General features: G+C 41.2%; 108 protein-coding genes (1 of these 108 running past the window's edge). 77 read left to right on the plus strand and 31 right to left on the minus strand.

Annotated elements, in window-relative coordinates; all coding sequences use genetic code 11:
* From ACT3ID_RS10160 to ACT3ID_RS10220, 13 genes are all read left to right on the plus strand, one after another.
* Positions 1 to 225 (plus strand): hypothetical protein (locus tag ACT3ID_RS10160; protein ID WP_491541916.1); only part of this gene is annotated, 225 nt, incomplete at its 5' end.
* 190 nt (positions 226 to 415) lie between these two features.
* Complete coding sequence (locus ACT3ID_RS10165; RefSeq protein WP_491541917.1) at positions 416 to 1,084, plus strand: hypothetical protein; 669 nt, start codon at positions 416 to 418, stop codon at positions 1,082 to 1,084.
* Positions 1,085 to 1,218: 134 nt separating this feature from the next.
* Positions 1,219 to 2,103, plus strand: coding sequence for an ATP-grasp fold amidoligase family protein (locus ACT3ID_RS10170; protein ID WP_491541918.1), 885 nt, complete (start codon positions 1,219 to 1,221; stop codon positions 2,101 to 2,103).
* A 61-nt stretch (positions 2,104 to 2,164) separates the two neighbouring features.
* A complete protein-coding gene (locus ACT3ID_RS10175) occupies positions 2,165 to 3,202 on the plus strand; it encodes a glycosyltransferase (protein WP_491541919.1) in 1,038 nt (345 codons plus the stop codon).
* Positions 3,199 to 4,356 (plus strand): glycosyltransferase family 4 protein, encoded by a 1,158-nt coding sequence (locus tag ACT3ID_RS10180; RefSeq protein ID WP_491541920.1) that lies wholly within the window; start codon positions 3,199 to 3,201, stop codon positions 4,354 to 4,356. Before ACT3ID_RS10175 ends, ACT3ID_RS10180 begins: the two co-directional genes overlap by 4 nt.
* A 236-nt stretch (positions 4,357 to 4,592) precedes the next feature.
* The gene (locus ACT3ID_RS10185) at positions 4,593 to 5,780 is read left to right on the plus strand and encodes a glycosyltransferase family 4 protein (protein WP_491541921.1); all 1,188 of its coding nucleotides are present in this window, start codon (positions 4,593 to 4,595) and stop codon (positions 5,778 to 5,780) included.
* Positions 5,781 to 5,782: 2 nt separating this feature from the next.
* Positions 5,783 to 6,661 (plus strand): hypothetical protein, encoded by an 879-nt coding sequence (locus ACT3ID_RS10190; RefSeq protein ID WP_491541922.1) that lies wholly within the window; start codon positions 5,783 to 5,785, stop codon positions 6,659 to 6,661.
* Positions 6,662 to 6,692: 31 nt separating this feature from the next.
* Positions 6,693 to 7,844: a hypothetical protein gene (locus ACT3ID_RS10195; protein ID WP_491541923.1), complete on the plus strand. Its 1,152-nt coding sequence runs from the start codon at positions 6,693 to 6,695 to the stop codon at positions 7,842 to 7,844.
* A gap of 209 nt (positions 7,845 to 8,053) precedes the next feature.
* Positions 8,054 to 9,097: a sugar-transfer associated ATP-grasp domain-containing protein gene (locus ACT3ID_RS10200; protein WP_491541924.1), complete on the plus strand. Its 1,044-nt coding sequence runs from the start codon at positions 8,054 to 8,056 to the stop codon at positions 9,095 to 9,097.
* Positions 9,098 to 9,113: 16 nt separating this feature from the next.
* On the plus strand, positions 9,114 to 9,719 hold the full coding sequence (locus ACT3ID_RS10205; RefSeq protein WP_491541925.1) for a sugar transferase: 606 nt from the start codon (positions 9,114 to 9,116) through the stop codon (positions 9,717 to 9,719).
* Positions 9,720 to 9,724: 5 nt separating this feature from the next.
* Complete coding sequence (locus tag ACT3ID_RS10210) at positions 9,725 to 10,822, plus strand: ATP-grasp domain-containing protein (protein ID WP_491541926.1); 1,098 nt, start codon at positions 9,725 to 9,727, stop codon at positions 10,820 to 10,822.
* 29 nt (positions 10,823 to 10,851) lie between these two features.
* The gene (locus ACT3ID_RS10215) at positions 10,852 to 11,682 is read left to right on the plus strand and encodes a hypothetical protein (RefSeq protein ID WP_491541927.1); all 831 of its coding nucleotides are present in this window, start codon (positions 10,852 to 10,854) and stop codon (positions 11,680 to 11,682) included.
* A 36-nt stretch (positions 11,683 to 11,718) separates the two neighbouring features.
* Positions 11,719 to 12,504 (plus strand): YdcF family protein, encoded by a 786-nt coding sequence (locus ACT3ID_RS10220; protein ID WP_491541928.1) that lies wholly within the window; start codon positions 11,719 to 11,721, stop codon positions 12,502 to 12,504.
* Positions 12,505 to 13,181: 677 nt separating this feature from the next.
* On the opposite strand, the gene ACT3ID_RS10225 is transcribed toward ACT3ID_RS10220, so the two are convergent.
* Positions 13,182 to 14,720, minus strand: a complete 1,539-nt coding sequence (locus tag ACT3ID_RS10225; RefSeq protein ID WP_491541929.1) for a hypothetical protein — start codon at positions 14,718 to 14,720, stop codon at positions 13,182 to 13,184.
* Between the two features lie 56 nt (positions 14,721 to 14,776).
* Positions 14,777 to 15,502, minus strand: a complete 726-nt coding sequence (locus tag ACT3ID_RS10230) for a porin family protein (RefSeq protein WP_491541930.1) — start codon at positions 15,500 to 15,502, stop codon at positions 14,777 to 14,779.
* 213 nt (positions 15,503 to 15,715) lie between these two features.
* Between ACT3ID_RS10230 and ACT3ID_RS10235 the strand changes: the two genes are divergently transcribed.
* The 20 genes from ACT3ID_RS10235 to ACT3ID_RS10330 all read left to right on the plus strand — a co-directional run bounded on the left by ACT3ID_RS10235 (position 15,716) and on the right by ACT3ID_RS10330 (position 42,027).
* Complete coding sequence (locus ACT3ID_RS10235) at positions 15,716 to 16,921, plus strand: DegT/DnrJ/EryC1/StrS family aminotransferase (RefSeq protein ID WP_491541931.1); 1,206 nt, start codon at positions 15,716 to 15,718, stop codon at positions 16,919 to 16,921.
* A gap of 293 nt (positions 16,922 to 17,214) precedes the next feature.
* Positions 17,215 to 19,122, plus strand: coding sequence for a polysaccharide biosynthesis protein (locus tag ACT3ID_RS10240; RefSeq protein ID WP_491541932.1), 1,908 nt, complete (start codon positions 17,215 to 17,217; stop codon positions 19,120 to 19,122).
* Between the two features lie 115 nt (positions 19,123 to 19,237).
* Positions 19,238 to 21,610, plus strand: coding sequence for a GumC family protein (locus ACT3ID_RS10245; RefSeq protein ID WP_491541933.1), 2,373 nt, complete (start codon positions 19,238 to 19,240; stop codon positions 21,608 to 21,610).
* A gap of 90 nt (positions 21,611 to 21,700) precedes the next feature.
* Positions 21,701 to 22,216: a hypothetical protein gene (locus ACT3ID_RS10250; protein WP_491541934.1), complete on the plus strand. Its 516-nt coding sequence runs from the start codon at positions 21,701 to 21,703 to the stop codon at positions 22,214 to 22,216.
* 41 nt (positions 22,217 to 22,257) lie between these two features.
* On the plus strand, positions 22,258 to 24,054 hold the full coding sequence (locus ACT3ID_RS10255; RefSeq protein WP_491541935.1) for an ABC transporter ATP-binding protein: 1,797 nt from the start codon (positions 22,258 to 22,260) through the stop codon (positions 24,052 to 24,054).
* Positions 24,055 to 24,137: 83 nt separating this feature from the next.
* Positions 24,138 to 25,025, plus strand: a complete 888-nt coding sequence (locus ACT3ID_RS10260; protein ID WP_491541936.1) for a glycosyltransferase — start codon at positions 24,138 to 24,140, stop codon at positions 25,023 to 25,025.
* A gap of 390 nt (positions 25,026 to 25,415) precedes the next feature.
* Positions 25,416 to 26,231 carry a glucose-1-phosphate cytidylyltransferase gene (rfbF, locus tag ACT3ID_RS10265; RefSeq protein WP_491541937.1) on the plus strand — a complete coding sequence of 272 codons (816 nt, stop codon included), beginning with the start codon at positions 25,416 to 25,418 and terminating at the stop codon, positions 26,229 to 26,231.
* A gap of 12 nt (positions 26,232 to 26,243) precedes the next feature.
* Positions 26,244 to 27,455, plus strand: a complete 1,212-nt coding sequence (gene lhgO / locus ACT3ID_RS10270) for an L-2-hydroxyglutarate oxidase (RefSeq protein ID WP_491541938.1) — start codon at positions 26,244 to 26,246, stop codon at positions 27,453 to 27,455.
* A 47-nt stretch (positions 27,456 to 27,502) separates the two neighbouring features.
* Positions 27,503 to 28,045: a dTDP-4-dehydrorhamnose 3,5-epimerase gene (gene rfbC, locus ACT3ID_RS10275; RefSeq protein WP_491541939.1), complete on the plus strand. Its 543-nt coding sequence runs from the start codon at positions 27,503 to 27,505 to the stop codon at positions 28,043 to 28,045.
* 35 nt (positions 28,046 to 28,080) lie between these two features.
* Positions 28,081 to 29,388, plus strand: coding sequence for an NAD(P)H-dependent oxidoreductase (locus ACT3ID_RS10280; RefSeq protein WP_491541940.1), 1,308 nt, complete (start codon positions 28,081 to 28,083; stop codon positions 29,386 to 29,388).
* 224 nt (positions 29,389 to 29,612) lie between these two features.
* Positions 29,613 to 31,271 carry a PQQ-dependent sugar dehydrogenase gene (locus tag ACT3ID_RS10285; protein WP_491541941.1) on the plus strand — a complete coding sequence of 553 codons (1,659 nt, stop codon included), beginning with the start codon at positions 29,613 to 29,615 and terminating at the stop codon, positions 31,269 to 31,271.
* Positions 31,272 to 31,337: 66 nt separating this feature from the next.
* Entirely contained in the window at positions 31,338 to 34,133 is a 2,796-nt protein-coding gene (locus tag ACT3ID_RS10290; RefSeq protein ID WP_491541942.1) for an amino acid adenylation domain-containing protein, read from the plus strand.
* Entirely contained in the window at positions 34,126 to 34,893 is a 768-nt protein-coding gene (locus ACT3ID_RS10295) for a nucleotidyltransferase family protein (RefSeq protein ID WP_491541943.1), read from the plus strand. The genes ACT3ID_RS10290 and ACT3ID_RS10295 overlap by 8 nt, the downstream gene beginning before the upstream one ends.
* A 401-nt stretch (positions 34,894 to 35,294) precedes the next feature.
* Positions 35,295 to 35,969 carry a NeuD/PglB/VioB family sugar acetyltransferase gene (locus tag ACT3ID_RS10300; protein WP_491541944.1) on the plus strand — a complete coding sequence of 225 codons (675 nt, stop codon included), beginning with the start codon at positions 35,295 to 35,297 and terminating at the stop codon, positions 35,967 to 35,969.
* Between the two features lie 32 nt (positions 35,970 to 36,001).
* Positions 36,002 to 36,703, plus strand: coding sequence for a WbqC family protein (locus ACT3ID_RS10305; protein WP_491541945.1), 702 nt, complete (start codon positions 36,002 to 36,004; stop codon positions 36,701 to 36,703).
* A complete protein-coding gene (locus ACT3ID_RS10310) occupies positions 36,700 to 37,887 on the plus strand; it encodes a TDP-N-acetylfucosamine:lipid II N-acetylfucosaminyltransferase family protein (RefSeq protein ID WP_491541946.1) in 1,188 nt (395 codons plus the stop codon). Before ACT3ID_RS10305 ends, ACT3ID_RS10310 begins: the two co-directional genes overlap by 4 nt.
* A 33-nt stretch (positions 37,888 to 37,920) precedes the next feature.
* Positions 37,921 to 38,814 (plus strand): glucose-1-phosphate thymidylyltransferase RfbA, encoded by an 894-nt coding sequence (rfbA, locus tag ACT3ID_RS10315; RefSeq protein WP_491541947.1) that lies wholly within the window; start codon positions 37,921 to 37,923, stop codon positions 38,812 to 38,814.
* 25 nt (positions 38,815 to 38,839) lie between these two features.
* The gene (gene rffA / locus ACT3ID_RS10320; protein WP_491541948.1) at positions 38,840 to 40,009 is read left to right on the plus strand and encodes a dTDP-4-amino-4,6-dideoxygalactose transaminase; all 1,170 of its coding nucleotides are present in this window, start codon (positions 38,840 to 38,842) and stop codon (positions 40,007 to 40,009) included.
* Positions 40,010 to 40,212: 203 nt separating this feature from the next.
* Positions 40,213 to 41,295 (plus strand): NAD-dependent epimerase, encoded by a 1,083-nt coding sequence (locus ACT3ID_RS10325; RefSeq protein ID WP_491541949.1) that lies wholly within the window; start codon positions 40,213 to 40,215, stop codon positions 41,293 to 41,295.
* 309 nt (positions 41,296 to 41,604) lie between these two features.
* On the plus strand, positions 41,605 to 42,027 hold the full coding sequence (locus tag ACT3ID_RS10330; protein WP_491541950.1) for a hypothetical protein: 423 nt from the start codon (positions 41,605 to 41,607) through the stop codon (positions 42,025 to 42,027).
* A 106-nt stretch (positions 42,028 to 42,133) separates the two neighbouring features.
* On the opposite strand, the gene nuoH is transcribed toward ACT3ID_RS10330, so the two are convergent.
* The 9 genes from nuoH to ACT3ID_RS10375 all read right to left on the minus strand — a co-directional run bounded on the left by nuoH (position 42,134) and on the right by ACT3ID_RS10375 (position 50,124).
* Positions 42,134 to 43,144, minus strand: a complete 1,011-nt coding sequence (gene nuoH / locus ACT3ID_RS10335; protein WP_491541951.1) for an NADH-quinone oxidoreductase subunit NuoH — start codon at positions 43,142 to 43,144, stop codon at positions 42,134 to 42,136.
* A 13-nt stretch (positions 43,145 to 43,157) separates the two neighbouring features.
* Positions 43,158 to 44,891: an NADH-quinone oxidoreductase subunit G gene (locus ACT3ID_RS10340; protein WP_491541952.1), complete on the minus strand. Its 1,734-nt coding sequence runs from the start codon at positions 44,889 to 44,891 to the stop codon at positions 43,158 to 43,160.
* 66 nt (positions 44,892 to 44,957) lie between these two features.
* A complete protein-coding gene (nuoF, locus tag ACT3ID_RS10345) occupies positions 44,958 to 46,247 on the minus strand; it encodes an NADH-quinone oxidoreductase subunit NuoF (RefSeq protein ID WP_491541953.1) in 1,290 nt (429 codons plus the stop codon).
* Complete coding sequence (locus ACT3ID_RS10350; protein WP_491541954.1) at positions 46,247 to 46,798, minus strand: NADH-quinone oxidoreductase subunit NuoE family protein; 552 nt, start codon at positions 46,796 to 46,798, stop codon at positions 46,247 to 46,249. Before ACT3ID_RS10350 ends, nuoF begins: the two co-directional genes overlap by 1 nt.
* A 74-nt stretch (positions 46,799 to 46,872) precedes the next feature.
* On the minus strand, positions 46,873 to 48,165 hold the full coding sequence (gene nuoD, locus ACT3ID_RS10355; protein ID WP_491541955.1) for an NADH dehydrogenase (quinone) subunit D: 1,293 nt from the start codon (positions 48,163 to 48,165) through the stop codon (positions 46,873 to 46,875).
* A gap of 9 nt (positions 48,166 to 48,174) precedes the next feature.
* Positions 48,175 to 48,687 (minus strand): NADH-quinone oxidoreductase subunit C, encoded by a 513-nt coding sequence (locus ACT3ID_RS10360; protein WP_491541956.1) that lies wholly within the window; start codon positions 48,685 to 48,687, stop codon positions 48,175 to 48,177.
* A gap of 2 nt (positions 48,688 to 48,689) precedes the next feature.
* On the minus strand, positions 48,690 to 49,172 hold the full coding sequence (locus ACT3ID_RS10365; protein WP_491541957.1) for an NADH-quinone oxidoreductase subunit B: 483 nt from the start codon (positions 49,170 to 49,172) through the stop codon (positions 48,690 to 48,692).
* Between the two features lie 13 nt (positions 49,173 to 49,185).
* Positions 49,186 to 49,566, minus strand: coding sequence for an NADH-quinone oxidoreductase subunit A (locus ACT3ID_RS10370; protein WP_491541958.1), 381 nt, complete (start codon positions 49,564 to 49,566; stop codon positions 49,186 to 49,188).
* Positions 49,567 to 49,749: 183 nt separating this feature from the next.
* On the minus strand, positions 49,750 to 50,124 hold the full coding sequence (locus ACT3ID_RS10375) for an Mth938-like domain-containing protein (RefSeq protein WP_491541959.1): 375 nt from the start codon (positions 50,122 to 50,124) through the stop codon (positions 49,750 to 49,752).
* Positions 50,125 to 50,277: 153 nt separating this feature from the next.
* Between ACT3ID_RS10375 and ACT3ID_RS10380 the strand changes: the two genes are divergently transcribed.
* The 13 genes from ACT3ID_RS10380 to pssA all read left to right on the plus strand — a co-directional run bounded on the left by ACT3ID_RS10380 (position 50,278) and on the right by pssA (position 62,057).
* Positions 50,278 to 50,850, plus strand: coding sequence for a bifunctional nuclease family protein (locus tag ACT3ID_RS10380; protein ID WP_491541960.1), 573 nt, complete (start codon positions 50,278 to 50,280; stop codon positions 50,848 to 50,850).
* 4 nt (positions 50,851 to 50,854) lie between these two features.
* Entirely contained in the window at positions 50,855 to 52,471 is a 1,617-nt protein-coding gene (gene bshC, locus ACT3ID_RS10385; protein WP_491541961.1) for a bacillithiol biosynthesis cysteine-adding enzyme BshC, read from the plus strand.
* Between the two features lie 2 nt (positions 52,472 to 52,473).
* A complete protein-coding gene (locus ACT3ID_RS10390) occupies positions 52,474 to 53,049 on the plus strand; it encodes a 5-formyltetrahydrofolate cyclo-ligase (protein WP_491541962.1) in 576 nt (191 codons plus the stop codon).
* 82 nt (positions 53,050 to 53,131) lie between these two features.
* Positions 53,132 to 53,860 carry a PspC domain-containing protein gene (locus tag ACT3ID_RS10395; protein WP_491541963.1) on the plus strand — a complete coding sequence of 243 codons (729 nt, stop codon included), beginning with the start codon at positions 53,132 to 53,134 and terminating at the stop codon, positions 53,858 to 53,860.
* Between the two features lie 151 nt (positions 53,861 to 54,011).
* Entirely contained in the window at positions 54,012 to 54,614 is a 603-nt protein-coding gene (gene tmk, locus ACT3ID_RS10400) for a dTMP kinase (RefSeq protein WP_491541964.1), read from the plus strand.
* Positions 54,615 to 54,855: 241 nt separating this feature from the next.
* Positions 54,856 to 55,353, plus strand: coding sequence for an SRPBCC family protein (locus ACT3ID_RS10405; RefSeq protein WP_491541965.1), 498 nt, complete (start codon positions 54,856 to 54,858; stop codon positions 55,351 to 55,353).
* Between the two features lie 72 nt (positions 55,354 to 55,425).
* Complete coding sequence (gene aroE / locus ACT3ID_RS10410; protein WP_491541966.1) at positions 55,426 to 56,286, plus strand: shikimate dehydrogenase; 861 nt, start codon at positions 55,426 to 55,428, stop codon at positions 56,284 to 56,286.
* Positions 56,267 to 57,031 carry a peptidoglycan editing factor PgeF gene (pgeF, locus tag ACT3ID_RS10415; protein WP_491541967.1) on the plus strand — a complete coding sequence of 255 codons (765 nt, stop codon included), beginning with the start codon at positions 56,267 to 56,269 and terminating at the stop codon, positions 57,029 to 57,031. The genes aroE and pgeF overlap by 20 nt, the downstream gene beginning before the upstream one ends.
* 25 nt (positions 57,032 to 57,056) lie before the next feature.
* Positions 57,057 to 57,956: a histone deacetylase family protein gene (locus ACT3ID_RS10420; RefSeq protein ID WP_491541968.1), complete on the plus strand. Its 900-nt coding sequence runs from the start codon at positions 57,057 to 57,059 to the stop codon at positions 57,954 to 57,956.
* A 94-nt stretch (positions 57,957 to 58,050) separates the two neighbouring features.
* Entirely contained in the window at positions 58,051 to 59,199 is a 1,149-nt protein-coding gene (locus tag ACT3ID_RS10425) for a 1-deoxy-D-xylulose-5-phosphate reductoisomerase (RefSeq protein WP_491541969.1), read from the plus strand.
* 15 nt (positions 59,200 to 59,214) lie between these two features.
* Complete coding sequence (gene rseP, locus ACT3ID_RS10430; RefSeq protein WP_491541970.1) at positions 59,215 to 60,558, plus strand: RIP metalloprotease RseP; 1,344 nt, start codon at positions 59,215 to 59,217, stop codon at positions 60,556 to 60,558.
* 10 nt (positions 60,559 to 60,568) lie between these two features.
* Positions 60,569 to 61,225 (plus strand): phosphatidylserine decarboxylase family protein, encoded by a 657-nt coding sequence (locus ACT3ID_RS10435; RefSeq protein ID WP_491541971.1) that lies wholly within the window; start codon positions 60,569 to 60,571, stop codon positions 61,223 to 61,225.
* Position 61,226: 1 nt separating this feature from the next.
* A complete protein-coding gene (gene pssA, locus ACT3ID_RS10440) occupies positions 61,227 to 62,057 on the plus strand; it encodes a CDP-diacylglycerol--serine O-phosphatidyltransferase (RefSeq protein WP_491541972.1) in 831 nt (276 codons plus the stop codon).
* A 322-nt stretch (positions 62,058 to 62,379) separates the two neighbouring features.
* Here the strand turns inward: pssA and ACT3ID_RS10445 are convergent, their stop codons facing one another.
* A complete protein-coding gene (locus ACT3ID_RS10445) occupies positions 62,380 to 63,603 on the minus strand; it encodes an FtsX-like permease family protein (RefSeq protein WP_491541973.1) in 1,224 nt (407 codons plus the stop codon).
* Positions 63,604 to 63,701: 98 nt separating this feature from the next.
* On the minus strand, positions 63,702 to 65,237 hold the full coding sequence (lysS, locus tag ACT3ID_RS10450; protein ID WP_491541974.1) for a lysine--tRNA ligase: 1,536 nt from the start codon (positions 65,235 to 65,237) through the stop codon (positions 63,702 to 63,704).
* Positions 65,238 to 65,431: 194 nt separating this feature from the next.
* Between lysS and ACT3ID_RS10455 the strand changes: the two genes are divergently transcribed.
* The 8 genes from ACT3ID_RS10455 (at position 65,432) to ACT3ID_RS10490 (ending at position 70,394) form a co-directional block, all read left to right on the plus strand.
* Positions 65,432 to 66,061: a 4'-phosphopantetheinyl transferase family protein gene (locus ACT3ID_RS10455; protein WP_491541975.1), complete on the plus strand. Its 630-nt coding sequence runs from the start codon at positions 65,432 to 65,434 to the stop codon at positions 66,059 to 66,061.
* A gap of 18 nt (positions 66,062 to 66,079) precedes the next feature.
* A complete protein-coding gene (gene amrB / locus ACT3ID_RS10460; protein WP_491541976.1) occupies positions 66,080 to 66,841 on the plus strand; it encodes an AmmeMemoRadiSam system protein B in 762 nt (253 codons plus the stop codon).
* A 6-nt stretch (positions 66,842 to 66,847) separates the two neighbouring features.
* Positions 66,848 to 67,729 (plus strand): Rossmann-like and DUF2520 domain-containing protein, encoded by an 882-nt coding sequence (locus tag ACT3ID_RS10465; protein ID WP_491541977.1) that lies wholly within the window; start codon positions 66,848 to 66,850, stop codon positions 67,727 to 67,729.
* A 37-nt stretch (positions 67,730 to 67,766) separates the two neighbouring features.
* Positions 67,767 to 68,084 carry an MGMT family protein gene (locus tag ACT3ID_RS10470; RefSeq protein WP_491541978.1) on the plus strand — a complete coding sequence of 106 codons (318 nt, stop codon included), beginning with the start codon at positions 67,767 to 67,769 and terminating at the stop codon, positions 68,082 to 68,084.
* 2 nt (positions 68,085 to 68,086) lie between these two features.
* Positions 68,087 to 68,623 (plus strand): TlpA family protein disulfide reductase, encoded by a 537-nt coding sequence (locus tag ACT3ID_RS10475; protein ID WP_491541979.1) that lies wholly within the window; start codon positions 68,087 to 68,089, stop codon positions 68,621 to 68,623.
* 8 nt (positions 68,624 to 68,631) lie between these two features.
* Positions 68,632 to 69,258 carry a redoxin domain-containing protein gene (locus tag ACT3ID_RS10480; protein ID WP_491541980.1) on the plus strand — a complete coding sequence of 209 codons (627 nt, stop codon included), beginning with the start codon at positions 68,632 to 68,634 and terminating at the stop codon, positions 69,256 to 69,258.
* 97 nt (positions 69,259 to 69,355) lie between these two features.
* The gene (locus ACT3ID_RS10485; RefSeq protein ID WP_491541981.1) at positions 69,356 to 69,745 is read left to right on the plus strand and encodes a 6-pyruvoyl trahydropterin synthase family protein; all 390 of its coding nucleotides are present in this window, start codon (positions 69,356 to 69,358) and stop codon (positions 69,743 to 69,745) included.
* Complete coding sequence (locus tag ACT3ID_RS10490; RefSeq protein ID WP_491541982.1) at positions 69,738 to 70,394, plus strand: 7-carboxy-7-deazaguanine synthase QueE; 657 nt, start codon at positions 69,738 to 69,740, stop codon at positions 70,392 to 70,394. Before ACT3ID_RS10485 ends, ACT3ID_RS10490 begins: the two co-directional genes overlap by 8 nt.
* 987 nt (positions 70,395 to 71,381) lie before the next feature.
* Here the strand turns inward: ACT3ID_RS10490 and ACT3ID_RS10495 are convergent.
* Complete coding sequence (locus tag ACT3ID_RS10495; RefSeq protein ID WP_491541983.1) at positions 71,382 to 72,335, minus strand: PorV/PorQ family protein; 954 nt, start codon at positions 72,333 to 72,335, stop codon at positions 71,382 to 71,384.
* A 926-nt stretch (positions 72,336 to 73,261) separates the two neighbouring features.
* Here ACT3ID_RS10495 and trpE point away from each other — a divergent pair.
* The 14 genes from trpE to bioA all read left to right on the plus strand — a co-directional run bounded on the left by trpE (position 73,262) and on the right by bioA (position 88,071).
* Positions 73,262 to 74,725 (plus strand): anthranilate synthase component I, encoded by a 1,464-nt coding sequence (trpE, locus tag ACT3ID_RS10500; RefSeq protein ID WP_491541984.1) that lies wholly within the window; start codon positions 73,262 to 73,264, stop codon positions 74,723 to 74,725.
* A gap of 105 nt (positions 74,726 to 74,830) precedes the next feature.
* Positions 74,831 to 75,820 (plus strand): tryptophan--tRNA ligase, encoded by a 990-nt coding sequence (gene trpS, locus ACT3ID_RS10505; RefSeq protein WP_491541985.1) that lies wholly within the window; start codon positions 74,831 to 74,833, stop codon positions 75,818 to 75,820.
* Between the two features lie 105 nt (positions 75,821 to 75,925).
* Positions 75,926 to 76,516, plus strand: a complete 591-nt coding sequence (locus tag ACT3ID_RS10510) for an anthranilate synthase component II (RefSeq protein WP_491541986.1) — start codon at positions 75,926 to 75,928, stop codon at positions 76,514 to 76,516.
* Positions 76,517 to 76,637: 121 nt separating this feature from the next.
* Positions 76,638 to 77,678, plus strand: a complete 1,041-nt coding sequence (trpD, locus tag ACT3ID_RS10515) for an anthranilate phosphoribosyltransferase (RefSeq protein ID WP_491541987.1) — start codon at positions 76,638 to 76,640, stop codon at positions 77,676 to 77,678.
* A gap of 9 nt (positions 77,679 to 77,687) precedes the next feature.
* A complete protein-coding gene (gene trpC, locus ACT3ID_RS10520; protein WP_491541988.1) occupies positions 77,688 to 78,491 on the plus strand; it encodes an indole-3-glycerol phosphate synthase TrpC in 804 nt (267 codons plus the stop codon).
* A 246-nt stretch (positions 78,492 to 78,737) separates the two neighbouring features.
* Entirely contained in the window at positions 78,738 to 79,409 is a 672-nt protein-coding gene (locus ACT3ID_RS10525) for a phosphoribosylanthranilate isomerase (protein ID WP_491541989.1), read from the plus strand.
* 119 nt (positions 79,410 to 79,528) lie between these two features.
* Entirely contained in the window at positions 79,529 to 80,716 is a 1,188-nt protein-coding gene (gene trpB / locus ACT3ID_RS10530) for a tryptophan synthase subunit beta (protein ID WP_491541990.1), read from the plus strand.
* A 209-nt stretch (positions 80,717 to 80,925) separates the two neighbouring features.
* A complete protein-coding gene (gene trpA, locus ACT3ID_RS10535) occupies positions 80,926 to 81,738 on the plus strand; it encodes a tryptophan synthase subunit alpha (RefSeq protein WP_491541991.1) in 813 nt (270 codons plus the stop codon).
* Positions 81,739 to 81,761: 23 nt separating this feature from the next.
* The gene (locus ACT3ID_RS10540) at positions 81,762 to 82,877 is read left to right on the plus strand and encodes a DUF4837 family protein (RefSeq protein WP_491541992.1); all 1,116 of its coding nucleotides are present in this window, start codon (positions 81,762 to 81,764) and stop codon (positions 82,875 to 82,877) included.
* 11 nt (positions 82,878 to 82,888) lie between these two features.
* Positions 82,889 to 84,049 (plus strand): aminotransferase class I/II-fold pyridoxal phosphate-dependent enzyme, encoded by a 1,161-nt coding sequence (locus ACT3ID_RS10545; protein ID WP_491541993.1) that lies wholly within the window; start codon positions 82,889 to 82,891, stop codon positions 84,047 to 84,049.
* Complete coding sequence (locus ACT3ID_RS10550) at positions 84,039 to 84,716, plus strand: alpha/beta fold hydrolase (protein ID WP_491541994.1); 678 nt, start codon at positions 84,039 to 84,041, stop codon at positions 84,714 to 84,716. Before ACT3ID_RS10545 ends, ACT3ID_RS10550 begins: the two co-directional genes overlap by 11 nt.
* A gap of 194 nt (positions 84,717 to 84,910) precedes the next feature.
* Positions 84,911 to 85,720, plus strand: a complete 810-nt coding sequence (locus ACT3ID_RS10555; RefSeq protein WP_491541995.1) for a methyltransferase domain-containing protein — start codon at positions 84,911 to 84,913, stop codon at positions 85,718 to 85,720.
* 203 nt (positions 85,721 to 85,923) lie between these two features.
* Positions 85,924 to 86,568, plus strand: coding sequence for a dethiobiotin synthase (bioD, locus tag ACT3ID_RS10560; RefSeq protein ID WP_491541996.1), 645 nt, complete (start codon positions 85,924 to 85,926; stop codon positions 86,566 to 86,568).
* Between the two features lie 171 nt (positions 86,569 to 86,739).
* On the plus strand, positions 86,740 to 88,071 hold the full coding sequence (gene bioA, locus ACT3ID_RS10565; protein WP_491541997.1) for an adenosylmethionine--8-amino-7-oxononanoate transaminase: 1,332 nt from the start codon (positions 86,740 to 86,742) through the stop codon (positions 88,069 to 88,071).
* 406 nt (positions 88,072 to 88,477) lie between these two features.
* Here bioA and ACT3ID_RS10570 read toward each other — a convergent pair whose 3' ends face one another.
* Positions 88,478 to 88,837 (minus strand): hypothetical protein, encoded by a 360-nt coding sequence (locus tag ACT3ID_RS10570; protein ID WP_491541998.1) that lies wholly within the window; start codon positions 88,835 to 88,837, stop codon positions 88,478 to 88,480.
* A 177-nt stretch (positions 88,838 to 89,014) separates the two neighbouring features.
* On the opposite strand from ACT3ID_RS10570, the gene ACT3ID_RS10575 reads away from it, so the two are divergent.
* A complete protein-coding gene (locus ACT3ID_RS10575) occupies positions 89,015 to 89,473 on the plus strand; it encodes a hypothetical protein (RefSeq protein ID WP_491541999.1) in 459 nt (152 codons plus the stop codon).
* 15 nt (positions 89,474 to 89,488) lie between these two features.
* Positions 89,489 to 90,544: a hypothetical protein gene (locus ACT3ID_RS10580; protein ID WP_491542000.1), complete on the plus strand. Its 1,056-nt coding sequence runs from the start codon at positions 89,489 to 89,491 to the stop codon at positions 90,542 to 90,544.
* Between the two features lie 7 nt (positions 90,545 to 90,551).
* Here ACT3ID_RS10580 and ACT3ID_RS10585 read toward each other — a convergent pair whose 3' ends face one another.
* The 5 genes from ACT3ID_RS10585 to purE all read right to left on the minus strand — a co-directional run bounded on the left by ACT3ID_RS10585 (position 90,552) and on the right by purE (position 93,797).
* Positions 90,552 to 90,968: a PH domain-containing protein gene (locus ACT3ID_RS10585; RefSeq protein WP_491542001.1), complete on the minus strand. Its 417-nt coding sequence runs from the start codon at positions 90,966 to 90,968 to the stop codon at positions 90,552 to 90,554.
* A gap of 3 nt (positions 90,969 to 90,971) precedes the next feature.
* Positions 90,972 to 91,394: a hypothetical protein gene (locus tag ACT3ID_RS10590; protein WP_491542002.1), complete on the minus strand. Its 423-nt coding sequence runs from the start codon at positions 91,392 to 91,394 to the stop codon at positions 90,972 to 90,974.
* A 32-nt stretch (positions 91,395 to 91,426) separates the two neighbouring features.
* On the minus strand, positions 91,427 to 92,479 hold the full coding sequence (locus ACT3ID_RS10595; protein ID WP_491542003.1) for an endonuclease/exonuclease/phosphatase family protein: 1,053 nt from the start codon (positions 92,477 to 92,479) through the stop codon (positions 91,427 to 91,429).
* Between the two features lie 133 nt (positions 92,480 to 92,612).
* Entirely contained in the window at positions 92,613 to 93,047 is a 435-nt protein-coding gene (locus ACT3ID_RS10600; RefSeq protein WP_491542004.1) for a nuclear transport factor 2 family protein, read from the minus strand.
* Positions 93,048 to 93,302: 255 nt separating this feature from the next.
* The gene (gene purE / locus ACT3ID_RS10605; protein WP_491542005.1) at positions 93,303 to 93,797 is read right to left on the minus strand and encodes a 5-(carboxyamino)imidazole ribonucleotide mutase; all 495 of its coding nucleotides are present in this window, start codon (positions 93,795 to 93,797) and stop codon (positions 93,303 to 93,305) included.
* Positions 93,798 to 94,266: 469 nt separating this feature from the next.
* On the opposite strand from purE, the gene ACT3ID_RS10610 reads away from it, so the two are divergent.
* Positions 94,267 to 94,878 carry a LytR/AlgR family response regulator transcription factor gene (locus ACT3ID_RS10610; RefSeq protein WP_491542006.1) on the plus strand — a complete coding sequence of 204 codons (612 nt, stop codon included), beginning with the start codon at positions 94,267 to 94,269 and terminating at the stop codon, positions 94,876 to 94,878.
* A 308-nt stretch (positions 94,879 to 95,186) separates the two neighbouring features.
* On the opposite strand, the gene ACT3ID_RS10615 is transcribed toward ACT3ID_RS10610, so the two are convergent.
* The 3 genes from ACT3ID_RS10615 to ACT3ID_RS10625 all read right to left on the minus strand — a co-directional run bounded on the left by ACT3ID_RS10615 (position 95,187) and on the right by ACT3ID_RS10625 (position 96,725).
* Positions 95,187 to 95,765 (minus strand): DUF4256 domain-containing protein, encoded by a 579-nt coding sequence (locus ACT3ID_RS10615; protein ID WP_491542007.1) that lies wholly within the window; start codon positions 95,763 to 95,765, stop codon positions 95,187 to 95,189.
* 169 nt (positions 95,766 to 95,934) lie between these two features.
* A complete protein-coding gene (locus tag ACT3ID_RS10620) occupies positions 95,935 to 96,336 on the minus strand; it encodes a DoxX family protein (RefSeq protein WP_491542008.1) in 402 nt (133 codons plus the stop codon).
* Between the two features lie 23 nt (positions 96,337 to 96,359).
* A complete protein-coding gene (locus ACT3ID_RS10625) occupies positions 96,360 to 96,725 on the minus strand; it encodes a hypothetical protein (RefSeq protein ID WP_491542009.1) in 366 nt (121 codons plus the stop codon).
* A gap of 434 nt (positions 96,726 to 97,159) precedes the next feature.
* Between ACT3ID_RS10625 and ACT3ID_RS10630 the strand changes: the two genes are divergently transcribed.
* The gene (locus tag ACT3ID_RS10630) at positions 97,160 to 97,669 is read left to right on the plus strand and encodes a hypothetical protein (protein WP_491542010.1); all 510 of its coding nucleotides are present in this window, start codon (positions 97,160 to 97,162) and stop codon (positions 97,667 to 97,669) included.
* 27 nt (positions 97,670 to 97,696) lie between these two features.
* Here ACT3ID_RS10630 and ACT3ID_RS10635 read toward each other — a convergent pair whose 3' ends face one another.
* The 5 genes from ACT3ID_RS10635 to ACT3ID_RS10655 form a co-directional block, all read right to left on the minus strand.
* On the minus strand, positions 97,697 to 97,876 hold the full coding sequence (locus tag ACT3ID_RS10635) for a hypothetical protein (RefSeq protein ID WP_491542011.1): 180 nt from the start codon (positions 97,874 to 97,876) through the stop codon (positions 97,697 to 97,699).
* A 6-nt stretch (positions 97,877 to 97,882) separates the two neighbouring features.
* The gene (locus ACT3ID_RS10640) at positions 97,883 to 98,287 is read right to left on the minus strand and encodes a thiol-disulfide oxidoreductase DCC family protein (RefSeq protein ID WP_491542012.1); all 405 of its coding nucleotides are present in this window, start codon (positions 98,285 to 98,287) and stop codon (positions 97,883 to 97,885) included.
* A gap of 3 nt (positions 98,288 to 98,290) precedes the next feature.
* On the minus strand, positions 98,291 to 98,638 hold the full coding sequence (locus tag ACT3ID_RS10645) for an alcohol dehydrogenase catalytic domain-containing protein (protein WP_491542013.1): 348 nt from the start codon (positions 98,636 to 98,638) through the stop codon (positions 98,291 to 98,293).
* 605 nt (positions 98,639 to 99,243) lie between these two features.
* Positions 99,244 to 99,594, minus strand: coding sequence for an antibiotic biosynthesis monooxygenase family protein (locus ACT3ID_RS10650; protein WP_491542014.1), 351 nt, complete (start codon positions 99,592 to 99,594; stop codon positions 99,244 to 99,246).
* A gap of 148 nt (positions 99,595 to 99,742) precedes the next feature.
* On the minus strand, positions 99,743 to 100,006 hold the full coding sequence (locus ACT3ID_RS10655; protein ID WP_491542015.1) for a hypothetical protein: 264 nt from the start codon (positions 100,004 to 100,006) through the stop codon (positions 99,743 to 99,745).
* A gap of 488 nt (positions 100,007 to 100,494) precedes the next feature.
* Here ACT3ID_RS10655 and ACT3ID_RS10660 point away from each other — a divergent pair, with 488 nt between their 5' ends.
* Positions 100,495 to 102,690, plus strand: coding sequence for a hypothetical protein (locus ACT3ID_RS10660; protein WP_491542016.1), 2,196 nt, complete (start codon positions 100,495 to 100,497; stop codon positions 102,688 to 102,690).
* Between the two features lie 11 nt (positions 102,691 to 102,701).
* Positions 102,702 to 104,192 (plus strand): DUF5723 family protein, encoded by a 1,491-nt coding sequence (locus tag ACT3ID_RS10665; protein ID WP_491542017.1) that lies wholly within the window; start codon positions 102,702 to 102,704, stop codon positions 104,190 to 104,192.
* An 858-nt stretch (positions 104,193 to 105,050) separates the two neighbouring features.
* On the opposite strand, the gene ACT3ID_RS10670 is transcribed toward ACT3ID_RS10665, so the two are convergent.
* The 3 genes from ACT3ID_RS10670 to ACT3ID_RS10680 all read right to left on the minus strand — a co-directional run bounded on the left by ACT3ID_RS10670 (position 105,051) and on the right by ACT3ID_RS10680 (position 108,441).
* A complete protein-coding gene (locus ACT3ID_RS10670; protein WP_491542018.1) occupies positions 105,051 to 106,136 on the minus strand; it encodes an NAD(P)/FAD-dependent oxidoreductase in 1,086 nt (361 codons plus the stop codon).
* 234 nt (positions 106,137 to 106,370) lie between these two features.
* Positions 106,371 to 106,991: a bifunctional nicotinamidase/pyrazinamidase gene (gene pncA, locus ACT3ID_RS10675; protein WP_491542019.1), complete on the minus strand. Its 621-nt coding sequence runs from the start codon at positions 106,989 to 106,991 to the stop codon at positions 106,371 to 106,373.
* A 10-nt stretch (positions 106,992 to 107,001) separates the two neighbouring features.
* Entirely contained in the window at positions 107,002 to 108,441 is a 1,440-nt protein-coding gene (locus ACT3ID_RS10680) for a nicotinate phosphoribosyltransferase (protein WP_491542020.1), read from the minus strand.
* A 980-nt stretch (positions 108,442 to 109,421) separates the two neighbouring features.
* Here ACT3ID_RS10680 and ACT3ID_RS10685 point away from each other — a divergent pair.
* The 3 genes from ACT3ID_RS10685 to ACT3ID_RS10695 form a co-directional block, all read left to right on the plus strand.
* Positions 109,422 to 111,038 carry an Ig-like domain-containing domain gene (locus tag ACT3ID_RS10685; protein WP_491542021.1) on the plus strand — a complete coding sequence of 539 codons (1,617 nt, stop codon included), beginning with the start codon at positions 109,422 to 109,424 and terminating at the stop codon, positions 111,036 to 111,038.
* Between the two features lie 25 nt (positions 111,039 to 111,063).
* Positions 111,064 to 113,616, plus strand: a complete 2,553-nt coding sequence (gene mprF / locus ACT3ID_RS10690; protein ID WP_491542022.1) for a bifunctional lysylphosphatidylglycerol flippase/synthetase MprF — start codon at positions 111,064 to 111,066, stop codon at positions 113,614 to 113,616.
* 388 nt (positions 113,617 to 114,004) lie between these two features.
* Positions 114,005 to 115,343: the 5' end (the start) of a methylmalonyl-CoA mutase family protein gene (locus ACT3ID_RS10695; protein WP_491542023.1), read on the plus strand. 2,156 nt of this gene lie beyond the right edge of the window; only the first 1,339 of its 3,495 coding nucleotides appear in the window; the start codon lies at positions 114,005 to 114,007; its stop codon lies off the right edge, out of view.

Genomic DNA, 115,343 nt, shown 5'->3' on the forward strand with positions numbered 1-115,343 from the left:
TATCAATTGAGAAGTATCCGGTTAAACAATAATGGTTTGACAGGGAGTATCCCATGTGATTTTTGGGAGAAAATAGAAAATCCTGATTTACAACGTGCTGCGCTTGACAATAATAATTTTAATTCTAACTGTAGTAGCTCGATGAATAATGTTACAGGAAATGGTAGTCCTAAGATACTAGTGGGTGGAAATGATTTCCTAAATTTATTTCCGACTAACAATTGAGTCAGGCATTTCCAATTTCAAATAGAGTAATTTTTACTCGATAAATATTGTAATAATAACTCATCTGTTGGTGAACCTTCCCATAAAACTGTCATTTATTGATTAGATGCTGCCCTACTATAATTGGCATAGCTTTTGTAATAAATAAAGCAGAGTTAGAAGTCGTTTTAATCTTTAAGAGAGAGAAAAGATGGAAAAAGCAACAAATCACTTTATTTATTTATTATCTTTAATTTTGTTAGTCAGTAGCAGTATTTCCTGTAAAAATAATACTAGCAGTACCGATGAAGATCTTGGAGAAACATTAGAACCTATTGAGGAGGTGGAACTGATTTCAGGGGGTGAAAATGCAACAATAAAAGTTAACCAAAGTGATAATGCATATTTTAAGATTGATTATAGTAATATTGAATCTAATGATATAGTCGAAAATGGTAATTATGAAGGATGGTGTATTGATATTAATAAACCCATTGATAGCAATGGTGGTATTTATAGTAATATCAAACTTTATTCTTCTTATCGGGTAGAAAGCTGGAAGCCAATTAATTACCTCTTCAATATTAAGAAAGATTTGGAGAAGGAAGATCCGGAATTATCCTGGCGTGAATTTCAGCTGGTAATCTGGCAACTCAGAGCTAATCCGGAGTTTAATTTAGATAATACTGATATTGAAGACCTACCGAGTCAAATGCACGATGACGGGGAGCCAAAATTTGATCCTCAAAAAGTGAGAGAGCTTCAGAATGTGGTCGATGAAGGCTATAAAGATTTTAATTATAAAGATGCAGCTAGATTTGCAGTAATAGCTGAGACTCCCCCCGATTCTCAAACAGTCATAACATTTGTGGAGAAATAAAACATGGGCTTCTTCAATCTTAATTGTACTTATAATAGGGTAAACCTAACTAACTTTGTTGTAGACAGAATAGCTGTCTAAAACAGACTGTTAAGCCCTTTTTCATTTTATTAAATGTGTTGACTGATTAATATATGGATAATTACATCAAACAGTTTCTTTATAAAACTATTTTATACCCGATACCTAATAGCATTAGATGTGTAGTATCGCATTACAGAAAACATAGTCGGTTTGGCGATCATCGATACCTACTGAATCTGAAAAGTCCAAAAACCTTTAACGAAAAGATTAGTTGGTTGAATTTAAACCATAGATTTAGAGATGGACGAATTATTGCCAATAAGTATTTGGTAAGAGATTACGTAAAAAAAAGAATTGGTGATCAGTATTTGATCCCTCTAATTGATGTTTTTGATGATACTGATGAAATTGACTATTCAAAGCTTCCAAACCAATTTGTACTTAAACCGAATCATGGTTCAGGCTGGGTGATTATTTGTACGGATAAAAGTAATGCAGAAACAGATGTATATAATAGGAAACTGGATAGATGGTTAGGAATGGATTTTTATTACTTATCTGGGGAATGGCACTACAAAGATTTAGAAAAAAAAATAGTTTGCGAAGAGCTGATCCAGGAATTACACAATATAGTTGATTACAAGTTTTACTGTTTCAATGGAAAACCGAGGATTGTACAGGTTGATTTTGACAGGCACACCAATCATACCCGTTCTTTTTATGATCTAAATTGGGATAAAATGGACCTTTCCCTGCTTTATCCAGCTAGTGAGAAGGATATGCCAAGGCCAAAGGGATTAGATGAGATGATTGAAGTTGCTAAAACATTGAGCAGCGAGTTCACCTTTTGCAGAGTAGATTTGTATGACGTAGACGGCAAGGTCTATTTTGGTGAAATTACTCTTCACCCGGAAGCGGGTACTGCTCCCTTTGGAAGTTATGAACAGGATCTGAAACTGGGTCAAATGCTAAATCTTAACCATTTACAAAATTAAATACGGTAGTTCTAACTTGAGAAAGCTTTGTTGTTTAATACCATCACTAGGACCGGGAGGGATGGAAAAGGTAATGAGTAAACTTGTTACCTATTTCAATGGAAAGCCGGAAGTTGAAGTACACCTAATTCTTTATGGAAGAAAACGGGAAATTTTTTTTCCTATACCAGAACAAATACACATACATAAGCCTGAGTTTGAGTTTAATAATAAGTACAGGCTACTCTTTACTGTCTGGACACTATTTTTCCTTCGACATAAAATTAAATCGTTAAAACCTGACACCTTATTGAGTTTTGGGGAAGAATGGAATAATATGGTTCTGTTAGCTACACTTGGTCTTAAGTATCCAGTGTATGTTTCAGACAGGGCAGAGCCTGGGAAAAAAAGACGTCTATTTCAGGAGTTTTTAAGGAATAAGTTATACCCTTTTGCTGATGGTATAATTGTACAAACAGATAAAGCCAAAAAATTATATCATAAGAAATTTCCGAATAATAAAACTAGAGCGATTTCCAATCCATTCGGAGATGTAAAAACTGGACAAACAGATGGGAGGGAAAATATTATTCTATCGGTTGGTCGTCTGATAGAAACAAAACATTATGATTTGCTGATAAATATGTTTTCAAAAGTTGACAACCGAAACTGGAGGCTGGTCATAGTTGGAGGTAATGCCGTTAAACAGAACGGTTTGAGTAGATTACAGAGAATAATAGATAAAAAAAATCTAAATGATAAAGTGACACTTACCGGTACGGTATCAGATGTGAACAGCTGGTATAGGAAGAGTAAGATTTTTGCATTTACCTCCAGTTCAGAAGGGTTTCCCAATGTTATAGGAGAAGCTATGCAAAATGGCTTGCCTGTTATTGCTTTTGATTGTGTTGCTGGTCCTTCTGAATTGATAGATAACGGTGATAATGGATATTTGATCCCAATGTTTGATACGGACGAGTATATTGATAGACTTAAGAAATTGATGAGAGATGATCATCTTAGAAGAAGGATGGGAGAACATTCTCTAAAAAAAATACAGGATTTCTCTATCAATAAAATTGGTGAAAAATATTATAAATTTATTACTGAGAAATTATGAAAATCATAATTAATGCCAGTTCAATACATAAGGGAGGGGCGGAACAGGTAGTTCATTCTTTTATCAATGAATGTATAAATTATCCACAACATAGTTTCCATATCTTAATAAGAGAAAATATAAGGAGCCAGCTACAGACAGATCTGTTTCCCCAAAACTTTTATTTTTATGATGTGCAAGAGAGACCCGGAAAAAGTTTCTATCAAATATATAACGCAATAAAAGAGTTTGATGATTTGGCTGAAGAGATAAATCCTGATGCTGTAATTTCTACAGGGGGGCATGGATTTTGGAAACCTGACATTCCGGTTGTCGGGGGATTTAATATTCCTCATTATGTATATCCTGAATCGCCTTACTTTGAAAAAATTTCTCTAAAAAGAAAGCTCTATTGGAAACTAAAAAAAGTGTTTGATCTGTTTTTTTACCGACGGTTGGATGCTATTGTCGTTCAAACTGATGATGTTAAAGATCGATTGCAAAAATTGATACCAAATAAACCTATTTATTCAGTATCTAATACTGTAAATGCTACGTTCATGCGAGATAATTATGGAAGTAGTACATTAGAAAAAAAAGAAGAGGGGGAATTTAGATTTTTAACTTTAAGTGCAGATTATCCTCACAAAAATATCGAAATAATAAAGGATGTTGTAGAGGAATTACATAATAGGAAATTATATAATGTGAAATTTGTATTAACCCTTCCTGAAGAAGCATTCGAGAAATTTGAGGAACCGGACATCAAAGACCAGTTAATTAATGTCAAACCTGTATCTATAGAGAAATGTCCTGCTTTATATCGCGATTGTGATGCTATGTTTTTACCAACGCTTTTGGAATGTTTTTCAGCCTCTTACGCTGAAGCAATGAAGATGAGAAAACCTATTTTGACCTCCGATTTGGGATTTGCACACACAATATGTAAACAGGCGGCCCTTTATTTTGATCCTTTAGATCCGGTAAATATAGCTAACAAGATTGAGCAGTTAATTAATGACGCAGAATTATATGAAGAGTTAGTTGCTGAGGGGATTAGGGAGTTCCAAAAATTAAAGACACCTGCTGAACGTGCTGAAAGTTTTATTAATATAGCAGAGTCATTGGTTTCAAATGGAGAGTATAAAAAACAAACAAGTGAGCTTGTAAATTAACAATTCACAATAATAGCTAGTTATCCACACTATGAATATTGATAATGAAAACGCATCTTAAATATCCAATTATATCAGATTCTGACAAGGGTATATAAAATGCGATTAATAAAGGGCTCAAATCAGCTACAGGTGATGTTTGTGGATTGGTTCATGCAGGATTATTCGATGCTCAAGTGACATCGTGATGTATGCGAGCTGAAGCACATTAAATATTTGTAAGGACTTATATAAAAATGCAAGAAACAATTAAGGACAGGAAAATTGTAGTCGTCAATCAAGCAGTAAATTATCTTACTGTTGGGCTATGCAATGCTTTTGCGGAAAAGTTCGAAGTAGTATGTTTAGTTACCGGAAGTATACACATCCAGGGAGAGGAGCTAAATTCCAAGATAGGTATCACCAAAATTAATAAATGGATAGAGCGTCCTGCCTATAAAAAACTGCTCTCTTACCTGTGGGCATGTGTTCAAATTTATTTTTTGTTACTAACCAAGTACCGAAATTATGAAGTTTTTTTTGTATCGCTCCCCCCAATGGCATATCTGATGTCAATATTTCTGCCTAATCGATGTAGCATGCTAATATGGGATGTGTATCCCGATGTGTTTAAAATAACCGGAATGAGTGAAAATCATCCTGTTTACAGGACATGGGCAAAATTAAATCGAATTGCTTTCAGGAAAGCTTATAAGATTTTTACCATTGGCAATAAGATGGCGGAACTTTTAGCAAAGTATATAGATCACGAAAAGATACAAGTGACGCCATTGTGGTCAATTTTTCAATCTAACGGCAGTGTTGATAAAGAAGATAATCCTTTTGTTGAGCAACATAATTTGCATGACAAATTTGTAGTGCAATATTCAGGGAATATTGGTCTCACTCATAATGTGGAGGTTATGGTAGAGTTGGCGGAACAGATGAAAAAGTACAAAGATATTCTTTTTCAGATCATTGGTCGCGGTCCCCGCAAACCACATTTAAAAGCATTAGTGGAGGAGAAAAATCTGCCTAATTGTGAATTTCTTCCTTTCCAGTCTGACGAGATGTTTCCATATTCACTTTCAGCAGCGGATCTAGGAGTTGTAATTCTGGACGAGTCGACATCCAAAGGGAGTGTGCCCAGCAAATCCTATAACCTGATGAGTTATGGAATACCGACATTATATATTGCATCAGAAGATTCTGAACTCCATCATTATGCAGAAAAGTATGGCCATGCCAAATGCTATAATCACGATAAGTTGGAGAAGGCCGCTGATTTTATTTTAAAGTTGAGAGGAGATCAGAATCTGCAGGAAAGGTTTGGACGGAATGCTGTTGAAGCATCAAGAGATTTTCGTAGATCTAATGCAGATAAAATTGTAGACCGTTACCTAAAAAAATCCACAGAAAAAGTACAATTTAATACTGTGAACTAAATATGAATAAGAAAACCATTGTTTATATATCGGGGGAAGGTCGTTCTGGATCTACTTTGCTTGATATAATATTAGGAAACCAGAAAAATGCTTTTAGCTCCGGTGAACTCATTTATTTTGCTGAAAAAGGGATTAATAATGGAGAATATTGTGCTTGTGGAAATCCTGTACCTGATTGTGAAATCTGGTCTAAAATTATTGCGAAATGGAATAAGGAACGAATTTTGGATTTAGATGAATACGTACAAATACAAAAAAGGCTGACGAGCAAAAAAAATATTCTGTCATCATGTTTCTCCTTACGAAATCCGTCAGGAGAAATAGCTCAATTTTTAGAAGATACTAAGAAGTTATATAGCGCAATTTTTAAGATAACTCAATCAGAAATTATTATTGATTCATCCAAAGCACCTCTGAGATTATTAATCTTGAAAAAATTGGGATATGATGTAAAGGTTATCCACTTGATAAGGAGGTTTGGTGATGTATTAAACTCATATAAGAAAAAAGCAGAAAAAGATCTAAAAGCCGGTGTCGAACATGATATAACTCCGCTGAATACATTCTATGTGTTTTCAAGTTGGTCACAAAAAAACCTGTTCACCTATCTTTTTACCCGAGACATTTCATATCAAAAGATTAAATATGATCAATTAGTTTTAAACCCGTTAAAAGAACTATCTTCTGTAATAAATGAGAATTCCACTTATACTGATCAATTACGAAATAGAGGTCCTTTTTATCCTGAACATTTGGTTGCCGGAAATAGTATACGCATGAAGAATCATATACATATTACTGAGAAACCAATGAATACTTCTTATCACCGGTTAAATAAACGAGACAAAATGTTCGCTAAGTTTGTAGATTATTTTTATTAATAAGTTTGAATAATAGAGGGAGTACAATTTGATGATTAATACTGATTGGAAAAGAAAGTTAAAATTAAACGCAAAAAATCTGATAGGGTGGCGATCCGATCGGAGAATTATTGTACTCTCTGTTGATGATTACGGTAATGTAAGGATCGACTCAAAAGAAGCCAGGGATAATCTGAATGATAACAACATTATGGTACAGAGTCCATTTGCCGGTTTCGATCTGTATGATTCCTTGGAAACAAAAGAAGACCTGGAACAACTGTTTGAGGTGCTCACTTCTGTAAAGGATATCAATGGTAGGAATGCTGTCTTTAGTCCGTTTGCTGTTCCCTGTAATCCGGACTTTGAAAAAATGGAGGAGACAGGTTTCCGGGATTATACCTATGAGCTGTTGCCGCAGACCTACGAAAAACTTTCTGCTTATCAACCAGATGCTTATGAAGGTACATGGAAATTATGGAAAGAAGGTATAGATAAGAAGTTACTTGTGCCTCACTTTCATGGGAGGGAACATTTTAATCTGGGGGTTTTTAAGCAGAAATTATTAGAAAGCGGTGATGAACTAAAAACAATTCTCAAGAATAGGTCTCTGGCCAGAGTGCCTTCCGAAAATGGTAATTCGATATCTATTTCATCTGCTTTTGATTTTTGGGATTTCGAAGAAAATACCCACCTGAAAGAGGTGATTGAAGATGGATTAAATGCCTTTGAAAAGGTGTTTAGATTCAGAGCTGACCATTTTAATGCACCGGGTGGATGGGAGCATTCCATTCTCCATAAAACGCTTAAGGAGAATGGCATAAAGTATATTGATACCCCAATTGTTAAACGAGAACACCAAGGAAAAGGAAAATACAAAAGAACATTTAACTATACCGGTAAACAAAACGAATTAGGGCAAACTTTTATCGTTCGAAATGTTGTCTTTGAGCCAACTCAAGAACGAGATGTTGATTGGGTTTCGTTTGCTATGAAACAGATTGAAGCGGCTTTCCGATGGAATCGTCCTGCAATTATCAGCTCACATCGCGTAAATTTTTGCGGGCATATAGATGAGAAAAATCGAGAGAAAGGGTTAAATGCGCTACAGGAATTGCTTACGAAAATCACGGAACGTTGGCCGGATGTGGAATTTATGGCCGCTAATGAATTGGGAGCATTAATCGAATCAGAAAAAAACTGAAACTTTACGAGTAATTTTTACTCGGTCATAAAGATTTGACTCGTTTACTAAATTCCATTACTCATTTAGTAAACGGCTCTTCTTATTTCCCAAGTAGCCTTCACGCGGTTTAAACTCCCTTTTATTGAATGTTGAAAGCCACTTAATGGCATTGGCATAACTGTTGTATTGTAATAAACGGGGTTATCTGTAATAAGTTTTTTATATATATGAAAATAAAGAGAGCGTTATATCTGGGATATTATTTAAAAGAACTCGACGGGGAGAAGTTTGTTCGTTTTCTGAACTATGTAAGTGAACAGACGGAGAAGTCAAGAAATGAGATCATATCGGATATTCTAAAATCAGTTTTTGTCCATAATATCTCTGTGTTGGAGTATTTCCAATTTGGGTTTTATAAGCTGGATAAAACAGAAAGAGAGCAGTGGGCCGGTACAGGGTTCATGTATGAATATCAGCTGAAGATGAATCCACCCGAAAAACGGCATATCCTGGATGACAAAAGACTTTTTTATAAAAATTACAGTAAGCATATGATCCATGATGTAGCCGATGTTATAGATCTAAAGATGAATTCCTCTTTGGCTGATTCCATGCTTTCTAATCCCTCTGGTAAACTGGTGTTTAAACCAGCCGATGGCAAATGTGGCGACCAGGTAGAAATCAGAAATTGTGAGGAGTTCAATTCAACTGGCCTCATTACCTTTATGGAAGCCAATAAATATGGAATTGTTGAAGAGTTTATTGAACAGCACCCTCATCTGAACAGGCTTTCACCTTCTGCAGTGAATACTGTTAGAATTATTACACAGCTAAATGATAATAATGAAGTGGATGTACTGGGTTGCCGGTTGCGGATATCTGTCGACTCACCGGTAGATAACATGGCTGCCGGAAATTTGGCTGCTCCTGTTGATAAAATGACAGGCATAGTGAAAGGGGCAGGGGTTTATAGTGACATTACAAAACCTGATCAGCATTACCATCCGGTAACAAGTATTGAGATACCGGGTTTTCAAGTTCCATTTTGGTCCGAAGCACTTGAGTTAGCCAAAAAAGCCGCCTTGTTATATCCACAAAACAGGTCAATTGGCTGGGATATAGTTATCACAGAAAAAGGTCCGGGTCTTATCGAAGGTAATCACGATTGGTGTAAGTTACTTTGGCAATTACCTGTTAAGAAAGGATTAAAAGCAGTGTTACTGGGGTACCTCAAAGAAGGCTCAGAGGAAAATGTTCCCGCTTACGTTTAAGATAATCATAGCATAGATGCTAAAACGATTTCTCGATATTTTCATTTCGGTTATTACTTTGATGCTGTTATCGCCGGTATTGATTGTGATAAGCTTATTGATAGCTTATAAACTGGGGCGTCCAATTTTCTTCAAACAGGTGCGACCGGGCTTATACAGAAAGCCATTTTATCTGATTAAGTTCAGAACGATGACCAACGAAAGAGACAGCAATGGGAGATTGCTCCCCAACGAACAGCGAATGACTTCTTTTGGGCGCTTTCTACGGTCATCCAGCCTGGATGAATTACCGGAACTCTTAAATGTTTTAAAGGGAGAGATGAGTATAGTCGGTCCCCGTCCTTTGCTAATGGATTACCTGCCATATTTCACCGAAGAACAGGATAAGCGTCATAATGTAAAACCAGGGATTACAGGATGGTCACAAGTGAATGGGCGGAATTCTATAAACTGGGATAAAAAATTGGAACTGGATGTATGGTATGTAGAAAATCAATCGATTTGGCTGGATTTGAAAATTTTGTGGATGACACTTTTCAAGGTGATCAAAAGAGAAGGAATTACATATGAAAATCATGTTGCTATGCCTCGATTTGACGAATATGTAGAAAACCAAAAATAAAGACTATGAATTTACTAATAACCGGCGTGGGAGGCCCAACGCCACGATCATTTGTCAGAGCGGTAAAACTGGCGGATAATAATTTTTCGAGGTCTGTTAAATTTGTTGGAGTGGATTGCGATCCGCTTGCTTATGGATTATATGACCGTTCACTTTTTGATAAAAGTTATGTTGTTCCTAGAGCAGATGAGCAGGAATACTGGCCAACAATAAACGATATTGCAGAAAAAGAAGATATTGATGCTACAGTTATTTTACCTGAAGTAGAAGTTTTGGAATGGTCTAAAAACCGTCATAAACTTGATAGATCAGTTAAAGTTCATCTTCCTGATTTTGAGTTAGCTTCAACACTTGTTAATAAGCACCGGTTGCACAAATATCTGGAGGGTTCTCAACTGATACCAAAGTTCAAAAAAGTCGTCCCATCCAATTATAACTATCAGGCATTAACTAAAGAGATAGGAGATATTTTTTGGATTCGTGGCACAGAAGGTTCCAGTGGACTGGGATCGCTGAAGATAGAATCCGAATCTGCATTGGCACAGTGGATTTCAATTAATAACGGAGTGAGTGAATTTATTGCTACAGAATATCTGCCGGGTAGAAATATGGCTTGCAAAATGCTCTATTTTGACGGCGAGCTGAAGCGTACAGCTTGTGCCGAGCGCATAAACTATATAATGGCTAAAGTGGCACCATCCGGTGTTACAGGCAATACTTCTTTCGGTCGCCTTATCAACGAACCAAAGCTGGTTGATCTTTCAGAACAAGCGTTGGAGTCTATCTCTTCTGATTTGGGAACCGAACTCAACGGCATTTTTACAGTTGATTATAAAGAAGATGCTGGGGGATATCCGAAGATTACGGAGATTAATATCCGCCATGTTGCATTTACATCATCCATTGCTGCCGGAGGGGCAAATATACCAATGGATACCTTAAAAGCTATGATCTCATCAAATCCTACAGCAATAAAACGAAAAGATTATACATATGATGAGCCCTTAGTTTTTCTCCGGGATGTAGATTCTGAACCCATTGTTATGAAAGAAGCTGACTTGTTGGAAAAGAAAAAAAAGGATGTGCAGGTCAAATTTAGCTAAAGAGTGTTATATCGGAGTGACTGTTTTGTATGAAAGAAGAAATCCTGTTTATAACGCATAAGAAAAGTGAGGAGATCCAGAAATTAATTCGTTCTATTCGCGATCAGATGGGGGATCGCTCACTTACGATAATCTCTCAATCTGTCCCCTTTAATATTGAAGGTACCAACGTTTTTCAGTTTAAAGAATCTATTGTCAGCGAGATGAATTTCCCTGCGGTGAGTGATTCCCTGGTGCCCGGAAATGTCTATTTCCCGATCTTTAAGTATATAGCCCAACAGGAATCTCCGGCAGATTATTACTGGATTATAGAATATGATGTGCGTTTTACTGGTCGCTGGTCTGACTTGTTTGATCACTATATGCAGTATGATGCGGATCTGGTTACATCACACATTTGCAGTTACGATAAAGAGCCTGATTGGTACTGGTGGCAGATCGATCATCCGCAAGAATATATACCAAAGGAAAAAAGGTTGCGATCGTTTAGTCCTATCTATCGGATCTCACATAGAGCCTATCAATTTTTGCGAAAGAAAATACAAAATGGATGGAGAGGCCATTATGAAGTGACATTTCCTACTCTGCTCTATCACAACGACTTTAAACTGTTGGATCTTAGTGCGAATAATAAATTTTCCGGTACTGAAAAAAACTTTAGTCTGACTCGCAGCGATTCCGAAGGGGCACTATTGACGGGAACAATGAAATATCGACCAGCAATGAAAAAGCCAGGATTTAGAAAAAATAAGCTGTACCACCCCGTAAAAAAAGAGGGTGGATTAGGATTTTTTCGCTTGTACGTTGGGAATGTTTATCGATATGCAAAGTGGTTGCTTGGCATATCCAAGCGCGCGTAAAAAACAGTAACCGACCAGGGGATAAACCGAAATAACATGTTTTTTTCTCTTATCAGATTCTTAATCGATCCATTTAATATTTTTTGGGTCTTGTTGGGCTTTACAGCCATATTCTGGTTTAGAAACAGGGTAAAACCCTTCAAGGTATTAGCAACTACTACATTTCTCTGGTTCATATTGATTTCAACCCCATTACTGCCGAATACCATTATTAATTCGCTGGAAAATCAATATGAACCTGTTGATGTCGAGCAGCTTAATCCTGATGATGAATATCATATCATAGTTTTAGGTGGCGGACACGGTTTTGACGATCGTCTGCCTGCGAATTCGCTGCTTTCGGATATTGCACTGGGTAGATTGAGTGAGGGATTGCGACTCCATCAACAGTTACCCAATAGCAAATTGGTTTTTTCGGGATATTCATCCAGTGGTGGCACAACACAAGCCGAGATGCTTCAGCAAACGGCAATATTGCTAGGCGTGGAAAAAGAGGCAACAATCCTGCAAAAAGAGCCTTCCAACACCTATGAAGAAGCAGAAACTTATACTCATAACTTTGACTATAATAGTAACTCTAAGCTTATAGTGGTGACAAGTGCGGCTCATATGCCTCGTGCTGTTATGGTGTTCAGACAATTCGGTGCAGAGCCGATCCCTTCTCCGACTAACTACCGCTTAAAAGGTAGTCGGAAAAATAGATGGATTGGTTGGCCCTCGATCAGTAATATCGAAAAAATGGAGGTGGCAATGAGTGAATATGCGGCTATACTATGGTATTCTTTCTCTGACGGATCTCTCGGATTTCTCATCAATAAATAAGGACGTGATCATTAACGCAATGCACAGTCTAACTTCAAACCAACAAGCTTTTCTGATTATATTTTTTCTGATCCTTTGAATGACATCAACCATATTTGAAGGAAGAGGTTCTCTTATTCTTTTCTTAACCAGCCCCATTCTTTTGGTTCGGGATTAATGGGTACCGATAAAAATTCAGGCCAGAGATTTTCAATCATTGCTTGAAATAAATGTAATCCGGAGCCTTGTTGATCAAGGGGTACTTCGAAACACACTTACATCTGCAGTTAAAAGGGCTGACTATTTCGGCTGCAATATCCATTCAGCAGGGTAAAGAACTCCTCAGTGAGCCATTCGCTGCTCCCAATAAAAAAGATTGTATATTGAATCCTTTCCAATTTTATCTGATTTACTCATAAACAATTTGATAATTTCCTCGTAGACATAGGAGTTATCATATCCATAATAGTTTAACAACATGTCCAGATTGCCAGAATATACGTACTCTAAATTCTGTTCATGATTCTTACGATTTCAACAACATTGCCATTGCAGATGTTTGTTGGTTTTGTTCACTGAAGAACTACAGGTTATCAAAATATTTTCAGTTAGTAGTTCATAATACAGAGCAGAAGGTTTCTGATTATCTTCAGGAGGAGAGTTTGTTAGATAACTCTTCTCTATCTAAAAGAGAGTGATTAGTTTCTGACTTTTTGAAGTGAGTTTACGACTCCCGATGGTAATATATATCGTAAATTTTTCTTGACTAATCCCCAACCTTTTGGTCCTGGATTAATAGGTACATTTAAAAGTTCAGGCCAAAGGATTTTAATCATCTCTTTAAAAAATGAAAAGCCAGGTGCCTTTCGTTGCTCACTAGGTACTTTTAAGCAAACTTCCAGTAATGACCTGCAGTTAAAAGGACTTATTGTTTCGGTTGCAATATCCAACTCGGCAGGAAATAGAGCACCCCAGTTACCCATCCGCTGTTCCCAATAAAATAAATCGAGGATTGTCGCTTCACTGATTACTGATTCATCAATGTTGTTTATCCATTTCTCAATTTCATTACTGACATAACTGTTATTATAACCAGCATAATCTAATAATACGTTTGAATTTATATAATCATCATCAGATGGCACATATTTTAGTTTTTGCTCACTTATCCTCACAATTTCGGTAGCATTCCCATTTATCAGGATATGATCAGATTTTCGGTTAACTAGTTCACTGTACATAGATCTTGCCTTTCCCAAAGAGGGATAAGTTCGGGCCTTAGATACATTCTTGGATAGGATGTTAATAAACCAGTCCGGGGGTTCTTGATTTGAATTAATTACCTCATGATTTAAATTAAATTGTTGCTTAAGCTTTTTAGGGATATAAATATCGGCGTGATATGATTTCCATTTCCCCAGTTTATCTGTACTGTAATTAACTTTATCTGAAATATTTTTTGAAGCAGCAAGTATTAATCTGCTGTCGAAACCAGCGGTAAGGCTGATATTTATTTTAAATTTATGCTTTAAACCTTCTACAATGTTTCTTAAAAGAAGAGCAGCTTTCGGCACAAGTCTATCAACATCATTGGATGCCGGCAACGATGTTTTAGGGAAGAAGCGTATTTGATCAGAGTTATTAAGATCCAAATAATGATTCGGCATTAGCTTGAAACAGCCTTCGTAAAGTGTTTTGTTTCCAATCCATGCGGATTCTTTTTTAAGAAAACGAGTGCTATTTTTAAATTTCAATATTGATTCATTTTCCGTTTTGGACAGCGGTTTAACCTGGTTAATAACCGTAGGATTGGATGTACACCAACTTTTTCCTTTTTCAAAATAATAGAATACCTGTCGCAAACTGCAGGGATCATTAAAAATAAATGTGGTTTGTTTGTTTTGAGCAATCAGAATCCACCTGCCTGCAAGTGGTTTAGAAGCTTCAATTAATGACTGAATGCCATCAAAGCTATCCAGAAGATCATCGGCGATTTTTGAGATTCTTTTGAACGGCTTTTTACAATCAATAAAAATGCCGATGAGGGTTATCTTAAATCCATCCTTTTCTTCAGAAAAGAACCTTAAATCCCTGTGAATGGATAAGAAAAGATCGTGTTTCAACTTATGGCTATTCCAATAACGGTTGGGTAAATATTTTTTTGGACCGATAAGAAATTGCCGTCTAAATTTTAGTCTCTGACGAAGTTTAACTTCTTGATCATAGCCCGTACTCATAGCATTAAATGATTTATTGAACAGTTATCCCAAAAAGCCTTCAAAAAAATACTTACTTATATCAGCAAATAAACCGAAAAGGTTCCCCCCACATTTTTCGGTTCAAAAGATAATTCTGGTGCGTCGCCTGTATCAATAACAGATAATATTCCTCGTATTTCGAATCCTAATTTGTTATGAAGACCATGCTCGAAACCGACGCCAATAATTACTCCACCATCGAAATCGGAATATTGGTCTGAGACATCGTTTGAAAATTCGCCCTCAAATTCTACACCTATAGGAGCCCCTCTGTTTGTACCCGAAAATTCTGAATTTAACAGGTATCCCCCGTAAAATCCGCCGGTAAGGTGATAGGTAGTACTTGCTTTCTGACGACCGTAAACCGGGCGACTGTTCGGCTGTGTTGTGAATTGTAACAAAAGTGGCAGTTGAATATATGTTAGTTCAGTTTTGCTATCAGTTTCCAGTTCAAAACCTCGCAGCATAAACGACTCTTCATATCGTGCGCCCAGCCACGTAAGAGATGGTTCCGTCTGGAAACGTAATGATGGCGAAATACTTCTTCTGAATACCAATCCACCTTGATAACCCAAAGATAACTTAGGATCAAAGTCGAGATCTATATCTCCGCTTACAAAGCGAAAACTATTTAGGTGTGTACTGGCATTAACACCTCCGAAAACACCAAAGCCAGTGGACTGACCATTCGTATTGATTGGCACAAACAGACTTAATAATAAAACAGCAAATGCAATGGGTAATGCCTGAAAATTATTCAACGTACTCTCCCCTCATATTTTTTACCGTTTGAAGATTCATCATCAAATTAACCAAACGAAAACTTTTTAGCGTTATATTTTTCATGTTATTAAAAAGATATAATCCGAGCCGCGAATTTTATCGATTCGCTTGTAAAACAATTAAATAATTTAAGAGAGAGTTTTGGCACAGGATTTGATTAACTAATAACGAGAGTTAACAAAAAATCATATATGGACTATTCAGCTTCGCGTATCTATCTGTCTTCGCCACACATGAGTGGAAATGAGCTCGACTACATTCACGATGCTTTTGATAAAAACTGGATTGCTCCACTCGGAGAGAATGTCGATGGCTTTGAAGAAGATCTGCAGAATTACACCGGAAGTAAACATGCGGCAGTTATTACATCAGGGACGGCGGCTATTCACCTTGGTTTAATACTGTGTGGTGTAAAACAGGGTGATGAGGTTATATGTCAGTCATTCACTTTTGCAGCATCAGCGAATCCGATTCGTTATCAACAGGCTACTCCAGTGTTTGTGGACTCGGAGGCAGAAACCTGGAATATGGATCCTGAACTGCTGGAGCAAGCAATTATTGACAGGATTGAAGAAGTTGGCAGAAAGCCCAAAGCAATAATTATTGTTCACCTATATGGCATGCCCGCAAAAATGGATCAGATTCTGAATATTGCCGAAAAGTATGATATTCCAGTTATAGAAGATGCTGCCGAAGCGCTGGGTTCCTCAATCAATGGTAAAAAATGCGGCACATTCGGAGAATTAGGCGTTTTGTCCTTTAATGGTAATAAGATTATAACTACTTCGGGCGGTGGGGCTTTACTGAGTGATGATGAGGGGATGATTAACAGGGCCCGGTTTTTGGCGACTCAGGCAAGAGATGATGCTCCACATTATCAGCACTCGGAGATTGGCTATAACTATCGGATGAGCAATATAGTAGCAGGAATAGGTCGTGGGCAAATGCGGGTACTGGTTGATCGCGTTGCTGCGCGAAGGGAAAACTTCAATTTTTATTTCAATCAATTGAATGGATCCTGGCTTAATCCCAACATACAGCACCCCGAGCTGCAGGTTAATAACGGTTCGCAGTCGGGCATCTACTTTTTGAAGGAGCCAGATAATTTTTATAGCAATCGCTGGCTAACAACGATTCTGGTTAATCCCGAAGAAACAGGGGGGGTAACAAGAGAAGATATTCGCTTAGCCTTAGAAGAGAAAAATATTGAGTGTCGTCCGTTTTGGAAGCCGATGCACCTGCAACCCCTGTACAGCGACTATCCTTATTATGGTCGTAATATTTCGGATATGTTATTCAAATATGGACTTTGTTTGCCTTCAGGCAGTAATCTTACTGAAGATGATCAGATGCGGGTAACGTCAGCAATCAAGAATGTTTCCAAAACCATGGTATAACTCTGATTTTACCTAATTATAGTGTTAATGCTGAACCAAATATTGCTTTGCAACAGCGGATAATTACCGAGTAAATTTTACTCGTTATATGAATAAAAATAACACTATCTGTTTTGAAAAATTTTTTAACGTCTAATAAGAATACTAAAAGAACAAAGAATTTTGAAGGATGGAAAAGGCTTTTAAAAGAGGAAGAATACTATATTGGAAAGTACTTTTATAGATACAATTGAGTTGGCATAACTCTTGTATTAGGATAAGTGGTTCATAGACAAGAAAAAGAGAGAGTTCAAATGGAAAAAGAACATAGTTACATAAATAAATATACGAGAGTACTGTTTTTTTTAATCGGAGATACTATTTCACTATTCCTCTCCGCTGTTATTGCATATATCATTCTTGCCCCCTTTACACCTACTGAAAGATTATTTCCTACAGAGCACATTCTGATTATTGTTGGATCAGTATTAGTTGGCTTAGTTGTGTTTCGGATGTATCTGACAACCTGGAGATATACGAGCCTCAGAGATATGGTGAGAATAATCATGGGTGTTACCGTAGGCGGGGTACTATCTTTAGTAGTTTCGCAGTTTTTTATGCAATTGGGAGATTATGAATATGCATATACCGCCTTCATGATGATCAATGGTGTATTAATGATTGGCGGCTTCAGGATTAGTAAAAGGATTTATTTCGAGCTTAGAAATTCGCCCAAAAAAAATAAAAAACACACCATTATATTTGGTGGAAAAAATGAAGGAGAGCAGATCCTGCGAGATATATTGACCAACGAGCACTGGAATTTATCGGTGTATGGTATTTTTGACGATCGTGTAATGCCTGGCTTGCTTATGCATGGTATTCGGGTTTTGGGTGGAAAGAAAGAGATGATGAACTATATAAGAACCCATCCCGTGGATCAGCTTATTGTTGCCTTTCCTGAATTTCCCAAAAGCGAATTAAAGCAGATGATTGAAAAATGTAAGGAGATACGTCCGGATATGGATATAAAGATCTTGCCGACATTTCATTCTCTGACTGATAATCCGGTGGGTGTCGAACATATCCGTGATGTTAGCATAGAAGATATTTTGGGTAGAAAGCCGGTTAAAATAGATATGAATTCGATAAAAGCCAGTATTGCCGACAAAACAGTAATGATTACAGGGGCCGGAGGGTCAATCGGAAGTGAACTGGTACGGCAATGTGTGAATTTAAATCCTGCTGCAATAATTGCTCTTGATATTGATGAAACCGAGCTATACTACATTGAAAACGAGTGTAAGAATGTGGATACGGAATGTATCCCCGTCCTGGCAAGTGTTACGGACGAGCAAAAAATGGATCACATCCTCGAACATTTTAAACCTGATGTGATTTTTCATGCCGCAGCCTATAAGCACGTACCGATGATGGAAAGTTTTCCTGGAGAGGCTATAAAAGTGAACGTAGGAGGCACGCAAACAGTCGCATCATTGGCTTGTAAGCACCAGGTAGAAAAATTCATAATGGTATCTACAGATAAGGCTGTGAATCCCACAAATGTAATGGGCGCAACCAAACGCGTGGCCGAAGAGATTTGTATGGCCTACAACAAAATGGGGACTACAAAATTTATTTCGGTGCGTTTTGGCAACGTCTTGGGATCAAGAGGGTCGGTTGTACCTCTTTTTATCGAGCAGATAAAAAATGGCGGACCGGTGACGATAACCGATCCCAAAATGGAGCGTTACTTCATGACGATTCCTGAGGCCGTGCTGTTGGTTATGCAAGCCGGATCTATGGGTACGGGAGGAGAAGTATTCGTCCTGAATATGGGTGAACCCATTAAAATTCTTGAGATGGCAAAAGATTTAATTCAGCTACATGGCCTTGAGCCTGGCAAAGATATCCCTATTGAGTTTACCGGGCGGCGTCCTGGAGAAAAGTTATATGAAGAACTTTTGAATGCAGAAGAAGGTGTACATGAAACGGATCATGAAGAAATTTTTAAAGCCATCTGTAGCAGAAGGCTAGACACTGATGAACTGGAATCTAAAGTGGAGCAACTGCTTGAAATGCTTCAAAATGGTAATATTGAAAACGGATCTCTCAGAGAGCTGCTTAAAGCAATTGTGCCAACGTATACTTTCAAAGAAAGAGGAGAAGAAGAGCATCAGAAGTTCAGAGGTAGTAAAGATAAATCATTAGTTATTGGTTGATTTAAACATTTTCGCACGGTTCTATATCCAGAATCTACTGTAAACAGATTCTAAACGAAGCATTGAAAAACAATATCGTGCTAACTATCAAAATACAAGTGTATAGGTTAGGAGTATGGCTGATTCATTAGAAAGAGGAAATAACAGAGATAACAATATTCAAAAGTGGCAGGACCGGTCGCAATTCAACTCTGGTCATTCTTACAATTCAGATGACGCTGATACTGACGCGCTGGACCCTAAAAGAATTATAAATCTTATCTATCGATATAAATGGCTCATACTTTTTTTCCTGGTTGTAGGTACTGCGGGAGCTTGGTTTTATGCTGAAACTGCAACTCCGATTTATGAAAGCAGGGGAAGTTTGATGATCAGTTCTGGCGATTCGTCGCCTAAAGATGAGCTCTCCAAAATAATGTCTCAGACAACAGGCCGTGGCACCAGCTCAACATTTGAAAACGAGCTTCAGATACTTACTTCAAGAGAATTTTCGCGGCAGATTGCCCGCAATCTGATTAGTGAGGATCCGGGAGGTATTAATGAATTTCCCGTTCTATGGGCCAAAGAGGAAGGTGGGGAAGTTTATCGATACGGCGAAGAGGTTGTAGCCTCACGAATAAGAAGTAATCTGAGTTTTAAAGAACCTGATGAGGATGCGGATGTTATCGAGGTCACTTATCGGAGTTCATCTCCACAGGAAGCTGCAAAAATTGTTAATGAGGTGATGGAGCAGTATGTCGAAAATTCTACCCAGGAAAACCGCAGGGCGGCAGCATCAACAGCAGAGTTTTTGGAAAAGGAGAAACAGGAAATTAAGCAGAAATTAGATTCGGCCGAGCAAGAACTGCAGCAGTTTATGGACAGAACCGGCATCGTGCAAGTAGATGAACAAGCATCAAGTATGGTTAACCGCCGAACTGAGGTTGAATCGGAGTTGCAGCGGGTAAGATTGGATCTGGAGACGGTACGGCAGACGATATCAAATTATGAACAACAGCTTGAACGAATAAAACCGGGACTTTCGGATCAATTTTCAGAGGCTGTCGGCCCCAGAATTCGAAATGCCCAGGAAGAACTGGCAAAATTTGAAAATGAACGTACAATGATAATTGCCAAAAATCCGGATGTGCAAAAAAGGGAGAATCCGCCTGCCCGACTGCAATTTGTTAATGAGCAGATCGATCGGCTGAAAGAAGAGATTAAAAATCTATCGGGTAAGCTTTTCACTGAAAGTGATGAATTTGTAGGGATGGACGGCGAAAACCGAGCTCAGATGATCTCTGAAATTCAGAGTCGCCTGGTCGAGCTTCGTATAGAAGAAAATCAGTATCAATCGCGCCTCGAGGCACTGCAGCAGCATAAAGAAGAATTGGATTCTGATTTTAATTCACTGCCCGAAGGCATGATTGATCTTGCAAAATTAAAGCGGGATGTGCGAATAAATGAAGAGCTTTATTTAAACATTTCGCGTCAACATGCGGACATGTCGGTAATGAAGCAGTCACAGTTTGGCTTTGGACGAATTATTGATTCCGGAGATGTACCGAATTCACCGGTGTATCCCAATAAGAAAATACTACTGCTGTTAGGATTTATGCTGGGCGGCTTTTTATCGGCGGTATTTATTGTCATTAGAGAGTTTATGGATGATAGTGTGAAAAATGTAGGTCAACTTAAAATGATTTATCCGTCCAACCTAACTCTTTCGGTGATCCCCTCTATTGAAATGAATTCATCAAATGGCAGAGGTACATTTGAAGTGGGAGAGGGAACAGTACCTGATGAGATGATTATGTTGCGCGATCCGTCTAGTATGACATCGGAAGCATTTCGCCGGCTTAAAAACAAGATTATTTATCAAAATGGAGATATTCCCCCAAAGTCAATTGCGGTGACCAGCCCCGAAAAAGGCGATGGCAAATCCACAATAATATCTAATTTGGGCATTGCTTTTGCCGAAGAAGGATACAAGACGCTGATTATAGATGCAGATTTCCGCCGCCCCAAAATTCAAAAATATTTTGGGTTGACAGGTAAGGCTGGATTATCAGATTTCCTAAATAGTGATATGCCTTTCCAGCAGTTGTTAATGCTTATTCAGAATACGGAGTTGCGCAAACTAAAAGTATTGACAGCTGGTAAAAAAACAGAGGGACGAGAGATTGTTGGCAGTAATAAGGTATTTAAAAAGTTCTTAGACCAGATGGAAGAAGTTTTCGATGTTATTCTTATGGATACACCGCCATTTGGCATAATAAGTGATTCGGCATCGCTATTAAAGAAAGCAGAGGTCTCCCTTGTCGTAGCAAGACATAAAAAGACGAATAAAGAAATGCTGCTCAGAACCATCGAAGAGCTTGAGCAAATTGGTGCCAATGTATCTGAAATTGTACTAAATGATTTTGACTATCGAGAAGAGACTGGCTACAGTTACGGCTCGGGATATTATCAGGCTATGTACAGTAACTACGAAGCTTATATACAATAATTAAGATTTCAGGAGAAGGTTAAACAACCATTAATTAAATAACATGAGGTATTCTGTAAGTGATTACAGGTACTTCTAAAATCAATATCTATGGACAACTATTTAAAATATATCATTCTACTTGCTGCAATTATTTTGTTGCCAACCGTATTACAGGCCCAAATACAAGAACGAGGTGACAGGTTTATTCGTGTCGCTGAAGTGGGGGAAATAGCTGATTCAGTGAATGTTTGGGGTGATGTGGGGAGCGCCGGACGATATATCATTCCAGAGGAAACCACTTTGCCCGAATTGATTTCATACAGTTTCGGTTTTTCGCAGCTTCGCGGACGGGAATCTAACATTGATTGGGCAAAAACTCAGATTGAGGTTAAAGTATCCCGCTACAATGAAAATAAGAAACTTGTTGATGTGGCTTTATTCAGGTATCGTTTTCAAGATCCTGAACCAGTGGAGATGTTCGAGTTCGATCTGCAGAACAATGACATTATCACTCTGCAGGTTCGGAGAAAACCGGCTTTTGGAGATTACATAGATGTGATTGCCCCGGTAATTAGTGTTTTGGCTACTTCTATATTACTCATTGATAATCTGCGCGGTAACTAATTCACTGACTTGGTTAACTTTTATTTTGTATGGATAACATTGTGCCAAAGACCCTAAAAAAGATATTCTACATTTTACCCAAAGGCGATTCTATAAAGCTGGTAATTCTTTTATTGTTGATGCTTGTAGCTGCCGGATTGGAAGTAGCTGGAATCGGTATGATCCCGGCATTTGTTGCTATTGTCGCTGATCCTGAACGGGTTTTGGAAGTCGAGTGGTTAGAGCCTACTCTTATGATGTTAGAAATATCGACCTCCCGAGACCTACTTATCTGGGGATCTTCAGCTCTTGTTGGCATTTTCATCATAAAAAGCTTGTATATCATTGCGTTTAATTATTATGAAGCTCGTTTTATCTATCACCGCCGATACACCATCAGCCATCGTATGATGCGGGCATATATGCATGCGCCGTATATATTCCATCTGCAGAGGAATACAGCTGAGCTGTTAAGGAATATAGCACAGGAAGTAAATGTTTTTATCTCTACTGTAGTTACCAATCTCTTAAAAATGATAAGGGAGGCAGTGATGGCACTGGCAATCTTGGCGTTCTTGTTTGTAATGGAGCCATTAATAACGCTGCTTGTGATTTCTTTATCCGGATTGGGAGCTGGTACATTTATTTTGATGAATAAGAAGAAGATGAAAGAATATGGGCAAGAAGAACAAGAACGTAGATCGGAGATGATTAAAGCTCTTAACCAGGGACTTGGCGGCATCAAAGATGCCCGTGTATTGAACAGGGAAGAAGAATTTATTGAAAAATTTCGTGTTCACGCTCTTAAAAGTACCCGGCTGTTGGCTTATATTAGGTTTATTCAGCAAGTACCCCGCCCTGTAATCGAGACTACTGCAGTAATTGGCATGCTAATGGTTTCAGTTTTATTACTGTGGCAGGACAGACCTATGAGTGCCATTATACCAACGCTCACCTTGTTTGCTATGGCTACTGTTCGGCTGATGCCGTCAGTGCAGCAAATTGTATCTATGTATACAAACGTGCGGTATAACATAGTAACAATCAATCCTATTTATGATGATCTCAAGGAGCTCGAAGAATATAATGCTCGATTTCTCAAAGACCGGAAGAGTAACAACCAGATAACTCTTAATAAATATATTGAATTAAAAAATGTGAGTTACAGTTATCCGGAAAGTGAAGAACAGGCATTGAATAACGTTTCTATCTCAATTCCAAAGGGAAAGGCCGTAGCATTTGTTGGTGCTTCCGGGGCCGGTAAAACGACGATGGTAGATCTCATTCTGGGATTACTTGAGCCGGATGAAGGAGAAGTTTCGGTAGATGGAATTGATATACATAAAAGACTTTCTGCATGGCAGCAAAATATTGGGTATATCCCACAGATGATATATCTTGCTGATGAAACGCTGCGTTCGAATATCGCCTTTGGCTTGGCAGAAGAAGAAATAGATGATGATAAGGTAATGAAGGCTATAAAATTGGCCCAGCTGGAATCATTACTTAAGCAACTTCCCAAAGGTCTGGATACCATTGTTGGTGAACATGGAACTCGTTTATCAGGAGGACAACGACAAAGAATCGGAATTGCCCGCGCGCTTTATCACGAGCCAAAAGTATTGGTTATGGATGAGGCCACATCTTCATTGGACAATATTACCGAAAAGCAGATAACGTCTGCTATAGAATCATTGAAAGGTGAGCGCACCTTAATCATAATTGCCCATCGACTTACCACTGTAAAGAACTGTGATACGCTCTATTTTATGGAGGAAGGTGAAATCACACAAGAGGGAACATATCGCGATTTAGTCGATTCAAATATTAGATTTCGAGAAATGGCACTGGAAAACTAATTGTTAATAAATATAGTTTTCCACCTGCTGGTAGTATTGACCCTTGTATTACGCTTTACCCCATAAACTGAGAGGTATTTTACATGATAAGTATCTTGATATCTACCATTGATGAGCGGATAAATCAAGTAAAAGACGTCCTTTTAGAACCCCGTGAAGATGTTGAATATATTATATCTCATCAATACACAAGTGAGGAGTTTAAAGAGATACCTGAAGAACTTTTAAGAAAAGATGTGACTATTTCGCAGTTGAAAGGTCAAGGAGTCACCAGATCCAGAAATAATGCATTAACTCTGGCCAAAGGAAATATAGGGCTTTTTGCTGATGATGACGTGACATACCGCAATCACTATATTGATAAGGTCAAAAGAAAATTTCAGGATAATCCAGCCCTGGATATCGGTCTTTTTAAAATAAAAACCCAACCAGGAGAGCGAGAGTATAAGCGTTATCCAAATCATCAACAGAAGATAACAGGGAATGTATTTTCAGTTAGCAGTGTCGAAATAGCGTTTCGAATTAGCAGAGTTAAAACGGCAGGATTGACTTTTGATGAGCGTTTCGGGGCAGGGCATGACCTTTTGATTGGTTCTGAAGAAACAATATTTATAGAAGACTGTTTGGATAAAGGATTAAATGTTGTGTTTTTCCCTGAATATGTCGTTGAGCATCCTTATGACAGTACTATAAAATCAGTCCCAAAATTCGATAAAAGAAAAAATTGGATGACAGGCGCTTATGACTGCCGAAAAAATGGGAGTTTGGCCTTGCCCAAAGCTTTTCTGGGTACGCTGAAAATACTGCCTGAACTAATACAACATAAGGTAAATCCATTTACTTATTTTTATCACCGTATATCAGCTGTGATCTATATCTTATCGACAAGTAAAAAAAGTGATATTCCAGCCGAATTGGTTTTCGACCCATCTACTGATCGGAATCCAGATTCTAAAATTTCTGTATGGTAGCGGGTTCGATCTGCCTTTGCCGACTATTCCAACCGTTTGTTATCTCATCCCCAAGCTCCTGCGTGGGGATGTATTTATCTGTTTGGAAGAAAGTTTCTTCAGAAACGTTCCGAAGTTGGAGCTTCGGAACGAGGGGCAGCTAAGAGTTAAAGCCTGATTTAAAAAAAATACGATTAAAACGCTGTGTAACCTTTCTAGGAAGGGGAGTAAAATTTACCCACTGCAAATCTCTTCTATAGATTTAGAGCAGCATAAATAGTACTTATTATCTATCAGATAACCATTCTAAATTCTTATTGAGGATCTGGCACATTATTTGAAGTATAAAAAACTCCATTGATATAGTTGGTGGAACAAATAAAAAAGGCTACAAATTTAAAGGGAGAGTTTATGAAAGTTGTAATTCTTGCAGGAGGATATGGCACAAGGTTAAGTGAAGAGACTAGTGTTCGGCCTAAACCTATGGTTGAAATAGGTGAAAAGCCGATCCTGTGGCATATCATGAAAATCTATTCTCATTACGACATCAATGAGTTTATTATATGCTGCGGCTATAAGGGATACATGATCAAGGAGTATTTTTCAAATTATTTTCTTCATCGTTCCGATGTAACATTTGATCTGAAAAGTAATGAGATGCATACTCATCAAAATGATGTAGAGCCGTGGAAGGTTTCATTAATTGACACGGGAGACGGGACGATGACCGGGGGACGCCTAAAGCGCGTAAAAGATTATATAGGAGATGAAACCTTCTGTCTGACCTATGGGGATGGAGTTAGTAATATCAATATATCTCGCTTAATAGATTTCCACCGGGCGCAAAATACACTTGCTACTCTTACGGCGGTTCAGCCAGAAGGGCGTTTCGGTACATTTAAGTTGGGTTACGATGAACACACAATCAGTTCCTTCAAAGAGAAACCTAAGGAAGATAATGCCTGGATTAACGGAGGGTTTTTTGTGCTTGAACCTGAGATATTCAATTATATCGAAGGGGACGATACCGTATGGGAGCGGGAGCCTATGGAGCAATTGGCTAATAAGGGAGAACTAGCGGCCTATCGGCATCACGAATTCTGGCATCCCATGGATACCCTTCGTGATAAAAATCATCTGGAAGAAATTTGGAAATCAGAGGATTGTCCATGGCATGTCTGGGAAGACAAATCAGCGCATGACAAGGCAATTCACGTAGAATATTAATCGGTATAAGCAATGAGTAACTATATAATCATAGGTGGGGGGATTGTCGGACTTGCAACAGCTTACGCTATAAAAAAAGCAAGTCCGGAGTCGACTATTCAAATACTGGAAAAAGAGAACCAGGCAGCGCTACATCAAACGGGGCGTAACAGCGGGGTTATTCATTCAGGTATTTATTATAAACCCGGAAGTAAAAAAGCTTCGCTGACAACCCGTGGAAGAAATCGGATGATGGAGTTTTGCCATCAGAATGGTATTGAGTATGAACAGTGTGGCAAAGTGATTGTAGCCACTGACAAAGCCGAACTATCTTATCTGGACACATTGGCTGTACGGGGGCAAAAGAACGGGCTAAATGTTCGAAAAATATCGAAGGAAGAGCTAAAAGAGCGTGAGCCTTATGTAGATGCCATCGCTGCCCTTTATGTACCGGAATCGGGCATTGTGAGCTACGAAAAAGTGGCGAAAGTACTTGTTGAAAAGTTGAAGTACCTGGGAGTTGAAATCTTTTTTAATCAACATGTTACCGGCATTCATGAGGAGCAGGAGCGCTGCTATGTTGAAACAAAAAATTCTCAATTTGAGAGTGATTATGTAATAAACTGTGCAGGACTATACAGCGATATTCTGGCAGAAAATGCTGGTGTTGAGCTACAACATCGCATTGTGCCGTTCAGGGGCGAATATTATGAACTCAAAGAGGACCGACGCCACTTGGTGAAAAATTTGATCTATCCGGTGCCCAATCCCTCATTTCCTTTTCTGGGTGTACATTTTACCCGGATGATAGATGGCAGTATTCATGCCGGACCAAATGCAGTGCTGAGTCTTAAGCGAGAGGGGTATTCAAAATTTTCTTTTGATGTTTCTGAAGCGTGGGACTCTTTGAGTTATTCAGGCTTTTGGAATCTTGCTGCTCAACACTGGAAAGAAGGTTTCCGGGAACTTTACCGGTCATTCTCAAAGGCGGAATTTGTCAGAAGTTTGCAAAAAATCATCCCGGATGTAAAACCGCAAGATTTGGTACCATCCTCGTGTGGTGTACGAGCCCAGGCATTGAATCCGGATGGCAGCCTCGTGGATGATTTTCTTATCGAATATCACGGACGAAGTATCCATGTTTGCAATGCACCGTCTCCAGCGGCTACCGCCTCGCTCGAAATTGGGGATAAGATAGCTGAATATGTGATAGATCATAAATCTAACAAGGTATTGAGCGCATAAAAAGTACGTAACGAGAAAATAGCTAATACTATAACAGGAGAAATACTATGAAATTTAAGGAGACAAAACTGAATGATGCCTTTATCCTTGAACTGGAAAAACATGAAGATGAGCGCGGTTTTTTTGCCCGGGCTTATTGCGTGAATGAGTTCCGCGAAAAAGGAATCGAATTTCCGGTTGTTCAGGCAAATGTTTCATACAATCGATATAAACACACACTGCGGGGCATGCACTATCAGCAGCAGCCTCATGGAGAGGCAAAGCTGGTTCGCTGTACCCGTGGTGCTATTTTCGATGTTATCATAGATGTACGTCCCGACTCTTCAACTTATATGGAGTGGTTAGGGGTAGAGCTTACCGAGCAGAATTATCGTATGCTGTTTGTACCCGAAGGTTTTGCGCACGGTTTTATTACACTTGAGGATAAAACACAAGTAACCTATCAGGTTTCAGAGTTTTACACACCGGGTGCGGAAAGAGGTATTCGCTGGAATGATGAGGCTTTTAATATCAACTGGCCCGCAGAACCTGAAATTATCTCTGAAAAGGATAGCGCGTGGCCAGATTACAAGAAAGCTGTAAATGTCTGAGGATTTTAATTTCATAAAAAAGAGAGAGCAATTTCATGATTATAATAGATAAAGAACTGGAAAAATTAGAGAGAGCAAATAAACCAATAAAAGTTGGAATGGTGGGGGCCGGCTTTATGGGAAAAGGGATCGCTCTGCAGATTCAGACCGCCGCAAAAGGAATGGAGCTGGTTGCCATTTCCAACAGAACGGTTGAAAAAGCAACAAAAGCGTATAAAGAAGCTGGCGGTGAAAACATAGCAGAAGTGGGATCCCAAAACGAGCTTGATGAATCTATCAGACAGGGTACGCACTGTGTAACGGGCGATCCGTTTTTGTTATGCAATTCCGAAGAAATTGATGTCATCATAGAAGTTACCGGTGCGGTTCAGTTTAGTGCGGAGGTAGTGCTTACTGCAATCCGCAATAAAAAGCATGTGGTACTGATGAATGCGGAGCTTGACGGTACGGTTGGTCCAATTTTAAAGGTGTATGCCAACCAAAATGATGTGGTTATCACGAATGCTGATGGAGATCAGCCGGGCGTAATCATGAATCTGTATCGCTTTGTTAAAGGAATCGGAGTTAATCCGGTCTTATGTGGAAATATCAAGGGGTTGCATGATCCGTATCGAAATCCCACTACACAAGAAGACTTTGCGAAAAAATGGGGTCAAAAACCATCAATGGTTACCTCGTTTGCTGATGGCAGCAAAATATCATTTGAGCAGGCCATTGTGGCAAATGCAACAGGGATGAAAGTGGGCAAGAGAGGAATGTACGGTCCAACAGTAGAATCGGGCACACCGATCGAAGAAGCGATAAAGGAATATCCCGATGAGCTGCTGAATACGAAAACTGGTGTTGTTGATTACGTTGTGGGAGCCGTGCCGGGTCCGGGCGTGTTTGTCATTGGCACTCATGATCATCCGGAACAACAACACTACCTGCATTTATACAAGCTTGGTGAAGGTCCGTATTACTGTTTCTATACCCCGTATCACCTGTGCCACTTTGAAGTACCAAATACAGTGGCTCGTGCTGTATTATTCGGGGATGCTACGATTGCACCCGCAGGCCCGTTGCAGGTTGAGGTTGTGACAATCGCCAAAAAGGATTTGAAAAAGGGAGAGAAAATCGACGGAATTGGTCACTACATGACGTATGGCGTGTGTGAAAATGCTGAAGTAGCTCATTCCGAAAACCTACTGCCACTGGGTGTCGCCGAGGGATGTACCTTGAAACGTGATATCTCCAAGGATGAGGCGATATCATATGACGATGTAGAGGTACCTGAAGGACGATTAATTGATCAGCTGCGAAAAGAGCAGATGCAGCATTTTAGCGTGACTCAGGTTGTTTAGCCGGTGAGATACAGATAGATACCCAACTATTTTAAGAGAAGAGCGAAGAAGATCAATTATAAAATTTAGGTACTTGTCCGAAGGCTTAGATCACATATACCAAATAAATACAATTAATATATGGAGTAATATAAACAATGGTTCTAATAACACCCTGCTAAGAGATTGAGATCATATAACTTATGTATTCTAGAAATAATTTTATCTATATAATTTTACTTTCTTTGATATTTGTATATGGAATAGCGGTAGGTCGTTACCAAATATTTCCCTACCAACAGCTTCAATATGTCGAGGGTTGGATCACGGGTGATGACATGGGTCCGGAAAACGTTGACATTATAGAAACATCTTTGCATCGAATTCTTATCAATGAGTTCCCAGTAGAGGAAGATTATTCTCCTGAAGTACATAACAAGGGAGGGGCTCTCACCTCGATAGACAGTTTGATATACGTCTCCAGTAACAGGAATGATCGAAAAAAAGATGAACTGGTACTTATAAACACGAAAACTTATCAGCGTATTGACGTTGACGGGCTTTCTGTGCCTATGAATTATCATGAGCTTTTAGACTCATCAATAATGGATATAGAGGTTTTCGATCTCTTCAAATTTCGCGTAAATGGCCTCTATATTGAAAAGAAAGACCATGACGAGCATTCACTATTTGTTACTCATCATGAGTATCATCCAGACAGGCGATGTATCACATTTAGCTTAAGTCGAGTGGGGCTTACCTTTGGTAAATCAGTAGCTAAAGTTTCCCGGGATTGGGAAACCATTTTCAGGGCTTCTCCATGTATATATCCTGAAGAAGATAAGCACGGTAATGATGGCGAAATGGCCGGTGGCCCAATGATCAATTATGATGAAGATCGTCTGCTGGTTTCGGTAGGTAATTTTCACAGGGATGGAGTGAACCATGAGTCATTGCCAATGGATACATCAAGCACCTTTGGTAAGCTCATACTGCTGGACAAAAAAAGCGGAGAGCATTCCATTTTCGCAAAAGGGTTACGAAATACCCAGGGAGTATTTAAGGACGCTGACAACAACATCTGGGCAACGGATCACGGTCCCCAGGGAGGAGATGAGCTAAATCTGATTAGGAAAGATCGGAATTATGGATGGCCTCAAGTAACTTATGGGATACACTACGGTAACAGGGAATGGCCGTTAAATGAAGAACAGGGTAGACATAATGATTATGTGAAACCGGTAGTTGCCTGGGTACCGTCGATTGCTACGTCCGATCTGATACGGTTGGATCAAACAACCAAATTTCCTCTCTGGAAGAAGGATTTAATTGTAGGATCATTGGGAGACAAAAGTTTGCACCGGGTAAGGTTGAATGAGGAGAACCACGCGGCTTATATAGAAAGAATAGAGATCGGATATCGAATCAGAGCCCTCACTTTACTTGAGGATCAAACGCCGGTGCTTCTTACAGACACTGGACTGCTTTTAATTCTTGATGACGGTGGACCGGTCTATGAAGAGATGGGACCTGTGGTTGAAACCCGAATCAAGGCTCTGGAAAGCTATGACCAGTTGTGGCAAAACTCTCAGAGTGATGACTTTAGCAGGAATAAATATTTGACAGCAGAGACTATATTTATTCAGAAATGTTCAAGTTGTCATAATATGAACAAAGTTCATGGGGTGGGACCGCACCTGGAGAACATTTTTGATCGGGAAGTAGGCAGTAATGAGGATTTCAACTACTCTACGGCCCTTGCCTCGGCGGATACAGTATGGAGCCCAGAGCTGTTTAAAGATTTTTTACTGCAGAGGTCGTCAATTGCTTCCAATACTTCGATGCCAGATATAGATTTATCTGAATCTGAAGTAGACAGTATCATTCATTACATACAAAAATGAAATCAAGTCATTGACAGATATCCTCCAAAGAGAGATGATAAATAATTATAAAAAAATGCTAGCTAAATGAATAAGAACAATCTGGAGAGAGCTGCTACATATGAAAATGGAAAGCCTGATTCCCCGCTTGTATATGGTAAAGTAACAAATTGGTTATATGAGGGCTTCGAAAGGTACCGAGCCGAAACCGTATTACGTTTTGGGGATAAAAAGCTAAGCTATGATCAGTTGGATAAACGAACGAATAAAGTGGCCAATTACTTAAAGAGCCAGGGTGTGGAACGTGGCGATCGCGTGGGCCTGTGTCTTGACCGATCCATAGAAATGATTATCTGTTTAATCGGGATATTAAAAGCAGGAGCCGCCTACGTTCCGCTCGATCCAAACTATCCCAGGGAGAGACTTGAGATAATGAGAGAAGATGCCCAGCTAAGTTTATTGCTGGCGCACCGCACCTTTTCTGAACTCTTTGAGGAAAATAGGGCACAAGTCAAATATTGGGAAGATGTAACCAATGAAATAGAACAGTGTTCTAACATAAATCCGGATGTGAAAATTGCCCCGGAAGATGTTGCTTATGTAATTTTTACTTCGGGATCAACCGGCCGGCCCAAAGGTATTGCGATGCCGCATAGGGCATTGGCAAATCTGATCGAATGGCAGCTGGAGCGTCCATATTTTAACAAAGAGGCTCGGGTTATTCAATACTCCAGTATTAGCTTCGACGTATCGTTTCAGGAAATTGCTACCACTATTGCATCAGGAGGGACACTCTTTTTAATTGATGATGAAGAGCGGCGCGACCCCAGAATTTTGCTTGAATTTCTAAATGAGAATGAGATAGAGCGGCTTTTTATACCATTTGTAGCTCTGCGAAGCCTGGTTGAGGTAGCAAATACGCAAAACCGGTTACCGACAACACTCAAAGAAGTCATAACGGCCGGTGAGCAGCTTCGTGTTGATGATGGTTTACGATCATTCTTTTCTGAATTGCCCGAAGCAATTCTGGAAAATCAATATGGACCGTCAGAGACACATGTAATTTCTGCTTATCTCTTGGTTGAAAATCCTGAAGAGTGGGCCGATCTGCCTCCTATAGGCAAGGCTATCAAAAATAACAGCATCTATATTATGGATAAGGATAGGAATATTGTCCCGGATGGAGAACGGGGTGAATTATATCTGTCTGGCATAAATGTGGCGCATGGTTATTTGGGGAGAGAAAATTTGACTAAAGAGTCATTTATTAACAGATACGATTCGTTGGGCAATCGGCAAATTCTGTATAAAACGGGTGATCTGGGTTTTTATAATGAAGAAGGCGATGTTGAGTTTTTAGGTCGGGCCGACCATCAGATAAAAATACGCGGCTATCGTATTGAGCCTGGAGAAATTAACAGTGTCGGTGCTGAATATCCTGGCATAGCTCAGTGTTTAACGCATACTGTTGACGGTGAAGGGAAGAGTACAAAGCTGGTAACCTATTATCTTACGCAGGATGGTGCCGACGTAAAAGAAGTGGAATTTAAAACATATCTGAAAGAAACCTTGCCGGAATATATGGTGCCGGCTTATATCGTGAAGTTGAAGGAGATCCCGTATACTCCAAGTGGGAAAGTAGATTTAAAATCACTGCCAGAACCTGATAAACAGATAGCAGTTGATCGGGAAAAAAGAGACGTAACATATCGGACAAAAACAGAAATAGAGCTGGCTGAAATTTGGTGTAATCTACTGGATTTGGAGGCCGCTCCACGTAAGATCAGTTTCTTTGATTTGGGGGGTGATTCCCTAAATGCCGTTACTTTATTTATGAAGATAGAGGAGCAGTTCGACAAATATTTACCACTATCAACAATAACACAAGCTCCCACACTTAAGGAACTTGCTAAAGTTATCGACGGCAGTAACAAAGATCTCGATCTCAGCAGATTTCGATCGCTGCAATTAATTCAACAGGGAAGTCTAGACAAGGCCCCACTCTTTTTGGTGCATGGCGGAGCCGGCAATGTTTTAATGTTCAAAGATTTGGCGAAAGGGTTACCCGATGACCAACCTGTCTATGCATTTCAGTGGCCTGGTTGGGATGGCTATAAAGGGCAAGATGATATCATGGAAATGGCAAAATTCTATAAGAACGAACTTCGTGAGGCTTGGCCAACGGGGCCGTATCGACTGGGTGGGCACTGCATAGGTGGAATTATTGCTATTGAATTAGCCAAGCTGCTTAGAGCCGAAGGCGCGGAGGTTTTGGATCCGATAATGGTTTCAGACTCTCCTAATTTGCATGCAACAAGTTACCGGGCTGAAGAACCTGAGTCATCAGAAAGAGATATTGAAAAATTCGAGGCGTTTGTTGAAGAATTGGATCAGCAAATTGCCGAAAATGGAGGAAGTTCATCTCGTTTGAAATCTCAAAAGAAAAACGTGCAGAGAAATGACTATTCAATTCGACGTTTTCCTTTGTTAGCTAAATATATGCCTTTTTACTTTGTTTTGGGAGGTTTGTATTTCAAGATTCAGGACAAGCTCCAGCTGATGAGAATTCATCTGCTCAAAAATCTGTCTCTTAAAATTCCGGTCAGGGATCGAGAACGCTACTGTTTACTTTCACAGTTATCAGCGATCAAAAAACATCATAAAACCGTTTATGACGGAGACGTTCTGTATTTTAAATCAGAAGTAGTTCGTGGACAGAAAATGGGTCTCCGGGGCTGGTGGGAAGATACCTTTTTTGGCTTTGAGGAATTGTGCTCGGGAACGTTTGATGCTCATGTGATTGGTGGAGGGCATAACGATCTCTTAAATAAAAATCGCACGCATCAAATTATAAGAGAAAGAATGTTTAAGCTGGATGAATGATACAAATGATCTGGTAGGGCTTATCCCTGCAGCGGGATATGCCAAGCGGGTTGAAGGATTACCTTGTAGTAAAGAAATATATCCGATCATACATCCGGATGGAAGTTCGGCTGTGGCATCTTCTTACTTGATAGAGAGCTTAAAATTTGCAGGTGCCAAGCACGCATATTTAATCCTGCGGGAAGGCAAATGGGACATTCCCGAATATTTTAAAAATGGATCAAAAGAAGATCTGCCTATTGCTCATATCGTTACTGAAGCTACCGAAGGTGTGCCCCAGACACTTGATAAAGCGTATCCGTTTATACAGTCAAACAGAGTATTATTTGGTTTCCCGGATATACTTTTCAAGCCAAAGAATGCTTTTGTATCTCTTCTTGAAAAACAAAAAGCAACCGAAGCTGACCTGGTGTTGGGTTTGTTCAGGGCAGATTATCCCCAAAAAATGGATATGGTGGATCGTAATATAGAGCGAAAGAGCGTGAAGGATATTATTATTAAACCGGAGCAAACGTCATTGACTCATACCTGGATTATAGCAGTATGGACGTCTTCATTCACTCGTTTTCTGCATAAATACCTCGAGGAATATAGTAAACGATCTCCGAATGGAAGGGAACTGTATATTGGTGATGTTTTCAGAGAAGCTATGAAAAAGGGCCTTACATCAGCTTATGTTGAATTTGATGAGGGAGTCTTTATCGATATAGGTACTCCTGAAGATTTAGCAAAAGTAAATTCTCTGAAGTGGCTTGATTAATATCCAAGAGCTTTTATGCTTCTAGATATTTTTAAAAGATCTGTTCAAATCAATTATAAAAAAGGTGAAAAAATACTCGTCTTTTTGATCAGTAATTATTACCCAACAGTAAAAAAAATATACACAGCTTTTTAAAGCGTATGAGATAGAGCAGAAAATATCATATTCATATGCTCATTAGACTCTGATAAAGCCTTAGATAAACTTAATAATTAGGTGGCATAATTATTGAATTTCTATAAGTACATAATAAGCTATCGCAGTTTCAAAAGTTAACCTCAATATTTGCCTCACTAAACCACTAACATTAATTCTTAATCAACTAACAGTAAAGCAGCAGATAATAGTGATGTTCTACTGACAAAGCTTACGGGTAAATTTAATTTAAACATCGGGGACAAATGAAAAAGCTATTAATTTATGGATGTGGATATCCATCCATTACAAGTTTGATTTCGTATTTAAACAGGAGAGAAAAGGAATGGGAAATTATCGGTTATCTTGATGATCATAAATATGGAGAGGAGGAAGAATATATGGGATATCCGATAGTGGGGGACGAGAGCTTTATAGAAAGTTATGTGAATGAAGGTTACTACTTTTTTAATAATGTGGCTTCATCACCGGATAATATAGAGACTGTGGCAAAGAAATTATCAAAGCACAATGCGAATATTTGTACTTTTATTTTTCCTGAACCACCAAATGTGGACGTGCATACAATTACTGTTGGGGAGGGTACACTCATATCACCAGAGGTTATCGTCGGTGGGGGAGCTGTATTCGGTAAAAATGTTATTGTAAGACAGCAAGCTATTGTGAGTCACGATTGTCAGATAGGTGATTATTGCTTTATTGGTCCAAATGCAGGCGTAATGGGCAGAGTAACTGTCGGAGACAAAACTTTTATTGGTGCAAAAGCTTTGATCAGAGAAAATACAACCATTGGTAAAAATTGTGTAATTGGCATGGGAGCAGTAGTAACAAAAGATGTTCCGGATAATACCACGGTGGTTGGTAATCCTGCCAAGCCAATTGTAAAAAGTACCAATGGTAAAGAGAAAGTTCATTCATAAGAAAGTAGAAACAAGTAAGAGAGAGTAACAGAATGCAAAAAAAAATTGCGATTTCACAGTCAAACTATATTCCATGGAAAGGATACTTCGATTTTATCAATAAGGTGGATGAATTTATACTGTATGATGAGGCACAGTATACCAAAGGAGACTGGCGGAACAGGAATAGAATAAAGACTCCCCATGGCTTGAAATGGCTTACTATTCCCGTTACAGGTAGTATAGAGGATAGTATTAACGAAGTAGAGGTGGCTGATCACGACTGGAATACCACGCATTGGAAAACAATACGCCACATGTATGGTAATGCACCTCATTTTGATTATTACGCTCCTGAATTTGAGAAGCTTTACGAAGAAGCAACGTTTGACAGGCTGAGTCTTATTAATCGTCATTTTCTGGAGGCTATAAAAAAAATGTTGGGGATTACCACTCCATTACGCTGGAGCTCTGAATACGATGCGCAGGGAAACAGATCAGAACGCTTACTATCGATCTGCAAGCAAGCAGATGCCGATGTTTATGTTTCTGGGCCTACGGCTAAAGAGTATTTGGATACTGATTTATTTGAAGATGAAGGTATCGAGGTAGAGTGGATGAACTACCAGGGATATGAAGAATATCCCCAGTTATATGGTGATTTTGAACACAGCGTTTCAATAATTGACTTACTGTTTAACAAGGGAAAAGACACTGCTGAATATATGAAATTAAAGGAAATAGAGCTTGTATGAACTCCCCCAAAATTTTGCACATAGCGAAGGATGAGAAATTTATAAATGCTGCACATTATTTGTTTGAAGAGGCATTTCCGGGAGAAAATAAATTTGTCATAATAAAGCCTCCGGCCGATCCACCGAATAGATATCTCAATGAGCAGTTATTAGATCACGCCCAGTTTTTAATAAGATCACCCGAAGCGGTTCAAAAACTTGTTTATAAAAGTACCAGGTATCGCGTGATTATATTACATGGACTGGATGACTTTAAAGGTAGTATATTTTTGAAATCACCCAATAAGGAACGTTTTGTGACTATGGTTTTTGGGGCAGAAATTTATAATCGCAAACTGCTTGGTGATAAATTGTTTGGACCGAAATCGGAAAAGTTAAAGGAGAAAATTGATAAAACGACAGTCACCGACTTGCTGAAGGATTTGTATCGTAGCATAGCATATCGAAATTACGATAAAATAGAGAGAGTAAATATGAGAGAGGTATTTTATAAAATGGATGTTTTCGGGTCATTACCCAGCCTCTCACATCAAAGATATATTGAAGAAGGTCTTTATAATCCCTCAATAAAAAAAATTCCTTTTACTTATTATCCGCTCGAGTTCATTATAAAAGATGAAAGTCGGCGAATAACTGGTTCTGACATCCTTTTAGGAAATTCAGCGCAACCGACAAATAATCATTTGGAAGCATTCGATATCTTAAAAAAACTTGATCTAGAGGATAAGAAAATACATGCACCCCTCAGCTATGGTTACCCGAAATATAGAAGAGCTGTTGTTTCGGAGGGCAAAAAGATATGGCCGCAAAAGTTTAATCCCATAACTACTTTTTTACCACTTGAAGAGTATAACGAGATTATTAGAAATTGCGGTTTTGTCATTATGAATCACTATAGACCCCAGGCAATAGGCAATATTATCGCCTCACTTTATTTGGGAGCTAAAGTATTTTTAAATAATACACAAGCCTATGAATATTTTCGTGATTTGGGGTGTCATATTTATTCCATTGAGAGAGATCTGATGTTAAGTGATGCTTTGCAACCACTTACGGAAGAACAGGTAAATCATAATCGAGAGGTATTGAAAAATGAGCTTTCTGAATCGGTCTTAATTCGTGGAATGCAAAGAGCATTTAGCAATATTTTTGGATTCCCCGGAGAACGGGAGCAGGTTGTTTAGTAATATTTAATTTTGCAAAAAGGGGAGAGAATTATGAAGGGAATTATTCTGGCCGGTGGATCCGGCACTCGATTATATCCGGTTACAAAGTCGATATCGAAACAGCTTATGCCTATCTATGATAAGCCGATGATTTATTATCCACTGTCGGTGCAAATGTTAGCTGGAATAAGAGAGATTCTGATTATTACCACGCCACAGGATAATGAAAATTTCAAACGTCTATTGGGAGATGGTAGTGACTGGGGAATTGACATAAGTTATGATATTCAGCCACGGCCGGAAGGACTTGCCCAGGCATTTATTATTGGTGAAGATTTTATAGGTGACAGTAGTGTAAGTCTCATTTTGGGTGATAATATTTTTTATGGACATGGTTTTCGGCCAATGTTACAAAATCTGATTCCCGATTTTAGCGGGGCTACTGTTTTTGGCTATCGCGTGAGCGATCCCGAGCGTTTTGGCGTAGTGGAAGTGGATGAGTGCGACAGAGCCCTCAGTATTCAGGAAAAACCTGATAATCCAAGAAGTAACATTGCTGTTACCGGTCTCTATTTTTATGACAACCGAGTAATTGACTTTGCCAAACAGGTAGAACCTTCTGAAAGAGGTGAACTGGAAATCACTGACGTTAATCGAAAATATCTGGAACTTGGTGAATTACAGGTACAAACACTGGGCAGAGGTTTTGCCTGGTTAGATACAGGTACCCATGAGGCTATGCAAAAAGCTTCTCAATTTGTGGAAACTATAGAGCAGCGACAGGGTCTGAAGATAGCTTGTCCCGAAGAAATTGCCTGGAGAAAAGGTTGGATCGGAGATGATCAATTGTTGAACCTTGCAGATGATTTAAGTAAAAACGGATATGGAGAATACCTTCGCTCATTGCTATTAGAAAAAGACTTAACGAGCTCCAAAAAGAATTAGAACTTTATACCAAAGAGAGAACCGTATGATTCCATTTAATAAACCTTATATGACGGGTAAAGAGACCCACTATATCTATGAGGCTGCTGGGTCGGGAAAACTATCGGGAAATGGAGATTTTACGAAAAAATGCCAGCAATTTTTTGAGGAGCGATATGGCTTTAAAAAAGCATTGCTTACCACATCATGTACCGATGCGCTGGAGATGTGTGCAATACTTGCAGGGATTAAACCGGGAGATGAAGTTATTGTACCGTCTTATACTTTTGTCTCTACGGCGTTGGCTTTTGCCAGGCAAGGTGCAAAAATCGTATTTGTCGATAGCCGATCCGATCATCCTAATATGGACGAAAATGATCTTGAGAGTTTGATAACACCAAAAACAAAAGCGATTGTTCCTGTACACTATGCGGGTACTGCCTGTGATATGGATAAAATTATGGAGCTGGCTGATTTTTATGACCTTTGGGTTATAGAAGATGCAGCACAGGGGATAGAATCAACATACAAGGGACGTCCGTTAGGCAGTATTGGTCATTTGGCAGCGTTCTCTTTTCACGAGACCAAGAATATTAATGCCGGAGAAGGTGGACTGTTGGCTATTAATGATCCCCGTTTTATCGATCGGGCCGAGATTGTCTGGGAAAAAGGGACGAATCGAGCTGACTTTTACAGGGGAGAGGTTAGTAAATATCAATGGGTGGATACCGGTTCTTCTTTTCTTCCCTCAGAGATTACGGCTGCATTTTTATGGGCGCAGCTTGAGGATATAGACTCAATACAACAACGGAGAGAACAGATATGGAATACTTATCACAATCAACTGGAAAGCTGGGCAAACTTTTATCAGGTACAACATCCTGCAATACCTGAATATGCCACAAATAATGGTCACTTGTATTATTTGTGTTTTGAGGATCTACATCAGCGAAACCATGTTCAGAAAAAGCTTAAGGAACAAAATATACAAGCAGTACCACACTATGTTTGTTTACATAATAGCAAATATTGCCGCAACCATCCGGATTATGAAAAGCAGACGCTGCCTATGAGTGAATACTATACTAATTGTTTGCTGCGCTTACCGTTTTTTTATGAACTCACCCAAAGTCAACAAAATAAGATAATTGATACGCTGAAAAATATTTCACTACCCGAAAGATCAGCTGATGCTAAAAAAGTGTATCAGTTATAAATAGGAAAAAAAATTATTTTAAAGTTCACGTGTAAAATTAATAAGACCAGTGTAAATATTTCTCATTAGAAGACTTGAAGTAAAATAAAATGCAGATGATGGCTCATTTGGAACGATAAACGGGTCAAATACACTGGCATGTTTTTTGAACGTTAATATTGGGCAAGTAACATCTAAAAAAAGAGAGAGGCGAAGGAAATTATATGAAAATTTTAGTTACAGGAGCTGCAGGTTTTATTGGATTTCATCTTGTAAAACGTTTAACTGCAGGCGATGATGAAATCGTTGGTCTCGATAATATTAATGACTACTATTCCACCGATCTAAAATATGATCGATTGGCAGAGTTGGGAATTTTAAAACAATCGATCGAAGAGGATAAAATTGTTGCGAGTTCTACAAACAAGAATCTCCGTTTCATTAAAACAGATCTTGAAAATAAATCCATTATTGATGATCTGTTTGCTGAAGAAAATTTCGATGTGGTGATAAATCTTGCAGCACAGGCTGGTGTTCGTTATAGCCTCAAGGATCCCTACCGATATATTGATAGCAATATTACGGGATTTTTAAATCTGCTTGAAGGGGCGCGTCATCACTCGTTGAAACATTTGATTTATGCTTCATCCAGTTCTGTTTATGGAGCCAATACGAATATGCCTTTCTCTACAGATGATAACGTAGATCATCCGATGAGTCTCTATGCCGCCAGTAAGAAATCTAACGAGTTAATGGCACATACTTACTCAAATTTATTTGATATCCCAACAACCGGACTGCGATTTTTTACAGTGTACGGGCCATGGGGACGACCGGATATGGCACTGTTTTTATTTGCTGAAGCAATGTTAAAGGATAAGCCGATTAAGGTTTTCAATTATGGGGATATGGAGCGCGATTTCACGTACATTGATGATATTATAGAAGGGATTAAGCGTTTAATTCCGAAGCCACCATCTCCGAATGATGATTGGTCGGGTGATAATCCGGATCCATCTACAAGTTTTGCTCCTTATCGTATTTTCAATATCGGTAATAGCAGTCCTGTTGATTTAATGGATTTTATTAGCGAGATCGAGAAACAGCTGGATACCAAAGCCAAAAAGAAAATGCTGCCTATGCAGCCGGGTGATGTCCAAAAAACCTGGGCCGATGTAGATGATCTGTTTGAGTATATCGACTTCAGGCCGCAGGTGGGGGTAGAGGAAGGCATAAAGAACTTTATCGATTGGTATAAGAGTTATTATGCTACTACTGATAAAGTAAAGCCTGTCTTGCAGGAATAACTATCTGATGGATAGAATCAGTTTGTGATTAAAAATTAATGAAGTTGTTATAGATTTTTGAATTGCTCCTGCGAAGGAATAGAAGCTGCCAACCGTCAGCTAACAGTTTACAAACCGATTTTGCTGCTTATCTCATTCCCAAGCTCCAGCTTGGGAATGTAATTAATCCTTTTCGAGGCAGAGAGCTTCTGAACGAGAGAAAATTCAGAATAATAACGAGTCTCATATAATGCTGATTTATTTATGACTTCATTAAGTTCGCTGAGCACTTAGTAACAAAATCTTATCAATTTTGAAGGGGGGATCATTATGGGAAGATGTGTACTAGCAATTACCATTATATTAGCGTTAACTGCGACCGCCGCCTTAGGACAAGTTGCCCGGAATATCGTTAACAATGTACATTCAGACATTGCTATGCATTTTGATGGTGAACCTATTCTACAGCACAATGGTCCTGTTGCAGAAAAAACGTTTCACGATGGAGAACCATATTACTTAGCGGAAGTCAAACTTCAGGAATCAGAACGAACTTTCCGCGAAAAGTTCATTCAGGTGCTCAACAACCTTTATTCCAATTCTTGTGTAGAATTTGAAAATGACTGGTATCATCCAATGAGCGGCGTACTCGGTGCTAGTTTAGAGTGGCAATTTGATGATGAGGAGTACCTGCTGAAGATGAGGTATGACAAGGAGCATGGAATCTTACAACTAATTACCTGGAAACTATAAGCAAAAGTTATCATTAGAATAGATGTATCTCATCTTCAAGCTGTGGGTGTGAAAATATAGATAGCCCAAGTGTTAACGCTTGGGCTATTGTAATACTGTAACTTGATTACCCGAAATAGTGGTGATAGGCATATATAATAATTGCCAGACCAAGGAAATTTAAGATGCTGATGGGCAACAAGCGTTTCCAGCCCAACTTCATCACCTGATTATACTTAAATCGCGGAATCGTCCAGCGTACCCAGATGAAAAAGAAACCAAAGAACACGGTCTTAAGAACAAACACTGAAACATCCAGTACCGCTTTTGCCGTTGCACCCATTTCCGGCAACCAAAGTCCGGCAAAAGGCAGGTGATATCCACCGAAGAAAAAGGTGGTTATTAACATACTGCCGATTACAACATGCATATATTCAGCTAAGAAAAACATGCCGAACTTCATACCACTGTATTCGGTATGAAAGCCGCCAACCAACTCGTGTTCGGCTTCAGGCAGATCAAATGGTGCTCTATTGGCTTCAGCGAAAGCAGTAACTACAAAAATGACAGCGGCTATGGGGTTACGGATAATATTCCACCATACTTCCTGGGAATTCACCACATCAATCAGGCTAAGTGAGCCGGCAAACAAAATACATGAGGCTATCGCCATACCCATAGGCAATTCATAACTAATCATTTGAGCGGCGGCCCGTAATCCTCCCAGCAGTGAGTATTTGCTGTTGGATGCCCATCCACCCAGGGTTACTCCATACACCCCTAACGAGTTAACAGCCAAAATATAAAGTACGCCAGCATTAATATCGGTAGCATATAATCCGTCACCGAAGGGAATAACTGCCACCGTCATTAATGCAGTAACAACCGGAATCATCGGCGCAATAGCATGAATCGTTTTAAATCCCCGTGCTGGTGTTACATCTTCTTTCATCAACAGTTTAACGACATCGGCTAGGGGTTGTAAAAGACCGAAGGGGCCAACACGATTGGGACCAAGCCGATTTTGGATAAAAGCGGCAACACGCCGTTCAGCATAAACTGCTATCGCTGCAGAATTAAGCAGCATAAACATGGCTATTCCTAAAACAATATATGAGGTAGTAGTTACGGGCTCCATTGAAATTATTTATTTACGCTTTTACTTCTTCTTGTTCGATAGGCAGTTGAACACCTTGCTTCTCATCCATCCGTTCGTATGTAACATTTGCCAGCACTTCTATCTGATCGCTAACATCTGCAAGAACTTCCCGAGAATGATTGTAATGGAAGTTGAGACCTAACCTGGAACCAAGTTTATTTAAGAACTCCCAGACAGGCAGGCAATCAATTTTATTTTCATCACTCACCCAGTTATCGAAATTAGTACCGTAACGATCCAGTCGTCCTTCCGACATCTCCAGGTTCAGCCGGCGATTTGTGTATTTGGTTTCTTTGGCCGGGAACGAGCGCTGAATACGTCCATCCACATTAACATAGCTTGCAGCATGTTCTGCTACGCATGTGATCGGGATGACCAAGTCAGAAGCCTGGGTCGTATCACTGTAATTTGTTGCGAGTGAAATGACATATGGTACTTTCAAATCATTGGCAGTAAGCACATCTCGGCCTATCAAGTCATCAGCCAAGATAATGACAACTTTTGCATTTTGTACTTGGGATTTGATTGTTGCCTCGTCAGCTTCATTCAGACCAAGAACACGGCAACCATTTGTATTTGGTGCTTGGTCATCTGTAAGCAGAAAATCATCGCCGTACCCTGGAATGATATGAGTCGTAAAGCTTGCATTGGAGGCGCCCAGTAGATTAAAGAACTTGTTAACTGCATAATTCTCTTCTACCGATGCATGCGGACTGCCAAAAATGGCAATATCCTGTGGGTCATTTTCTTCTATAACTTCCCCAAATGTTTGGATAGCGTTGTTCCAAGAAGTGTTTGTATGATTGTTGCCATCCAACTTAATAGAAGGGCGGGAAACGCGATTGTCATTGAACAACGTGTATGCTTCGCGCCCGACATCCGGCATCCAATAATCGTTGACTGCCTCGTTTTGTCGTGGTGTGATGCGCAGCACTTCGTTATCTCTCGTCCACAGATCAATGTTGCAGCCTTTTCCGTTGGTGATATCAATACTTGGTGTTTGGTTCATCTCCCATACGCGAGCTTTGAAACGGAAATCACTGGAAGTAAGGGCTCCGACTGGGCAGATGTCAACGGTATTCAGTGAATATGGATCGTCAAACTCTTCGCCCGGTGCTGTCATCGGGTAATTCTTATCACCACGTGATACAATCGTCAGTTGATGTGTTTCACTAATTTCTTCGGTAAAGCGCACACAGCGAGTACAGTTAATGCAACGTTCTGCATCCATAGTTACCCGCGGGCCGAGTTCTACGCGTTTTGGTTTGTGCACCTTTTTAACTTCAAAACGGCTGCCTTCGGGTCCATATTTATACGTTTGGATCTGAAGGGGACATTCACCGGCTTGATCGCAGATAGGACAGTCGAGCGGGTGATTAGCCAGAATAAACTCCAAGTTGTCTTTCTGTACCCGTTCAATTTCTTCGGAGGTTTCCTGTGTGTGGACAACCATTCCATCCTGCAGTTTTGTGGAGCAGGATGTCTGAGGTTTTGGGAACCAGCGTATTTTTCGCTCTCCCTGTTCATCCAGTTCATATTCACCTGTTTCCTGATCTTTAACCGGAGTTCCAACCTTCACCATGCATTGCCGGCAGTTTGCCGGAATAGACATAGAAGGATGATAACAGAAGAACGGGACCTCCAGTCCATGATCCAGCATAAACTGGAGCAGCATGTGTTCTCCTTCATATTCGTAGCGTTTACCGTCTATAAATACTTCTGGCATATTCTTTAAATATCAAATTGCAAATTTCAAATAAGAAACAATTTGTAATTAGTCGTTTATTGTAATTTAAGCAACCGCATGCGCTGACTTTTTGCACTTTGCTTCAAATTCATCTCTGAAACGGTTGATAGTGTGACGAACCGGCCATACAGCAGCATCGGCAAGGGCACATATAGTTCGGCCCTCCATCTGCGTACCGACATCAAGGAGAAGGTCGAGATCCTTCATTTCTCCTTCACCGTTTTTAATTTTAAGCAAAATCTTTTCGAGCCATCCGGTACCATCGCGGCAGGGAGTACACTGTCCACATGATTCATGATGATAGAAGTGGGCAATTCTCCAGAGCACATCTACCATATCAGTATCTTCATCCATCACAACCAGACCAGCAGTACCCATCATCGATCCGGCGTCTTTCAGTGAATCAGAGTTCATCGTTACACCTTCTAACTGATCGGCGCGCAATACCGGTGTCGAGGAACCGCCCGGGATAACGGCTTTGAGATCTTTACCGCCGCGTACTCCACCGGCAACATCGTTAATCAAATCGAGCACCGGGACACCGGAAGGATATTCATATACTCCCGGCTGATTAACATGACCGGAAATACCGTATAAAATGGGCCCCGGATGATCTTCCGCACCAATATCGCTGAACCAGTCTGCTCCGTTGTTGATTACCAGCGGTACGTTGGCCAGCGTTTCAATATTGTTAATCGTAGTCGGACGTCCCCACAATCCTTTTTGAGCAGGGAAGGGAGGTTTGGTCCGCGGATAACCGCGCTTGCCTTCCAGCGATTCTAGCATGGCCGTTTCTTCTCCACAGATATAAGCTCCGGCGCCATACGTTGTTGTCAGCTCAATACTGATATCAGTACCTAAAATATCTTCACCAAGATAGCCTTTGTCATAAGCTTCAGCCACTGCATCTTCGAACATCTCTACCCACGAAATATACTCTCCGCGGATGTAAACATAGATTGTGTCCACCGTCATTGCATAAGCCGCAATAATGGCCCCTTCAATAAACAAGTGCGGATTAAATTCAAAGATTTTTCGGTCCTTAAATGTACCCGGCTCCGATTCATCGCCGTTGCAAGCCAGGTAGCGCGGACCGCCATCTGGTTCGGGCATGAAGCTCCACTTGAGCCCGGCGTTAAAACCGGCCCCGCCACGACCACGGATATTGGCCTGCTTCACCTCATTGATAACGCTTTTCTTCGACCATGTATCCTGGTCATTAAAGATTTTCTTTAGTGCTTCATAGCCGCCGTTTTCCTCATATACCTCAATATCTTGCAGGTTAGGAATATCAGGAATAAGCAGCGGTTCGTATGATTTCCAGTCTTGAGCCATTATTCTGCGGCAGCTTGATTTCGTTTTTCCAGTTGCGGCATCGCCATCGATTCAAACTCTGGCTTGTTGCCGTTCTTCAAATTCTCAATAAGTTTATCAACTTTCTCTTTCGTCAAATTATTTACGTACACGCCATTGGTGACTTGTAACATAGGAGCGTAGCCACAAGCTCCGAGACATTCAACCTCCTGAATACTGAACAAACCATCATCCGTTGTTTCGCCGGCTTTAACGCCCAGCTTTTCTTCGAGGTGGTGTAAGATATCGTACCCTCCGCAAAGCTGACAGCTGAGGCAAGTACATACATCGAGCACAAATTTGCCTTTTTCCTCTTTATAATATTGTGTGTAAAAACTGGCTACTCCGTGTACATGTGAGGCCGGCACATCAAGCGTGCGCGCAACTAACTTCTGCACCTCTGGTTTTACATGGCCGTATTTCCTTTGAGCAACCCATAACACCATCAGTGTAGCCGCTTTGGCCGTGGGAAACTTGGCCTTGATATCTTCAATTTCCTTTAGTTCTTCGTCTGTGAATGACAATTCAGCCATTTGAATACTTTATATAATGTTTGCGAATCGTTGACTAATCAAAGTTGACTTCAACAATTCAATAATTCAGTAAATTATTTGTCGGAATCTCCCATAACAGGATCAACGCCACCAATCATAACAACGGTATCGGCTACCATTTCGCCGTCCAGCATCTCCTCAAGTGCCTGTAAGTTGGCATAAGAGGGTGACTTAATACCAAGTCGCCATGGATGCCCTGTTCCATCACTTTGGATGAAGAAGCCTAATTCTCCTTTAGGTGCTTCAATAGAGCAGAAAGATTCGGCACCTTCCGGAGGACAAATTCCAATGTCTGTCATCATAAAGTCGTGGATCATTCCCTCCATCGAATAATAAACTTCATCTTTTGAGGGGTAGGCCTGCTTGGCATTGTCAGCCCTGACAGGACCTTTGGGCAGTTTATCCAAACACTGTCGGATGATGCGAATACTTTCATGCATCTCTTCCATCCGTACATAATAGCGGGCCAGGTTATCGCCCTCCATTCGCGTCGGAATCTGAAATTCCACCTCATCATATCGGGCGTAAGGGGCAAAATCACGAATGTCATAGGCATATCCCGATCCGCGAAGGGTAGGGCCCGTAGCACCAATCTCAAGCGCACGCTCGGTTGGCAGAACACCCACTTCACGATTACGATCAAAGAAGATACGATTGCGATCTAACAGGCCGTGGAAATCTTTAAGTTCTTGCGGAAAGCTATTTACAAAATCTTTGATCATTGCAATAGCGTCATCGGTAAGATCATTTGCTACGCCACCAATACGGGCGTGCGAAATTGTAAACCGGTGTCCGCCGATATGATCAAAAATATCGTACAATTTTTCCCTTTCCCGGAAAGCCCATAAGAAAAAAGAAACAGCCCCGGCATCTTGCACCAGCGTTCCAAGCCAGAGCAAGTGTGACGAAATACGAGCCAGCTCTGCTCCGATCATCCTTATATAATGAGCCCGCTCTGGTACTTCAACATTTGCAATTTTTTCAACGGCCGTGCAAAAGGCAACATTATTACTGTACGGAGAGAGGTAATCAAAACGATCAGTATAGGGCATAAACTCCTGATACGTTTTGTTTTCGGCAATCTTCTCGACGCCTCTGTGCAGATAGCCGATATCCAGCTTTGCCTTTTCAATCTGCTCTCCGTTCAGCTGTAAAATGAGCCGCAATACCCCGTGTGTAGCAGGGTGCTGGGGTCCCATATTCAACACCATTTTCGTTTCTAACGGATCCTCATCATCAAGTATCTCGACCGTAGTGTGTTTATCTTCCAGGGCGTCATAAATAGCCTGCTGGTGTTCCTTAAAGAATTTAGGATCAACGTTATCTTTAATATGTTTTTTATCCATAGAAAAAACTTATTCGGGATCAGGAGTAGAACTCGGTAATTCGATAGAACCGGGAATACCCAGTAAAGGAAACTCTTTTCGCAATGGGTGATATTCAAAGTCTTCGGGCATATAAATACGGCGCAGATCTGGATGGTTGGTGAATGTAACGCCAAACATATCATAGACCTGACGCTCATGCCAGTTAGCATTATCCCATACCTGAGTAACAGAATCTACCGTGGGATCTTGCTCTTCCAGCCAGACTTTGAGAAAAAGTCGATCACGATGTCGCAGGCAAACCAGATTATAGATTACTTCAAAACGTTGATCAGATGTAAACCGGTCTGCCCCCAGAATATCTGTGAGATATATATAATGATAGTCCTCTTTCAACGCTCTGGCGACATCTATAATATGATCCGGTTCAATCCGGATAAAAGTATCACCCGAGGACTGATAAACATCAACGACGGCTTCGGAATAATCCGAAGTCAGCCCATCAACAACATTCTGTAGAGTATCTGATAAATCTAATTCCATAATTACGTATCAAGCGTTACGGAGTGTTCAGTACGAATTTTATCCTGAATTTTCATAAGGGCATGAAGTAGGGCCTCGGGGCGCGGCGGGCAGCCCGAAATGTATGCATCCACAGGCAAAAAGTTGTCGCAACCCTGCACTACACCGTAGCTACGATGCATACCGCCGGTTGAAGCACAAGCTCCTACTGCAATGCACCACTTAGGATCGGGCATTTGATCCCAGATACGACGTACAGCGTGAGACATTTTGTAGTTCACCCATCCGGCTACGATCATCACATCACTTTGACGAGGTGAAAACCGCATAACTTCTGAACCGAAACGCGCAGCATCATATTTAGGGCCTGCAAAAGCCATAAATTCAATAGCGCAACATGCCAATCCCATCGGCATAGGCCAGGCGGCATTGGATCTTGCCCAGTTCGTTACAGCATCAATTTTTGTAGTAAAATATCCTTTACCAAGAGAATTTTCGATACCCATAATACTATAGGTTTTATCTGTTAAACATTCCTTCTTTCATATCCCAGTCAAGTGTTCCAACTTTCACGGTATAAAGTAGTCCTACAAACAGGACGAGTATAAATATTGCCATGGCAACAATCGTTCCCACACCATAGTCGAGAAAGTTTACTGCCCAGGGATACAGAAATACAACTTCGATATCAAAAACAATAAACTCTATTGCTACAAGATAAAAGGCAATAGAATAACGACCGGTTGCATCCCCAACGGGATCCATGCCGCTCTCATATGGATCTAACTTGTTTTTATTGGGCCGATAGGGGCCTAAAAGCCTCGACAGACTCAACAACAAAATGGCCAGTACAACTGCAACTCCGGCCAGGATCAGTATTGGTAAATAATTAGATAGCATCAGTTAAATTCTGTTAGATTTGACCAGTCGGAAATTAGTGGCAATGGTTCGCAATGTCAATGAAATTAAGGCCCAGAATATAGTATTTCTGAAAGTGAAAAGATAAAAAATAATTAGCCCTTTCTTATTTAAAATGAGTATACATAGAATGAATTCGCACGGGTAACAATTAATGATGGCTTCTTAACATGTAGAGTGGATGAGAGCTCCGACTGGTTGCGATCTGCATAGTTCATTGTATTTATTCGCAGCCTTTTCAGTTTCAAGGATATGGTATTCAATGTCCTCTTTATCCAGCAACTCTAAGGTTTCGTCGCAAACCTGCAGGCGTTCATGAAAACCCTGAGATAGGACAACTTGTTCTGCTCCATGTTCGAGCAGTTCTTCTACATCAGCGGGTTGTATGCCGGGTACATGATGCGTTCCGGTCTCATTCCAATCCCAGGCACGAGAGCCGCCGGGATATAATTTAGCATCTTTATATTGGTTGCCTTCATCCGTTGAAACTTGTCCCCATTTTATGGAATTAATTTTTGGTGAAACGTTTTTATTGTCCATAGGATGTCGTGTTTAATTCTTGTTCCTATAACCAAACATTTAGCATGGAATTTCCGTTTATTAAAGGTAGTTTAGATAGTTTACGGGTACCGTAAAAATCAGTAAATTTAATTTTCGAAATTTTAATTATTACTCAAAAGAAGTTTTATACCATTGGATAAAATCAAGATGGACATATTAGGGCTGTCAACAAGCCCAAGTAGTGGCGGAGCTTATGCTTTAATTCTTAACGAAATAGAGGGAAACAGACGTCTTCCTATAATTATAGGAACGTTCGAAGCCCAGGCTATAGCGCTTGAATTGGAGCATATAAAGCCACCTCGACCGATGACTCATGATTTGCTTAAAAATATGATTCAGAACTTTGGAGCAAATGTGAATCAGGTTTTTATTAATGATCTGAGTGAAGGAACTTTTTTCGCCAAAATTATTTACGATGATAACGGTCAAACTATGGAGCAGGATGCGCGGCCGAGTGATGCAATCGCTCTTGCTGTACGGTTTAATGCTTCGATATTTGTAGCAAGCGAAATACTTGATGAAGCCGGCATCATATCAGAGGGGGAAGAAGGCGAAAACTTAACTACCGCCTCTGAATCTCAGGAGCAGACCAAAGAGATGAGTAAGCTCGAAAAACTTGAAAACGAGCTCCAAACAGCAATAGATACGGAAAACTATGAAAAGGCTGCCCGGCTAAGGGATGAAATTCAAAAATTAAAAGGATAGGGGTTTGCAAGTTTCAGATTATTCCTTCGAGCACCTCCCGTTTTCAAAACTGTTTAAAACATACGTTGGCAACTTTAGTAAGTTAGACGAGTTTTATGAAACTGACCCATTTTCCGATAAAGAGATTGCTCAAAAGATAGAGCAGTTTACGTTTCAGGGTGATCGGCAAAAAGCAGTTGAGATTCTCACCTCTTTTAATGAACAGTTCGAGGCAGATCGCGCAGCCCTGGAGAATTTAGAGCGGTTGAAAGATGAACGAGCTGTTGCCATAGTTACAGGACAACAGTTGGGGCTTTACGGCGGCCCTTTATACACGGTGTTTAAAACAATCAGCACAATTCATCTTGCCCAAAAGTTAGAGCGCCAGTATAAGCGTCCCGTTATTCCGGTCTTTTGGTTGGCTGATGAAGATCATGATTATGATGAGGTGCGAACACTGAATGTGTTTAATGACAGTGAAATCCGGCATTTCGAATTACCATCTAAAAGTGACGGACTTCCTGTAGTAGCTGATATTACTATTCCCAAACAGATTGAGCAGATACGAGACGGGTTGCGGAGCTCTCTATACGACACAGATTTTTCGGATGACCTTTGGGAGTTGCTCGATCGGTCTTTTCAGCCGGATAACACCTTTTTAGAAAGTTTTGCCCATTTTATAAGTGCCATATTTTCTAAGCACGGGCTGGTTTTAGCCGGCAGCAATCATTCCGAAGTAAAAAAAGTTACGAGTAACTGTTTAAAGCTGTCAATTCAAAACGCAGACCGAATTCGGCAAGCGCTCGACGAACAGACAAAGAAGTTGAGTGAGGGATATCATCAGCAGGTAAAACTATACGACTCCAATTTATTTTACTTGGATGACGAGACCGGCCGAACGAAAATAAGCAGGAATGGCAGTGCATGGAGAACAGATGCAGGAACAGAGTGGAGTACTGAAGAGCTCTTTAGTGAAATTGATGACCGGTATGACAAATTTTCTCCTAATGTTTTTTTGCGCCCGATTCTACAGGATAGGTTGCTGCCTACACTTGGATATGTAGCAGGCCCGGGAGAAACGGCTTATTACGGCCAGATGAAAAAGATGTATGACTGTTTTGATTTGGAAATGCCTGTCATTTTTCCCCGTCTCAGTGCAACGATAATCGAACCTGCCATTGACCGTATTATAAGTGAACTGCCTTTTGATCTCCACGAGTATCATAATCGTATTGAAGATCTGGAATCGAGCTATGTTGATCGCACTGAACAGCACGATATCGAGGCAATTTTTAATGACTGGAAAGAAGATATCGAGCAGTTAATTGATCCCAAAAAAGAAAAGATCGCCGGCATTGACCCTACACTGGAAGGAGCCGTAGAAAAGTCGACAGCTGCTTATTTTAATGAGTTGGATAAGTTAAAAGGAAAGATCTATCGGGCTGTAAAAAAACAGGATGAAATACAGTTGAAACGTATTCGGAGAATTAAAACCAATCTGTTTCCATCTGATTCATTGCAGGAACGAGTCATTGCCGGCATTTTTTATATGAATAAATACGGCCTCGATATTTGGGACAGGTTTTTAGATTCACTCGATGAGGATGAAAAATTTGATCATCATAAACTTATTTATCTTTAGTTTTGAGCATTCAGGAGAAAAAAAATAAACTTCGTCAAAAGTTGTTAGAACAACGGTCAGCCATATCTGAACCCGATTACTATGGTTATTCGGCTGATATAATTGAGACCCTAAAGAAGCAGACCGAATTTAAAAAAGCTGAAACTGTACATTGTTATGTATCGATTAATAAGCGCCGTGAAGTAGAGACTCGTGAACTTATAAAAGAGATGCTTACCAAAGGAAAGCGGGTTGTAGTTCCGGTAACGGATTTTGAGAATGGAACTCTGAGTCATATCCGGTTAAACTCATATGATGATCTCGAAGTTAATCGGTGGGGAGTACTTGAGCCTGATGACGGAGAGTCTATTTCTCCCACAGAACTGGATTTGGTAATTGTACCAATGGTAGGAGGCGACGAGCAGTGTAACCGAATCGGCTATGGTCAAGGTTTTTATGATCGTTTTTTAGAGGATACCAGTTGTCCCAAAATTGGATTACTCTTTGAGAAAAATGTAGTTACCCAGTTGCCCGTAGAAGATTTTGATATTCCGCTGAACAAAATTCTTACGGAAGCACGTACTATTGTTCGGGATTAATCCTTATTTTCAATTGTAACAATGAGCGGTTGTTGACGTACTATTTGTTTGTTGTTAGCAAACGATAAATGGGCATAATATTATGGCTGATAAAACAAGACAATATTCCGACTATCAAAATCTCGATTCACTTATGGAGTTCGAGGACCATGAACTTCGCAATACGATGCAGGAGTTTTTGGAAGAGGAGAAGAAGGCGAATACCAATATCTGGAATTTCGCTACTATTGCGGGTATCGCAATGTTTTTTGTTGGTATGGTTTACATGATCCAGATGCTTGGGTTAGGTTTCGGTCCCGATTTATCAGGATTAATTAATGCTATGCCGCTGGTCGGCGGAATACTGGTAACCCTGGTTGGCTTTGGCTTTTTAGTGGGCGATCGAAAAAAGGCGAAAAAACAGAAAAAGGAAGAGAGCAAATCAGAAAGTTTTGACTTTTCTTACGATTTCGAGGATTACGATTATGATGACACCTCCGAGGAAGACTTTACGCTGAACAATGATCTAGGCGGTAAAACCAAATCAGGAAGAAAAAAGAAGTCGGGCAGTAAGAATAAATCAGCTAAATCCGGTTTTGACAGGTATGCATTTCGCCAGTCAAAGAAGCTTTATAAATCTCGTACTGATAAAAAATGGGCCGGAGTTTGTGGAGGATTAGCCAAATATTTTGGCATCAGTTCCACAGTCATCCGTCTGCTGTTCGTAATTACCTTTTTTGCTGGTTCTGGTACTTCGCTGTTAGTTTATATAGGATTAGCTATCGCTCTTGACAAAGAGCCGCCTGAAATGATGGACGATTTTGATTTCTAATTGTTGAGAGTCATTTCTTTTTAGCGGTACGGAGAGACATTTTACTCCTTATTGACCTTTCTGAAATGAGAACTTTTTCCAAACGGTTCATGAAATTAAGATGATTGTTATATTGGGGCGTCATGTTTAAAAACTAATAAATAAAACTCCTGTGTTTATAACATTCGAAGGGATCGACGGCAGTGGTAAATCAACACAAATAGAAAAACTGCAAAAACGCCTTGGAAAAGAGGGGGCAACGGTCAAAGTTTTCAGGGATCCGGGAGGACCGGAAGTTTCTGAAAAAGTGCGCGAAATATTATTGAATGATACTTATGACATCGACCCGGTTACCGAGCTCCTTCTTTTTTCAGCGGCTCGATCGCAGCTGATGGCAGAAAATGTATTACCGAGCTTAAAAGAAGGGGCCGTAGTAATTCTTGACCGTTTTTATGATTCTACTACTGCTTACCAGGGATATGGGCGCCAGTCGATTCCACTTGATGAGATTGAGAATATGAATGCGATAGCAAGCCATAAGCGTATTCCGGATCTTACAATTTATATGCAAGTACCGCTGATGGAGGCAAAAAAAAGAATGTCTGAAAAAAAGGACCGTATGGAACAGTCGGGCGATGAATTTTTTGAGAAAGTGATACAGGGTTTTAATAAAATCGCACAAAATAGTGGACGCATTTTTACTGTGGATGCAACCCAGCCTGCCGACCAAGTTCACAGGGAAATTTGGGAGCAGGTTCAAGAATTGGGTAGTTAAAAAGAAAGCGGGGTAAATGCTGGTACAGATAACTTTTAGGCTCTGAATATTAAATGAGTTGCTGTGATTAGTTGTTCAACTTTAAAAAAAGCCGTTTAAATATTTTGAGGGGTATTAATTGCTGATTACAGAAAAAATGCCTATATTTATTGCATTGTGGGTTACACCTACTTTGAAACTAAAAATCTCCCTTTTTTTAACGTTTCAACTACTAATTTTAACCAATCTTGAAGTATAAATTATGGCGCACGAAAGAATTGAAGTTGACCTGCCTCTAGCCAAAGTCTATGAATACTTAAGTGATCCAACTTACTTTCCTCACTTCTTTGAACGTATCGAAAGAGTTAACAAGATAAACTCGCAAACATTCGAATTTTCCACCACGCTCGGTAGCGAAAAATTTGAATGGACAACAAACATCATTGATGATCTGCGAAACACCCGTTTTGCATGGATTACCATCAATGGTAACTTGAATCAAACAGGGACGATTCGTTTTACTCCACTTGATAATGGGGAACGTACTCGTGTTGACTTTAGTCTTGATTACCGCACTTTTTATGGAGAGCCGGACGAAGAGTTGGCGAAATTTATTCAGGGCCTTCCAGCTCAGATGAAAAAAGACCTTCAACGGTTTAAAGAAGAAGCGGAAGAGGGTACATTTAAGCAAAATGTGGATGAAACACTTGCAGAAGCTGAGAAAGAAGACGCCGAGGCTGAGGAGGAAGCAGCAGCGTAAAAAAACACATACTTATCGTAGAAAATGCGCACTATTTCAGTGCGCATTTTTTTTGTTTAAGAAATTTCTTGCATGAACTTAAAAGAATTTAAAAGGAGCCCCGAATCTGAAAAACCTCACTATCTATTATTTGGTCATCCAGTAGAACACAGCTGGTCGCCTTTGATGCATAATAAGGCATTGCAATATTATGAAATGGACGCTACATATCATGCCGTAGATTTGCAAAACAGTGAACTTGCAGAACTTGCAGTCTTTTTGAATAAAGATACATTTCTTGGAGCTAACATAACCATTCCTTATAAACAGGTTATAGCTGATTATGTAGATCATACTGATCAAAAAGCTCATAAAATTGGGGCAATAAATACGATTGTTAAAAACAATTACAGCATTGAAGGATATAATACCGATTACGAAGGTTTTCTATCGCCACTGAAAGATTCTGAAAATGATCTTATTGGGTCTGATGCTATAATATTTGGTACCGGAGGAGCATCTAAAGCAATAGTTGTAGCGCTCGTGGAAATGGGAATAGACGAACTCTTTCTGGTTTCTCGGACACCTGGTAAAATAAGCTCGTTTAAAGATTTTGAACAGGTAAAGATCATTTCTTATCACGAATGGACCTCAGTAGTGGATGAAGTTTTGTTGATAGTTAATGCTACACCACTCGGTATGCATCCCAATATAGATAGATCACCTGTCCGCGATTCAGAAATTCAATTTTTAGAGGGGCGCATTTGTTACGATATTGTGTATAATCCAACTGAGACGAAATTTTTGAAGCAGGCTAAACAAACAGAAACTACAACGATTAGTGGATTGGAAATGTTAATACAACAAGGAAGCCGATCATTTGAACTATGGACCGGCCACTCATTTCCCACTGAAATTATCAGAAGTACGTTAGATGAAAGACTTGACAACTGAACTTGCGTTAATAAAACCAACCCAGCTGGAAACAACTGGCATTAAGGCATGGTTTACCTTAAAAAACAAAGAATTTGGTTATCATAATCATGATATTCCGGGACTCAATCTGGGATTTAACACTCCTGAAAAAAAAGAACTGGTTGCCAAAAACAGGCTGGTCTTGTTAACAGGGCTGCAGATTGATCCTGAGTGGGTAGCTTATGCCGATCAGGTTCACAGCAACAGAATTCGAGTAGTTACCGAAGGAGGTACTTATCCTTCTACAGACGGATTGATCACAAAAATTCCGGGATTGACATTATCTATCCAGGTAGCGGATTGTGCTGCTGTTTTGTTGTGGGATTTCGAAAATAAAGTAATTGGGGCGCTGCATGCCGGATGGCGCGGAGCCGCAGGAGATATCGTTCCGAAAGGAATAAAAAAAATGAAAGAGCAAGGAGCCAATCTTCAAAAAGTAAAAGCTTTTGTGAGTCCCTGTATTTCTCTGGAAAATTTTGAAATAGGAGAGGAGGTGGCAGAACAGTTTCCGGATGAATTTATTGACTATGAACATTATGAAAAACCTCATCTGGATTTGAAGTCTTTTCTCAAGTTTCAGCTTGAACAGTCGGGAATACAGCAAGCACACGTTGAGATACGAGAAGAGTGTACCATTGAGGATAAAGAACATTTTTACTCATATCGCAGAGAACGAGAACAGAGCGGCCGGATGATGGGTCTTATTCAGATAGCACAAAATTGAAGTTAAACAAAGCTTAAATATTGCTGTGAGAGTATCATATGCCCCGGGATACTATGCTCCTATACCTGAAGAGCATGTTTTTCCCATGAAAAAATTTTCGGGCTTATACCGTTATTTGCTCGAGCACGAGGTTATCGATCACAGTGATATCGTTGAACCTTCAATGGTGGATATGACTAATTTGCTTACAACTCACAGTGCTCGGTATGTGAATGGAATAATGAAAGGGAATCTCGAATACCGTGAATTACGTCGCCTGGGGCTTCCATGGTCAAAGAAGTTAGCTGTTCGATCCAGACTAGCAGTACAGGGGACAATTAATGCTGCCCTGATGGCGTTACAAGATGGTATTTCTGGTAACTTGGCGGGTGGTACTCACCATGCAATGTCTGATTATGGGGAGGGATTTTGCGTGTTCAATGACGTTGCGGTAGCTATTAATGTGCTGCAACAATCGATGTGGGCAAAAAAGATTTTAGTGATTGATTGTGATGTGCACCAGGGAAATGGCACGGCCGAAATTTTTAAAGACAATCAGAATGTTTTTACATTTTCCCTGCATGGAGCCAATAACTATCCTTTTAAAAAGCCACCATCCACGTATGATATAGGTCTTGCTGATGGAACCGGTGACAAAGTTTATTTGCAGAAGCTTGGAGATGCTTTAGACACTGTTTTTCAAAAGTTTAAACCAGATTTGGTTTTTTATCTTGGCGGAATTGATCCGCTGGAGACCGATCACTTCGGACGTTTGTCATTGACTACAGAGGGATTGGAAAGGCGTGACCGGATAGTCATCAAAAAAATAACATCAAAGGATGTGCCGTTGGTACTTTTGCTTTCGGGCGGATATGCTCCTTCACTTAAAGAGACGGTATCGGCGCACGCGCTTATGTATAAAACAGCAAAAGAACTGGAGTATTAATTTTATTACATCAGAAAATTGTGGGTTATTCTATTCAGATTTCTAGCTGTTTTTATCTATCTTCGAAACTATTTTGAATTGAAGAATTATACTCTTGAAGCAAAAGAAACTGGTCATACTGGGTTCAACGGGCTCCATAGGCGAACAGGCCCTGGATATTGTCAGGGAACATCCCGACAGATTTGATGTACTTGCCATAAGCTGCAACAGTAGCTGGGAGAAAATGGCCGACCAAGTTAACGAATTTAAGCCGAAATATGCTCTGCTTTGTGAAAAGGATGCAATTAAACCATTCAGAAACCAAATTAATAGCCGGGAAACTAAAGTCTTGGCCGGAAGTGATGATCTTACGGAACTGGCTACTCTTGAAGAAGCCGATGTCATTTTAAATAGCCTTGTTGGGTTTGCTGGATTTGAACCAACACTGAAAGCGCTCCGTGCGGGCAAAAAAGTAGCGCTGGCTAACAAAGAATCGCTGGTGGTAGGTGGTAAAATCATTGATGAAATTATCAAAGACAACCGGAGTCAGCTGATTCCTGTTGATTCCGAACACAGTGCCATGCTTCAATGCCTGGTGGGTGAGCCGCTCGATAAGATTGAAAAGCTGGTAATTACGGCCAGCGGTGGACCATTTCGTACGTGGACGAAAAAACAGATGCAGGAGATTACAGTCTCTGATGCGCTTGATCATCCAAACTGGTCGATGGGTGCTAAAATTACTATCGATTCAGCTACAATGATGAATAAGGGACTTGAGATCATAGAAGCTCACTGGCTGTTTGATATGCCATTATCAAAAATTGAGGCTGTCGTTCATCCACAAAGCGTTATACACTCTGTTGTGACCTTTACCGACGGATCCAGCAAGGCGCAGTTGGGGCCTCCGACGATGAAAGTACCAATTTTATATGCGCTTACTTCGCCCGATCGAATTGATCTGGATGCACCGCGTCTGGATTGGAAGTCGGCCTTTGATTTAACATTTGAACCGGTTGATTTTGACCGATTCCCCTGCTTGCGACTTGCCATGGAATCGATCAAAGAAGGAGGACTGTCACCGGCTATTTTGAATGCCGCCAACGAAATAGCTGTTGAACGATTCCTGAATCAGGAAATTACGTTTATGAAGATACCGGACATCATTGAAGGGTGTTTGGAACAGTTAAATAATTCTGATGTTATTACGTTAGAATCTCTGAAAAATATAGACAATCAAGCCAGACAACTGGCTGCAACACTTTAATCTGTATCGCGATACATGGAATGGATTGTAAGTTTATTATCTACGCTGGGAATATTTGCCGCTGCGCTACTCATATTGGTGTTTTTCCATGAGCTTGGCCATTTCCTGGCTGCAAAGCTTTTTGGGATGCGTGTTGAACGCTTTTCACTGGGATTTCCGCCCCGAATCTGGGGATTTCAAAAAGGTGGAACCGATTACTGTATCGGGGCTACACCGCTGGGCGGCTATGTGAAAATATCCGGTATGATCGATGAAAGTATGGATGATGATTATCTGGATGAAGAGCCCAAACCCTGGGAATACCGGAGCAAGCCGGTTTGGCAGCGAATGATCGTTATTACGGCCGGAGTAATCTTTAATATGATTTTAGCTGTCCTTATTTATGCCGGGCTTGCCTTCTCAAACGGCGATGTAAAGGTGGATATCGATAGTGTAAATGGTATTTATGTCCAGGAAGGATCACTGGCCTCTCAGGTTGGATTTGAAACCGGGGATAAGATTATAGGAGTAAATGGTAAAGAGGTACCGTATTTTGAGGATCTGTTTGCTCCCAATGAGATGACTGCTTCATCCCTGAGTTATACGGTACTGCGAGATGGCCAACAAAAAACCATTCCAATCGCTGATTCACTGTTAGATGATTTAGGTCAGCGGGGTTTTATTACGCTGAATAATGCTATGCCAAACGTGCCCATTACCCAGGTGCAGAATGGAGCACCTGCTGATCAGGCCGGTATTCAAAGTGGTGATGTAATAACGGCCATAAATGGAGAGCGTGTCAATTATCTTCAGGAAGTAATTACAAAAATTTCATCCTCTGAGGATAGTTTGCTTATAGCTGTAAACAGAGATGGAGTTACGAAAGAATTTAAACTTTTGCCTAATGAGCAAAATCAGATTGGTATTGGTTTTCAGCCCGATGCCGAAGATTTTTTTAAAGTCGATCGTTTTCAGTATGGACTATTTGAATCAGCCAGTGTTGGCGTCCAAAAAACTAATCAGACTCTTACAGGTATCATTCAGGGATTTAGTAAAATGTTTTCGGGAGATATTTCGGTAAGAGATAATCTGGGTGGTCCTGTTGCAATAGCTAATGTAACGAAACAAGCTACAGATGCCGGTGGGGCTATCGGCTTCTGGAATATTACAGCCTTTCTCAGTGTTACACTGGCCATTATGAACATCCTGCCTATCCCCGTACTAGACGGTGGTCACCTAATGTTTTTAATATATGAAGGCATTACCCGTCGCGAGCCTTCTGCCAAAGTGCGTATGGCCCTGCAACAGATTGGATTTTTGCTTATAATCGCACTCTTTATTTTCGTTACTTTCAACGATATTCTCAGACAGTTTGGCTAAATAAACATATATGTTTGCACGTGATGGGTACACAACGATATTTATAACAGTAATTTTTGCTGTTATCGTCAGTGGTTTTGCTCACTATTACTTAGAGCCTCACTGGACGGCCTATATTCTTTATGTGGCGATGGTTTTGCTCGTTGCCTTTATGCTCTTTTTCTTTCGGGATCCTGACAGGGATATTACCGAAGGTGACAATTATGTGCTTTCCCCGGCAGATGGAAATATTGTACAGATTAAAGAAGTTGATGAAAATCGATATATCAATGCCCGTGCTAAGCAGATTAGTATATTTCTATCGCCGCTGGATGTACACGTAAATCGCATTCCGGTAACGGGCAAAGTTGAGTATCTGGAGTATGAACCAGGTCTCTATTTGATGGCATTCGATCACCGTTCCTCGGAGATGAATGAACGAGCCGATTTTGGCGTCAGACATCCTTCGGGTACTAAAATATTTTTCAGGCAGATTACGGGCTTTCTTGCACGCCGTATTGTATATCATATAGATGTAGGTGATGAGATTAAAGCAGGGGATCGGTTCGGAATGATGAAGTTTGGTTCGAGAATGGATATACTTGTGCCATTGGATGTTGAGGTAAATGTATCGGAAGGAGAAAAAGCTGTGGCCGGTGAAACAATTTTAGCTACGATCAACGCATAAAATGAAATATCCCATACAAAAATGGAAGCGATTTCGACGTCGTAGAAAAAAGAAACGGGAGCAAAACGGGCGCAAACGAAAACAGATCCCCCGCACCGTCATTCCCAGTTTTTTCACCTTGATGAATCTTTTCTGTGGCTTTTTGGCTATCATCAGCATTGCTGAGGGCCGTCTCTTCTTCGGTGCGTGGTTGATTGTCTTTGCCGGTCTTTTTGATGCGCTTGATGGATTTATGGCCCGCCTTTCCAACGCCACCAGCCAGTTTGGTATCGAGCTTGATTCGATAAGTGATGTCGTGTCATTCGGAGTAGCCCCGGGGTTTCTTTTGTATAGCTTTGGACTGAGTGAAATGCCCTTTGTGGGAATTATATTGAGTGCACTACCTCCGTTATGTGGAGCGGTAAGACTGGCACGTTATAATGTTGATGTGCAAGAAACCCGCAGCAACTTTTTTAAAGGACTTCCTATACCGGGACATGCAATAATGATTGCGGCGTTTTATCTTACTTTTTACAATAAATTGGAAATGTTCGAAGGTTTTGAATACGGATTAAATACTGTGCTCGTACCCTTAATAGTGTTGCTCTCCTTTTTAATGGTTAGCACTATTCCGTTTGATAAAATACCGGGTTTCGACAAGAAATCGATTAAGGAACATAAAGGGAAGTTTTTCCTATTTATCTTCTACGGAATTCTTATCCTGTTATTCCAGGAAGTAGGTTTGATGATTGTGTTTTCTGCGTTTATCCTGAAAGGAATTTTCGTCGGAAGCTATTTATTCTGGCAAGAAGCTTTTTCTGAGGAACAGGATTTTGAAGATGAGACTTATTAAAACCTTCTGATAGAGGCGAGCGCCCGCTTACACTTTCTGTTATTTGTTGGGGGCAGCTCTGCTTCCGCCCCACATTATCTCGTTCCGATGCCTGCCTGTGCGTAACCAATTGGAAGTTGGGAGTGAGCTCTGCTCCCGACCCTTATGAGGAACCCAAGCCACTCCGAAACTGTCCGACACTGGTTCTGCGGTCGGGCGGATTGATTGAAAGAACGCTTGCCACCCTGGCTTTGCGAGCTGGTGGACTAATAGCCATCGCCAATTTCTCCTGCTTTTTCTATCCACCGGACGGCAAACCCAGCCGCCCGATTGCCGGTAAGGATTACCGGCCGTATGCAATAACTTTCAGCGGATCCGTATTCGCAGCAATTCGAGCGGGTAACCACGATGCCAAGGCACAAAGGAGCAGCGTAACGGCAGTTACGATCAAAAAATCTAACATATGTGGTTCTACGGGAGCATAGGCCATATAATAATTTTCTTCGGAAAGCGGGATAATCTGATAGGTCGTTTGTAACCAGGCAAAGAGGAGAGAAAGAGAAATACCGATTGCAAGTCCAACAACGGCAACAAATAATCCCTCTAATAAAAATACGCCGTGAATACTTTTATCGCTGGCACCCATTGTTTTGAGAATACCGATGTCGCGGGTGCGTTCAAGTACCATCATTAAAACTGTGCCGATCAGGTTAAAAGCAGCTACAATAATCATCACGCTGATAACAAAGGGAATCGTCTGTTCTTGCAGGTCTACCCAGGCAAATATACTACTGTACCGCTGGTAAATGGTTTCGACGAAATAGGGAAACTGCAGTTTGTCATCCAGCTGTTCCCCAAAAGAGGCAATATCAGATTGATTTTTGAGGCGGATTTCAATGGCGGAGGCTTCCGATTCCGATCTTTGGAAAAGCTCCTGGGCATGGGGACGTGCCACAAGTCCCAGAACATCATCAAACTGACCAATTCCCGTCTGATAAATGCCTGCTAAGCGAAATTGCTTTATCTCCGGTGAACTAAAGGGAGAGGGTAACCCTTGCACGGTATATGCTGTTACTACATCATTGGTATCAGCACCCAATGTTCTGGCAAGTTCAGCTCCCAATACAATACCGGGGCGCCCGCTGCTGTCAGTTGAAAGATCGTACGTTCCGCTCCTGATATATTCTCTGATATCAGTAACATCGCCGGCTTCATCTACCCCTTTTAAAAGCGTACCGGTAACATCCTCTGATTGTAACATCGACTGGCCATTCACCACGGCTTGTGCCTGACCAACTTCTGGATAGGTATGGAGGTTCTTTAACAGGGTATCAGCACGGTTGATAGAATCATCTCCATAGGTAGTAACAGTGACATGTGGAGCAAACCCCAGAACTTTATCATCGATGACAGACTTAAAGCCGTGAACCACCGATAGAGCAATCAAAAGCCCCGCTGAACCCACAGCCACGCCGGTAATAGCCATCGTCTTAATAAAGGATAAGAAACTGGATCCCTTTCTCTTACCCTTGAAGTATCGTTTGGCTAAATACCACTCAAAGTTCATATTTAACAAAGTTCAAAATACAAATTACAACAAATATCAAACTTCAGCACCGGTAATAAACAGAAAAGTGTTTGGAGTTTATTATTTGGCATTTGAAATTAGCCTTTTTCCGGTTTCATTTGAGGGAAGAACAGGACATCCCGAATTGAGTCGGAGTCGGTCATTATCATGGCAAGACGGTCAATGCCAATACCGAGACCTGCCGTGGGGGGCATTCCGTACTCCAGAGCCTGCAGAAAATCTTCGTCAATCTCCATAGCTTCTTCATCACCTTGTGCACGCAGACGAGCTTGTTCTTCGAATCGCTCTCGCTGGTCAACCGGATCATTAAGCTCCGAAAAGGCATTGGCGATCTCTTTGCCGTTACAGATACATTCAAACCGCTCAACAAGCCCTTCTTTTTCACGATGCTTTTTGGCCAGGGGGCTCATTTCAATGGGATAATCAGTAATAAAGGTCGGCTGAATGAGATTGGGTTCTACGTATTCTTCGAAAATCTCATCGATGATTTTGCCTTTCCCGGAATTATCTTCGAGCTCTATATTGAGTTCCTGTGCTATCTCTTCAAGCTCATCCAGCTCTTTGCTGTACAGATCTTTACCTGTTTCCTCTTCAATAGCTTCAAACATCGGGATTCGCGGCCAGGGCCGTGCAAAATCAATCTCATTATCTCCGACTTGAACTTTCGTGGAGCCGTGCAGCGTTTTTGCTACATTTTCCAGCATTGCCTCAACAAAATCCATCATCCAGTTGTAATCCTCATATGCTACATAAAGCTCAACCTGAGTAAACTCCGGATTGTGAAATCGCGAAAGCCCCTCGTTTCGGAAATCCTTTGAAAATTCATAGACGCCATCATATCCGCCTACAATAAGCCGCTTTAGATAAAGCTCATTAGCAATTCGCAAATACAGCTTCATATCCAGCGCATTATGATGCGTAACAAAAGGCTTGGCTGAAGCACCGCCGTAAATAGGTTGCAGAATCGGTGTCTCTACTTCGAGATACCCTTTGTCATTCATGAAATTACGCATCGCCTGAACCATCTCTGTCCGCTGTTGGAAGACTCCGCGTACTTCCGGATTGACAATAAGATCCAGATATCGCTGCCGGTATCGTTGTTCTTTATCTGTAAACGCATCATACGTTTTTGTTTCACCATCTTCTTCCACCTCTTTGGGTATTGGAATAGGGCGGAGCGTTTTACTGAGCATTTCAAACTCTTTCGCATAGACGGTGGTTTCGCCCGTACCGGTTTTAAAGACATGACCTTTAACACCTACAATATCTCCGATATCTGTAAGCTTTTTGAATACGGTGTTATATTTTTCTTCGCCTACATCATTTTTGCGGATGTAAACCTGTATTTCTCCTTCCGAATCCTGCAGGTTAAAGAATGTGGATCCGCCCATGATCCGGCGCGTCATAACGCGTCCTGCCACAGACACTTTTTCTACTTCGTCCTCATCTTGATCGTCCTTTTTTATTAGTTCAGGATGATCCAATATATATTTGCTCTTATGAGTGACTTCGAAATCATAGGGATACGGTTCATAGCCCAGCTCCCGAAGTTGCTCTAATTTTTCGAGACGGATTTCGTGTTGTTCACTAACTGAGGACTCAGTGTTACTCATGGAAAATTGAGGTATTAATTACTATTGTTTTTGAAATGATTATAAGTCGCTAAAAATAGGGAATTCATAGCATACTATCACTTATTTACTACAAGCTTCTTTTAGCTATTAACTGATGGGATTTTTTTATAATTATAGGAGTTTCAGAAGAGAAGAAATTTAGGGATTTTCAGCTCTTAATGATAAAAAAGTTTATGCATAATATTACTTCTGAAATACATAACAGATTACCATTTCAGGGACAGTTTGCTCTGTCGGAGATTATGGATCTAACTACTGATGCTTTAAAACAGCTGAATGAGGTTGAGTTGGAAGAGCTCGACAGCTTTACAAATTTGCGCAGGCAGCAAGAGTATATCAGCTCACGATTAACGCTTAAAGCATTGGCCCAAAATCTGGGAGTAAAAAATCTAACTATTACCAAAGATAAGCTGGGGCAACCGTTCGGGGTATCGCATGAAAACGAATATCATGTAAGCATTGCTCATACCAAGAAGATGGTGTTTTGCGGTATTTCTGATGCGCATGCAATTGGTGTGGATATCGAACCCATCCAGCGAAAAGTCCCCGTAAAATTAAAGCGGCGAATCCTGCATCCCAATGAAACAGAACTATTTGCCGATATGGACTCTCTTCGTCTATGGACCATTAAAGAAGCATATGTTAAGCTACGGGGACAAGGGCTGCGACTGAATATGAATCAGGTTTGGATTCAAAAAGAAGGGGAGGATTATTTTGTGGAATTAAATAATGACAAAACAGCTAAAATTTGTAGTTTTCAAAAGAGCAATCACTGGTTGGCTATAGCATATTTACTTCAATAAAATTGATCAGCAAAGTTTATGAATATTACCTCCTATAACCGGGAACAGATAGAACAAGGGCTTAGCAAAGCGAGAGAAAAACATCCGGAATTGAATGAAGATATTCGCGTTTTATTTGCTCCCGAAGTTATAAACGATGAAAATTTTGAACGAGTCTCCGATATCTACAGCCGGTTGGATATGGCGAATTACGATACTGTTGTTGTGGTGGAATCCTATGATGAGAAGCTCGATAAAAAGCTGCCGATGGCATCCAACTCATTTTTTGAAACTCCATTGGGAAAAGTGCCGGTAGACGACTATTTGCGGAATGAATTTTGCGATGAAGATGATGATTTCTTTATTCATGATGAAGCTTTTAATAAAGAGATCAGCCTGTTTCAGCAGTTGATGTTTCTACAGGTTTTGTCGGATGATTTTAAAGCCTTGAGCGTCCAAATTGCAGACAAAGAACCCGCTATTATAAAAGAGTTAGCCTATGTTCTTGAAGAAGTGTTGGCTTCGCGCAATGCCTTGATTGTTTTTTGCTGTGAACTTGATAATGAGCGAAAGCAGGAGTTCGATAAAGTGCTGGATATTTTAGAAGCTGATAACCAATCGCAATTAATGAACTATCTCTACAGCGGAGATTCGAATATTAAAGGAACTACCGCTTTTATGGCGGGTATTATCGTCGCTAATAAATGGAAGCTTAATTTGAATTTCTTGAAGGGAGAGTATGAAGATTATTCCGGAAGTTTGCTAACAGCCTATGCCGACCGTGAACACGTGATCTTTTAATCACCGATGGATCTTCCTGAAATTTCAGTCATCGGAATAGGAAGGCTGGGAACAGCACTGACGAAATCGTTATTAGCAAGCGATTTATTGGTTACAAGCATTTTCAACCGTACCGAAGACAGAGTTCAGAATCTTGCCACATCATCAGGGATAGAAACTGCGGGGAAATTCCCATCCACACTTGATGAACTTGGAGAGCTGGTTTTTTTGACGGTATCTGATGATTCGATTAAAGTACTTGTAAACCAGTTATCTCAATTAGAAGGAGATTTTAAAAGCAGAATATTTGTTCATTGCTCGGGAAATGAGCCGGCTGGCTTGTTGGATCCGCTCAAATCAAAAGGGGCAAAGGTTGCATCCTTTCATCCATTGCAGACTTTTACACTTGATTCCAAGCCGGACCATTTCAGCAATATTTATTTCAGTTTACAGGGAGATACAGAGATATTTCCCATCCTGAAGAGTGTAGCGCAAAAGTTGGGAGCACAGACACTTGAAGTGACAGCTGAACAAAAAGCTTATCTTCATATCGCAGCGGTAACGGCTTGTAATTATCTGACAACACTTCTGGATACATCAGTAAAAATAGGGACATCTGCTGGCCTTCCCGATAAGCTAGTGAAAAAAGCATTACTGCCGCTTGTCCATAATACATTAGATAATGTGGAAAATAAGTCCTTTTCGGAAGCTCTGACCGGTCCCATAAAACGCGGTGATTTTGAAACTATTCAGAACCATCTGGCTCTCCTGGAAGACCAACAGGAACTAAGAAATCTTTATTGTCTGTTAGGATTACAAACTCTTTCATTAGTTGATCGATCAGAACCCAGGCAAGAAGATCCCTATGAAAAAATATGTAACATCTTGCTTAATAGTTTTAAATTGTAAAACATGTGAACAATTTAGACATTATTGAATGGGACCTATGGATGACTATTATAAACGTGTGTATGAAGTGGTTGCCGAAATTCCAAAGGGACGTGTTTCAACATATGGAGCCATTGCACGATTTTTGGGTATTGCATCCGGGGCACGAATGGTAGGATATGCTCTTAATAAATCCGGCGGTAAGATTCCGGCTCATAGAGTAGTCAACAGAAACGGAGAATTGACGGGGCGGAGTCACTTTCCGGATGATACGATGCGCGAACGCCTGCAACAGGAGGGAGTCAAATTTATTGATGATTATCAGATCGACATTGAAGCTCATTTTTGGGATCCAAACAAAAAAAATTCTGAGTAGCTATGTCTATTTCCTCAATAGTTAAAAGCCTGGTGCTGTCAATACTTATCATTTTTACGATGGTATTACTGACTTATGGAATATCGAATGCATCACCATTGACTATAGCTCCTGATGACAGTCTGCTGAAAGATGTTACACCCACAGAATTACAGCAAATTGTGGAATCTTACGAGGGGGAAAAGGCAGTGCTTGTCAATATTTGGGCGACATGGTGCGCTCCCTGTATTGAAGAGTTTCCACATATCGTTGATCTCCAGCGGAAATATAGTGATGAGTTGAAAGTAATATTTGTATCGGCGGACTTTCCCGATAGTCGTGATCGCGCACTGGAATTTCTTAAAGAACAAAATGTTGACTGGACTACTTATTTTAAGACTGGAAAAGATCAACCGTTTATTGAGGCGTTATCGGATAAATGGAGTGGAGCACTGCCATTTACAAAAATCTTGAACAAAGATGGCACTGTTGTTTCCAGCTGGGAACAGGGTGCCGACTACGAGAAGTTTGAGCGAAACATTAAAAATGCAATCAAATAACCAATGCTATGAAGAGATATAAACTGTTATTCATTTTGCCGATCTTACTAGCTGCCGGAATTCTGGCATTTTTGCCTGTAGAGAATAAAACGGCAGATCGTTTAGAGATTGGAGCAAAGGCGCCGCTTACTGATATAGAAGTCACGGATGTATCCGGTGAAGTGTTGACCTTGGAAGAAGTAGCAAAAGAAAATGGATTGCTTGTTAACTTTTCATGCAATACCTGTCCCTGGGTTGAGGCATGGGAAGATCGTTATAATCCAATTGCTAAACTTGCTGAAGAAAATGGAATTGGCGTCATTGCTTTGAATCCCAACGCCGCCATTCGCGATGGTGGAGAATCAATGGAGGATATGCAGCAGCGGGCTGAATCAAGTAACTACGAATTCTACTATGCACTTGATGAACAGGCGAAACTGGCCGAAGCGTTTGGTGCTACCCGTACGCCTGATATCTTTTTATTCAACAGCGACATGGAACTGGTTTATACCGGTGCTATTGATGATGATGCGAAATCAGCTGAAAATGTAGAGCAGCCATATTTAAAAAATGCGATTAAAAATTTAGCGGAAGGCAAGGAGATCAATCCCAAAACTACAAAAGCATTAGGTTGTACTATTAAATTTCCTAAATAGGTCAGACTACAATATGTAGTTTTTGCCATTAGTTCATTATCTTAAGGGCTTGTCAATCGAGGCAAGCCTTTCTTTTTTTGAATGAATGATCAATTAGATGCCTACATGGAAGCTACATACTGAGTTTACGTTTGATGCTGCCCATCTGATAGATGGCTACGACGGCAAGTGTGGACGCATGCATGGACATAACTATAAAGTGCATGTTGAAGCGAAGTCCCATAAATTGCATCCTTCAAAGTACCTGGACAGCGATGATATGGTTTGCGATTTCAGGGAATTAAAATGGCCTGCAAAGGATTCCGAGAAGGGTGGACTGGATCATTCGGTCTTGAATGAAGAGCTGCCGGTAAATCCCACGGCAGAACGTATCGCTGAATTTATTTATAATGAAACCAAGCAGCGTATCCCGGATACTATTGAACTGAGGATTACCGTTTGGGAGACGGAAAATAGCTGGGTTGAATATACTGAAGACAATGTTTAACGAATTAGATCAGGAAGAACTGGAAGAGCTCATCGATCAGGATGAGATGAATGCGGTAGAATATCCGTTGATGGAGGATTTCTATACGATCCAGGGGGAAGGAGCACATACCGGACGCCCGGCATATTTTATTCGTACGGCAGGCTGCGATGTCAACTGCTGGTGGTGTGATGTGAAGGAGAGCTGGGATGAAGATGAACATCCCACTGAATCGGTAGAGAATATCGTAAATCGTGCTAAAGAGAGTGGCGCTGAATTCGCTGTGATCACCGGCGGCGAACCACTACTGCACGACCTGGATCCATTGACGTTTCAGCTTAAACAGGCCGGACTTCAGGTGCATATCGAAACAAGCGGATCGTCACCCATTTCTGGTTACCTTGACTGGATCACACTTTCGCCTAAACGCTTTAAAGAGCCGCTTGACGATATTTTCCCTTATGTTGATGAGCTGAAAGTTGTGGTACTTACGAATAAGGATCTGGAATGGGCCGAAAAGAACGCCGAAAAATGTCCCGACAATACGAAACTTCTCTTACAGCCCGAGTGGGAAAAGGAGGGAGCTGTAGATCTTATTATTGATTATGTGAAGGCCAATCCAGAGTGGGGCATCAGCCTGCAGACACACAAATTCATGGGTGTCCGATAGCATTATAAGATTGAGTTTATATATCATGTTAGCCCGTGGTTTGCCGGAACGGGCGAAGGGTGTAAATAAATATTGGTCCTCCTTTATTAATTCAATCACGAACCATTGGGTTTCTTTCCAACTTGTTGTTTGGTCATGCTGGTAGGTGTACACGGTCAGTGAAAACAATCTTTTCTTTTGCACCTTTTGAGTGAGCAAAAGGTGCAGTAAAACTCACCGGCTAACCGGCTTCGGGGCACGGGCTCGGTCGGACCGGAAATAAATGCAGATGTTGTTTTTTCTGCAGGTTACAAAAAATTTCCTGCTCCGGATCGCCAGTTGCTTAATCATATCTTTCCCCATTTATTTCTTATCGGTCCGCCGCTTACCCTTTCTACCCCTTACCCGCTAAGGCCGGAGAGCCAGGGATAAGTTGCTTATTTCTTGTTATTAAGCCTTCATTTTATTCACTCTCACGGTCTAATCAACGGTCTAAGAATTTGTGCTGAAGCGATACATAATTCTTAGGCCTTCTTAGAAATCAGTGAAATTACCAATGGAATAATTGTACCTGAAAAATTAATAAACTTCTATTTAGTTTAAATAATACAGGTTAATAATGGGGGCCGGGGCGAATCGCGGGAAGATATTATTAGAATAATGACTAATGTAGAAAAGCGATCCCCGATTTACTGCTATTGTAAGAACAATATCTACGATTCCCCTGGCCCTATGGAATGCCACTTTGTGGCCCTCCGAGGTATCGGAAGGATTCCACGGGGCCGGCGCTTTTTTCGTCTATTTTTTGGCGACAAAAAATGGACATAAACACTCCGAGGTAGTGAAACTGCTTCGCTATCTGCAGAAAGTACAACTTCTACATTACTACAGGCAGACGAGCCTGTGAGCTAAAGCCGGCTTTACAGTTGTTTTATCATACCCTTTTAAGAAGGACTGCTCAAGTAAGGAGGGATATGTTCTATCATAGCTATGCAGCAGATGACAAAATCAAAATCGATACTGCAGTCCTATGGAATGCGCAGTTCCAAAGCCGGTTTCAAAGGGAATTAAAGCATAATTCACGATAATATTTGCCACGGTTATGCCCGCACCGGCACTCCAATGCCTGACCGTGTCTCCCGTCTTATACCCGGTTCGCAAAGCAATGATATTTGCTACATCAAACTCCAGGGCAATACTGGTGTAAATGTCATCCGCAGGTTCACTTTGTGTGGTACCGCGAATAGACTTGATCGGAAATACCCAGTCATTTTTTAAATTGACGGCAATAGGCAAGTCATCATTCTTGGGCGGCAAAAAAGTTAGTAGTCTGGCATCAAAGCCGGTACGAAAGGTAGTCGGCAGAGAAGTAGCTTCATTTCTTAGCTCACTCATTTCACCAAGATTCAGCAGACTGGCACCCAGCTGAACTTTTCCTTCCATGATTCGAGCACCGGCACCAAAACTGGCGGCATATCCTGATGCATTGTAGACGTGAAATTCTTCGTGCAGGAATTGAAGTGCGCCGCCCAATGCTACGGGTCCAAATCGATAAGCATAGCCGCCACTAAGTGATACAGAACTCATATTAAATGTTCCATCCGGAGGCCCGGGTTGATTACCACGCAACGGAATACCATTAACTTGTGAGCCAAGAAATCCAAAGGCCAATGCACGCGAACCTTTTCGCAAATTTACTCCCGCATTGGAATGGTCTAAATCTCCTATCCAAAGGGTATAGGTACCATTAAGACTTGAATTTTGCTCGAATGCCAGGTTGGCCGGATTTGTATAAAGGTTGGATGCTCCCAATAGATCAGCAGTTACCGCTTGATTGAGCCCCAGTGCCTGTGCGTTGGGACCGATGGTAAGCATGTCCAATCCCGACTGTTGTGCAAATGAACTGCTGCAAATAAATAGCAATGCAAAGCAGGTCCCGATGAAGTAACTTAATTTACTCATAATGAATTTTGGAGATCCCTTAGTATGATGGGCAAAATATGGTCAGATTTTAACACAAAAGCATAATATAAAATGTGTTAACTTTAGGGATTGATTACCTAAATATTCACAAGAAGGAGTTGTGGGTTGCGAGTTATGGGTTTTTGCGTTGCGAATACAGTTCTGTGGGAGCTCTGCTCCCGAGGTAAATATGGGTTATTTGTTCTGTAGTCCAGGTCATTCCGAAGAATTCAGTAGTTTCCTGCATGATGAGGAATCTCAACTATATTCGAGACAACTCAATCGTTACATGGCAAAGCATGAATTAGTATATGAAATCCCACTCCCGAAACTTCTGCAACGATGACAAATAGTAGTGATATTGACCGGTGTGCTCTCAATCAAAGCACATTGTTTTCGAATTTCTCGTTCTCCAACCGGTCCAGAATCACCGAAGAGTGGATTAGTCAATGATGAGGAATTCTTCGTGATCGGAAAGGTTATCAAATGGCTGGAGGGATATCACTCATATGAAAATTCTGTTTACATCAGTCTTCAGTCCAAGACAGATAAAATGGGATCATTCCTTGTAAACAGGAGGGTTGAAGATCTCATTCAACAATATAACTTTAACAAGTAGTATTTAACCCTCACAGGATAATTCAAGTTTACAAAATAAAGTTGTTGATTTTCGAACAGCCGGCTATTATCTTCAGGTCGTTATGCAAAAATCAGCTCATAAAAATATCAGTTGGTGGTGGCTCCGAAAAATCGGAGCAGTGGCATTTTTATAAGCTTGATTGACTAAGGATTTAGAAAGCCCACTGCAGGAAAACTGGAGTGGGCTTTTTTATTTGATATAAGAATTAAATTAAATCACTAAGTGCCCAAAGAGAGTGTATTTTTTCTCAGTGATCTTAGTGCCTTAGTGGTAAGAAATATGAAATATGAATAAAAAAGAATTCAAAAAGTTAGCGGAAGAATACACGGCAGTTCCGGTTTATCGCCGACTTATGGCCGATGTATTAACTCCGGTATCGCTGTTTCTATCCCTGCGGAAAGATGCCCGCTATCCCTTTTTACTGGAATCTGTGGAAGGCGGAGAACAGGTGGCCCGATATTCATTTTTGGGACGTAATCCTTATCAGGTACTGCGATACGATGGCAAAGAAGTTACCCTGAAACAAAATGGAAAAACCGAAATTCTTGATCAGCCTTATTTTGATGCGCTGAAAGAGTTGACGACTCAGCATTGTGAGCCAACAATTCCCAATCTGCCGAGATTAACGGGCGGCGCGGTAGGATTTTCTTCCTATGATACCGTTCGGGAAATCGAGCAGCTCGAAAATACTCCACAGGACGATATCAACATTCCGGAAGCTATCTGGGCTTTTTATGATGAAATTTTTGCTTTTGATCACGTTAAGCAGCAGGTGATCATTATCAATACGGTTTTTGTGGATGATAATGAGCCAATCGACAATTTATATAGTAAAGCACAGGCTCAGCTCGATGAAATGGAAGAACTGGTTTATCAGCCTGTACATTCGACAGATTCATTTTCCATTAATCCGGATAATCTTTCGAGCAATATAGCACAGCCGGATTTCGAACAGATGGTTGAGAAAGCGAAAGAGTATATTTATGAAGGGGATATCTTTCAGGTGGTGCTTTCCCAGCGATTCGAAACGGATTTCAGCGGCGATCGCTTTATGTTGTATCGCGCGCTGCGGATGGTAAACCCGTCGCCGTACCTGTTTTTTCTCGATTTTGATGAATTCGGACTTATCGGTTCTTCACCGGAGGTATTGGTTCGCGTGCAGGATGAAAAAGCTCAGCTTCTGCCCATTGCGGGGACGCGACCCCGTGGCAAGACGCCTGAGGAGGATCTGGAGCTGGAAAAAGATCTCAAAAATGATCCCAAAGAAATTGCCGAGCATGTTATGCTGGTTGATTTAGGACGTAATGACCTGTCTCGCGTTTGCAAGCCGGCAACTGTGAAGCCGGTCCGCGAGCAGGTGATCGAACGATATTCACATGTAATGCATATTGTCTCTGATGTGAAAGGGGATCTGGCCGAAGATAAAACTTCGGTCGATGCGCTAAAGCATTGTTTCCCGGCGGGGACGGTCAGCGGTGCCCCGAAAATTCGGGCGATGGAGATCATTGATGAGCTCGAGCCGACGAAACGCGGTCCCTATGCGGGAGCGGTTGGCTATTTCGACTTTTCCGGCAATATGGATACATGTATTGTGATTCGCACCATGCTCGTTACCGATTCAAAAGTGTATATTCAGGCCGGTGCCGGAATTGTCGCCGACAGCGATCCCCAAAAAGAATATATAGAAACAAAAAATAAGGCAGATGCGCTTGTTGAAGCATTGAGTGTTGCTCTGTCAATTACTGACTAGATTTTTATTGCGTACTGCGTATTGCGTATTAATTGAGTACCACGCAATACGAGATACGCAATAAGGAAATAAATTAACTCTAAAACGATAAATATTCAGATGCAGATGAAAACGATATTGTCAGGCATACAATCCTCAGGTAAACTCCACCTTGGTAACTATTTCGGAGCCCTGCGTCAGCACATCCAGATGCAGGAAGAGGGCGATGCCTTTTACTTTATTGCGAATTATCACTCGCTGACATCAATTGACGATGGCGAAGAGATTTATCAAAATACAATGGATGTTGCGCTGGATTATTTGGCATTGGGCTTGGATCCCGACAAATGCACCTTTTTTGCCCAGAGTGATGTGCCCCAGCATGCCGAGCTGGCCTGGATTTTAGGCACCTTTTGTCCCGTTAGCCTGATGGAAAAAGGAGTAGCTTATAAAGATAAAGTGGCACAAGGACTCAAACCCAATATCGGGCTGTTTACCTATCCGATCCTGCAAGCGGCCGATATCCTGATGTATAATGCGGATCTCGTGCCCGTAGGGCAGGATCAGAAGCAGAATATAGAGATTTGCCGCGATTTAGCCGGTAAATTTAATCACAATTATGGCGATGAATACCTGAAGCTGCCCGAGCCACATATTTTGGAATCGGTGGCGGTGGTGCCCGGTATCGACGGACAGAAGATGAGCAAGTCGTACGGAAACACCATCGGTATTTTTGATGAGGGTAAGGAGCTTAAGAAAAAAGTGATGTCCATAGAAACAGATTCCACGCCGCTGGATGCTCCGAAAGACCCGGAAAGCTGCAACGTTTTTGCACTGATTAAGCTTTTTGCGGATGAAGAAAAGCAGAACGAGATCGCAGAAAAATATCGCGCCGGCGGGTATGGATATGGACATGCAAAAAAAGAACTATTGAGCATGATTGAAGACTACTTTGCCGAAGCGCGAGCCAGGCGCAAAGAATTGGCACAGGATCTGGACAAGGTTCGGGATATTCTTAAAGAAGGCGGCAAGAAAGCTCGAAAAAGGGCAGAAGAAGTAATGAAGCCCGTTCGGGAAGTGACAGGACTGTTTAAGACTTATGAATTTACCAGTTAAATCAGAATCCCGCAGATTTCGCACATTACGCAGATTAAGATTTCTGCGCGATTTGCGTAATCAGCGGGCATACTAAAGTTTGTTAAAACAGGGAGATTGTAAACAATGATTTTAATCATCGACAATTACGATTCGTTTACTTATAACCTAGTGCATATTGTGGCGCAGTATACCAACACCTACAAGGTGGTCCGTAATGATGCACTGACTGTGGATGAAGTTCGGGAGCTAGATCCCGATAAGATACTTATTTCACCCGGTCCCGGACGCCCAGCCGATGCAGGCATAACCGAGCCGGTGATAAATGAGTTTGGAGCAGAGAAATCAATTTTAGGAGTCTGTCTCGGGCACCAGGCGATAGGGGAAGTATTCGGCGGAAAGGTTATTCATGCACCCAAATTAATGCATGGCAAAACATCGCTGATAAAACACGACGGAAAATCTGTTTTTCGAAATATTCCGGATGAGTTTACCGCTACACGTTATCATTCGCTGATTTTAGATCCCGACAATATTCCTGATGAATTGGAGATATCTGCCCGGAGTGATGATGGAGTGATTATGGGATTACGGCACCGCGAATATCCTATTGAAGGTATCCAGTTTCATCCCGAAAGTATCCTGACTATAGAAGGTCCTAACATTATAAAAAACTGGATGGAGCTGGAGAATGATAGAAAGAAGATTGAATATTGATATTTCGTGTCATGCTGAATTTGCTTCAGTATCTGGGTTGATAGATCCTGATCTGACAGCTGACGGACAAGATGACATCATAGTTCAAATTTAATTTAATAATTATCTGTAATTTATTGTCATGAAGCCAAATACAACATTTAGTTCAATTTTAAATAGGCTGGTACGGGGGGAAGATCTCGAAGAATCTGAAGCAGAACAAGCCCTTGGTCGAATTATCAATGGAGAAGTTTCTGATGAGCAGATTGCTTCTTTTTTAACTGCAATGCGTACGAAAGGCGAAACTACGGAAGAGCTTACTGCTTTTGTACGCGTGATGCGGGAGGCAGCTATAAAACCGGATGTGGAGGTTGACGGCGCTGTGGATTTATGCGGGACCGGCGGCGATAGTTCCGGAACATTTAATATCTCGACTGCTTCGATGTTTGTTGTAGCCGGAGCAGGTGTTCCGGTGCTTAAGCATGGCAACAGAAGTGTTTCCAGCAAGAGTGGTAGTGCCGATGTATTGGAAGAGTTGGGAGCTGTTATTGACCTTGAAAAAGAAGAGGTAGAAGAAGTATTTGAAGAGACGGGACTGGTCTTTATGTTTGCGCCTAATTTTCATCCCGCCATGAAGCACGTAATGACCGCCAGACGAAAAATGGGTATTCGCACCTTCTTCAATATTTTGGGGCCGTTATTAAATCCCGCCGGAGTAAAGCGGCAGATGATTGGAGCTTACAATAGAGATGTAGCCCGACAGATAGCTCACATCCTGGCAAATTTGGATACCGAATTCGCTTATACGGTAAATGCTCACGACGGACTTGATGAGGTAAGTTTGTGTGCCCAGTCCGAAATTTTTGAGCTTAATCGCAGAATGGTAAAAGAAGCAACTACATTTGATCCCCGGTCGCTGGATTTTGAATGGAGGGAGCTTGAATCGCTCCAAGGAGGGGATGCAGAATATAACGCGGATATTATCCAGTCTATTCTTGATAACACTTCCACAGATGCACAGCGGGATGTTATATTACTTAATGCTGCCTTCGGGATCCACGCTTCCGGCAAAGTTGAGCATCTGACAGAAGCCCGTGATTTGGCCGAGGAAAGTTTGAGATCGGGACGGGCGAAGAAAGCATTGGACCGCTATGTTGAAGCTTCAAATGATATTGCAAATTAGGGGAATATCATGCCGAATATTTTAGAGGAAATTGTTGAGCAAACAAAGATTGATCTCAAAAAGCGTAAGCGAAAAATCAGCTTTAATGACTTGGGAACTATGGAGTTATACGAGAAGCCTTCGAGAAATTTTAAGGATGCACTTCAGCTTGAAAATGATGTAGCTCTTATTGCTGAAATCAAAAAGGCCTCTCCTTCGAAAGGATTGATCCGCAAAGATTTTGATCCGCAAAAGTTAGCTGCGCAGTATCAGGAAGGTGGAGCCTCGGCAATCTCTGTACTGACTGATGAACCAGCTTTTAAAGGTAGTCTAGATTACCTTGAAATAGCTGCAAGGGAAGTAGCTATTCCATTGCTGCGTAAAGATTTTATTGTTGATCCCTATCAAGTTAAAGAGGCTAAAGCTTACGGAGCAGATGCGGTTTTGTTGATTGCTACTATTACCGAAGGAAGTCAATTGGATGAGCTGCTTCACGCCGCGAATGAATTTGATCTGCATGCACTGGTCGAATGCTATTCGGAAGATGATGTTCAATATGTTAATTTTGAGAACGTTGATATACTCGGAGTTAACAATCGCGATTTGCGCTCTTTTGAAGTTGACCTCCACCGCGGAATTGAACTGCTGCATAAAGCTCCTGAAGGAACCGTGTTGGTATCAGAAAGTGGACTCAGCAGTGCCGAAGATTTGAAGCTTCTTTTTGATGAAGGGATTCATGCTGCTCTTATCGGAGAACACTTTATGAGACAGGCTGATCCCGGTGAAGCTGTGAAGAAAATGAAAGAGGAATTACAGGAATTGATACAGAACTAATAAATTTCTCCCGCTGATTACGCTGATCTCGCGGATCGGTTGAATGTAATCTGCGACTTCTGCGCCATTTGCGGGCTAAAAGGTAAGCATATTTGAAGGCACGAAAGCAGGAATCAAGTTAGAATGGAAATTAAAACAGGTAATAACTAACTAAATTATAATTGAAATTACCCGCTGATAACACTGCCAGCGCAGATATTTGTGCGATAGGATCAGCGTTGCTGATCAGTGGAAGTACTAAGATATATGTTAGCAGACTCTGAGGAACAAACCAAAGTAAAAATTTGTGGAATTACTTCGCTTGAAGATGCCCGTTTTGTATCGGGAGCATTGGCTCACTATATGGGATTTATCTTCTATGAAGAAAGTCCGCGTCACGTTACACCGGCAAAAGCGGGAGCGATAATCAACTGGCTTCATGGACCTAAATGTGTTGGCGTATTTGTCAACCAGCCACTTGATGATGTAAATATGATCGGACGTCAGACGGGAATCGATATTGTTCAGCTTCACGGCGATGAACCTCCTGCTTACTGCTCGCTGGTGGATAAACCGATAATTAAAGCCATTCATGTTGAACATGGAGACACTGCTTCAGATTTAAATAAGCGTATCAAACCTTATCTTGATCACATTGACTATCTTCTTTTCGACACCAAAGTAGATGGAAAGTGGGGCGGTACGGGGCAATCGTTCGACTGGTCAATTTTGGAAGAAGTGGCTCAGGACGTGCCGTATTTTCTGGCCGGTGGATTGAATCCTGATAACATCCGGGAAGCCTGCAAGCAGGTGCATCCTTACGCAGTGGATGTTTCCAGCGGATTGGAGTTAAAACCGGGTGTTAAGGATTTTGACAAAGTGGATGCCTTTATGGAGGAGATGCGGGATATTTGGGAAAAGCAGGAGAGTCATGAGTAGTGAGTATTGAGTAATGAGAAAACAAAAATCTTTAAAGACTGATGTCATCCTGAACCATAGTGCTGAGCTTATCTCAGTATCTTTTTCAGGATCTATAAGAGAACTTAATTGAAGAGATTATGAAATACGATTTACCGACGAAAGAAGGATATTACGGCGATTTTGGGGGAAAGTTTGTCCCTGAAATTTTGATCCCGGTGCTTGAGGAGCTGGAGGAAGCATATGAGGATGCCTGGAATGATCAGGATTTTCAGCAGGAGTTCCACCAGCTGCTGAACGAATATGTGGGACGTCCCACTAAGCTTACCTATGCCGATCGTTTGACAAAGCATTATGGTAAGGCCCAAATTTACCTCAAGCGTGAGGATCTTTGTCATACCGGCGCCCATAAAATCAATAATGCCATTGGTCAGATTTTGTTGGCTCAGCGGATGGGCAAAGACCGCATCATTGCTGAAACCGGAGCTGGTCAGCACGGTGTAGCTACGGCAACAGCTTGTGCCAAATTTGGCATAGATTGCATCGTGTATATGGGTGCCGAGGATATGGAGCGTCAGAAGTTAAATGTAGAACGTATGCGTTTGTTGGGTACGGAAGTGCGTCCGGTTACCAGCGGCTCCCAAACATTGAAAGACGCCACCAACGAGGCTATCCGCGACTGGGTAACCAATGTTGAAGATACTTTTTATATTATCGGCTCAGTAGTGGGACCGCACCCGTATCCCAAGATGGTGCGCAATTTTCAGCGGGTAATTGGTGATGAGACCCGTCGCCAGCTACAAGAGGCGGTGGGAAGAGAAACCCCCGATTATCTGCTGGCATGTGTGGGCGGCGGATCCAATGCCATCGGTATTTTTTATCCCTTCATTGAAGATGAGTCGGTAAAAATGTACGGACTCGAAGCAGCTGGGTTAGGTGCTGAAACCGATCAGACTGCAGCTACATTAACCATTGGTGAGCCTGGTGTTTTACACGGATCGATGAGCTATTTGCTGCATAATTCTGAAGGACAGATTCAGCTGGCGCATTCCATATCCGCGGGACTAGATTACCCGGGCATTGGTCCCGAGCATTCTTATCTGCATAAATCAAAGCGAGTGCATTATGAAAATATTACCGATGACCAAGCGATGGAAGGAGTGAAGCTGTTATCTGAAACCGAAGGTATTATTCCAGCTCTAGAAACAGCTCACGCTGTGGCTTATTTGGATGAGCTGATGCCAAAAACCTCCGAAGATGAAATTGTAGTGCTAAACTGCTCCGGCCGCGGTGACAAAGATATGGGAACTATTTCTAAACACCGATGAAACTGATTTATCGGATTAATTTGATTAAAGTTTTCAACTATTATGTCATCCTGAACTTGTTTCAGGATCTATAAGCAAGGTTTCAATGATTAAAACAAAAATCAAAGTAATTCAACTAAAGCTGTGATAAGCGTCCGCGCTTATCACCTCCAAGCGTGGACGCTTGAAGTAGCGTTTTAGTAAGAGTAGGATCTATAAACAAATTTTCTATGATTAAAACAGAAAACAGAGTAGCGCAACTTTTTGAAAAGCACGATGGCTCAGAAAAGATCATGAGCCTTTTCTTAACCGCCGGCTATCCGGATGCGGATGCGACCGTGGATCTGATTCTTGGCTTTGAAGAAAATGGAGTCGATCTGGTGGAGCTGGGCATGCCGTTCAGTGATCCATTGGCTGACGGACCTACGATTCAGTATTCCAGCAATAAGGCCATCGAACAGGGGATCACCATGAAAAAAATCCTGCAGATTGTTGAGCAGGTCCGAGCAAAATCCGAGATTCCGATTATCCTAATGGGATATATCAATCCGGTGTTGAGATATGGGGTGGAAAAGTTTTGTGAGGATGCAGCTACAGCAGGTGTTGATGGGTTGATCATCCCGGACATCCCCATAGAAGAGTCGGGAATTATGAAGGATGAAGCGGAGAAAAATGGATTGCCGATGGTCTATCTTGTTGCGCCAAATACTTCGGATGAACGCATGCGTGAAATTGATGCACGGTCGCAGGGTTTTGTCTATTGTGTATCGGTAACCGGAGTTACCGGGGCTCGTGAGGGTGATGAGGTTGCGAAATCGGTTCAGCGTTTTATCGATCGCGTAAAAACTAATGTGACCCGTAATCCGAAAATGGTCGGTTTTGGCATCAAATCCCACAAAGATGCCCAGCGCATTGCTGCCGATATGGATGGCTTTATTGTTGGAAGTGCACTGATTGATACAATTCGTGAGCATTATCCACAGGAAGGATGGAAGGATGATGTGTTTGCTTTTGTTCGATCGTTGAAGTATGGTAAGAAGTAATCATTTAAATGAGAATATTTGCTATGAAGACTATTGGAAAAATTTCAGCTTTAATACTACTAATTGCTGTTTGGGTTAGCTGTGACGGGGATTATCGTCAAAAAGCCCGCGGCAGTTTTGGTGAGGTAATCGTGTTGATGGATTCTGCCGATCATGAAAGTAACATTGCCGATGCAATTCGTGAAACTTACGGAAAGTGGGTGCAAACAATTCCGGGCAAGCCCCCGATGTTTGATTTGCGATTTCTGGATTTTCACTCCAACGAGCAGCTGGAACAGTTAAAGCGGTACAAAAATATCGTGATCGCCGCTCCTATTGATGATGAGTCCAATGTAGGCGAATTAATTCGTGCACTGTTAAGTGACGAGGTTGAAGAAAATGTACGCAATGGCAATTCGTTTGCATTTCCGCTTGAAGATCAGTGGTATCGTGATCAATGGTCAATGATTCTTACGGCTCCTAATGACTCGGCCTTGGCCGAAAGAATACGAAATTCTGAGGCTACTCTTACTAACAGTTTGATGGAAAAAGAACTTGAACGCTGGGAGTTAGAGGTCTATGATCGTGGTGAACAATTTGCGCTCGAAGATAGCTTGTGGGAAAATCACGGTTGGAAAATAAGAGTACAGCACGACTGGGAAAAGAATATTGATACTACCTATACCGGTGACAATGAAAAATACAATTTTTTAACTATGCGTCGGCCGCTGCCCCAAAATGACCGCTGGTTTTGGGCATGGTGGAAAGAAGTAGATGATATCAGCCATGTCGATGACGAATGGATCAATGCCAAACGGGATACGCTGATGGAAAAATGGATCAGAGGGACGAGAGACAGTTCGTATGTTACTACAGCCAGAAAACGCCCCCACAATACGGAAACATTCGAGATGAATGACAACCTGGTATATGAAACACAGGGAATATGGACAATGACCGCAGATGCGATGGCTGGTCCGTTCGTTAACTTTACAGTTTACGATGAGGATACAAATCGCTTATTTATGCTCGAATTTGCACAATTTGCTCCCAAATACGACAAACGTCGTTTTGTGCGCCAGTTCCGGGCAATGTTGCGAACATTTGAAAGTGATTCTACTTGGCAGCAAGATGAAAATAGCGCTGTAGCAAAAAATTAGAAGGATTATCTGTGAGCAAAGACAAATTCATTGATGATGCACTTTCGCAACGAAAGGAAGTGCATCAATTTCGGCAGCTGACATCATATGAACCGCTGGATGAAATCAGAATCACTGATGGCGAGCAAAAGCTTATTAATTTCAGCGGTAACGATTACCTGGGACTTTCGAAACATTCTCATGTTACTGGTCGGGCACAACAATATGCGAAAGAGTATGGGGCAGGAGCAACGGCATCCCGCCTGATCAGCGGAACATATTCTATTCATGAAAAGACCGAACAAAAACTGGCTGAAACCTTTGGATGGGAGGCGGCACTGATTTTCAATAGTGGGTTCCAGGCAAATAGTACTATTATCAGCACAATAGCCGACCGCCATTCATTAATACTTGCTGATAAGCTAAGTCACAACAGTTTGTTGCAGGGATTCCTGTCCAGTCGGGCTACCTTTCGTCGATTCGAGCATAATTCCATTTCTGATCTCGAGAATCATCTCAAGAAGGCGACCACCGAAAATTTCTCACGTATTTTTGTAGTTACAGAATCGCTGTTCAGCATGGATGGTGACAGAAGTGACCTTGAGGCTATTGCTGAACTATCCGAGACTTATGATGCATGGCTGTTTGTTGATGACGCTCATGCCGTGGGAGTTTGGGGCGAAAATGGTTTGGGATTAACAAATGGTATTTCTGGCATCGAAATGGTGCTTGGAACCTGCGGAAAAGCTTTCGGTGTATTTGGTGCTTTTCTGCTTTGCTCCACCAAAATGAGAGATTATCTGATTAACTTCTGTCCGGGATTTATTTATACCACTGCTTTGCCGCCGGCCGTGATTGGTGCTATAGAAGCATCTTCAGAACTTATTCCGGATATGGAATCGGATCGTGCTCGTCTGCGAAAACATATCAAAGTAATGCGTGAGGGAATCCATGAAGCAGGATTCGAGACTGGCGAATCAGAGTCTCAGATTATCCCTATAATAGTGGGGAATGAACAAGAGACGCTGCATCTTTCTGAATATCTTGAGCATAAAGGTTTTTTAGCTACGGCCATTCGTCCGCCTACTGTGCCGAAGAACAGTGCCCGGATACGAATAACATTATCCTCACAGCATTCGAACAGACACATCAACGATTTTCTAACAGCACTAAATAATTGGAATGACAGCTAACCTTCAAATAAAAGCATTTCACGGCTGGGCTTTTTCCGGGGCTGACTGGGAATCTTGGTCGGAGCAACTTTCTGAGTTCGGAGATTTTCAGTCATATGACCGCGGATATTTTAATCAGCCTCATGAAATTGAGATTCCTGACAGTGATAATATTATCCTGATCGCCCATTCTTTTGGTCTGCATTTTATAGAGGAAGAACTATTTGAAAAAGCCGACCTGTTGATCATAACTGGTGGCTTTTTGCATTTTCATCCCTATGCTGCCCAGTATAAACGCCGTTCACGGCTCGTCTTACGGGAGATGATCAATAACATGGAAGTTAAGCCGGAAGAGGTTTTGAAGAAGTTCTATGAGAACTGTTATGCTCCCCAGAAGTTTAAAAGAAAAAAAATTAAAGAGATAAATCATCAACTGATGCTCGATGATTTGCAAGAACTGCAGACATCACAAATTAATATCGAATTGCTGAAAAAGGTTGGTAAAATTTGTATCCTTCACGGCTCTGAAGATCAAATTGTGCCAAAGAAGAAAGGTCGAGAAATTTATACGCAGCTCAGTGAAAAAGCTCGCTATTTTGAAATTAAAAGGGCAGGACATGCGCTGCCTTTTACTCATCACCAGCAATGTCTGGATTTCATCCTCCCTGAAATTACTGATAAGAATTAACTATAGATAAGAAACACTTAAAAAAAAGAGCAAGAAGTTACAAAATGATTACTATCCCCCCAAAGTTTTACCCAATGGATCAGGCAGGGACTTCATTTTTCCTTCCTCGGGAGGGGAGTAAGGAGTGGGTAAAAGTATTACTAACTCATGCTTATAACTACAAAAGCCGTAAATCATAGATTTGAACAGATCATATGGACAAGCTGACAATGCTTTCCCCGGAACTGAAACAACAAATTGCAGAATCATTTGGCTCGGCGGCTTCTTACTACGATGAACATGCCGAAGTTCAGAAAGAAGTGGCCGAACGTCTGATTGCTTCACTACAGCCGTGGAGAGATATTATTCCCTCGGGACCGATTATTGAGCTGGGATGCGGAACCGGTTTTGTAACTGAAGGACTAGCTGACCTTTATAGCAAGAAAGAAATTCATGTAACAGATATATCAGAACAGATGGTGGAGTTCTGTCGCCAAAAATTTTCTGATGCTGGTAATCTTTCTTTTAATGTACAAGATGCTGAAGATCCACCTTTTGATGAGCCTCACTATGCAATGACGGTGTGTGGTTTTTCGGCACAGTGGTTTAAAGATCCGGCGCAGACACTGGGGCAGTGGCTGCATGCAACAAAACCCGGTGGACTTTTACTGGCGTCATTCCCCGGCGACGAAAGTTTTCCACAGTGGCGTAAAATGTGCAAAGAACTTGGTTTACCTTATACCGGGAATGATCTGCCTGATGTGGAAGAGATGGTAGTAAAGATGTCACTGGGCCCGGCGCAGGTAGATTATTATGAAGATACGATTACCCGGACGTACGAAAGTGCCCGGGACTTTTTCAATGAGCTAAAAAAGCTTGGCGCGGGAATACAACGCCGCGGGCGTTCACTGTCACCGAAAGAATTATCCCTGCTTATCGATCATTGGGATCAATCAGCTGATGGACAGGTCAAGGTGAGTTATCACGTCGTCTTCCTGGCGGTGAAAAGGGATTATGATTCGTAGAAATATGTTTTGAATTGGGTATTAAGATAAAGAGTAAAACACACCTCTAAATCTCTTCCGAAAGCTTTCAGAAGGGACTTTTCAGCTTATTTTGAGAATAGGCGTTTCCCTCCTGAGAGGGGACAGGGGTGGGTTAGAATAGAATTCATAATTACTCAGATCAATCCTAATATATTTATAAATAAAAATTGAATAATAACTTCATGTATTCTGACAATTGGCCTTCGGAGATATTTGTAACCGGAACAGATACCGGAATCGGTAAAACAGTAGTAGCGGCTATGTTGGCCCAGGGATTGAATGCAAGCTATTGGAAACCGATTCAGGCGGGACTAGAGGAGGAGACAGATACGGAGTTTGTTATGCGGACAACTGACCTTTCTGACTCCCAAATCAAGCCTGAACGATATCGTTTAAATACTCCTATGTCGCCACATGCAGCTGCAGATATTGACGGCGTTTCAATCAAAATGACAGATTTTGAACTACCCGATTATGAAACTGAGCACATAGTAGTAGAAGGAGCCGGAGGATTGCTGGTACCTTTCAATGATAAAGATATGATTATTGATCTAGTCAGTTATCTGGAGCTGCCAGTAGTTCTTGTAGCTCGCAGCACGCTGGGGACATTGAATCATACGTTTCTATCTTTGGAGGCCTTGCGAAGTCGCGATATTCCTATCCTGGGAGTTGTGTTGAATGGCCCCCGGCACGAGAGCAACTATGAGACTATTGAGGAGTATGGAAACATCAATATTTTAGCTGAGATTGAATACATTGAAGAGCTAAATCCCACCTCGCTGTCTCAGAGATTTAAAGATAAATTTATGCAACCATTGGTGTCATAGATATCTGTGTAACTTCGCAAATATCTGTGAGCGCTCTAGTTACCCAGGTTTAATTAACCACAGAGGAATCAGAGGATCTCACAGAGTTTTACAGTGTTAATTATTCTTTCTGCAGATATCTCCGCGAAACTCTGTGTTATAATAAAAACTTAAAAACCAGTATTATTAACGATGTCCGATTTTCATCCAAATATTTGGTACCCCTTCACTATCCTTAAAAATGCTCCCGAGCCGTTAAAAGTCAAAAGTGGTGAAGGGCTTTGGTTAGAACTCGACGATGGTCGTCGCATTATGGATGCCATATCTAGTTGGTGGGTAAACACATTTGGACATTGTCATCCTAAAATAACTGAGGCTATTACCCGTCAGTCAAAAGAGCTCGAGCACGTAGTATTTGCCAATTTTACGCACAATCCAGCTGAAAAAGCCGCCGAAAAAATTACCGAGGTACTTCCTGGTTCTCTTAACAAGGTATTTTATTCGGATGATGGATCCACCGCTGTAGAAGTGGCGATGAAGCAGGCCTATCAATATTGGCGCAACAAAGGACAGGAGCGCAAAAAGTTTATCTGCTTCGAAGGCGCATACCATGGCGATACATTTGGTGCCATGTCGGCCGGCGAACGCTCGGTTTTTACCAATGTATTCCAGGATTTACTGTTTGATGTGGATTTTTTGCCTTACCCTGATACCTGGATTGGTGATAAGACGGTCGGCAGCCGCGAGAATGAAGTGATTCACCAGCTTGAAGAGATGTTAACTAATAATCCCGAAACCTATGCGGGAATCATGATTGAACCGCTGGTACAGGGGGCGGGAGGCATGAAGATGTGCACCGAAGACTTTCTGCAAAAGCTGCACTGGGTCAACCGCCAGTTTGATACACTGCTCATTTTTGATGAAGTGATGACCGGCTTCGGTCGTACCGGCAATTGGTTTGCATGTCAGAGGGCACAGGTGGAACCGGATATTATCTGCATGGCCAAAGGACTTACCGGCGGATTTCTACCACTTTCGGCAACGGTTTCGTCGGATGAGGTTTACGAGACGTTTTACAGCAGTGATCCTCAAAAAACTTTTTGGCACGGGCATAGCTATACAGCTAATCCGCTGGGATGTGCAGCAGCCATAGCGGCCTGTGAGCTGATGGAGGAATATAAGCAGGTATATTCAGTAATGGAGCAGTGGCATGCCGATGAACTCCATAAACTACGCGACCATCCACGGCTGAAAAGGCATCGGGTAAAGGGGACTATTGCGGCTGTTGATATTGATACCAGCGGCAGAGAACAGGCTGCCGTGGATCCCTATACTAGTGAGGTGCTCCGGGATGAAGATGGCTATCTGAATTCCGTAGCAGATGATATTAAAAAACGATGTGTTGATTATGGTCTTTTACTGCGCCCGCTGGGCAATGTATTGTACCTGATGCCGCCGTACTGTACCACCAGGGAGCAGCTGTCTAAAATGTACCAGGGGATTACGGAGTTGTTGGAAGAGTAGGATGATTGAGCTGATGCCGCCGGTTATTTTTAATGTTTGAAAATGTAGATCATTGGCGATGACCTTGGACCACAACTTATAACTTGTCATCTCGACCAGTGGGAGAGACCTTTGTTTATGGTGAGAAAAATAACAGTTCAGACTGTACTGTTAGAATAAATAGAAATCAGGTACTTTTTTTATTAGCGATTTGAAGGTTTTAATCAACCGGTTGGTACTTTGTGCAACTCTGCGTCTTCTCTCTGAAGCTTTGTGAAATAAAATCCCCCCCGCTGATACGTGGCCGCCCCTCTCACGAGGGGACTTTTCTGTTGCCTGCTATTGTCCATTTGTAAAGACAGGAGTCGGGATTGAAGAATTTGGAAAATGGTTTTTTAGCGGAAAAATATACTTACAGTTATCTATTTTACTTGTTTAACTTTTTAGTTCCGTGATCTTTGGGAGGCAATTGACGAGTATATGTAATGCTCTGGTCGATAAATTTTTGGAGTGCTTTTGAGTGCTGATAAATGCTGTCATCAATTAAAATGAAATCATCATAAAGCCCTTCATCCGGGAGATATCGGTGAATGCCGGGGCGATCCACTAGCATTTGGGACAGCTTTTCACCGATCCGTGCAACCATCATATCCTCATAAACACCCAGGCACATATTACCGTTAAGTGTATAACTAACGCCGTTAGATTCCTTTTTCTTTGTCAGCTCTTCATTATCGATCAGATGGTGGTCCAGCAGATCTTCGAGATGTTCATTGTAATCAGCCAAAATGAGATAATTTATTGAAGTATTGGATAATTCTAATATCTATTTAATTCGGGTAATAAAAAAACGGCGAACATTTTCTCCTGATATCAATTATAAATATTAGGTACAGCATTATTCTAAGAGGAGCTAAAACAAAATAGCAGTTAGTAATAAATATTAAATTTAAAAAAGATGACTATGAAAGGGTTAACATTGTCTATTATATTTTCTGCAATCTTTTTACTGGTGCAAACAATTGCAGTGGGGAACGATACGCTTGATCGTGATGATGCATTGGATCTTTTCAAGCAGCATATAAATAAAATAGTTGAGAGGGTTGAAAAAGCCGAAGATCCGGCTCAAAAACGTGATATTTTGAATAGTTCGTTCGATAAAATGATCACAACTTTTGATAAAGTTTTAAATAGAAAGCTCGCTTCTTCGGATGATCGTAAGGCAATTAAAGCCTTGAAAGCTAACATACAAGAGAAAAAGAATGAATTGAATGGAACAGAAGGTTATCGAAAAGTGGCGGATAACAAGCTCAGTAATTTTGCGAATTATGTACAGCAAGATCTTGAGCAAGCTGATACAGTGGTAATTAGCATCAGCGCTACACTTTTAGCTGTCATTCTTGTATTACTCTTGTTGTTATAGAAGAGTACTAACCTCATGAAATCGGCTCTGCATATATTTCTGATCGGCTTATTAGCAGGCTTGGGATTAGTCGGGTGTCACTCACCAGGTGAATTGATCACTGATGAACCAGCGAATTCCACTTCGGCAGCCGAACAATCTGAGATTCATTATTCTGCGATCTATATCGTTCATGGCGATGCCAATTATCTGTATCATGATGAGAATGGGAGCGCCCGACAGGCTGATCAGGAAAAAGTAAAAGAAGCCATATCTGTGGCGGAGCAGGCTGAACACGGTGAAATTTTCATTTTTTACCAGCGACCCGAAACGAAGGTGTTCGGAATCTTTCCCCGTAAAGATCGGCTGTTGCTGCATTACCGCCATGGAAAACTATTACATCGGGAGCGGTATTCACCAAATTCTGCCGACAGCAGTTTTGTAACTGAGCGTCAGCTTTTCGACCAGTATCGTGCGGAACAGGTGAACCGTAAATTTCTACTTTATTTTGGCCATGAAATCCCGCACTTGCAGCAAACCAGCTATCATCGTTCTCGTCCCAATGCCAGCTTTAACATTCAGCTTTTTGCCGATGGTGCTGAATCTTTTTTAAATCCTGATCAAAAGTTTGACCTAACGGTGTTGTCAACCTGTGACAACGGAACTCCGGTTATGGCTTCAAAGATACAGCCGATTTCCCGCTATATGTTAGCATCGCCGCAAAATCTACACCTCTCACATATCGATACGCCACCGCTTTTAGAGCTTGAAACGGATCCGCAGAAAAAAATATTTTCGCTTGCCCAATTGATGGCCAGAGAAACATACGATCGGCTGCAAAACTTTCTGGAGACTGCTATTACCTTGTCAGTGTATGATTTGGAAGCGATAGAATCACTGGATCTGCTTACAAAAAAATATACAGAATACCACAACCAGCAGTCCAATACATCCATTGAGAAAGAGAATATTGACTGTGCCGAGCTTTCTTTTTGGGATGGGGCAGAGTCCTCGAAAATTCTTTACAAACCTGCTAGCTTTGGTGCTAAAAGCAACCGCGAATCTCATTCAGGATGGGGCTGTCAAAAATAAGTAGGAGTTATTCGGCAGGTAACTGGCTGTGAATAGCATCACGCAGTTTCCGGGGTTTAGCTACACCTCTGAAGTACGATTTCGGAAAAGTAAAGCCAATTAAAATTACAGAGCCAGACCCTCTGAGTCGGTCGCGGAGCGAACGGGTACAGATGACATTATCAATTTTATTTAGCGGCCAGTCCTTAATACGGATATAATACATTCCTCGTTTCTGTATAAATCGCCGGTTGGTGACAACAAATTGATGGGTATAAAAAATCAACAGATCAAAAAAGAACAGGAATATAGCCGGGAATATTAACCACCAATAGACTGTGCTACAGATAAATGCAGTTCCCGAACGTACAAACAGAGAAATATGAGGACGAGTTAGGAAAATAACTTCCTCATCTTTAGCAAGTTTATCGTCCAGCCAATCCATTACTTATTCGTAAAGTTGATCTTTTTCGTGAATTCGGGATTCTGTTAATGAAGATTCGAGCTTTTGTATCTTTTCGCTGATATCAAGCGGCACAGCAGCCGATTCGTCAGAAAGCATTTTTTTGAAAAGCAACAGGGCTTGTTGCCTGCATTTTTGAGACTTGCTGTATAATCTCTGAGGCAGCATATCAGCTTCTTCTATAAGTAAATCAGCTACGGCACCTGCCAGCTCGGATTGGAACTGTCCGTTTATTTTAAAGATGTCACATGTCTCTTTTAAACTAAGATCGTTAAACGATTTAGGATGGTCTTTGGTGATTCTCTTAAAAGCATCTTCTATCTCATCGACGGCTTCCTGGTATTGGTTCTGATTTTTCTTGAAAATAATTTGTTGTAGTACCTGCGTAAGGTACTGTATTTGGCGCATTAGGAAGTCTTGTTCGTGTAGTGTCATAGAAATTATGAAGTGCCTTCCTCGATTTTTTCTTCTGCTTCTTCTTTCTCTTTGTCATCAGCTTCACGTTCTTCTTGCCTGATCTGTGCATCTGCTTCCAGGCTCAGTTCAATATAAACGGGGAAGTGGTCGGACCCAAAATAATCGAGCCTTTTAAAATCGATTAGTTTGAAGTGATTAGAGTGGAAGCAGTGATCAAGCGGGAAACGGATAAATGGATATTTTGCATGAAAGGTATTAAAAAAGCCGCGTCCAACACGTGGATCCAGTAATCCACTGATATCTTGGAACAGGTAATTTGTTTTGGACCAGGCTACATCGTTTAGATCCCCCAAAACAACTGTCGGATTTTCGATATCTTTAATATTCTTGCCCACCATGAGCAGTTCGGCGTCTCTTTCAGTGGAATGTTCACTACCTGTAATAAACGGGGGCCTGGGATGCAGGCAGTGCAGATTCATTACATCTCCCGAAGGCAATTTTATCTGACCATGTATTGATGGCACATCATCCTGGACCAGAAAATTAATCTGTGGATTTATGAGCTCAAGTTTGGAATACAAAGCCATTCCGTAAAGATTGTCCAGTGGCTCTTTTACAACATAAGGATAGATCTCTTCAAATTCTTTAAGCTCACTGACCCACCATTCGTCAGTTTCAAGAGCGAGGATAATATCCGGGTCAGCATTTTGAAGTATGTTGATCAATTTTGTTGATTGCCGGTTTCTCATTAGCACATTGGTACAAACGATGCTGAGGCTTGGCGAACCTTTCGGGTTTTCACTATTCTCGACCTGCTTTTGTACCAACCGGGTATAGGGCAAAATCATATAACACTGAAATATCAAACATCCGAACAAGACAGCAAGGAGTATGATATCGGCAGAAGCAAGATCATCCCAATAAAACAGATATCCGGCCAGTGTTACGACAATTATTGTTGTTATTTGCAGTCTCGGAAAATCAAATCCTCGTATCCACCAGTTATCTTTGCGAATTAGAGGTAAAAGTGTGGCCGCAACCATCAGGATTCCGGTAATGAATAAAAGGGTTTTCACATTGAAAAAGCTGAATTAATTTTTGTAGTGACGCCGGGGTGGTAGATTCCACGTTTAGATTTTTAATCTGTTAATATTAATCGTAATGTAATAACAATAAAATAGTTCCAGCTACAAATAATTGGTGAAAAAGTTAATAATGGTCTGCCGAAGATAAGACCTTTAACGATTCCGATCCGCCGTGGACCCCAATTAAGGTCCATTTTTTATTCTTTCTGATATAAATTTCGGTCCAACGTCCTTTAATAGCTCGAACATTTTCTTGCTTGTCCCGAATGTTAGCACGATAGCGATAGTTTGTTATTCCCACCTTATGCTCATAAACAGTAATCCCGAGTGGATACAGCTCGTAATCGAGTAAATGATTGGAATTATCCTTGATGGAATGAATAGCATAACTCCGGTCATGGGGGACCAGGCTATTATCATCCCATCCTTTGTAATTGGAGTGAATGGCTTCATTAATAGTAGCTAAATCGCGCTCCAGTGAGCATTCCCAGAGCTCATGAACGCGGCTCCATAATGCTTGTTCTTCTGCAGACAGGTGATTAGTGGTTAGCTTTTCCATGACAGCCTCTCCCTCTTATGTATATTTGTAATAATCTTCTTTTAACCAATCCTTCTAGTAATTTTACTAAAACGCGATATAACTACAAATTAAACGTATTTAACGATGAGAGGTTCGAGTTGTCAGATATCAGCTGCCCCTATTTAAACTATCAGCAACAAGGACCAGTTAGTTGCTGATAGCTGACAGCTTGTTCCATGATTTTCAATGAATGCCAAACTAATTTTAACAGCTAAAGAGGGCAGGGCACCTGATCTAGGTCAGGTTATTGGTTTTTTTACGAGATTCTTCAGCCATCTGCTCGTGGTATTGATTCAGCTTGTCAACTAAGTTTTCATCCTGCATACTTAGCATTCGCACAGCTAAAAGCCCCGCATTACCGGCCTTTCCGATCGCCACGGTAGCAACAGGTACACCCGGCGGCATTTGAACGATTGAATAGAGACTGTCTAACCCACTTAACGTACTTGTTTTAACAGGAACGCCGATTACCGGGAGTGTAGTATGGGCGGCTGTCATTCCCGGTAAGTGAGCGGCACCTCCCGCACCGGCAATGATTACCTGGAGGCCTCGATTTCGTGCCTTTTTCCCATACCCGGCCATATCATCAGGGGTGCGGTGGGCAGAAACAACTTGTTTTTCGTAAGGCACTTCAAATTCATCCAAAATTTTACAGGCTTCTTTCATAGTGGGCCAGTCGCTGTCGCTACCCATAATTACGCCTACAAGTGGATTTTCTGATTTGCTCATGATATAACTGATTTAACTGTGATATTTTGCAATTCCACCGGAAAATGAAGAAATGTATTGAGGGATACAAGACATTCTGAGGTATCAGGAGAAATAGACAGATCAATCCATTTATTACAATCCAGATAGAAATTTTAGCAATTAATTTTATTTAACAGTTATGCTTTTGATGAAAAAAATCTCAATATTAGATCAATGAAAGAGTGACATTTGATGACTAATAAACGAGGAAGGAGAGAGCAAGGTCAGCATAAAATTTTACCATCATCTGTACTAAAAACAGGCACGATTAAATAAGAAGTATGGATGAGGTAAAGAAGGAGGACGTCATGCAGTAGTGTTTGTCAATTCATTCTCACACGATTGGGATTGAAATTTGTTTATGTAGCAGTAAACAAACGATTCCTCAAAACCGTTGCTATCCCTACTTAATCTATAACAAAAAAATCCAAGAGGAAAACAAATGGTTTTGAATTGCATAATTGCTGATGACGATAAGACATCACAGGCGGTACTTAAAGCTTTTATTAAGAAACATGATCGGCTAAATCTTATGGGAGTTGCAGGAAACGGGGAACAGGCTTTGAATCTGGCAAAAAAATATGACCTGAATCTTGTTTTTTTGGATGTTTCGATGCCGATTATGAATGGTTTTGAATTTTTAGATCATTTAGAGCGGCATACTAATTTAAAGGTTATACTGGTGACATCAGAGAGAGAGTATGCTCTAAAAGCATTCGAATACAATATTTCTGATTATCTGTTAAAGCCGATTTCCAAGCATCGTTTTCGGCAGGCTATAGACTGGATTATTCAATCTACCGGTACCGATCATGTATACAAGCCTATCTCCCAAAGTGATTTGATGATACGTGATCTCATACAGGTAATGATTTCCAGTAAAACTGATGTTATATCTCCCGAACCCTCTGCTGAAAGTCCAATCGGATACGATTATCCTTTTTTAGCGGATAAACTGAATTTTGACAGCAAGTCTGAAATGCTCCGAATTTTAGAAATTGGTGAAAATGAAAAATTTTTTAAAGGGTTGTATGATAGCGATATTACTTTCTTGAAATGAGTAACAGGGCTTTCTCCACTTCAGTTCTTCGGTCAGTCCGCAGTCGAGAAGGATTGTTCGCAATCTCTTCATCTCTTGCTGCCATCTTTTAGCACTGCTTACATATTCATTAACCTTGGGATTCATTCTATTCTCGCTCATAGCGTTTTATTTTATTTGACGTGAGTTCAAGGTGAGAAACTGTTTTGGATTAAGGGAACAACATATCATTTATCCAACAGGTAATGAGAATTCAAGTTCGGGATTAACATCGAACTCACGTTAATTTATTTTAGGTGATCCGTTCTCAATTTTTGCTGTCTGTAAATTTAGACTATCAGTGAGCCACGGAACCCCCTCGCACCAAAGTAAGATTCTGCGCCGTTATGATATATAAAGACACGGCCGTAACGGCGATCACCAAAAAGAGCACCGCCGAGTTCCCGAACATCAGAAGTTGTTTTTACCCATCTCGAGGTTTTTGTATCGAATTCCCCGAATTGTTGCAGTTCCCGATATTGTTCCTCCGTTAAAAGCCCAATGCCCATTTCCGCTGCCATATCAACAGCGTTGTTTTCGGGTTTATGCTTTTTTCTGGATTCTAGTGCTTCCCGGTCGTAACAAATGCTTCTGCGGCCTTTGGGACTTTCCGCTGAACAGTCATAAAAAAAGTATTCGTCTGTTTCTTCATCATACCCGACGACATCCGGCTCTCCACCGGTTCGTTCCATTTCATGGAGCGACCACAGCTTTTCTCTGCCAGCTTGAGAATCCAACTTTGCGTGTACGTCAGTCCATTTAAGACCTTTATGGCGATGCATGTTTTTCTCAAAACGGTCTTTCAACACCTCGATCAGTTCTTCATGTTGTTCCGGTGACAGCTCATTATCTGATTTAACGTCTTGCATACAGGTTCATTTACTTTTTCATCGTAATTACTAGTCATTGATCCCTTAATTCCTTTCCATCTAGTATTTTCGGAATACATTCTGATTAAGATTAATAATTTCAAGAAATTATGTTTAATGGTAAAATCTAATCTTTTTAGAAATAGACATGTATTTCGTTTAGTTGGGATTATTTGACGAGTTTTCTATCCGAAGGTCTGAAATACCATGATATCACCGTCAGAGTTAGTAACAGTGATGAAGGAAGTAGTTCAATTAATGGGTCACTTACCGCAATATGCGAAATTATCGCTCCTGACATGATAAAGAAAAAGCCGGCATACGCCCATTCCTTTAGTAATGGAAATTTAGGGATCAGCAGTGCTACAACTCCCAGCAATTTCCAAACGCCCAGTATAGTCAGAAAGTAAACGGGGTAGCCCAAATATTTGATACCAAATACTCCGGGTGGTGCCACGGCTCCTTCCGCTTCCATTCTTACTAACTGCAGTATTCCGGTCGATACCATTCCTAAAGCCAACCAAAGGGTGGCCCCCCAATAAATGATTTTATTTCTTTTTGTCTTTTCCATAATAATTTTTTGATCTGTTGTTGTTAAAAAGGTCTTAGTACGAACCTGCCGTAGGCAGTGAACGTGCATATGACAGTCACGACAGACCAATAGATTATTGGGCCATAACTTTCGTCACCGGAATATATATGCAACCCACAAAAGATCACCATTTCTGCGGCTATGAAGAATGCCGCAATAGGGACCAGGATGGCCAGGGACTTATTGAATGCCCGGAGAATCAGGGCCAGGCTACAAGCCAGCTCAATGACAGACATCGTCAGCCAGATTTTGTGGGGAATTGCACTCAGAGAAGGCACGGTTTGCTCGGAATTGGAAAACTTCCACACTGCGCCCACGACGGTATACAGGGCAAGAAGGGTTTGAAGAACCCATAAGAAGATGTTCATACGCTATCTCTTTTATTTAGATGTGAATGTTTGTGTTACACCTTATAATGATTGAGATAGTGGAAATTGGACATCCAAATTTTATTTATGGATGGGAAGGCTGCACCACCAAAATTTTAGACGCGATTTTTACAAAAAGGGGATACTGGCAGACGTTCCTTTCTTCTTCGTCCCAAAAATACACATCGATGTAAAATTGCCCCACTTTTATTGGCGCTAAAAATACACTGCTTGGTTATTAAAACCTGCCCTAACAGCTGATAAAGTATCCTTCTACCTTTTTTAAAAATCCTGATTGAGAATGGCATAACTCTTGTGGGATAAGTATGTAGTTCTCAAAATAATTAGAGTGCTATATGGAGGGTAAGGTGAAGCATTTAGGAAAGGAAACAGGATTGAACCTTTTTTAAATCGCAATTAATGAGGGAGGAAAAATGAAACACCTATTCACCGCGTTGGTGTTGATTTGTCTGGTATTAATTTCTTTACCTGTGCAAAACGAAACAATAGATTATGAAATTACAAGAGAGGATATAATCTCTCATTTTTATGAAAAAATCTTTGTACGATCAGTACATGTTACCATGTATCATCCTGTGGAGGAACAGACCGACTCGACACCGGATATCGTTGCTGATGGGACGAAGTTTGATATCTCATCCGCTTCAGAATTAAAGTGGATAGCCGTCAGTCGCGATCTGCATGAACGTTGGGGTGGTGATCTCCAGTTTGGGGATATTATTTACCTGTCTATACCCGAAAGTCCCTCAAAGTCTGATTTTTATCTGGTAAAGGATACAATGAATAAGCGCTGGACTTCAAGAATAGATATTCTGGAATCTCCCGGAAGTCCGCTATTCAGATTTACTGATGCGTCGCTTTACCTTGTAAAGCCGAAACAACTTAGTCGCGATCGGCTCTGGGTTACGCATTTGGGGCCATAGTGATTTGTTAAATAAAAATCACGAAGCCTATTCATCCCCATTCTGGTGGCGGGGGACGGCATATCGGATCCACTGTTCGGCACCATCTTCGGGATATGGATCGGGCAGACGGGTGGGCTTTACGATATCGGGATGACTGGTCGCAAGCTTTTGAACAGCGGGAGCGTGCTGCTCACTAACAGGTTCCAGCTCTACTTGTGGACTCATATTTCCTTATAAAAACCTGTCTTCCAGTTCCGGCGTTGGAACCATACATGAATCGCGCTGACCAAACCAGCGATACCTGTTTCTGACGACAATGCTATAGAGATAATCCCTGATCAGCGGTGGAATCACAATAAACAGAAAAAACAGCTGCCATAATCCACCTAAATCCTTTAGAACTCTTAGTGCAGCGGACGATTTCAAAAAATATCTGCCTTTCTTAAGATAGACAAAAGTTTCAAAATTACTCGTCGGCAGATCATACTCCTGTAGCAATTCTTGTCCCTGCTCCGATTGCAGAGAGGCAAAGGTAAATTGTGCATCCGGATCTCTTTTGATTAAAAACTGGACGGTACTGTTGCATAAATTGCATACACCGTCGAACAGAATAATTTTTCTTCTGTTTTTGTCCAATGGCTAGTATTGTTTGCTGTTAACAGGTAAAGTAAATGCCACAGATTTAGCAGATCCAAACAGATCAATCTGCGCTGCTTTATCACCAGGTTGAAACTGTTTTACATTTTTACCAACCGCTTTAACTCGTCCGGCAGCATCAATTCCAAGGATCTTATGCTTCGGTTTCAGTAAGCCAAACATGAATCGGACCGGGAGTGGCTTGCCTCTCACTAGATGCCAGTCGCCCGCATTTACCGATGCGGCATGCACTTTTATAAGAACTTCATTATCACCGGGAGAAGGCTTTTCTACCTCTTGATATTGAAGCACATCAGGCGGTCCGTATGTGGGACATACAATTGCTTTCATCAGTCTTGATAAATTATTGTGGATTTCTTGCTTTCGTATTGAGTACATCCTGGCTGGAATCACGTTAATTAAATTATAGCTAAAATGACAGGCATCTCCTTCAGGCACTTTGCACCGACTGCAGGCGGAGTCTATAGCAGGAAAGAGGAAATCCATATATAATTCCCAGATTCCTGTTTAGGAATGTAGTTATCCTGTTGGAACTGAGCTTTCATGGTGACACCATTTCGAAAAAGAAAACCAACGTGGATCTTACCAAACTTACTCTTACCCACGGATGAATCCGTGGGCTAAGTATTAAAAGAAGCACACTTTACGTGAGCTTCGGTTTTTTCTTCTAAGCCTGGTGATTTGTCTTCAGGCTTTAGGTAAGTTCTGCTTCCATTACTATTTAACTAGTTGGGAATATTAAAGCAAGAGTTGATAACGCTCCGAAGCGGGAGCTTCGGAGCGAGGAGAAAAGAGGGAAATATAACGAGCGCGGGAATTAATTCCCGCGCTATCAATGAGCAGTTGTAACAAAGTAAATCCCAAGGATCACAAAAGCTGTAGACTAAAAAGCTATTTGAAATATTTTTATTCATAACTAATAGTTACACAATAAGTTACAGGTTACCATCAGATTTGAGTTTTAACACTTTTGAAATGACCACTTCATAGCCGCTGTACCACTGGTTATATTTTCGTTTGGCTTCCTGATGATCGGGATTATTTGAAAACTCTTTCAATGCTTCTAAACTGCTCCAGTAGTAAATAACAGATCTTTTATTTTCCTCATTGTTCAACCAGCTTTCTTTTCCCAAAAATCCCGGATTATCGTTTGCAACCTGGTCAATAATACTGTTCAAACGCTGAAACTCTTTATCATCTTTTTTCATGCGAAAAATAAATGAAGCAGTATAAACCTCACTGTTACTGTTGATGAGCTTTTTAATTTTTTGGGAATTTTCCTTCATGATCATTGGATTGTATTGCCATTTGAAAGCTATTGATGCTGACTGTCAGCATCTTCTTTTTGATTATCGAGCAGTTTGATAAAAAATGACATAGAACTTTTAATTGTATAGTATTCTTTTGCAGAATAAAATAAAGCAGCAATAAGACCTAGCCAGCGCTTAGACCCATTATCAAATCAAACCAGTTGGGATCAGCTCCATATTCAATGAAACTGATGATTCCATAGTATGAGCAAAGAAATAAACCGAATCCGACAGACCAGAATATTTTGTTGGCTTTTTTGATCTGCTCCCGGGCATACTCACGGAACTTTCCATTTTTTAATAATTGCTTGTCTTTATACAGAAAAAATGGGAAAGTGTTATTAAACCTTTCTTTGAAAAACTCCTTAATGATCTCTTGGGTAGCCATAGCATTTAAAACTATTGATCAATGTTATTGAAGCTATTCTGACATCCTACTGATTATTTTTTAAAGCTTACAATTTTGAAATTGCATAAGCAATCACCCGCAGCTTTAAAGTTTCGCTGACAAAGTAAACAGTATGACAGATATCAAAACAGATCACCTCTGCGTATCCCTCTGTGCTGTCTGCGGTAAAAAAATACACGCAGTATAGAAAAAGAGACAAAAAATAAACCTGCCGATCTATCATAAGGTAAAAGATTAAAATTTCCGTTTTCTATGTTTTTAATTTTGTTTTTTCCCCGATAGATGCTTTTTTACCAACCAGAATAATCTGGTAGTCAAGAACTTTGGGTAAGAGGGATATTGCGTTTAAAGGCGATCGTTGGCGGTTATTAAAAATTTTTATCCCTGCGGTATTCTTCAATTCTGATAATTAAACTTTCCAAAGTTCTGTGGGGTATTATCAATAATAAAAAGATGGTTATTTACAGATGAAAAAATTGCTGCTTATCTCGGCATCTCTTTTACTTGTCATCGGGTTATGGGCATGTGAACGTCCCGGATCTCCCGATTTTGAACTAAATCATGAACTCGAAGTACCTCTGAGCAAAGAAAAAACATATCCTTTTTTGGGAGGCGGGGAGGCACTGCTTGATACAACCTCAGAGGATTATGAGGATTTCTTTTCTGCTGATGCAGAAGGAATGGTGAGCATCACCAATGAAGAGGAATTCGATTTTGGGGATTTGGAGGATGCTATCCCCGATGTTGATGCCGATCCGACCACTACCGGTGCTGAGGTCGGAGAAATTGAGCTGACAAACTTAGCCTCTTCAGGTAATATAGGTAGTGTTTCTGCTGAAGATATTACTGGGCAGTCCGGTCTTCAAGAGAATGATCAACTACCTGGCGGTTCAGCTAGTGGTGTTCAAATTGATAATTTTGACCCTGACTACTTTGATAGTGCTACGATAAAAAATGATGGTGCTATTCTGATAACTATATCTAATGATTTAGGATTTAATGCTAAGGATGTGACCGTTACGCTTAACTCTGATGGCTCACCTGTGGGCAGTGATGTTATAAGTCCTTTTGATCATGCGAGTACAGAAACAGCTACTATAGATGTTTCGGCGGGTACAGAGCTTTCAAATTTAGGGGTTGAGCTTGATGTTAGCTGGGATACTCAAAAGATGCAGGCCGATGCAGGCGAATTGGTTGTAGATGATGTGACCGGTCAGAATTTGGTTGCCTCTGAAGTTACAGCCGCGGTTGAGCCCCAGTCGTTTAATGAAAATGGTACTTCACAAATCGACCAAAGCAGCTTTGAATTTCGTGAGGCTGATCATTTTGTAGAGCTGGGTGGCGGTACCTTGGAAATCGATATTAACAGCAGTCTAAGTATTGCTGTTGAGACGCTGGATATTGTCTTTCATGATATCGAAGATGAATCCGGCAACGAGCTTGTACTACCGACAATAAATATTGCGCAGAACGGCAGCTATTCAAATAGCATTGATCTGACGGGGCATCGTATCAAGGCACACAATGGAACTTTAGATTACTCTATTGAAGCAAGAACCGAAGATATGCAGCAGGGAGAAGGTTCTTCCACAAGTACTATTAATGAAAATGATGGAATCGATGCCGAGGTAGATTTAAATAACCTGGAGCTCAGCAGGGCAGAGGGATACATCGTTCCAGACATGGTATTGCTGAACACAGATCTGACCGTCGATGGTCAGGAAAATATTGATATCTTTAATGATGATGAGGCAGAAACCATCGAAATTGATGGTATTAATGATATTTCGGATCGTGTTTCCGGTATTGCTTTTGAAAATCCGATCTTGAGTACGATTTACAATACTAACCTGGGAGTCAATACAACTATTTATGCAATTATAGCCGGGACAGACAATAAAGGTAATACCGAGTTTTTGACCGGGAAAGATGGTTCGCCCTATCAGGTACAAAATGATGAAATACCTTCGGAACTTGAAGTAAACGGACAGCCGGCAACAGCTGACCAGGTACTTAAGTTTTCTATTGATCCGGTAGAAAACCCGGATCCGCAAAATGGCGAACTGGGCAGTAATGAATTTAATGCCTCTAATACCAATTCGGCGGACTTCTTTAATAATCTGCCGAATAAGATTCGTTTTGTGGGAGCTGCTAAAGTAAATAACAACGAGGAAGATGGTACCATCGTAAATCCGGTTATTTTCGATCCAACGATGGGCTTTGATCTGCCCCTGAATTTTTCTGCAGATAATGCCACTTTCGAAGATACGTTGGAGGCAGACTTGGGAGATCTGCCGGGCAAAGATGACGATCAATCGCTTAAAGGAGCTACACTCACGCTCAATTATACTAATGCTCTACCACTCGACCTGGATCTTATGATCATTCTGCTCGACGAAAACGGAGAGGAAGTGACACATAAATCAGGTATAGCTATTAATGCATCTGGCGTGGATGAAAATGGCTATGTGAACAGCCCGTCGGAGAATTCAACAGAGATTTCTTTTGCTGAAGATGACCTTAAGCAGCTTAACCGCACTCGGGATATAAAGCTGGAAATAACGTTAAATACTCCCGATAAGGAAGCCGTGCGAATCCGAAAAGATGATTACGTAACGCTGCAAATAAGGGTTAAGGCTGACATTACCACCACCGTAAACTAAAGAAATTAGTTATGAGATTTTTCAAATATCAAATCACACTGTTTTTAACGATTGCAATTTTCCTGGGTTTGAGTACCTCACTCAAAGCGCAATCGGGACACTATTCCGCTTCCAGTTTAAGTATGGGAGCCACAGGTACCGCTTATCTTGATACCTATCATGCTAATTTTGTAAATCCTGCCAATTTATTGGTTAACAACAGCAATAAACCGGCCCGCAGCTTTGGACTTCTTGGTGGTATTTCGGCGGCAACCGGTGGTCCTTTGCTCAATGTCTCTGCCTATAATAAACATTTTACCACGGGCGGACTTGTTAATACCGAATCAGCCCTTAACGATTGGTTTGGAAGTGATGTATCCAGTTCAAATAGATTGGGATTAGAGCTGGATATTATTCCTGTTGCGGGTTCCTGGCGTGGAGATAATATGGCTTTTAGTCTGGCTTTGCGAAACAGAACATTCTTTTCCGGCTCTGTGAACAGGGGATATGCCGAAGTCGTGTTGTCGGGAGTAACTTCGGAGCGTTTTGAAGATCCCAAGCCGGTAAATTTCAGCAGTAAAGCTATAGCCTTTAGCGAGATATCGGCTGGGGTTTCCTATAAAATTTTAGAGCTGCCAACGATTGGATTTGCTGAAAATGTAAAGATATACGGTGGTATAGCTCCTAAATATATTGTGCCTCATTATACTTCCGGTATCGATTTCAATTCAACACTTCAGGTTACAGACCGAGAAGTAGTTCATGATTTCGAATATACTTTTCATACCGTAGGACAGCTGACTGAACAATTCAGGCAGTATCGCAGCGATAGTCAGAACGAAGATTTTACCGGTAGCCTTGGAGATTATATAGACCCCGATGCTGATAATTTTAACGCCGTACAGGGTAGCGGATTCGGTGTTGATTTGGGAGGGACTGTTGAGATGGATCTTGCAGGCCCCCTCAAACAAGCATTCTCCTGGATCGGCGGTGACAAAAGTTTAAGAGTAGGCTTTTCTATGACTGATCTTGGTTCTGTTGTTTATGATGAAGAAGCCGGATCTTTTACCGGAAATGATACCTTTACCTGGGAAGGAGCTGATCTTGAAGATGGTTTTGACGATGCGCTTAGCGATAGCATTCGCAACGATATTTATCTGAATTACAATGTAGACAGCGAAGATAAAATTGTTGAAAAGTTACCGGCCAAAGTAAACCTGGGAGGCCATTTACAACTCGGTAAACTCGCTTTTGCCCTCGATTTTTCAAAAGGAGTTAACGACCAGGGTATGAATAGCAAACGTCTGGCTATGGGATTGGGTGCTGAATATAAACTATTTAATTTCATACCAGTGCGTGCAGGATATCGTACCGGCGGATTAACTTCTTCCAGTATTACCTTTGGAACTGGTATTGAACTGCGCAATTTTGAATTTACCGTTGCGGGATTGACAGTGCCTAATTCAGAAAATCACGGTTCGGGAATCGGCGGGGCCTGGAGCGGATTGGTCTTTAGATTTTAATCACCTTACAGAGTGACTTATCTTGTCCCGATGCTCTGCGTCGGGACATCAGTTATACGCTCCGCGTAATAAATTTCCAAGAGTAGCGGACAACAGAGTTTTGCGAGAAAATGTATGGGCTTGAATACAGAGTTATTCACTATACAGAAATTATATCTCGGAGAATAAACGGGTTTGTTGCTCCCGCTCTTACCTATTTGTTTCCCTTCCCGTAGGCTGGACAGCTTGTCCGACAGTTCTCTAGCGCGAGCACCCGCTAATGCACTATGGCCCCAGCTGTGGTCATCACTCTGTATTTTATCTTTAGATTCTGATAATTTGCTTAGGGACGCGGAGCGTCCAGATATGTTCAGTCGCAGAGCGACTGAACGAGATGACTATTTTTTAACTGGCATATCTCATACCGCTCGAGCCGTAATGCAACACTTACCTGTTGAAATAATCAAATCGCCCACACTTATCTCAATGCTTTGAAAAATTTTCAAACCATCCTGAAGATCCTGTTGATTCCATAAGGCATAGTTCAGATAGCGGATATAGAGAACAAATACTTTCACTTCGTTTCAAAATGACATATGAATTGATTTCAATATATAATTCTGTGTCATTCCGAAGAATTCAGTGATTTTCTGAATGATGAGGAATCTCAACTTTTTTATAGGGACCAAATTGTACCCAAAGCTGTGTTAGTATTTGAGAACTTGTCCGACTAACGGCGGATCTCATTCCAGGGGATCAAATAGAGATGATATCGGCAGTTGTTGTCCTAAATCGAAGCACATTCTTTTCTCGAAATCTAAACAATTCACTTTGTGCAACTTCGCGCCTCCTTTGTGAATCTTTGTGGATAACTAATCCTTAAAATCGAGCTACATCAATCTCCGGATAAAGATAAGTGCCATCGGTAATATGTTTGGCATAATGCTCAGCTAAAAACTTTCCATACAGCAATCCCTTGGAACCCAATCCCGCAAAAACGTGTAGGTTTTTCTTCTCGGGATGCTCACCCAAAATTGGCTTATAATTGGGAGTGGAAGTTCGCACACCGGCCCATTGCTCGACAACCTCCGATTCTTGCTCCAACTGTGGAAGGGTTCGCCGCATCCGTTTGCGCAGGTAGTCTTCGCCTTCTTTATCGGGATTCAGATCCTCGAAATCGTGTTCATAAGTACTACCCTGAATAAACGTGTTTTCTTCTTCCAGGCGCGCTATATATCCCAGGCTCGAAATGGAGTGCGAGAAAGAAAGCGAGGATGTTGATTTAAATTTTGCAACCTGTCCCTTGATAAGATTCACAGGAAGCCAATCCCAAAAAGGAGATACACCGATAGAGTGACCCGTAGCAAAAACCAGATTTCGGGCACGGATGGTAGAATCTTCAAGCTCAATATGCCATTCTTCATCTTTACTGATGTTCTGAGGTTTGTTATTAAACAGAATAGAGAGGCCGCGATTTTGCAGATATTTTGAATAAGCGGACATATATTTTCCCACATCCACAGTAAGTCCTATAGGCAGCCAAAGCCCTCCATTTACGCATTTTATGCCCGGATGTATCTCTTTGATTTCACCTTCGCTTTTCCACTGGCACCAGCCGTCGGGCCATGTAGTACTCTCATACTGATCTTTCATTTTTCGTGCCATTTTCTCCAGCAGGGCAGGGCGGAGTACTCCATTATTTACGTAAAAAGTTTTCTCCCCTGATTGCTGGACTTTTTGCAAATTAGTGGCAATGGCTCGATAGCATTGTTCGGCTTTCCACGATTTTTTAGCCCGACGCCCGGTAGCGGGATTTACAAGTCCGCCCGGGGTACCCGAGGCACCGGAACCAATCGATTCTTTGTCGATGACGACAGTAGAAAAGTCATAATCGGCCAACGTATCTGCCAGGGAGAGACCGGCTAATCCGGCCCCGAGAATACAAAAATCAGCTTGGTGATTCATCCAGTTTATCCAACATATTTTTAGTTACAATTGTGGTTGAAGGGAAGAAAGCCGTTCAGCTTTCTTGGTGTCATAAGCTTCCAGCTAATTAGCAACTGCTGTGATAAGTAAGTGTCCACGCTTTTCACTTACCGCTTCCACTTCTGGTCTGTTTCAAGCGCGGATGTTTGAAATAGCCATGTAGAACGTTTGAAATGACTTATTGGTCCGGATGCCTGAAACACCCAAAACACATCATTGATCAGTAAGCAGATCCTCGGAAGATACCTTTTCAGCCCCCGCTTCGAGCATCTCATTCCACGCCTGGTCGACAGATCCTTCGATATCGATACCTCTTACGGCATCTTCTACAACCTTGACGTTAAAATCCTCTTTGAGTCCGTCAACAACCGACCATTTGACGCAGAAGTCTGTGGCAAGTCCTGCAGCGTAAAGGGTATCAATATTTCGCTCACGCAGGTATCCCGCAAGACCGGTGGTTGTTGAGTTGTCGTTTTCATAAAAAGCGGAATAGGAGTCTATGTCTTTGCGAAATCCTTTGCGAACAATTAGTTGTGAACGGTTCGTTATGAGATCGGGATGAAACGCAGCTCCATCACTTCCCTGCACGCAATGATCTGGCCAAAGCACCTGCTCTCCGTAAGGCATTTCAATGGTCTCAAAAGGTTCTTTGCCCTCGTGTGAGGAGGCAAAAGAAGAGTGACCGTCCGGATGCCAATCCTGTGTTTGCACGACTACATCGAACTGTTCCGATAGTTGGTTAATTACCGGTACAACTTCATCGCCATTGGGAACTTCAAGCGCTCCACCAGGGCAAAAGTCGTTCTGTACATCAATAATTAATAGTGCTTCCATAACTATGGAATTATCGTTTTTTCTTTAGATTTTCTGTTAATTCATTGCGTAGATCCATCAATTTTTTACTGACTCCCACTTTATAAATATGTGGGTTCTCAAAACGTTTATGCTCCGGATTTAATTTTTTCAGTCGCTGCTTGGCATAATCAGCGCTTTCTTTGGGATTGGGCGAAATCGTTAATTGTTCACCATCTTTCATGATCGGGTGTAACAGTGGTTCGAACGAAAAGGAGCTAACAGTGGTATACTTGGTGGGATAAAGAGGATGATAAATAGTATCAGGCCTGGATTCATCAGCCAACGTAATGCCATCTCCATAGAACATGCCCTCTTCGTCGGTATATCGAAACACATTTTTATGGCCGGGCAGGGTAATTTTCTCGACATTTTCAGAGAGCTTTAATTTCGGCTCTTGGTTGACAGAGGCCAATTTATATACGCCATCCAGTGCCGGGCTTTCATGGCCTGTTACCAATCTTGTTCCCACGCCAAAAAGATCGATAGGGGCATTCTGGCTTAGCAGGCTTTTTATAAGTCGTTCATCAAGCTGATTAGAGACAGCGATTTTCACATAGTCAAGTCCTGCTCGATCGAGCTTCTTGCGGGCTTTTCGTGAAAAATAGGCCAGATCGCCGCTGTCAAGACGTATTCCTTTCAGCTGATGTCCTTGCTCTTCCAGTTGTTTTGCCACCTTGATGGCGTTTGGCACTCCGCTTTGCAATGTGTCGTAGGTATCAACCAGCAAAATGCACTCATCGGGATAATATTCAGCATATTTGCGAAAGGCGGTCAGCTCATCCTCAAACGACTGAATCCACGAGTGAGCCATAGTACCGCTTGCCGGGGTATCGTGAACGAAAGAGGAATAGGTGTTTGAAGTCGCTTCTACACCACCGATAATGGCTGCTTTACTGGCTTGAATGCCACCCAGTCCCTGTGCGCGGCGCAATCCGAAATCCAATACTTTATGATCGCCGGCCGCATATTTCATTCGCGAAGCTTTGGTTGCTATCAGCGACTCAAAGTTGAGAATATTTAAAAGTAGTGTCTCGAGCATCTGCGTTTCGATAATAGAACCTTCAACGCGCACTACAGGCTCGCGGGGAAATACAATTTCACCCTCTTTTGCAGCATAAATATCCAATGTAAGTTCGAGATTGCGCAAATAATTCAGAAATTCCGGATGAAATCCACGATCCGCGAGATACTTCAGCTCATCTTCATGAAATCGAAATACATCAAGTGCTTCAAGCAGATCAGCCAATCCTGCAAAAACAACATATCCTCCATCAAACGGAATATCCCGGAAAAAATAATCAAAACAGGCCTGTTCATCTTTACGGCCGGATAAGAAATATCCCTGGGCCATTGTCAATTCATAATAGTCGGTGTAGAGAGCAGGACGCTTAAGAAGTGATAAAGATTCCTCGGATTTTAAAAGAGCCATAAAGAGATTATGATTTACTGATGTTCAGAACCACAAGATACATAATACAAAAGATAAGCTGTAACCGTTTTGTTGAAGCCCGGAGGATGAAAAGGAAATTTACTATCTCGTTCAGATGCTCTGCGTCGGAACGTATGGATAGATGCCCTGCATATTGATTCATAAACTTAATTATCAACTACTAGTCAACGGACTATCACAAGCATATCTTGTAGGCAGAAGCTGGGTTCAGAATTCTTCAGCTCTTTTTCAGTTCTTAGTCCCGTCTTTCAAGGCGGGCCGATACTTAGGTGAGCCTCCGCCTGAAGATGAATCATCAGGCTAAGAGGAAAACCAAAGCTTACTTCAAGTGAGCTCTGACAAAAAATGCTTAACCCACGGATTTATCCGTGGGGGATATTTTCTCGTTCCGTACCTCTGGTGCGGAACGCATGGAAAGACGCTCTACGTCTGGTTCATGGATTCCGGAACGAAGGGTGTAAGTAATATGGTAGATGAATTTGTATCCATTTCATTGGTATCTCTTTTTCTTCCATTATTGGTTATAGATTCAATTTACTCTGTGTCGCGACGATGCCCACAACAGCTAAAATTAGCAACAAAAGTTGTTAATTGAACATAATTAGTTTGAATAAATCCTGACAGGTTTAACCAAATAACTGATCTCCATAGGTCGTACAAATTTATATCCGATGAGTTAATAGACTTAACTTATTTACTTTCTTTGTTGCCCTCCGCCTGAAGATGAATCATCAGGCTAAGAGGAAAACCAAAGCTCACTCCAAGTGAGCTCTGACAAAGTATGCTTAACCCACGGATTTATCCGTGGGGGATAAGAAAGATCAATTTGTTGCCATGGTAACACTTACTTAAATTTGGAGGCTTCAATTTTCAACTCTTTATTTGGAGCGGAATCTAAAAAGACATGTTAAAATTTGTATCTTTGCCGGAAACTAGAATTTTGCACATAACTATTTGTGATGTACCATCGCTGGGGGAATGCCATTCTATGGGTAGTATTTATTATGTATTTAGGTTGTGCTACGCCCTCACAACCAACCGGCGGCCCGCCTGACGAAGAGGGACCTACAATCACACGTTCTGAACCCGAAACCGGGACTGTCAATTTTGAAGGAAACAGCATCACCCTTCATTTTTCAGAATTTGTGGACCGGGGTTCACTAAACCAAGCACTAGTTATAGAGCCGGATATCGGACTTGAATATGATTTAGATTGGGGTAGAAAGTCAGTAGAAATTCAATTTGACCGCGAGCTTCCTGATACAACAACGCTTATTGTAACAGTTGGTACAGAGTTCCAGGATATGAATAATAATGAGATGGCACAGCCTCAAAAGATTGCCGTCTCTACAGGACCTGAAATTGATGAAGGTAAAATATTTGGAAGAGTTGTTAATGCGGAGACAGGAGAAGTTGAAGATGGACAGCGCGTGTTGCTCTATCGTGAACCTTTCAACCTTCAGGAAAAAGCCGATTATATAGCTTCAACAGATACTAGTGGTGTATTCCAATTTTCATACCTTAGTGATGGAACTTATAAAGCAATTTGGGTTGAGGATCGAAATAGGAATAAAATTTGGGAACCTGAACAGGAACGGGCACAGCCGTTCAGTCGGGAATTTATTAAGCTGGAAAAAGCGGAAGAAGATACGATAGGTACTGTTTATTATGTTTCAGAGGATACGACCAATCCTGCACTGCAGGGAATCGGTCTTTTTTCATCGCAGCGCATGAGGATGCGATTCAGCGAAAATATGCAGCTTACAGATACAACAGAAATCACCGTGGTTGATACGTTGGGCAATCCCTACAGCACTGCTATTCCTTTATATATTCAGCCGAACGACAAATTCATTCTTTTTGCACACAGCGAAGAACCACTGGATGAAGAAGAGAGTTACACCCTTGAAATTAACGGTTTGACAGACGAAGCGGGCAATGTACTTGCCAAAACCAAGCAGACCTTTACTGGATCAGCTCAAGAAGATACTACCAATCAGCGGATTATAAAGCGTAATACGACCTCGGGATATTATCCGACCGATCCGATCAAAATAACATATGCCAAGCCTATTGAGGAGGATGCGATCAGTGATTCTCTTAAGATTGTAGAGGGTGATTCCCTTATTGAAGACTGGCCGAACATAGAGATTCGCTATAATGTGCTGAACATCTTACCGGATAAACAGTGGAGAGAGGGTACCAGTTATGAGGTGCGTACCTGGGATCCGCAAGTGGAAGACTACAGACAGTTTCAGCCCGAAATATGGCACGATTCGCAGATGGGCTCATTAAATGTAATGCTTGAAGATTCAACAATGGAAAATGTTTATCTGCGTATTGAGAATGATGAATCAGACTTTGTCAGAGATACCACTTTTACCGGAGAGGTTGAGATTACTGGCCTGCCACCATTAACTTACAAAATTATTGCATATCATGACCGAAATGAAAACGGAAGATGGGATTATGGTGAGGTAGATCCATTTAGGGAACCGGAGCCTTACTTTATTCAACGGCGCGTACCAGTTAAAACCGATTTTACCGGAGATCTGACAATAGATTTTCAAGACTAGAAAAAATATTTGCTCTCTGTTGTCTATGAAAAAGAAGCTAAAAAAATTAACCCCTTTAATTAGTATAATTTTCTTTGGGTTTGCTCTGTGGTTTCTAGACCGTGAGCTAAGGCAATATGAGCTGTCGGAAGTGATGACTCAGTTATCACAGATTCCGAATACGTATATTTTGTTGTCACTGGTTTTATCCTTTTTCAGTTATTTATTGCTCACCGCATATGATGCACTGGGAGTTCATTATATTGGAGAAAAGTTGGAAGCTGGCAAAATTATCCGTGCAGGATATGTCGGCTATGCCTTTAGCCATAATATTGGTATGGCATTGCTTACGGGGGGATCCATCCGTTATCGTATCTATTCCGCATGGGGATTTTCGGGCCTGCAGGTTACACAAATTGTTGCTTTCAGTGCATTTACGTTGTGGATTGGGTTTTGTGCCGTAGCAGGGTTGGCGCTGTTTTTTGCTACGCCGGACCTCCCCAATGAAGTTACTGTTCCATTTGTCTCGCTGCGCATCTTAGGTGTAATTCTGCTTGTGATGGTGATAGGCTATGTTATCGCCAGTGCCAAATTAAAAAAAGAACTATCCTTCAGAAGTTGGTCATTCGAGTTTCCAAATCTGAAACTCTCACTCCAACAGGTTGTTATCGCATCGATTGATTGGCTGCTTGCGGCATCCGTTCTGTATGTACTATTGCCATCTGATGAGATATCATTCTTTAGTTTTACGGGGATTTTCTTGCTGGCTCAGATAGCCGGATTATTTAGTCAGGTTCCGGGTGGACTCGGCGTTTTTGAATCCGTAATGCTAGTATATCTGACAAACTTTATGCCTGGCTCGCAGGTGTTGGGTATTTTGGTTGTCTATCGGATTATCTACTATATCCTGCCGTTGATGGGAGCCTTGGTTGTCCTTGGTTATCAAGAATACAAGGTGAACCGGCAGAAGGTAGAAGAATTCCGTGAGAAAGCAGCAAACTGGGTGCCACGAGTAGTGCCGCAGGTGATGAGCTTTTCGGTATTTATCGGAGGCGCAATTCTGCTATTTTCGGGCGCCTTACCATCCGAAGTACCACGGATGAATTGGCTTCAGCATATTATACCGCTGCCGGTTATTGAAATGTCTCATTTCTTTGCCAGTCTCGTGGGGGCAGCACTGTTGGTTCTCGCAAGTGCGTTACAGCGTCGTATCGACGGGGCCTATCATCTTACCGTAGCGCTGCTAATATTTGGCATTCTATTTTCATTGCTGAAAGGTGCAGACTATGAAGAAGCATCATTTTTAGCTGTAATGCTGATAGCGTTGATTCCCTGCCGAAATGAATTTAACCGCAAAGCCTCGCTTTTTGGCCAAGTTTTCTCGGCTCGCTGGTTTTCTCTTATCCTGATGGTGCTGGTCAGCGCCGTATGGCTCGGGATTTTTTCTTATCGTCATGTAGAATACCAAAAAGAACTATGGTGGCAGTTCACATTGATGGGCGATGCACCGCGTTATATGAGAGCAACTGTGGCTGCTCTGGGATTTGCTGTCATCGTTGGACTGATAAAGTTACTTCGTCCCAGAATGAGTGCTACTGTGGCTCCTGAAGAACAGGAGCTTCAGGCTGCTCAGAGAATTGCAAATGAATCTCCCAAAGCAAATGCAAAGCTGGTGCTGCTTAAAGATAAGGAGCTGTTTTTTAATGATGCGAAAACATCGTTTATCATGTTTACCAAGGAAAGCCGGAGTTGGGTTTCGATGGGAGATCCTGTTGGCCCACAAGCCGAGGTCGAAGAACTTATATGGGAGTTCAATGATGCTTGCCTGATGGATGATGCATATCCGGTGTTTTACAACACCGACAGCCAGTATCTTGAACATTATGTAGACCTTGGACTCACACTTTTTAAGCTGGGCGAAGAAGCGCGTATTCCTCTCACAAATTTTGATCTCCAGTATTCAGTAGATGACCGGATATGGGATAGCTATAACAACATGAGAAACAGGGGATTCAAATGGCAAATTATTTCACCTGATTCGCTGCCAAAGTTTCTTCCTGAATTAAAAGCAATTTCAGAGGCTAGTATTGATGCACAAAAGCGAAAGGAACGTGGTTTTTCAGTCGGCTACTTTGATGAAGACTATCTCAGTAATTTCCCCATTGCGGTCATCAAAAAAGACGGACAGTTTGTAGCATTTTCCAACATTTTACAAAGTGCTGAAAGCTATGAATTGATGACCGACTTGCTTCGTTATCGCCCTACTACTCCAGAGGGTATTATTGATTTCATGCTCGTTCAGACAATGCTCTGGGGAAAACAGGAGGGGTATAAATACTTTAATTTGGGTATGGCACCGCTGTCGGGGATGGAGGAGCATGATTTCTCACCAGGGTGGAGCAAGTTGGCCAACTTTGTATATACGTATGGCGAAAATTTATATGGATTTAAAACAGTCAGGGATTATAAAGGACAGTTTAATCCTGTCTGGGAGCCTAAATTTTTAGTTTGCCCTGGTGGTTGGGCGCTGCCGGGTGTACTGTCAAATCTTACCAATGTGGTATCGGGCGGCTTTTCAAATCTTGTCAGCAATAAATAATGTTTCAGAAGTTAAATACAGATCAATAAAATATTTAAAACCCACTGCGTTCAAGTAGTAGATCGAAGCGCCTGTTTCGATCCGCAAAAAGTATTTCCGCAAGCAGGCACCGCTGTTACCGGTTTGTACTGCGAGGAATAAAATGCTGGTCCAAGTTAAAAACTTGAACCAGAGGGGATGGGGTGTCATGCTGAACCTTTAGTCCTGAACCTTGATTCAGGATCTCTTTCAGCATCTGTTGCAGTAAATAAAAATATAGGTAACAGACCCCTGAAATAAATTCTGGGTGACATGAGTTTTATTATACTTCTGAGTAAGACACTGAAAAAATTGCCTCAAATTTCTTACATTTCTTGTTTAGGAATCCAGCAACAAAAGAACCCCTATTATGTCTGATGATACGATGACATCCGATCAAGCGACAAAGACGGCCGGTGAAGATCGTTCCCAAGCTCAAAAGGAAGGACGTCCGGAGGTCTATGAATCGGAACACAAAATTCGATTTGTTACAGCTGCCAGTCTGTTTGACGGTCACGATGCAAGTATCAATATAATGCGCCGGATACTGCAGAGCAGCGGAGCCGAAGTCATTCATCTTGGTCATAATCGATCGGTACAAGAGATCGTTGATTGCGCCATTCAGGAAGATGTACAGGGTATTGCCGTCAGTTCGTATCAGGGCGGACATATGGAGTATTTTAAATACATGGTGGAGCTTCTCGAGGAGCGCGGCGCTTCGCATATCAAGGTATTTGGTGGTGGCGGCGGTGTCATAGTCGGTGAAGAGATCCAGGAGCTGCATGAAGCTGGTGTCACCCGCATTTTTTCTGTTGAAGATGGAAATGAGATGGGCCTGCAGGGCATGATCAATTACATGCTCGAAAAATGTGACTTTGATACTGCGGATATTGAGCCGGTTGATGCCCAGCGGATTACAGAAAAAGATCCAAAGGTTCTTGCCCGCTGTATTTCAGCACTCGAAAATAATCATGATGAGATCATAAAATTTGAAGATGGACAGCTGCTGGATGGCAAGGGAAATGTCATCCCTGCACAAAAAAATGGACATCCCATCCCGCTCATTGGCATTACCGGAACCGGTGGGGCAGGAAAAAGCTCTCTCACTGATGAGCTTGTTCGTCGATTTTTGACAGAATTTGAGGATATCAATATTGCTGTTATCTCGATCGATCCATCCAAAGTACGTACTGGTGGTGCTCTGTTGGGAGATCGTATTCGCATGAACAGTATTGATCCTGATCGAGTATTTATGCGCAGCCTGGCTACACGGGCAACTAATCGCACCACAAGTAGTGCTATTAAAGGAGCTATCGAAGTCTGCAAAACGGCCGGTTTTGACCTGGTGGTTGTGGAGACAAGTGGTATCGGACAAAGTGATACGGAAATTGTAAACATTTCGGATATTCCGCTCTACGTAATGACCAGCGAGTACGGAGCGGCTACACAGCTTGAGAAGATCAACATGCTGGATCTTGCCGAAATGGTTGTGCTTAACAAGTTTGAAAAGAAAGGATCGCTTGATGCTCTTCGAGATGTGCGTAAGCAGATGAAACGAAATAGGGGGGCGTGGGATCTGGATCCCGAAGCTATGCCGGTATATCCTACCATTGCAGCGCAGTTCAACGATGAGGGGATTAATCGGCTTTTCAAAGCACTTGTTGATAACGTAAATGATCATTACAGTCTGAATTGGGAGACGAAAATCT

Source organism: Fodinibius sp. GM108, from assembly GCF_058386985.1.

What these genes read in the sequence shown, in the direction of transcription:
- pssA (WP_491541972.1), top strand. Translation starts at nt 61,227, where the DNA reads ATGAAATATCCCATACAAAAATGGAAGCGATTTCGACGTCGTAGAAAA.
- ACT3ID_RS10525 (WP_491541989.1), top strand. Translation starts at nt 78,738, where the DNA reads ATGTTAGCAGACTCTGAGGAACAAACCAAAGTAAAAATTTGTGGAATT.
- ACT3ID_RS10215 (WP_491541927.1), top strand. Translation starts at nt 10,852, where the DNA reads ATGAAAGAAGAAATCCTGTTTATAACGCATAAGAAAAGTGAGGAGATC.
- rfbF (WP_491541937.1), top strand. Translation starts at nt 25,416, where the DNA reads ATGAAAGTTGTAATTCTTGCAGGAGGATATGGCACAAGGTTAAGTGAA.
- ACT3ID_RS10540 (WP_491541992.1), top strand. Translation starts at nt 81,762, where the DNA reads ATGAAGACTATTGGAAAAATTTCAGCTTTAATACTACTAATTGCTGTT.
- amrB (WP_491541976.1), top strand. Translation starts at nt 66,080, where the DNA reads ATGAATATTACCTCCTATAACCGGGAACAGATAGAACAAGGGCTTAGC.
- ACT3ID_RS10290 (WP_491541942.1), top strand. Translation starts at nt 31,338, where the DNA reads ATGAATAAGAACAATCTGGAGAGAGCTGCTACATATGAAAATGGAAAG.
- ACT3ID_RS10250 (WP_491541934.1), top strand. Translation starts at nt 21,701, where the DNA reads ATGGACAACTATTTAAAATATATCATTCTACTTGCTGCAATTATTTTG.
- pncA (WP_491542019.1), bottom strand. Translation starts at nt 106,991, where the DNA reads ATGGAAGCACTATTAATTATTGATGTACAGAACGACTTTTGCCCTGGT.
- ACT3ID_RS10180 (WP_491541920.1), top strand. Translation starts at nt 3,199, where the DNA reads ATGAAAATCATAATTAATGCCAGTTCAATACATAAGGGAGGGGCGGAA.
- ACT3ID_RS10550 (WP_491541994.1), top strand. Translation starts at nt 84,039, where the DNA reads ATGACAGCTAACCTTCAAATAAAAGCATTTCACGGCTGGGCTTTTTCC.
- ACT3ID_RS10170 (WP_491541918.1), top strand. Translation starts at nt 1,219, where the DNA reads ATGGATAATTACATCAAACAGTTTCTTTATAAAACTATTTTATACCCG.
- trpS (WP_491541985.1), top strand. Translation starts at nt 74,831, where the DNA reads ATGAAAACGATATTGTCAGGCATACAATCCTCAGGTAAACTCCACCTT.
- nuoH (WP_491541951.1), bottom strand. Translation starts at nt 43,144, where the DNA reads ATGGAGCCCGTAACTACTACCTCATATATTGTTTTAGGAATAGCCATG.
- ACT3ID_RS10340 (WP_491541952.1), bottom strand. Translation starts at nt 44,891, where the DNA reads ATGCCAGAAGTATTTATAGACGGTAAACGCTACGAATATGAAGGAGAA.
- ACT3ID_RS10280 (WP_491541940.1), top strand. Translation starts at nt 28,081, where the DNA reads ATGATTATAATAGATAAAGAACTGGAAAAATTAGAGAGAGCAAATAAA.
- ACT3ID_RS10665 (WP_491542017.1), top strand. Translation starts at nt 102,702, where the DNA reads ATGAGATTTTTCAAATATCAAATCACACTGTTTTTAACGATTGCAATT.
- ACT3ID_RS10295 (WP_491541943.1), top strand. Translation starts at nt 34,126, where the DNA reads ATGAATGATACAAATGATCTGGTAGGGCTTATCCCTGCAGCGGGATAT.
- pgeF (WP_491541967.1), top strand. Translation starts at nt 56,267, where the DNA reads ATGAAAGACTTGACAACTGAACTTGCGTTAATAAAACCAACCCAGCTG.
- ACT3ID_RS10620 (WP_491542008.1), bottom strand. Translation starts at nt 96,336, where the DNA reads ATGGAAAAGACAAAAAGAAATAAAATCATTTATTGGGGGGCCACCCTT.
- ACT3ID_RS10245 (WP_491541933.1), top strand. Translation starts at nt 19,238, where the DNA reads ATGGCTGATTCATTAGAAAGAGGAAATAACAGAGATAACAATATTCAA.
- ACT3ID_RS10600 (WP_491542004.1), bottom strand. Translation starts at nt 93,047, where the DNA reads ATGGAAAAGCTAACCACTAATCACCTGTCTGCAGAAGAACAAGCATTA.
- ACT3ID_RS10185 (WP_491541921.1), top strand. Translation starts at nt 4,593, where the DNA reads ATGCAAGAAACAATTAAGGACAGGAAAATTGTAGTCGTCAATCAAGCA.
- mprF (WP_491542022.1), top strand. Translation starts at nt 111,064, where the DNA reads ATGAAAAAGAAGCTAAAAAAATTAACCCCTTTAATTAGTATAATTTTC.
- ACT3ID_RS10325 (WP_491541949.1), top strand. Translation starts at nt 40,213, where the DNA reads ATGAAAATTTTAGTTACAGGAGCTGCAGGTTTTATTGGATTTCATCTT.
- ACT3ID_RS10260 (WP_491541936.1), top strand. Translation starts at nt 24,138, where the DNA reads ATGATAAGTATCTTGATATCTACCATTGATGAGCGGATAAATCAAGTA.
- ACT3ID_RS10175 (WP_491541919.1), top strand. Translation starts at nt 2,165, where the DNA reads ATGGAAAAGGTAATGAGTAAACTTGTTACCTATTTCAATGGAAAGCCG.
- ACT3ID_RS10510 (WP_491541986.1), top strand. Translation starts at nt 75,926, where the DNA reads ATGATTTTAATCATCGACAATTACGATTCGTTTACTTATAACCTAGTG.
- ACT3ID_RS10205 (WP_491541925.1), top strand. Translation starts at nt 9,114, where the DNA reads ATGCTAAAACGATTTCTCGATATTTTCATTTCGGTTATTACTTTGATG.
- ACT3ID_RS10225 (WP_491541929.1), bottom strand. Translation starts at nt 14,720, where the DNA reads ATGAGTACGGGCTATGATCAAGAAGTTAAACTTCGTCAGAGACTAAAA.
- ACT3ID_RS10555 (WP_491541995.1), top strand. Translation starts at nt 84,911, where the DNA reads ATGGACAAGCTGACAATGCTTTCCCCGGAACTGAAACAACAAATTGCA.
- ACT3ID_RS10630 (WP_491542010.1), top strand. Translation starts at nt 97,160, where the DNA reads ATGAAACACCTATTCACCGCGTTGGTGTTGATTTGTCTGGTATTAATT.
- ACT3ID_RS10470 (WP_491541978.1), top strand. Translation starts at nt 67,767, where the DNA reads ATGGATGACTATTATAAACGTGTGTATGAAGTGGTTGCCGAAATTCCA.
- ACT3ID_RS10655 (WP_491542015.1), bottom strand. Translation starts at nt 100,006, where the DNA reads ATGGCTACCCAAGAGATCATTAAGGAGTTTTTCAAAGAAAGGTTTAAT.
- purE (WP_491542005.1), bottom strand. Translation starts at nt 93,797, where the DNA reads ATGAGCAAATCAGAAAATCCACTTGTAGGCGTAATTATGGGTAGCGAC.
- trpD (WP_491541987.1), top strand. Translation starts at nt 76,638, where the DNA reads ATGAAGCCAAATACAACATTTAGTTCAATTTTAAATAGGCTGGTACGG.
- ACT3ID_RS10670 (WP_491542018.1), bottom strand. Translation starts at nt 106,136, where the DNA reads ATGAATCACCAAGCTGATTTTTGTATTCTCGGGGCCGGATTAGCCGGT.
- ACT3ID_RS10310 (WP_491541946.1), top strand. Translation starts at nt 36,700, where the DNA reads ATGAACTCCCCCAAAATTTTGCACATAGCGAAGGATGAGAAATTTATA.
- ACT3ID_RS10575 (WP_491541999.1), top strand. Translation starts at nt 89,015, where the DNA reads ATGAAAGGGTTAACATTGTCTATTATATTTTCTGCAATCTTTTTACTG.
- ACT3ID_RS10680 (WP_491542020.1), bottom strand. Translation starts at nt 108,441, where the DNA reads ATGGCTCTTTTAAAATCCGAGGAATCTTTATCACTTCTTAAGCGTCCT.
- ACT3ID_RS10495 (WP_491541983.1), bottom strand. Translation starts at nt 72,335, where the DNA reads ATGAGTAAATTAAGTTACTTCATCGGGACCTGCTTTGCATTGCTATTT.
- ACT3ID_RS10350 (WP_491541954.1), bottom strand. Translation starts at nt 46,798, where the DNA reads ATGGCTGAATTGTCATTCACAGACGAAGAACTAAAGGAAATTGAAGAT.
- ACT3ID_RS10625 (WP_491542009.1), bottom strand. Translation starts at nt 96,725, where the DNA reads ATGAACATCTTCTTATGGGTTCTTCAAACCCTTCTTGCCCTGTATACC.
- ACT3ID_RS10580 (WP_491542000.1), top strand. Translation starts at nt 89,489, where the DNA reads ATGAAATCGGCTCTGCATATATTTCTGATCGGCTTATTAGCAGGCTTG.
- ACT3ID_RS10195 (WP_491541923.1), top strand. Translation starts at nt 6,693, where the DNA reads ATGATTAATACTGATTGGAAAAGAAAGTTAAAATTAAACGCAAAAAAT.
- ACT3ID_RS10375 (WP_491541959.1), bottom strand. Translation starts at nt 50,124, where the DNA reads ATGGACAATAAAAACGTTTCACCAAAAATTAATTCCATAAAATGGGGA.
- ACT3ID_RS10190 (WP_491541922.1), top strand. Translation starts at nt 5,783, where the DNA reads ATGAATAAGAAAACCATTGTTTATATATCGGGGGAAGGTCGTTCTGGA.
- ACT3ID_RS10465 (WP_491541977.1), top strand. Translation starts at nt 66,848, where the DNA reads ATGGATCTTCCTGAAATTTCAGTCATCGGAATAGGAAGGCTGGGAACA.
- trpB (WP_491541990.1), top strand. Translation starts at nt 79,529, where the DNA reads ATGAAATACGATTTACCGACGAAAGAAGGATATTACGGCGATTTTGGG.
- ACT3ID_RS10490 (WP_491541982.1), top strand. Translation starts at nt 69,738, where the DNA reads ATGTTTAACGAATTAGATCAGGAAGAACTGGAAGAGCTCATCGATCAG.
- trpE (WP_491541984.1), top strand. Translation starts at nt 73,262, where the DNA reads ATGAATAAAAAAGAATTCAAAAAGTTAGCGGAAGAATACACGGCAGTT.
- lysS (WP_491541974.1), bottom strand. Translation starts at nt 65,237, where the DNA reads ATGAGTAACACTGAGTCCTCAGTTAGTGAACAACACGAAATCCGTCTC.
- lhgO (WP_491541938.1), top strand. Translation starts at nt 26,244, where the DNA reads ATGAGTAACTATATAATCATAGGTGGGGGGATTGTCGGACTTGCAACA.
- ACT3ID_RS10200 (WP_491541924.1), top strand. Translation starts at nt 8,054, where the DNA reads ATGAAAATAAAGAGAGCGTTATATCTGGGATATTATTTAAAAGAACTC.
- ACT3ID_RS10660 (WP_491542016.1), top strand. Translation starts at nt 100,495, where the DNA reads ATGAAAAAATTGCTGCTTATCTCGGCATCTCTTTTACTTGTCATCGGG.
- ACT3ID_RS10635 (WP_491542011.1), bottom strand. Translation starts at nt 97,876, where the DNA reads ATGAGTCCACAAGTAGAGCTGGAACCTGTTAGTGAGCAGCACGCTCCC.
- ACT3ID_RS10480 (WP_491541980.1), top strand. Translation starts at nt 68,632, where the DNA reads ATGAAGAGATATAAACTGTTATTCATTTTGCCGATCTTACTAGCTGCC.
- ACT3ID_RS10650 (WP_491542014.1), bottom strand. Translation starts at nt 99,594, where the DNA reads ATGAAGGAAAATTCCCAAAAAATTAAAAAGCTCATCAACAGTAACAGT.
- ACT3ID_RS10370 (WP_491541958.1), bottom strand. Translation starts at nt 49,566, where the DNA reads ATGCTATCTAATTATTTACCAATACTGATCCTGGCCGGAGTTGCAGTT.
- trpA (WP_491541991.1), top strand. Translation starts at nt 80,926, where the DNA reads ATGATTAAAACAGAAAACAGAGTAGCGCAACTTTTTGAAAAGCACGAT.
- bioD (WP_491541996.1), top strand. Translation starts at nt 85,924, where the DNA reads ATGTATTCTGACAATTGGCCTTCGGAGATATTTGTAACCGGAACAGAT.
- rseP (WP_491541970.1), top strand. Translation starts at nt 59,215, where the DNA reads ATGGAATGGATTGTAAGTTTATTATCTACGCTGGGAATATTTGCCGCT.
- rffA (WP_491541948.1), top strand. Translation starts at nt 38,840, where the DNA reads ATGATTCCATTTAATAAACCTTATATGACGGGTAAAGAGACCCACTAT.
- ACT3ID_RS10220 (WP_491541928.1), top strand. Translation starts at nt 11,719, where the DNA reads ATGTTTTTTTCTCTTATCAGATTCTTAATCGATCCATTTAATATTTTT.
- ACT3ID_RS10165 (WP_491541917.1), top strand. Translation starts at nt 416, where the DNA reads ATGGAAAAAGCAACAAATCACTTTATTTATTTATTATCTTTAATTTTG.
- ACT3ID_RS10455 (WP_491541975.1), top strand. Translation starts at nt 65,432, where the DNA reads ATGCATAATATTACTTCTGAAATACATAACAGATTACCATTTCAGGGA.
- aroE (WP_491541966.1), top strand. Translation starts at nt 55,426, where the DNA reads ATGAACTTAAAAGAATTTAAAAGGAGCCCCGAATCTGAAAAACCTCAC.
- nuoD (WP_491541955.1), bottom strand. Translation starts at nt 48,165, where the DNA reads ATGGATAAAAAACATATTAAAGATAACGTTGATCCTAAATTCTTTAAG.
- rfbC (WP_491541939.1), top strand. Translation starts at nt 27,503, where the DNA reads ATGAAATTTAAGGAGACAAAACTGAATGATGCCTTTATCCTTGAACTG.
- ACT3ID_RS10235 (WP_491541931.1), top strand. Translation starts at nt 15,716, where the DNA reads ATGGACTATTCAGCTTCGCGTATCTATCTGTCTTCGCCACACATGAGT.
- ACT3ID_RS10360 (WP_491541956.1), bottom strand. Translation starts at nt 48,687, where the DNA reads ATGGAATTAGATTTATCAGATACTCTACAGAATGTTGTTGATGGGCTG.
- ACT3ID_RS10685 (WP_491542021.1), top strand. Translation starts at nt 109,422, where the DNA reads ATGTACCATCGCTGGGGGAATGCCATTCTATGGGTAGTATTTATTATG.
- ACT3ID_RS10645 (WP_491542013.1), bottom strand. Translation starts at nt 98,638, where the DNA reads ATGAAAGCAATTGTATGTCCCACATACGGACCGCCTGATGTGCTTCAA.
- bioA (WP_491541997.1), top strand. Translation starts at nt 86,740, where the DNA reads ATGTCCGATTTTCATCCAAATATTTGGTACCCCTTCACTATCCTTAAA.
- ACT3ID_RS10395 (WP_491541963.1), top strand. Translation starts at nt 53,132, where the DNA reads ATGGCTGATAAAACAAGACAATATTCCGACTATCAAAATCTCGATTCA.
- ACT3ID_RS10585 (WP_491542001.1), bottom strand. Translation starts at nt 90,968, where the DNA reads ATGGATTGGCTGGACGATAAACTTGCTAAAGATGAGGAAGTTATTTTC.
- ACT3ID_RS10615 (WP_491542007.1), bottom strand. Translation starts at nt 95,765, where the DNA reads ATGCAAGACGTTAAATCAGATAATGAGCTGTCACCGGAACAACATGAA.
- ACT3ID_RS10330 (WP_491541950.1), top strand. Translation starts at nt 41,605, where the DNA reads ATGGGAAGATGTGTACTAGCAATTACCATTATATTAGCGTTAACTGCG.
- trpC (WP_491541988.1), top strand. Translation starts at nt 77,688, where the DNA reads ATGCCGAATATTTTAGAGGAAATTGTTGAGCAAACAAAGATTGATCTC.
- ACT3ID_RS10435 (WP_491541971.1), top strand. Translation starts at nt 60,569, where the DNA reads ATGTTTGCACGTGATGGGTACACAACGATATTTATAACAGTAATTTTT.
- ACT3ID_RS10240 (WP_491541932.1), top strand. Translation starts at nt 17,215, where the DNA reads ATGGAAAAAGAACATAGTTACATAAATAAATATACGAGAGTACTGTTT.
- ACT3ID_RS10210 (WP_491541926.1), top strand. Translation starts at nt 9,725, where the DNA reads ATGAATTTACTAATAACCGGCGTGGGAGGCCCAACGCCACGATCATTT.
- ACT3ID_RS10485 (WP_491541981.1), top strand. Translation starts at nt 69,356, where the DNA reads ATGCCTACATGGAAGCTACATACTGAGTTTACGTTTGATGCTGCCCAT.
- ACT3ID_RS10475 (WP_491541979.1), top strand. Translation starts at nt 68,087, where the DNA reads ATGTCTATTTCCTCAATAGTTAAAAGCCTGGTGCTGTCAATACTTATC.
- nuoF (WP_491541953.1), bottom strand. Translation starts at nt 46,247, where the DNA reads ATGGCTCAAGACTGGAAATCATACGAACCGCTGCTTATTCCTGATATT.
- rfbA (WP_491541947.1), top strand. Translation starts at nt 37,921, where the DNA reads ATGAAGGGAATTATTCTGGCCGGTGGATCCGGCACTCGATTATATCCG.
- ACT3ID_RS10305 (WP_491541945.1), top strand. Translation starts at nt 36,002, where the DNA reads ATGCAAAAAAAAATTGCGATTTCACAGTCAAACTATATTCCATGGAAA.
- ACT3ID_RS10590 (WP_491542002.1), bottom strand. Translation starts at nt 91,394, where the DNA reads ATGCGCCAAATACAGTACCTTACGCAGGTACTACAACAAATTATTTTC.
- ACT3ID_RS10445 (WP_491541973.1), bottom strand. Translation starts at nt 63,603, where the DNA reads ATGAACTTTGAGTGGTATTTAGCCAAACGATACTTCAAGGGTAAGAGA.
- ACT3ID_RS10405 (WP_491541965.1), top strand. Translation starts at nt 54,856, where the DNA reads ATGGCGCACGAAAGAATTGAAGTTGACCTGCCTCTAGCCAAAGTCTAT.
- ACT3ID_RS10300 (WP_491541944.1), top strand. Translation starts at nt 35,295, where the DNA reads ATGAAAAAGCTATTAATTTATGGATGTGGATATCCATCCATTACAAGT.
- ACT3ID_RS10365 (WP_491541957.1), bottom strand. Translation starts at nt 49,172, where the DNA reads ATGGGTATCGAAAATTCTCTTGGTAAAGGATATTTTACTACAAAAATT.